The organism is Acidobacteriota bacterium, assembly GCA_016196035.1.
Lineage (GTDB): Bacteria > Acidobacteriota > Blastocatellia > RBC074 > RBC074 > JACPYM01.
Window position 1 is genome coordinate 1 of the sequence record JACPYM010000086.1, and the last position, 115,343, is coordinate 115,343.

The 115,343-nt window shown below is 58.2% G+C and carries 71 protein-coding genes and 1 pseudogene (1 of these 72 running past the window's edge); 37 read left to right on the forward strand and 35 right to left on the reverse strand.

The genetic code is table 11. The annotated features are described in order from the left end of the window. Nucleotides 1–217: 217 nt before the first annotated feature. From HY011_24715 to HY011_24725, 3 genes are all read right to left on the reverse strand, one after another. Nucleotides 218–481, reverse strand: coding sequence for a hypothetical protein (locus tag HY011_24715; protein MBI3426145.1), 264 nt, complete (start codon nt 479–481; stop codon nt 218–220). Nucleotides 482–717: 236 nt separating this feature from the next. After that, the gene (locus HY011_24720) at nt 718–2,913 is read right to left on the reverse strand and encodes a VCBS repeat-containing protein (protein ID MBI3426146.1); all 2,196 of its coding nucleotides are present in this window, start codon (nt 2,911–2,913) and stop codon (nt 718–720) included. 46 nt (nt 2,914–2,959) lie between these two features. Then, entirely contained in the window at nt 2,960–4,123 is a 1,164-nt protein-coding gene (locus HY011_24725; protein MBI3426147.1) for a hypothetical protein, read from the reverse strand. A gap of 341 nt (nt 4,124–4,464) precedes the next feature. On the opposite strand from HY011_24725, the gene HY011_24730 reads away from it, so the two are divergent. Beyond that, entirely contained in the window at nt 4,465–5,568 is a 1,104-nt protein-coding gene (locus HY011_24730; protein ID MBI3426148.1) for a hypothetical protein, read from the forward strand. Nucleotides 5,569–5,675: 107 nt separating this feature from the next. After that, nucleotides 5,676–6,389, forward strand: coding sequence for an HAD-IA family hydrolase (locus tag HY011_24735; protein MBI3426149.1), 714 nt, complete (start codon nt 5,676–5,678; stop codon nt 6,387–6,389). Nucleotides 6,390–6,407: 18 nt separating this feature from the next. Here HY011_24735 and HY011_24740 read toward each other — a convergent pair whose 3' ends face one another. After that, on the reverse strand, nt 6,408–7,964 hold the full coding sequence (locus HY011_24740) for a DUF2156 domain-containing protein (GenBank protein ID MBI3426150.1): 1,557 nt from the start codon (nt 7,962–7,964) through the stop codon (nt 6,408–6,410). 358 nt (nt 7,965–8,322) lie between these two features. Here HY011_24740 and HY011_24745 point away from each other — a divergent pair, with 358 nt between their 5' ends. Continuing rightward, nucleotides 8,323–8,802 (forward strand): MgtC/SapB family protein, encoded by a 480-nt coding sequence (locus tag HY011_24745; GenBank protein MBI3426151.1) that lies wholly within the window; start codon nt 8,323–8,325, stop codon nt 8,800–8,802. A gap of 216 nt (nt 8,803–9,018) precedes the next feature. Then, nucleotides 9,019–11,448, forward strand: a complete 2,430-nt coding sequence (locus HY011_24750; protein ID MBI3426152.1) for a zinc-dependent metalloprotease — start codon at nt 9,019–9,021, stop codon at nt 11,446–11,448. Nucleotides 11,449–11,618: 170 nt separating this feature from the next. On the opposite strand, the gene HY011_24755 is transcribed toward HY011_24750, so the two are convergent. Further along, nucleotides 11,619–13,631 carry a protein kinase gene (locus HY011_24755; protein MBI3426153.1) on the reverse strand — a complete coding sequence of 671 codons (2,013 nt, stop codon included), beginning with the start codon at nt 13,629–13,631 and terminating at the stop codon, nt 11,619–11,621. Nucleotides 13,632–13,774: 143 nt separating this feature from the next. After that, nucleotides 13,775–14,227 (reverse strand): DoxX family protein, encoded by a 453-nt coding sequence (locus HY011_24760; protein MBI3426154.1) that lies wholly within the window; start codon nt 14,225–14,227, stop codon nt 13,775–13,777. 954 nt (nt 14,228–15,181) lie between these two features. On the opposite strand from HY011_24760, the gene HY011_24765 reads away from it, so the two are divergent. Continuing rightward, on the forward strand, nt 15,182–19,525 hold the full coding sequence (locus HY011_24765; protein MBI3426155.1) for an HYR domain-containing protein: 4,344 nt from the start codon (nt 15,182–15,184) through the stop codon (nt 19,523–19,525). A gap of 624 nt (nt 19,526–20,149) precedes the next feature. Here the strand turns inward: HY011_24765 and HY011_24770 are convergent. Then, the gene (locus HY011_24770; protein MBI3426156.1) at nt 20,150–20,287 is read right to left on the reverse strand and encodes a hypothetical protein; all 138 of its coding nucleotides are present in this window, start codon (nt 20,285–20,287) and stop codon (nt 20,150–20,152) included. Between the two features lie 123 nt (nt 20,288–20,410). On the opposite strand from HY011_24770, the gene HY011_24775 reads away from it, so the two are divergent. Next, nucleotides 20,411–21,838 carry a hypothetical protein gene (locus HY011_24775; protein ID MBI3426157.1) on the forward strand — a complete coding sequence of 476 codons (1,428 nt, stop codon included), beginning with the start codon at nt 20,411–20,413 and terminating at the stop codon, nt 21,836–21,838. A gap of 235 nt (nt 21,839–22,073) precedes the next feature. Here HY011_24775 and HY011_24780 read toward each other — a convergent pair whose 3' ends face one another. Further along, nucleotides 22,074–22,484 (reverse strand): DUF393 domain-containing protein, encoded by a 411-nt coding sequence (locus tag HY011_24780; GenBank protein ID MBI3426158.1) that lies wholly within the window; start codon nt 22,482–22,484, stop codon nt 22,074–22,076. Beyond that, nucleotides 22,481–23,218 carry a DUF2071 domain-containing protein gene (locus tag HY011_24785; GenBank protein ID MBI3426159.1) on the reverse strand — a complete coding sequence of 246 codons (738 nt, stop codon included), beginning with the start codon at nt 23,216–23,218 and terminating at the stop codon, nt 22,481–22,483. Before HY011_24785 ends, HY011_24780 begins: the two co-directional genes overlap by 4 nt. An 81-nt stretch (nt 23,219–23,299) precedes the next feature. On the opposite strand from HY011_24785, the gene HY011_24790 reads away from it, so the two are divergent. Together HY011_24790 and HY011_24795 are read left to right on the forward strand one after the other, a co-directional pair. After that, on the forward strand, nt 23,300–23,506 hold the full coding sequence (locus HY011_24790) for a hypothetical protein (protein MBI3426160.1): 207 nt from the start codon (nt 23,300–23,302) through the stop codon (nt 23,504–23,506). Between the two features lie 519 nt (nt 23,507–24,025). Beyond that, a complete protein-coding gene (locus HY011_24795; protein MBI3426161.1) occupies nt 24,026–30,133 on the forward strand; it encodes a carboxypeptidase regulatory-like domain-containing protein in 6,108 nt (2,035 codons plus the stop codon). 623 nt (nt 30,134–30,756) lie between these two features. On the opposite strand, the gene HY011_24800 is transcribed toward HY011_24795, so the two are convergent. Beyond that, a complete protein-coding gene (locus HY011_24800) occupies nt 30,757–32,100 on the reverse strand; it encodes a hypothetical protein (protein MBI3426162.1) in 1,344 nt (447 codons plus the stop codon). A 1,324-nt stretch (nt 32,101–33,424) separates the two neighbouring features. Here HY011_24800 and HY011_24805 point away from each other — a divergent pair. After that, nucleotides 33,425–38,683 carry an SBBP repeat-containing protein gene (locus HY011_24805; protein MBI3426163.1) on the forward strand — a complete coding sequence of 1,753 codons (5,259 nt, stop codon included), beginning with the start codon at nt 33,425–33,427 and terminating at the stop codon, nt 38,681–38,683. Between the two features lie 155 nt (nt 38,684–38,838). Here the strand turns inward: HY011_24805 and HY011_24810 are convergent, their stop codons facing one another. The 11 genes from HY011_24810 to HY011_24860 all read right to left on the reverse strand — a co-directional run bounded on the left by HY011_24810 (nt 38,839) and on the right by HY011_24860 (nt 55,552). Continuing rightward, entirely contained in the window at nt 38,839–42,813 is a 3,975-nt protein-coding gene (locus HY011_24810; GenBank protein MBI3426164.1) for a hypothetical protein, read from the reverse strand. Nucleotides 42,814–42,908: 95 nt separating this feature from the next. Next, nucleotides 42,909–43,175 carry a type II toxin-antitoxin system MqsA family antitoxin gene (locus tag HY011_24815; GenBank protein MBI3426165.1) on the reverse strand — a complete coding sequence of 89 codons (267 nt, stop codon included), beginning with the start codon at nt 43,173–43,175 and terminating at the stop codon, nt 42,909–42,911. Further along, nucleotides 43,172–43,471, reverse strand: a complete 300-nt coding sequence (locus tag HY011_24820) for a DUF4258 domain-containing protein (protein MBI3426166.1) — start codon at nt 43,469–43,471, stop codon at nt 43,172–43,174. Before HY011_24820 ends, HY011_24815 begins: the two co-directional genes overlap by 4 nt. Next, a complete protein-coding gene (locus HY011_24825; protein MBI3426167.1) occupies nt 43,464–45,500 on the reverse strand; it encodes a VWA domain-containing protein in 2,037 nt (678 codons plus the stop codon). Before HY011_24825 ends, HY011_24820 begins: the two co-directional genes overlap by 8 nt. A gap of 8 nt (nt 45,501–45,508) precedes the next feature. Then, entirely contained in the window at nt 45,509–46,477 is a 969-nt protein-coding gene (locus HY011_24830) for a DUF58 domain-containing protein (protein ID MBI3426168.1), read from the reverse strand. Nucleotides 46,478–46,486: 9 nt separating this feature from the next. Further along, entirely contained in the window at nt 46,487–47,506 is a 1,020-nt protein-coding gene (locus HY011_24835) for an AAA family ATPase (protein MBI3426169.1), read from the reverse strand. Nucleotides 47,507–47,634: 128 nt separating this feature from the next. Next, on the reverse strand, nt 47,635–48,498 hold the full coding sequence (locus HY011_24840; GenBank protein MBI3426170.1) for a DUF4159 domain-containing protein: 864 nt from the start codon (nt 48,496–48,498) through the stop codon (nt 47,635–47,637). A 22-nt stretch (nt 48,499–48,520) separates the two neighbouring features. Further along, on the reverse strand, nt 48,521–51,208 hold the full coding sequence (locus HY011_24845; GenBank protein MBI3426171.1) for a tetratricopeptide repeat protein: 2,688 nt from the start codon (nt 51,206–51,208) through the stop codon (nt 48,521–48,523). Nucleotides 51,209–51,459: 251 nt separating this feature from the next. After that, nucleotides 51,460–52,566: a hypothetical protein gene (locus HY011_24850; protein MBI3426172.1), complete on the reverse strand. Its 1,107-nt coding sequence runs from the start codon at nt 52,564–52,566 to the stop codon at nt 51,460–51,462. A gap of 7 nt (nt 52,567–52,573) precedes the next feature. Further along, complete coding sequence (locus HY011_24855) at nt 52,574–53,248, reverse strand: Uma2 family endonuclease (GenBank protein ID MBI3426173.1); 675 nt, start codon at nt 53,246–53,248, stop codon at nt 52,574–52,576. Nucleotides 53,249–53,266: 18 nt separating this feature from the next. After that, a complete protein-coding gene (locus tag HY011_24860; protein MBI3426174.1) occupies nt 53,267–55,552 on the reverse strand; it encodes a VWA domain-containing protein in 2,286 nt (761 codons plus the stop codon). A 183-nt stretch (nt 55,553–55,735) separates the two neighbouring features. Between HY011_24860 and HY011_24865 the strand changes: the two genes are divergently transcribed. The 3 genes and pseudogenes from HY011_24865 to HY011_24875 all read left to right on the forward strand — a co-directional run bounded on the left by HY011_24865 (nt 55,736) and on the right by HY011_24875 (nt 57,278). Then, complete coding sequence (locus HY011_24865; protein MBI3426175.1) at nt 55,736–56,323, forward strand: hypothetical protein; 588 nt, start codon at nt 55,736–55,738, stop codon at nt 56,321–56,323. A gap of 236 nt (nt 56,324–56,559) precedes the next feature. After that, nucleotides 56,560–56,856, forward strand: a complete 297-nt coding sequence (locus HY011_24870) for a hypothetical protein (protein ID MBI3426176.1) — start codon at nt 56,560–56,562, stop codon at nt 56,854–56,856. After that, a pseudogene (locus tag HY011_24875) lies at nt 56,853–57,278 on the forward strand (HNH endonuclease). Before HY011_24870 ends, HY011_24875 begins: the two are co-directional and overlap by 4 nt. Nucleotides 57,279–57,610: 332 nt before the next feature. On the opposite strand, the gene HY011_24880 reads toward HY011_24875, so the two are convergent. The 9 genes from HY011_24880 to HY011_24920 all read right to left on the reverse strand — a co-directional run bounded on the left by HY011_24880 (nt 57,611) and on the right by HY011_24920 (nt 66,885). Next, nucleotides 57,611–60,562, reverse strand: a complete 2,952-nt coding sequence (locus HY011_24880) for a serine/threonine protein kinase (protein ID MBI3426177.1) — start codon at nt 60,560–60,562, stop codon at nt 57,611–57,613. Between the two features lie 45 nt (nt 60,563–60,607). Beyond that, nucleotides 60,608–61,177: a sigma-70 family RNA polymerase sigma factor gene (locus HY011_24885; protein MBI3426178.1), complete on the reverse strand. Its 570-nt coding sequence runs from the start codon at nt 61,175–61,177 to the stop codon at nt 60,608–60,610. A gap of 283 nt (nt 61,178–61,460) precedes the next feature. Continuing rightward, nucleotides 61,461–62,699, reverse strand: a complete 1,239-nt coding sequence (gene fabF / locus HY011_24890) for a beta-ketoacyl-ACP synthase II (protein MBI3426179.1) — start codon at nt 62,697–62,699, stop codon at nt 61,461–61,463. Between the two features lie 151 nt (nt 62,700–62,850). Further along, on the reverse strand, nt 62,851–63,090 hold the full coding sequence (locus HY011_24895) for an acyl carrier protein (GenBank protein ID MBI3426180.1): 240 nt from the start codon (nt 63,088–63,090) through the stop codon (nt 62,851–62,853). Between the two features lie 114 nt (nt 63,091–63,204). After that, a complete protein-coding gene (fabG, locus tag HY011_24900; protein MBI3426181.1) occupies nt 63,205–63,948 on the reverse strand; it encodes a 3-oxoacyl-[acyl-carrier-protein] reductase in 744 nt (247 codons plus the stop codon). 71 nt (nt 63,949–64,019) lie between these two features. After that, nucleotides 64,020–64,979, reverse strand: coding sequence for an ACP S-malonyltransferase (gene fabD / locus HY011_24905; protein ID MBI3426182.1), 960 nt, complete (start codon nt 64,977–64,979; stop codon nt 64,020–64,022). 29 nt (nt 64,980–65,008) lie between these two features. Continuing rightward, nucleotides 65,009–66,037: a phosphate acyltransferase PlsX gene (plsX, locus tag HY011_24910; GenBank protein MBI3426183.1), complete on the reverse strand. Its 1,029-nt coding sequence runs from the start codon at nt 66,035–66,037 to the stop codon at nt 65,009–65,011. Nucleotides 66,038–66,123: 86 nt separating this feature from the next. Next, nucleotides 66,124–66,306 (reverse strand): 50S ribosomal protein L32, encoded by a 183-nt coding sequence (gene rpmF, locus HY011_24915; protein ID MBI3426184.1) that lies wholly within the window; start codon nt 66,304–66,306, stop codon nt 66,124–66,126. A gap of 45 nt (nt 66,307–66,351) precedes the next feature. Continuing rightward, nucleotides 66,352–66,885, reverse strand: coding sequence for a DUF177 domain-containing protein (locus HY011_24920; protein MBI3426185.1), 534 nt, complete (start codon nt 66,883–66,885; stop codon nt 66,352–66,354). A gap of 150 nt (nt 66,886–67,035) precedes the next feature. Here HY011_24920 and argC point away from each other — a divergent pair, with 150 nt between their 5' ends. The 12 genes from argC (at nt 67,036) to HY011_24980 (ending at nt 82,382) form a co-directional block, all read left to right on the forward strand. Beyond that, nucleotides 67,036–68,082, forward strand: coding sequence for an N-acetyl-gamma-glutamyl-phosphate reductase (argC, locus tag HY011_24925; GenBank protein MBI3426186.1), 1,047 nt, complete (start codon nt 67,036–67,038; stop codon nt 68,080–68,082). After that, nucleotides 68,070–68,879, forward strand: a complete 810-nt coding sequence (gene argB / locus HY011_24930) for an acetylglutamate kinase (GenBank protein ID MBI3426187.1) — start codon at nt 68,070–68,072, stop codon at nt 68,877–68,879. The genes argC and argB overlap by 13 nt, the downstream gene beginning before the upstream one ends. Before the next feature lies 1 nt (nt 68,880). Next, nucleotides 68,881–69,303, forward strand: a complete 423-nt coding sequence (locus HY011_24935) for a gamma-glutamylcyclotransferase (GenBank protein ID MBI3426188.1) — start codon at nt 68,881–68,883, stop codon at nt 69,301–69,303. 34 nt (nt 69,304–69,337) lie between these two features. Next, on the forward strand, nt 69,338–70,645 hold the full coding sequence (locus HY011_24940; protein MBI3426189.1) for an aspartate aminotransferase family protein: 1,308 nt from the start codon (nt 69,338–69,340) through the stop codon (nt 70,643–70,645). A gap of 15 nt (nt 70,646–70,660) precedes the next feature. Further along, nucleotides 70,661–71,254 carry an N-acetyltransferase gene (locus HY011_24945; GenBank protein ID MBI3426190.1) on the forward strand — a complete coding sequence of 198 codons (594 nt, stop codon included), beginning with the start codon at nt 70,661–70,663 and terminating at the stop codon, nt 71,252–71,254. Between the two features lie 305 nt (nt 71,255–71,559). Beyond that, complete coding sequence (gene argJ, locus HY011_24950; protein ID MBI3426191.1) at nt 71,560–72,774, forward strand: bifunctional glutamate N-acetyltransferase/amino-acid acetyltransferase ArgJ; 1,215 nt, start codon at nt 71,560–71,562, stop codon at nt 72,772–72,774. 210 nt (nt 72,775–72,984) lie between these two features. Next, nucleotides 72,985–74,697 (forward strand): TolC family protein, encoded by a 1,713-nt coding sequence (locus tag HY011_24955; GenBank protein MBI3426192.1) that lies wholly within the window; start codon nt 72,985–72,987, stop codon nt 74,695–74,697. Between the two features lie 326 nt (nt 74,698–75,023). After that, a complete protein-coding gene (locus HY011_24960; GenBank protein ID MBI3426193.1) occupies nt 75,024–76,169 on the forward strand; it encodes a Re/Si-specific NAD(P)(+) transhydrogenase subunit alpha in 1,146 nt (381 codons plus the stop codon). Between the two features lie 112 nt (nt 76,170–76,281). Beyond that, complete coding sequence (locus tag HY011_24965; protein MBI3426194.1) at nt 76,282–76,656, forward strand: NAD(P) transhydrogenase subunit alpha; 375 nt, start codon at nt 76,282–76,284, stop codon at nt 76,654–76,656. Beyond that, nucleotides 76,656–78,050, forward strand: coding sequence for an NAD(P)(+) transhydrogenase (Re/Si-specific) subunit beta (locus tag HY011_24970; GenBank protein MBI3426195.1), 1,395 nt, complete (start codon nt 76,656–76,658; stop codon nt 78,048–78,050). The genes HY011_24965 and HY011_24970 overlap by 1 nt, the downstream gene beginning before the upstream one ends. Nucleotides 78,051–78,918: 868 nt before the next feature. Further along, complete coding sequence (locus tag HY011_24975; protein ID MBI3426196.1) at nt 78,919–80,826, forward strand: ankyrin repeat domain-containing protein; 1,908 nt, start codon at nt 78,919–78,921, stop codon at nt 80,824–80,826. Between the two features lie 281 nt (nt 80,827–81,107). Next, nucleotides 81,108–82,382 carry a hypothetical protein gene (locus HY011_24980; protein ID MBI3426197.1) on the forward strand — a complete coding sequence of 425 codons (1,275 nt, stop codon included), beginning with the start codon at nt 81,108–81,110 and terminating at the stop codon, nt 82,380–82,382. A gap of 85 nt (nt 82,383–82,467) precedes the next feature. Here the strand turns inward: HY011_24980 and HY011_24985 are convergent, their stop codons facing one another. The 3 genes from HY011_24985 to HY011_24995 all read right to left on the reverse strand — a co-directional run bounded on the left by HY011_24985 (nt 82,468) and on the right by HY011_24995 (nt 94,332). Continuing rightward, complete coding sequence (locus HY011_24985) at nt 82,468–84,411, reverse strand: alpha-amylase (GenBank protein MBI3426198.1); 1,944 nt, start codon at nt 84,409–84,411, stop codon at nt 82,468–82,470. A gap of 352 nt (nt 84,412–84,763) precedes the next feature. Then, nucleotides 84,764–88,918 carry a hypothetical protein gene (locus HY011_24990; GenBank protein MBI3426199.1) on the reverse strand — a complete coding sequence of 1,385 codons (4,155 nt, stop codon included), beginning with the start codon at nt 88,916–88,918 and terminating at the stop codon, nt 84,764–84,766. Between the two features lie 23 nt (nt 88,919–88,941). Beyond that, entirely contained in the window at nt 88,942–94,332 is a 5,391-nt protein-coding gene (locus tag HY011_24995; protein ID MBI3426200.1) for a hypothetical protein, read from the reverse strand. An 881-nt stretch (nt 94,333–95,213) separates the two neighbouring features. Between HY011_24995 and HY011_25000 the strand changes: the two genes are divergently transcribed. The 13 genes from HY011_25000 to HY011_25060 all read left to right on the forward strand — a co-directional run bounded on the left by HY011_25000 (nt 95,214) and on the right by HY011_25060 (nt 111,552). Then, nucleotides 95,214–97,802 (forward strand): glycosyltransferase, encoded by a 2,589-nt coding sequence (locus tag HY011_25000; GenBank protein ID MBI3426201.1) that lies wholly within the window; start codon nt 95,214–95,216, stop codon nt 97,800–97,802. A gap of 27 nt (nt 97,803–97,829) precedes the next feature. Next, nucleotides 97,830–99,701: an ABC transporter ATP-binding protein gene (locus tag HY011_25005; protein MBI3426202.1), complete on the forward strand. Its 1,872-nt coding sequence runs from the start codon at nt 97,830–97,832 to the stop codon at nt 99,699–99,701. Nucleotides 99,702–99,870: 169 nt separating this feature from the next. Further along, on the forward strand, nt 99,871–101,112 hold the full coding sequence (locus HY011_25010; GenBank protein MBI3426203.1) for a methyltransferase domain-containing protein: 1,242 nt from the start codon (nt 99,871–99,873) through the stop codon (nt 101,110–101,112). After that, complete coding sequence (locus tag HY011_25015) at nt 101,109–101,684, forward strand: acyltransferase (GenBank protein ID MBI3426204.1); 576 nt, start codon at nt 101,109–101,111, stop codon at nt 101,682–101,684. Before HY011_25010 ends, HY011_25015 begins: the two co-directional genes overlap by 4 nt. 12 nt (nt 101,685–101,696) lie before the next feature. Then, entirely contained in the window at nt 101,697–102,284 is a 588-nt protein-coding gene (locus HY011_25020) for an acyltransferase (protein MBI3426205.1), read from the forward strand. Between the two features lie 201 nt (nt 102,285–102,485). Beyond that, nucleotides 102,486–103,655: a hypothetical protein gene (locus HY011_25025; protein ID MBI3426206.1), complete on the forward strand. Its 1,170-nt coding sequence runs from the start codon at nt 102,486–102,488 to the stop codon at nt 103,653–103,655. A 365-nt stretch (nt 103,656–104,020) separates the two neighbouring features. Continuing rightward, entirely contained in the window at nt 104,021–105,196 is a 1,176-nt protein-coding gene (locus HY011_25030; protein MBI3426207.1) for a hypothetical protein, read from the forward strand. A 128-nt stretch (nt 105,197–105,324) separates the two neighbouring features. Then, nucleotides 105,325–106,335: a glycosyltransferase family 4 protein gene (locus tag HY011_25035; GenBank protein ID MBI3426208.1), complete on the forward strand. Its 1,011-nt coding sequence runs from the start codon at nt 105,325–105,327 to the stop codon at nt 106,333–106,335. Nucleotides 106,336–106,339: 4 nt separating this feature from the next. Next, a complete protein-coding gene (locus tag HY011_25040; protein ID MBI3426209.1) occupies nt 106,340–107,464 on the forward strand; it encodes a glycosyltransferase family 2 protein in 1,125 nt (374 codons plus the stop codon). Continuing rightward, nucleotides 107,461–108,465, forward strand: coding sequence for a methyltransferase domain-containing protein (locus tag HY011_25045; protein ID MBI3426210.1), 1,005 nt, complete (start codon nt 107,461–107,463; stop codon nt 108,463–108,465). Before HY011_25040 ends, HY011_25045 begins: the two co-directional genes overlap by 4 nt. A 3-nt stretch (nt 108,466–108,468) precedes the next feature. Continuing rightward, entirely contained in the window at nt 108,469–109,566 is a 1,098-nt protein-coding gene (locus HY011_25050; protein MBI3426211.1) for a class I SAM-dependent methyltransferase, read from the forward strand. Nucleotides 109,567–109,676: 110 nt separating this feature from the next. Then, complete coding sequence (locus tag HY011_25055; protein MBI3426212.1) at nt 109,677–110,783, forward strand: glycosyltransferase family 4 protein; 1,107 nt, start codon at nt 109,677–109,679, stop codon at nt 110,781–110,783. Beyond that, complete coding sequence (locus tag HY011_25060) at nt 110,740–111,552, forward strand: PIG-L family deacetylase (GenBank protein ID MBI3426213.1); 813 nt, start codon at nt 110,740–110,742, stop codon at nt 111,550–111,552. Before HY011_25055 ends, HY011_25060 begins: the two co-directional genes overlap by 44 nt. A gap of 462 nt (nt 111,553–112,014) precedes the next feature. Here HY011_25060 and HY011_25065 read toward each other — a convergent pair whose 3' ends face one another. Both HY011_25065 and HY011_25070 read right to left on the reverse strand, forming a co-directional pair. Next, the gene (locus HY011_25065) at nt 112,015–114,060 is read right to left on the reverse strand and encodes a hypothetical protein (protein ID MBI3426214.1); all 2,046 of its coding nucleotides are present in this window, start codon (nt 114,058–114,060) and stop codon (nt 112,015–112,017) included. A gap of 328 nt (nt 114,061–114,388) precedes the next feature. Beyond that, on the reverse strand, nt 114,389–115,343 hold the 3' end of the coding sequence (locus HY011_25070; GenBank protein ID MBI3426215.1) for a TonB-dependent receptor. It continues 1,556 nt past the right edge of the window; 955 of the gene's 2,511 nt are visible here — the last part of the coding sequence; its start codon lies off the right edge, out of view — the gene reads right to left on this strand; its stop codon occupies nt 114,389–114,391.

Here is a 115,343-nt window from a genome sequence, read left to right on the forward strand (position 1 = left end):
AAGCTGAAAATGAGGGATGTAGGGCGGGATTTAATCCCGCCCTACATCCCGGATGCGCTCTCAGCATCCATCACTTACAGCTTGATGGAGTACTAGCGCGGCCAGCGCAGTTACGAGAGCGTGTAAAAACGGCAGTTGCTCCGCTGCTCCGCTGGGTCGTGCACCGCGCGGATGAACAGGGCGGCTTCATGCGCATGAGCGGGGCGGTTGCAGAAAGTCACTGCTTCGTTTTTCGCTTTGATGCTGCGACTGCCACCGCGCCAAAACCTACTAACAAGGAAATGACATACAGTCTGAGTGTCAGATCCTCTGTTCCCAAAACGAGACAGAGGCTTGAAAAAACAAATAACACAGCAGTGATGTTTTTAATTTGTTTTAGCTCATTGCTTGTTGCTGCTTTCAGGGTTATGGCGCTTACTACATAAAAGCTAGATGTAAGCGAAAAGTACTGGAGAAGCCAGCCCCAATTTTTCATGTTCATAGTGACCTTTTTTTTTTGCTACAGCAATTTCAGCGGGATAACAAACGAACGCAACTCTCACGAACCTTGGGCAAGCGTATAAGCCACCTTCATATTCAACAGTATGCCAAAGTAATCGAGGTAGCTCTACGAACTTCAGCTTACTTTGGCGTAGAACCTCAGTAAGCTGAAGTCTGAACAATCCAGATTGCCTATCGCGTAGAGAGCAATTATTTGCATCCAGTAGAAGGCGGTAACTAATTTGCATTAGGTCTCTTACCCCTACTACATTCGTCAGAGGCATTAGCACATGCGGCAGCCGCAGCTATTGCAGCCAATGGGTGGGTAGCAATTGCAACAAAGCACCCAGGAACAAAACCCGAGGCACACGCCCCAACTATTGCCACGTTGTTTAGAAGGAAGTAGCCTGCGGCAGCAATGCACGCGAGAGTTGCGGTCACGCAACTTAACCCAGTTGGATCGAAATTGTTTGCTGGGTCATTCATTGCATAGGCGTAACGGTTGAAGCTTTGCGGACGATCTATCTGTGCTGCCCCCATTACATCAGGCTTCTGCCCGTTACAGGCTCTGCCTTTTGGATCAGCCTGCGCAAACCGGCCCCAGCCGCTCCCATACGTTCGCGCTTGCGCATAATCCAACCCAGTCGCCACGTCGCGTTCGTAGGTCGCAAACTTGCGCGTGTTCAAGTTCACATCACCCGACGCTGACCATTCACTGATGATCTGTCCGAACGGATCGAACTGTGCAGTGTAAGCCACATTGCCCGCCGTATTGGTCAGCAGCCGGGCACTGCTCAAATGGTCAGTCGTTGACCAGTAAAACTGCCCATCTGTGCTTTGCAACGCCAGCAATTCACCTTTGTGGTAAATGCTCGCCCGCTTCACCCCCGCCGTGCTGTCCAATTCCAGCAGTGGCTGAGCAAGCACCGACGACCAGACGTAATAACTCAGGTTGCCGTTGTTACTCGCCTTATAACGCCGGTTCGCGCCGTCGTAGCCAGACACATTGGCGCTGCTGCCTGCCTGCACCAGCCGGTTCGCGCCGTCATAGCTATAGGTCGTCGCGCCGTTGGCGGTCATGTTCCCGGCGGCATCGTAGCCAAAGCTCGCCCCGCCCGCCGTGCTCAACCGGTTGGTGGGCGCGCCAGTGGGGCCGGTCTGATAGGTGAGCGATTGCTGGTTGTTCAGGTTGGTGATGTTGCCCCAGCGGTCATAACCGTACTGGTTCACGTAACTGCCGTTGACGGTAACGCCGGTCAAGCGGTTGAAGCCGTCGTAAGTGAACTTGCGATGGTTCGCAAAGCTTGCGTTATCGGCCAGCTTGCGCACCTTGCCGTTGTTGATGCCGTTCTCGTAATAGTCGTAATACTGTTGCAACAACACGCTGCCGCTGCCGACCTGTTGCACTTGGTAATTCGCCAATTGCTGCCGCATCGGATTGTAATCGGCGGTCAGCCGTGTGCCGTTGCCATAATCCACCGTGCGCGGCATGCCCCAGGCGCGATAGCCAAAGGCCGTGGCTACGTTGGTGGTGTTATTCGGATCGTTGCCGAGCAGGTCGGTGCCGATGCCCGCCAACGCGCCAGCGTAGTTGTAGGCGTAGTTGACCGTCCGCGTAAAGGTTGACGGCGGCGGTTGCAAGACCGGCGCGGCAATGAAATTGGCATTCGTGACATTGGCCGTTACGGTTGGGTAACTGCGATTTACCGGTGAGAAGTAATAACCGCTTTGCGATCCTGTCACCGTGAAACTGCCGCCGCTGGCCAGCCCGGTGAAGCTATATTGCCCGCTGCTGTTCGTCACTGTTTGCAAGCCCAGCGACCCGCTCAGCGTCAACGTGAGGCCACCCAATCCGACACCCAGTGCAGTTGTCACTTGCCCGCCGATGCTCAGGCTGCCCGCCGGAGGCGTGTTCGGCACGCCGCTCGACGGCACTGGAATATCGCTCTGCTGTCCCCACGCTTGCACCAACGACGAACCGTTGGAACTGCGCAGCGCATACCAAGTGCCGTCGCTGGGCCGCCACACGGCAATATCGGTTTTGCCATCGCCATCATAATCACCTGGCACGGGCAGGTCTGTGCCCACACCCCAGGCTTGCGTCTGCGTTGCGCCGTTCGAGCTTTTCAGAATGTACCAAGTGCCGGTGGCGCGCCGGAAGACGGCCAGATCGGTTTTGCCATCGCCGTCATAATCGCTCGGTATGGGTTGATCGCCCTGTGCGCCCCAGGCGGTGATTTGCGACTGGTTATCCGAAGAGCGTTTGATATACCAATTCCCCTCAGCGCCGCGCCAGACCGACAGATCGGTCTTACCATCGCCGTCGAAATCAGCCGGTTTAGCCAGTTGCAGCAACGCCGCCGCAGTGCGTGCGCTGGTATTGAAGAGCAGTGCGGTGGGCGCTGTTTGCAGCGCGTTGGCCTTGTGTCGCACGCGCCCGCTTTGGCACTAAGAGTCGCATCGCGCGCTAGCTCTTGAGTTAACTAATCAATCGTTCGAGTTCATCCTCGAGATCGTCATCCACAATTAACACATTGATCAGACCGAGTTTTACGGCCTCCAGTGCGAAAGGGGCTTTGTTCTTACCTGCGGCGAAGCACACCACGCCAGGCAGATTGTTTTGCTCGGCTCGTTGGGCGCAAGCCACCAGATGTTTTTGTTGGATGCCAGTCCAGCGGGCGTTGACTTGGCGTACCTTCTCTTTTGCCTTTTGATTGAGTTCCAAACGCGGGATTAGGACGCCGGCAATATCCCCAAGCACCAATTTTTCGAGCATGCGCAAGTTGAACTTTTTTTTGAGCCACTCGGCGCTGCGATAACCCAATAAGCGTTGGGCGGGGCCCACGCTGGTCAAAATCATGTCGAGTTTCTCGACATATGGCTGGTGTTTTACCGGTTCGCCTGAAGGATGACCAAAGATCAGTTCATAGTCATTGACACTTTCCAGCAGGCGCCAGACCACACTCATTTCTTGGGCATTGAAGTCCGTCGGAATAAAGGCGGGAACCATGCCCAGCGAAAGCGTCGCGCGATCATCGCCGGTATAGAATTTTTCCAGCAAGGCCGCGAGATTGGACGAGGAGAAATGATTCGGCTCTTGTCCGAGCGGTTCGCCACAAAGTGGAATGGCATTCGGAGCGGCATTGGAACGAGGTGGGGCGAGCGGAGGGCCCGCCAACATGGCAATCAGCACTCCCAAGGTTTCGCCCCAGGAAACCCCGCATAATTTGGCGCGCATGAGCAATTGCCTGACGAAAGGCGCGGCACGCTGGCTGAACTCTTGCAAACGCTTGGCCCAGGCTTCGTCCGTGGTTTCTTGACTGCCGCTGGGAAATTCGCGTAACACCAATCCCTTTCTAGCACTGTGTTGACGCATCAATTCATTCAAACGTACTTCCAGTTTTTTACGCGAAGCGGCCACGCGAATTTCTTGCAGCGTGGCCGGGGCGACTTTTTCGTGAACAAAGCGCACTTCTGCTTTCAGGTAACCCGTGGCGCGCGCCTTTGCCAGTAAGCGCGAAACCGTCGCCTGACTGAGCCCCAGATCACTGGCAATTTCGTTTTGCAACTTACCTTCGCCAGCCATGAAAGCAATGGTCAGCATGGTTAGCGTATCGGCGGTCTTTCCGGTTTGTCGCGTCATACCTTTCCTTAAGCTCACCGGCAAAAATAAGCAGGGCTAGACAGGATTAACAAGATTGCTTACAGGATTAACAGGATCGTATTGAAAGACCCGAGCAATACGGCTCCGCTTTGAATTCTGTCAATCCGCCCAACAATCCTGCAAATCCTGTCTAACTGCCTGCTTGTTTTTGCCCACCTACTTGCCAGCCTAGGCGTAACGTCCGGGCCGGTTGAATTCAGAATCAAGCAAGAATGAAATTCTATTCACTCTTGCAAGTATATTTATTAGATGCTAGAAAGCCAGCGCAGTCACGCCCGATTGCATCCATCAACTAACCCGTAAAATGAAAGGAAAAGACAATGATTGCCAATTACGAAACCGTGAAAGCCGCGCTTGCCTCCCTCGTGCCCGCCCCTGTGCCGGACGCTAGTCTGCCATCCCTGCTCACGCTTGTGAAGTTTGCTGACCGGCTTAAGGTACAAATCGTGCAAGAAGAGTTAGGGGCAAAGCCGCTGACCATGGCCTTACTGGAACTCCATCAATTGCAGAAACTCATGGGGTTTGTTGGGGACGAATTCAAAAACGTCCGGCTTTCCAAAGCAGCTTCAGGAGATGGCACGGCGCACTTTAATGTGGGCATTTTCCCGGAACGCGGTTTACGCATGGCGGGTAAGGGCAAACCGCTGTCCTTTGGAGCCGCCCTGCCGGATACCTGCGGAAGCTTCCTATGCGCTGAAAATGTGCTCTGGCAGCAAGGCGGCAACCAGGTTTACTTTACCCGGCAGGTGAACGGCGAGGACTATAATTTTCTGGTCAATCCATTCCCGTTTGGGCTGCACCATAGCGTGGCGGCTTCGTCACAATGCCAGCCCCAATCGCCCAGAGGCACGTTGGAGATGATCGCAGCAGGTCTGGGCCGCCGCATCGCGGATGCTTTGGACTTGGCCGCCCAGGCCCGCGAATTCGTGGTGCTGTGGAATGGTGAAGGCGCCGCCGCGTCGCAGCGGCATCTGCATTTTCAACAACTCTGGAAGTGCAATGAGCCATACCCATTGCAAGCGGCGGCGCAACGCGCCAGTTTGGACAAGAGCGACCCGGCGGTGCTGTTGATTGACGAACCCTATTATCCCCTCACGTCCTTTAGATTACGCGGTGAAGGGTCCGCAGTAATTGCGGCGGGAGTGGAATTGGCGCTGCATTGGCGCACCTGCGTGGGCGAAAAAGCCACCGAGAACCTGATCGTCATTTGGGAGGCTGATGCGCCCTCGCTTTATTATGTGCCGCGACACGCGGACGCGGCTTATGCTTCCGGGTTTCCCGGACAGGTTGGCGCCTTTGAATGCCTGGGAAATTTTATTTTCGCCAATGGCGAATTGTTTGATCGAGGCGGTGTTGATTATGCCTTTTTGCGCCGGTTGTTGCGTGACGTAAGTATCGGACGTAGTTTCACCGCTCATTCCTGATGTTGGTTGTTTGTGGCAGCCCTGTCGGCGCTATTGGTGTCGGCAGGGCGCTTTTCTTGCGCCTTTTGCGGCGCAGACAGCCAAGACAAGCCAGCCTTGTGAGTTTGATGGCAACTCCGAAATTGATTTTCTTTGACGCGGGCGGGACGCTGTTTGAGCCACGCGAAGCTGTCGGCGAAACCTATGCCCGCTTGGCACTGCGCTATGAACATCGCGCCGATGCTGCATCCCTGCAAGCGGGTTTTATCCGCTGCTTTCGCGCGCAACCGCCGCTGGCCTTTTCAGGCTTCGGGTCATCCATTGAGTTAGAGCGATTGGAATATGAATGGTGGCGGCGGCTGGTGTTTGAGGTCATGGCGGCGGACGATTTTCCGCGCTTTGAGGAATTCTTTGCCGCTGCCTTTGCGCATTATCGCGCCCCCGAAGCCTGGCGGTTGTTCGACGATGTTCGGCCAACCTTGCAAGCACTGAATGAACTCGGCGTGCGCTGCGCGGTGCTCTCCAACTTCGATTCACGGTTGCATGATTTGCTGCGGGGCTTCGCGTTGGCAGACCAGTTTGCCGGTGTGCATTTTTCAGCGCAGTTAGGCGTGGCAAAACCGGATGTGCGCATTTTCGAAGCTGCTTTGCATTTTCATGGATTGCGTCCGGCAGAAGCTTGGCACGTGGGCGATTCGGTGCGGGAAGATTTTGAAGGGGCGCTGAACGCAGGCTTAGGGGCTTGGTTGATTGCGCGGCAGGCAACCGGCGCTGGAATCCGGCCAGCCCAATTAACGCGCTTAGACCAATTGATTGGACTGGTGCAACAAAGCCGCGCCTAAAAGGTGCCTGCCTTTATTTCACGAAAGGCGCTCACTTTTCAGGGCCGAAACTGGCTCACTATCAGGTTGTGCTTTGTGCAGCCGCTGCCACACCTTGTGCAGCTTTGAGGCGATTACGCCGCTAAAACCCGCCGGATCAAACACGCCCATGGCCGAACTGATCATGCGCAACTGCACACGGGGCGGGTAAAGGGCGACATAATCCGGCTCGACATACGAGGGGGCAAACTTGGCTTTGAAACGATGCAGCGCTTTGAAGTGATAGAAGGCGTCAAAGTGCTCGTAAATCAGTTTGAGCAGTCGCGCCAGTTGTTTGAATTGGCCGGTGAGTTCGTTCGGCTTGATGCCCGCTAGTGGCGAGGTTGCCAGCGTCGCCAGTTGCGCGCCTTCGGCAGCCAGATGTCGCAGGGCTTCGACCACCAACAATTCACTGATGCCGCGCGTAGCCGCCGGATGGCGGATCAGGTCTTCGAGATACCAGCCCCGCCGCGCAAAAATGGGCGAACAGGCCAGCAGCCCCGTCAGGCGCCCGTCGGCCTCGCGTGCCAGGAAGTACCGTTTGTGTTCGCTCAGTTTGAACGGATCCAATTCGAGCAACCAGCCCAGCGCGTCCACTTCGCGCGTGTTGATCCAGGCCTGGCAGAGTTCTTCAATTTCCGTGCGCGTGCTTTCGTCGCTTTGCGCGGGCACATATTGCTCGATGCGCACGCCGGCTTTGCGGGCCTGGTTGACGCCCGCGCGGACTTTTTTGGCGCGGTCGCCAGCGGGTTTCCACTCCGGCAATTTGAAATAGCCGGATTCACCCACGCACAACAGCGCCATCCCGCAAGCGCGCGCCACCGCCGCATATTCCGCGCCGAGCGGCAGCATCAGACAATCCAGCTTGTTTTGCTCACACCAGGCTAGAAAACGCGCGGTCACGCTGTGCCAATCTGCGTGCGGAGCCAAGGGCGCCGCCACGACGATGGCGACGTGCCCAACCTGGCGATACACCACCGCCGCTTCGGGATCGCTTGTCCACCAGACCTGCATACCGTCGTAAAGCGAAAGAAACGACTGATGCTCCCAGCCGTAACGTTGCACCAAATCCAACAGGCGTTGGTTGGCTGGCTTGGTTGCGGCTGGATTTTGTGTCGCGGCAAGCAGACGCGCGGCGCGTTGTTGGGTGCGCCAATCGCCTTGCAAGATCAGCGCGCAGCGCCCCGCCGCCAGCGCGTCTTCGACTTCTTTGAGGGCCAGGCGTTTTAAGCCGAGGCGTTTCAACCATGCGACCGTACCGCCCGCCGCCATGCCGCTGGCTGCCGCTTTGGCCGTTAGGGCCAGCTTATGGATGGCCGCCGCCCGCACCAAATGTCCCGCTAGCAACAGATGCCCCCCGCCCGGCAATAAAAACAGGGCGCCCGCACCGGCAGCAGCGCCCAACAGCAGCGGTTTCTTCCAAGCCATTTTGGCGGCGCTGGGCGTCGCCGCGCTGATCACGCTGAGGCGTTGCGCCTCGATACCGCCGGCGCGTAAATGCGCCAGCGCGGCTTCGGCTTGCGCCAGATTGTCATAAGTGCCAAGCAGTTTTGCCATACAGGTCTTAATCGGTATTTTTGATAGTTTTGATCGTTGCCCCGCACCGTGCGCAAGGCAGCGCCAGATAACCTAAACGGCTATTCGTGGCGACCGAAATGTCCTCCAGATAAAACGCCGCAAGACCGGGCAGACAGTGCGCGGTTGCGGTTCACTTTTTGGTGGCCAGCTTGTCTACAACAAATAGTCGGTGTGGGGCCAGAACGCAAGGGCAGTTTGGCGTAGCCGGGAGGCAAGCGTTGCGGCATTTGAACATTGCGTTCATGATTGGCTTGTCGAAGGCGTTCGATAAGCAGCGTGTTGAGGCTGAGCGCTTCTTCTGCAACCTTCATCCGCGAAATTCAGCACAGGCAAAGTGATGATACAGATTTCAAATCAAGAGATACTGTTGCGCTTGTTGTTGGCGTTCTTCTGTGGCGCCTTGATCGGTATTGAGCGGCAATCTCAGCACAAAATGGCCGGGCTGAAAACCAATTGCCTGGTGGCGTTGGGGGCCACCAATGTCACGCTCGTGGCCCTGCTGGGCTTCAGTAATCCGGCCCAGGTGGCGACGGGCGTGATCACCGGTATTGGGTTTCTCGGCGCAGGCGTCATCATTCATCAAGGGGCAAGTGTGCAAGGCATCAACTCCGCCGCAACCTTGTGGGTCACGGCAGGCATTGGCATGGCGCTGGGCATTGGCCGCTATACCCTGGCGCTGGCCGTGCTGGTCATTACCTTGATTGAGCAAGTGTTTTTGCGCGCCTTGGCGAATTGGTTGGATCGGCGTATGGCCAAGGCCAAAAGCGACTCGGGCAAGCAGGCAGATCCCCCAACGAGCCAGTCGCCGCTTGTGTGATAGGTCAGCAAGGTTAGTTTGATGCCGTAGGCAAACTCGGTTTGCAACTTTGCTTGACTGGCCCGATGATCGTGCCCACACTCGCACATTCCATAACCATTTTGGGAGAGAAGAAAGATGATGAGACACACCTTGCTCGTGTTGCTGCTCTGTACAGCCCCGTTGTGGGCGCAAAGCAAACCGGAGGACAAAACGCTGGCTGGCAAGACCGCCGGGATGCAGAAGATAGACGGTTACTTGCCGCTCTATTGGGACGCCGCGAACGGCAAGCTGTGGCTGGAGATTGCGCAGTTCAACACGGAATTTCTCTATCAAGTCTCGCTGCCGGCGGGCATTGGTTCCAATCCCATCGGGCTGGATCGCGGGCAACTCGGCGGGACGTATGTCGTCGCGTTCGAGCGCGTCGGGCCGAAAGTGCTGATGATGCAACCGAATTATCGCTATCGCGCGCTCAGCAATGACGCCGCCGAACGGCGTGCCGTGGCCGATTCGTTTGCGCGTTCGGTGCTCTGGGGCTTCAAGGTCGAGGCCAGTGAGGGCAATCGCGTGTTGGTAGACGCGACGGCTTTCTTCCTGCGCGATGCCCACGGCGTGATCGAACGCTTGCGCGGCGCGCGCCAGGGGAGTTTCCGCTTTGATGAAACGCGCAGCACGTTTTATCTGCCGCGCACCAAAGGCTTCCCAAAAAATTCTGAGATCGAAACGATCATCACCTTGGCGGCGGATGACCCCGGCGGATTGGTGCGTGGCGTTGCGCCGACCGCGCAAGCCGTGACCGTGCGCCAGCATCATTCGTTTGTCGAATTGCCGGATGCCAATTACCAGCCGCGCAATTATGACCCGCGTGTCAGCGCCATGCCGATGATGTTTTATGACTACGCCTCGCCCTTTGACACGCCGATTGAGCAGCGCTGGATTCGGCGGCATCGCTTGCAGAAAAAAGACCCGAACGCGGCGATGTCGGAGCCGGTGAAACCGATTGTGTATTACGTGGACAACGGCGTGCCCGAGCCGATTCGCAGCGCGCTGGTGGAAGGTGCGTCGTGGTGGAATCAGGCGTTTGAGGCAGCCGGATTCAGGAATGCTTTCCAAGTCAAAGTGCTGCCAGAAGACGCCGACCCGATGGATGTGCGTTACAACATGATCAATTGGGTGCACCGTTCGACGCGCGGCTGGTCGTATGGCGCATCCGTTTCCGATCCGCGCACGGGCGAGATCATCAAGGGCAACGTCTCGCTCGGTTCGCTGCGCATTCGGCAAGACGTGATGCTGGGTACGGGGATGATTCCGCCGCTGATGGCTTCGACAGACGGAGGCGGGCTGGAAAATTATTGCGAAGCCGCCTATTCACCGGATGTGGATTATCTGGCGACCGCCACGACGGGCGATCCGGTGACCGATTCGACCGCAATGGCCTTGGCCCGCATCCGTCAACTGTCGGCGCACGAGGTCGGCCACACGTTGGGCTTCGCGCACAACTTCGCGGCCAGTTCTTACAATCGCGGTTCGGTGATGGATTACCCCGCGCCCTGGGTCGAGATCAAAAACGGCAAGCTGGATTTGTCGAATGCCTACGCCGTGGGCATCGGCGCGTTCGACAAGTATGCAGTCAATTTTGCCTACGCCCAATTTGCGGTGGGCGCGGATGAAAAGGGTGAGTTGGAAAAGATCATTCAGAAGGGAATTGCCAACGGGTTGCTTTTCATTGACGACGGCGACGCGCGCGGCGTGGGCACGGCGCATCCGCTGGCGAGCGTCTGGGACAATGGCGCGGATGCGATTGCGACCTTGCGGCACGAACTGGATGTGCGGCGCATCGGGCTGCGCGATTTTGGCTTAAACAGCATCGCCAACGGGCAGCCGCTCTCAGCGCTCGAAGCCAAATTGCTGCCGCTCTATCTGCATCATCGTTATCAATTGATCGCGGCGGCGAAATCGCTGGGCGGCTTGTATTTCAGCTACGTCGTGAAAACAGCGCAGGGGCCGAGTCCGGCCAAATTCCGCGAGGTCGTGTCCGCCGCGCGCCAGCGCGAAGCATTGAAGGCTTTGCTTGAGACGCTGAACGTTGAAGAGTTGACGATCCCGCAACGCATCCTTGCTTTGATTCCGCCCGTGGCGACGGGCTTTGAAGGCGGCACGGCAGAGTATTTCGGGCGGCGCACCGACCCGGCCTTTGATCCGCTGGGGGCCGCCGCGATTGCCGCCGACCTCACCCTGGGCGCGTTGCTCGAACCCAGCCGCGCGGCACGCTTGCAGGCCTTTCACGCCGAGCACAGCGCCAATCCGGATTTCAAAGAAGTGGCCGATGCCATTGTCAGCGCGACCTGGAAAGCTCCGCGTCCGGCCCAGGCGCAGCAGGTGGCAATCGCAGAAACGGTGCAGTCGCAAGTGGTCACGCGGTTGATGGAATTGGCGGCGAATGGCGAGGCCTCTGCGCAAGTGCGCGCGGCGGCCAATCAGGTGTTGCGTGAATTGTCGGCCTGGCTCGGCACACCCGCCGCAATCAAACTCAATCCGGCGCACCGCAATACGGCGCTAGAAGACATCAAGCGGTTCTTGAATCGGCCCGACGCGACCTTCAAGGCGACGACACCGTTGCCGACTCCGCCGGGCGATCCGATTGGGGCGGCAGGACGTCAGCCGTAGAAGGCATAGGTTCAAGGGTGAGAGAGTGCCTACAATTTGGGAAGCCAGCGCAATCTGGGTACGCACCGCTTCCAGCGTGCGGTCTTGGCGACAGGCATATTCCTTCCGGTAGGGAGTTGTTTGCTGCCAAGTCTGCACGCTGGAAGCGGTGCGTACCCAGGGTTTCCTTCTCAGCGTCCGCGCGGCCACCAGCGCAGAATGATCGAACATTCGCCACGCCCGAAGATGCGCAGCACCGCCAAGCGCCAGCGATTTTCCAAATTGGGTGATTCGACGATGCCAATGCGGTGGCGATAGCTGCGCGGGATTTCGATGCGCCCGGGGACGCCGGGCATTTCCAACCGTATGACGCGCTCGCCACTGACCGCGCCGCTCCAGGCGATCACTTTCGGCGAGAATTCGCGGCCAGCATGCGCCTCTTCCTCGACCGGGGCTGCACTCCCATTCACGCCTTCTTCCACATTGCCGGGCACGGAGTTTTCGGGCGCTGGCTCAAACGCGGCTGGCTCGCGCTGGCGGCGCGGACGCATCGCGTAGTCAGAGGCAGTGTTGGGCTTTTCCGGTGCCGAGATGCTTTCGGTGACATCCGGCGCGGCTGGCGCATGGATTGGTTCGGGCAGGTTGAACGCTGGCGTGACGGCGAATGTGGGCGACGGAATCTTCGTTACGGCAGTTGGTTGCGCCACCTTTGGCCCCAGGGGGTTGGCGGATGGAGGCTTGGCGAGAGTCTTGACGCGGTTCCACAACTGGGGGAATGAAAAGGCCGCGTGGGCCTGCGCCATCTCCGCTTCCGGTGCGGACAGGGTTGGTTCGGTGACCACTGTGGGCGGCGTGGGCGTGGCGAATTCCCGGTCTATCAAGAGCGGCGTGGCGGTCGGCGTTGCCAGCGGGTAATTCAGCGCCAACTCTTCCAGCTTGGCAGGCAAGGTTTTGCCCCAGCGATCTTTGGCTAAAAACGCGGCAGTGGTGAGCAACACCAGCAACGCCGCCGCATACGCCAGTTTGCGGCGCGGCGTTTTTGTTGTGGCTGGATACGCTGAAAAGATGGGAGCCTCAATCTCATCTGTTTGGGTCTGCGCCAAAACCGGCGCGTGCATTTCATCAAGAGGCGACATCGCAACCATTGCCGGAGCTGGGCTAAGCAGCAAGGGCAAGTTGGCTGCGGTAGACTTCTCCGGGAAGGGCACGACGAGGCGTTGGGCGATGGCGCGTAATTCAGCGGCGAATTCTCCGATGTGTTCCTGCCGCTCGGCGGGATTTTTCGCCAGTGCGCGCAGGATGGCGGTTTCCAGACTGAGCGGCAAGTCCGGCGTTAATTCGCGCGGCGCTTGCGGCTGGGCTTGAATCTGTTTGAGCGCAATCTCAGTGGGCGTGCGGCCCGTGAAGGGACGCTCCCCGGTGACCATTTCGTAAAGCACAACACCCAGCGAATAGAGATCGGTGCGTTGATCGAGCGGTTGATTTTGACATTGTTCGGGTGAAGCGTAAGACACGGTTCCACTCAAAATCGAATGTTGCGTGAACGGCGGCGCGCCCGGCGGCTGGGGGAATTTGGCGATGCCGAAATCAATCAACTTGATCGTGGCTGGGCCGGCTGGCAGTTCCGGTTCGTCGCACAACATGACATTGCGCGGGTTGAGGTCGCGATGCACGATGCCGCGCGAATGAATCTCGCGCAGCGCGTCGGCCAAGGCGATGGCGATTTGCAAGGCTTCGTTCAGCGGGAGTTTTTGGCGCGCAGCCAATTCGGCGCGCAAGGTGCGGCCTCGCAAATACTCCATCACGACATAGCGCAAATCGGCATTGAGCGTGCCCGTGTCGTAGAGGCGCACGATATGGCGATGCTGAATCTGGGTGAGCGCCTCGGCCTCACGCCGCATGCGTTCGAGCATTTCGGCCCAATAACGGCGCGCCTCTGCGGCGGCCAGCGCATAAGTCAATTCGCGTTTGGCCAATTGACTCGGATCACTGATTTTGACGACGACGATTTGGTCGGTCGGTAAATCAATGGCGGTGAAGACGGCGGAAAGGCCTCCTTGATCCAGGCGGCGGTAGATTTGATAGCGTTCGCCGATGACGCGATTGAGCAGTTGATCAAACACCGGGGCGTGTGGCTGCCCGCAACCCTGACAGAAGACGGCGAGTTCATGCACCTCGCCAAAACAACGCGCGCAACGTGGCATAGCCCGCTCCTTTGATAAGCCCAAGGTTTGGACCCAAGGTCGTGGATAGTGTTGAAAAGGGGGATTTCCAGAAAAGGGTGCGCGCAGTATAGGTGAAAGACCGCAGGCCGACAATCAGGAGCACGGAGATTCGCAATAATCCTTTACGCTTTTGGCCATAAGCTGCCGTCTACCGAAGCGCGGCCCCCGCCTTCCCAGAGTAAAGCCATACAACAGCAAAAGAGCGCCATCACATATTCGATGCCATCGGTTCCGTTATCGTGTAGAAAGAAGCCATAGCGCCAGTGCACAAAGTAAAGCGCCACAAACATCACGATGCTCAAGAGAACTGCGCCGATACGGGTCATAAACCCGAACAACACCATCGCACCGCCAATCAATTCGGCAAAGGCTGCGCAAGAGAGCCAAAAACGCAAAGTGGGTGTGCCTGCCGGTAAGTTGATCTGCACGGGTGTGTTGATCCAGGCATCGAACCCGCGCCCGCCAAAGGCGCCAAAAACTTTTTGTGAACCGTGCCCCAGGAAAATCAAACCCAACGCGAGGCGTATCGGCAACATTGCCAATGTTGAAGACGTGGTGAACAGGAAGCGCAGCATACCGGTGATCCTTTGTGGGTGGAGGGTATTGAGCCAAGACCGACGGGTCATCGGAAAAGAAACTTTCCGCCTGCTTTTAGCGACCTGTCTTGTCATTGGAATGCGCGGAGTCTATGCAAGGGGTCAGCCAGCGTCAAGGTATCGAAAGGCCAAGCCCCGATAAATCGGCTTGTGATAACGATGCAGCCATTAACAGATGCAGGTTTTTGTAAGAAGCGCCTGCCAACTTCTTTCCATTATCTGGGCGAAGCGCGTCACGTTTACCAGACTGGAGCGAACCTCTTCTATCGCTGGCTAGGCTTCATGAAGGTGTCAAGAGTGCTTTGAGTGCTTGCAAAATCGGTCATGTCAGCCTATTTTGTGCGGGCTTGTCACTGGGCAGCTAGCATTCAAATGTTATTTCGCACTAGGCTTCTCAATCTGAATCAAGTGCGGAAACTGCCGGGTGCAGCCTTGTGGACGGGAGTGGGCGGTCTGTTTTACGAAATAGAAATATAAGTTTTACTGACAGGATGCGCGTCCGGGCGCTCTCCGCTTTCATGCGGGTTGCTTCGACGAGCCTCTTCTCCCGCTCTGTTTGTGCCCCGGAATGCGTTCCGGGTTTGGCTTGAGCCTAACCCCTCACACCCCACTTAATTCAAAACACGGCAATGAATTTGGCACATCCGCGCGGGCGGTTGCCCAATGGCTGGTTGTGTGTCGCCAACTTGCTTGAGTTGTACACCGCACCAGATTTTCAATTGCTATCAGCATCGCTGGCTGGCTTGAAGTTCAGGGCAGCCTGTAGGAGGAACGAAATCAATGAGGCCCGAAAAGATGCCCGAAAATGAAAGGACACATTTCAACTTGGGGAAATGTGTTACGGCATTGACCAAGTCTATGACCCCGCAAGCACGGCTTTGCGCCGTTTTGGTTTTGCTTGTGGCGGGAATCTCGTTAATCAGCATACGGGGGATGCGGGTGTTTGGTCAGGAAGGCCGGGGGCAGGAAAGAGCGGTGGCAGTGGCGGGGGTGATTAGCGGGACGGTTTTTCAGGATTACAACTACAACGGCAAGCGGGACACTGGTGCTACGCTTACCAACAATGGCCAGGGCACCGTCGGCACAGCGGTGGATACCGGTGTGGCCGGGGTGACGGTGACGGCTTTTGATCCGAGCAACATTGCGGTCGGCACGGCCACCAGCGGAGCAGACGGCTCCTATTCGCTGAATGCCCTGGGAAACGGGCCGTATCGCATCGAATTCACCAACCTACCGACGGGTTATTTCCCCGCGCCGGTGGGCGACAACACACAATCGAATGTGCGGTTTGTGTCCGGCGTCAGCGCTGGCAACATAGATTTTGGCGTGGTCGTGCCGTCCACGTATTGCCAGGACAATCCAACCCTGGTGACCAGTTGTTATGTCGGCGGCCCGCAAACCAGTGGCAACCCGGTGGTGGTCTCTTTTCCTTACTCGGCTGGTTCGACGCGCATGAGTGGCGGGCCGCCCTTCAGCGATTTTGATGCGCCCGCGCACGCCAATCTGACGACGGATCGGCAAGTCGGCACGCTCTGGGGCGTGGCGTATGCACGCGGAGCCAAGACGCTTTATTTCAGCTCCTTCATGAAAAAACACGCTGGCTTTGGCCCGTCTGGGCCGGGAGCGATCTATACGATTAACCCCGCCAACGGCAGTCCGAGCTTGTTCTTCAACGCAGGCGCTGCGGTGGGCGCCAATCCGCACGACTTGAACGATTTTGATCGCGACAACGGCAATGTGGCCTGGGATGCCGTCGGCAAAGTTGCCTTCGGCGGGGTGGCACTCAATGGCCCTGAAACGCGGCTCTATGCCATGAATCTGGCCGAGCGCGCGCTCTATGAATTCCCGACCGATGTGCCGCCCACAGCCGTCAACATTCGCAAGCAGGCCGTGCCCGCGACTCTGCCCGGTTGTCCGAGCGCCGATGACGTGCGCCCGTTTGCCGTGCATTGGAACGAAGGCCGTTTGTATGTCGGGTTGACCTGTACAGCGGAAAGCACCGTGACCGGCGCCGCGCCTGATGGCGATGCCAGCAAATTGGCGGCGTATGTTTACACCGTTGATCCGGCGACGCTGGCCTTCAGCGCGCAGCCCGTCTTCCAGGCGGCGTTGAATTATCCGCGTGGTTGTGCCGACAGCGCGCAATTGGGGCAGGGCGCTTGTGTCCCGGCGGCCTGGCGGGCGTGGTCAAAAGTTTTTCGCACCATCGGCACCGACCAGCGCGGGATTTATCCGCAACCCTGGCTGACCGACATTGCCTTTGATCGGGGCAACCTGATTCTGGGTTTGCGCGATCGTTCCGGCGATCAGTTCGGCAACTTCACGCTGGATGATCCCCGCAGCAGCACGCGCATTTACGGTGTCTCGGCGGGCGATACCTTGCGGGCGAGCGGCAATCTGGCGAATGGCTGGACGCTCGAAAGCAATGGCCGCAGCGGCGGCAATGGCACTGGCCCGCAGAACAATGGGCAAGGGCCGGGCGGCGCTGAGTTCTACTTCCAGGATTTCTATGTGCCTTTCAACGATGAGAATGGCATCGGCGGCTTGCTGCAAGTGCCGGGCTTCCCGGATGTCGTGGTCAATTCGGCAGACCCGATTCCCATCTTTGACAACGAGACGCTCTTTGACGGCGGCACGCTCTGGCACAACAACACGAGCGGCGCGCGCAGCAAAACTTATCGCGTCTTTGACGGCACGACGGCGCTCGACATTTTCGGCAAGGCCAACGGCCTGGGCGATCTGGTGGCGCTGTGCGATCCCGCGCCGCTCGAAATCGGCAACCGTATCTGGCGCGACACCAATGGCAATGGCATACAGGATGCCGACGAAGCGGGCCTTGCGGGTGTCAAGGTTGAGTTGTACAAAAACGGCATCAAGGTTGGCGAGACGACGACCAGCGCCTCGGGCACGTATTACTTCAACAATGCGAACGTGCCGGGCGGCGTGCTGCCGCAGATGAATTACGAAATCCGGATTGATAAAACGCAGGCTGCCCTGGTGGGTCTGTCGTTGACCAAGCCGGATGCCGACAGCGGCGATATTCGTGATTCTGATGCGACGATGGTTGGCAATAACGCCGTGATCAGCGTGACGACCGGAACCGCCGGTCAGAACAATCATGATTACGACGCTGGGTTCCTGGCGCAGCCGACCATTGTTTGCCCGCCTAATCAAACGGTCTGTGCCACGGCGGGCGGCAACACGGCGACGGTGAACTATCCGGGGCCGACGGCGACCAACGCCAACAGTGTGAGTTGCAATCCGGCTGCTGGTTCGAGCTTCCCAGTTGGCACGACGACGGTGACTTGTACCGCGACCAATACGGCGGGCAGTGTGAGTTGCAGCTTTACCGTGACCGTCAATCCGCAACCCACGATCACTTGTGGCGCTGACATTACGGCAGTGGCCGCTAGTGCAGGCGGCACGGCGGTGACGTACCCTGCGCCGACCGCGAACAATGCGACGAGCGTAATGTGCAGTCCCGCTTCGGGGTCGAACTTCCCGGTGGGGATGACCACGGTCACGTGCAACGCGGCCAATGATTGCGGCACGGCGACGTGCAGCTTCAAGGTGACGGTTACCGCGCCACCGACGATTGTCTGTCCGCCGAATCAAACGGTTTGTGCGACCACCAGCGCAGGTTGCCAGACCTTTGCCGTGCCCGCGTTGACGCACGGCTTCACAACGAACGCGCAGTTGCCGCAGGGCGATCACTTCCTGCTGCCGCAACCGTTCAGCTTCACCGTGCCGCAAAGCACGCCAGGGTTGAATATCTTCCAGGTCAATCCGGCCAACTTCGGCGGCTCCATTTCGGGTGTCGGCGGATTTGATGGCACGGCGCCGCAAGGCGTTAGCTATGCGACGCCGAATGGCCGCTTCACGGCCTTGTCGTGCACTGACAGCATTTGGGATTTCAGCTTCGTGGTGGCGAGTACAGGTGCGACAGTGGGCGACACGGTGACCTTCTTTACGCAAGGCGCGAGTGGTTCGCCTTCGTTTAACATCGTGACGCTGACCGTTGAAGCGGGTGGCGTGCGTGTCACTGCGCTCAACGCGCTGGTCACGCTCAATCTGAATAGCCGGTTGGCGACGAGCGGCAAGCTTGCAGTGGGTGATCTGATTCCGTCCGCGGCGGCGGCGGGCAGCGCCGGTTCACGCACAGGCTTGTTGACGCTGTCCTATCTGATGCAAGCCGGTTCGCCGCTCGACGCCTGTTTGCAACTGGGCATGTCCATCAATCGCGGCGCGGGCGCGGGCGCGGTGGCGTTGCTCGTCACCGACGTAATCGTCCGGCGCAATGAAGTGGCGGGCGACCGGGCGCGCACGCAAACCGGTTTGCTCGGCGGGTTGACGGGCGGCTATCCAACGGGCCTGGTTTGCCCGCTGGTCTGTCCGCCATGCCAGGTGCAGGGCAGTGGGGCGGTGGTCAATTATCCCGCGCCCACGACGACCAATGCGACGGGAGTAGTTTGTAATCCGCCGTCGGGTTCCAGCTTCCCGTTGGGCGTCACGACTGTGACTTGTACAGCGAGCAATGCGGCAGGCAATGCCTCATGTAGCTTCACCGTCACGGTCAAATCGCCGCCGACCATCACTTGCCCGGCGGACATCACGGCGACGGCGCCGGGTGCGACGGGGATGACGATCACCTATCCCGCGCCGACCGCGACCAATGCGACCACGGTGACCTGCACACCGGCTTCCGGCACGAACTTCCCGGTCGGCATGACCACGGTGACCTGTACCGCGACCAACGATTGCGGCACGGTGACGTGCAGCTTCAAGGTGACGGTCAACCAACCGGTCAAGTGCGATACGCTCTGTTATCGCGCGCCGCAATGGTGGTTGCTGAATCTGGATCGTATGCCGGGCGGCAACGTGCTGATCGCAGGTGTGAATGGCAATCAGTCCGTCAACACCAGCCAACGCCGCACGATTGAGTTGGCCTTGCGTGGCAATCCCTTCGGATTTGCTTTGACGCCACGCCAGGCCCTCAACCAGGAGTACGTGGCGGCCCAGTTGAACGTCATGAGCGCGGGCGGCAATGGCTCAGCGGTGGTGGCGAACTCGATGTGGACCAACCTGAGTTGTTACGGGATTGACATCCCGACCACGACACTCAGCAATGGAGCGGTGATTACATCGGGTTCGATGGTCAAGGAACTGTATATGCAGATCACCTTGGCGATTCAGGAACGCCGCGAAGTTGATTTTCTGCCGTTGGCACGGTTGCTGGACTTGCTCAACGGCAACGACCCACGCGGTTTTTGTAACTGATCCCGCTTGCGGCTGAATCAATAGCCATCTTGCTGGCGCTTGCAAAGCCAGCAAGATGGCTATTTTCGTTTTCGGATTTGATCCCATCAAGGCTTACGCAAAGATTGGCCACAGAGGCACGGAGACACGGAGACAGACAGAGAATTCCACCCCAAACTCTAAAAAACCTTGTGCCTGTGTGCCTGTGGCAACCTCGCTCGGTCCTGTCCATTCCTGGATTCGCCATTTGTGCGCGACTACGTTCAATACTGCACGGAGCAACAACCGAACTTGATCTATCCCTCAACTGTACGGTAGTGGCATAGGCATAGAACCTTCGTAGCCGGGACTTTGATGTGGAAACGGTAATTAGGTGATTTGCGGCCAGGGAAATGGCAGCTTGGTGTGTATTTCTAAGGCGTAAAGTCCCCTTTTAATAGGTCGCTATGCAAAATTGGCTACCGTGTCTGATTGAAGTAGTGGCGATAAGTAAATAAACTCAATCCTACGTAATTCCCTCCCAAATAGCAGATGTTTTAATGGCTCACAGGGCATCAGGATGCTTCTCTCACTTGGAGTCTCGTTGCTCATTCGGCAACAGCCGTACCTGCCGCTTGAACCAACTACTCTTGGTCTATTTGTCTGTCAAAGAGGAACAGATGAGGCATCGTTGATGGTGTAGATGGTTGGCGTCACCGACTTTTCGTAACCGACTTTTATGGTGATTGGCACGAGCAGTTCCAGATTTGCGCGTTCGTCCACCCACGCGTGTGTGCGAGACATTCAGGCCAATTCGCACACATCCAAACGACGCGAGCTTTTTCAGGCACGCGCACATTTGTCAAAACGGTTGTTGTTGACTCGTCATCCACGGCAACAATGCGTCTTGATTTGAAGGAGAGTCCTATGTTGCCCGATCCCCGAAAAGATTCCGCGTTGCGCACATTGGCGCGCAGCGGATTTTTCCGCGCTACCATTTATTGTGCTGTGCTTGCTGCGGCCTTTGCCTTTCTCAGTTGGCCGCAACGCACCGCGCCGGTCGTCTCCGGCCAAGCCACTACGACTTGCCCCACGTTTACCGTGCCGGCGTTGACGCACGGTTTCACGACGACCGCCCAATTGCCACAGGGCGACCACTTCCTGCTGGCGCAACCCTTTGCTTTCACGGTGCCGCTCAGTGCCCCCGGACTCAATATTTTCCAGGTCAATCCGGCCAACTTCGGTGGCTCGGTCACGGGCGTGGGCGGATTTGACGGCACGGCCCCACAAGGGATTACTTATGCGACGCCGAATAGCCGTTTCACCGCGTTGTCTTGCACCGACAGCATCTGGGATTTCAGTTTCCTAGTGGCTAGTAGCGGCGCGACGGTGGGCGACACGGTGACCTTCTTTACGCAAGGCGCCAGTGGTTCGCCGTCGTTTAACATCGTGACGCTGACGGTGGAAGCCAACGGCGTGCGCGTGACGGGGCTGAATTCCGTCGTGGCGCTTTATTTGAATAACCGGCTGGCTCAAGGCGGGCAGTTGTCGGTGGGCGATTTCATTCCCTTCGTCGCGTCGGCGGGCAGCACCGGTTCGCGCACAGGGTTGCTGACGCTATCGTATCTGATGCAAGCCGGTTCGCCGCTCGACGCCTGTTTGCAACTGGGCGTTTCAATTAATCGCGGCGCAGGCACAGGCGCAGTTTCTGTGCTCGTCACCGACGTAATCGTCCGGCGCAATGAAGTGGCGGGCGACCGGGCGCGTACTCAAACCGGCCTGATCGCTGGCTTGAGCGGTGGTTATCCCACCGGGCTGGTTTGTCCGGTGGTCTGTCCGCAATGCCCGGTTCCGCCGGTCAAATGCGACACCTTCTGCTTCCGTTCGGCGGATTATTGGCTGCTGCATTTGAAGCTGGTGCAGTTGCGCCTGCCCAACGGCAAGGTTTGGATTAACGGCGTCAATTTCAATCAGGCCGTCAGCTTGAACAACCTTGATGCTATCAAAATCGCCTTGCAGTATTGCGGCGCCGACCTGTATGGCCAACTCAGCCCGCAGGAGCGTTTCAATCGCGAATGGCTTGCGGCTCAGTTGAATGAACTGTGGGCTGCCTGCGGCGGATCGCCCAGCTACTATAACGCGCAATGGTCGAGTCTGAGCTGTTACGGGTTCAGCTTCCAGCCCATACAGTTGAGCAATGGCGTGGTGATTTCGACCAATTCGATGGTCAAGGATTTGTTTATGCAAGCCTTCCTGGCTTCACAATCAAATCGTTTTGCGGACTTTGCTGCGTTAGCGGATCTGTTTGCGCTGTTTAACGGCAACGATCCGCTCGGCGTATGCAACACGCCCTGAGCATAAAGTCGCCTAGCTTTCGCTTACCCGCAGAGGCGGCGCGCAGCAAATGGTTCTTGCACTTTCTTTTCACCAAGGCAAAGGCCGGATAGAGTGCCCCGATCCGCTTGAATGGTCTTGCAGAAGGGGAGTGAGAGGTACCTGGCTGCGGCGGCCTCTGCGGGTTTTTTCTCGTGAGGGTGTCGTGGGAGACTGCGTGGCAAGGATGGTTCCAACAATTGTCATAGCGCGGGGTTCAACGTTTGAGTAAACAGGCTTTTAAGCCAAACCAGCGCGAGAGGCGCTGCCGATTGCGCGCGACCAGCGCATACCCAATGACTTCACAGACCAATAACACCGGCACGGCGTAAATCAATAAGATCAACAAGCGCCAGGGCCAGCGTTGCCAGAGCAGGTAATTCACCGCGAAAGCCCCAGCATAGACCCGGCCTCGCCGCGTAATGACTTGGACTTTACGATCACAAGCGTTATTGCTGATGCCGTAGCGTTGTAACTCTGCTTCGGCGATTGCCTGATATGGCTCAATCACGAATTGCCGGCGCTGATCTATCTGTTGCGCGACCTCGGCTGAATACGAACAGATGCCGCAATCGCCATCAAACAGTATATAGTCCTGGCCAGGTTCAAGCCTACGCGGTTCTTTCATAACCGAACTCCTCGCCGCACGACGATGGGTGAACCGGCGGCAACAAACGCGGAAAAGGGCTTGCCGCTGAGGGTGTCGACAAATTGCGGGCCATACACGCGCGCCACGTCGCATTCAAACAATGACGATTGCGCCTGCCAAACCAGCCACGGCGGATGTTCGACTTGGTATTCAACGCAACTACCGTCGCGTTGTGCGGCATAGCCCCAATAATGTTCCGTGATGAATTCCGCCTCGGAACCGCTGCTTGGCGGTTGCGGAGCGTCCGTAATGTTGACGCGCAACCGCTGCCAGGCGTGGCCTTCGCGCCAGCCATATTCGACGGCACTGTTCGGCACTAATAATGCGGCATCCTCTGGGCCGCGTTGCACCTTGTGCCGCATTGGGCGGGCGACATAGTTTTCGTTATAAACCAGGCGGGCCAGTGTGGCGATGGCGCGCCGAGGCACAATTTCTTTGATGAAAACCACGCCGCGTCGCCAACCATCGGGTGCTTTGCGCCGCACATAGAAGCGCAAATTGATTTCCTCGAAATTGCGATGAAAGGGTATCGGCAGACCCAGCAGCCGCGTATTTAAGAAAAGGAAGCCAACCATACTGATGTAACAGCGCTCTTGCCAGTAGTCCAACTCGGTGCCGCGTGGTAGGAAAGGGAATAGAAGGCGCGCGTCCACTTCATAGTTGAGCATCGCCAGGAAGCGCCATTCAGCCGTCAGAAAAGGTTTGGCTTGCATAGGCGGCTATTATACGGTCGAAGTCCGGGAGCGGCCATCACGCGGTCACGAGAACAGCAAACCAAGCTGGATTGGACCCTAATGAAAGAGCAAAGAATGATGTTTATAAAGCAAATTGTCAGCATCAACTCCTATGCCGAGCGGATTAAAAAAACTGGCCTGCGGGGATTTTTGCTTGATCTTTCGGGTTGCCCCCCGCAATATAGGGCCTCGCTTCCGTGCCCTAAAGATTTTGACCTCATAAAAATGGTGTTCGGATTGACGGAGTCGCAGTGGTCGAAAGCATGAACCCTTGCGCCACCGTCAGGAGAAGACTGCGAAATAGGCATTGCCTCACAGTGCTTGGGCCGCGCGAAGAAGATGCCTGAATTCATCTCTTCAGTTCCGTCACCGGCCAGAGCATCCCTTTCAGTGAAGTATCTTGCCCGTTGCTTTGCGAACAGACTGTCCCGGCAAAAGTTAAGACCCGGTTGCTGCTCATTGAAACTTCTCACACGTTGTTTGTCGGACAGCGATTGAAAAGGAAGTAGTGAAATTATGAAGCTGACACTCACACAACTACACACACACACGGCGAGCTTGGCTCGTCAGAACAAACGGACGCCTCGAATTTTCTTTTTTGCTTCTCTCGTGCTCTGCCTTTATATCGGCGCAGCATGGATGGGGATGCCTTTTGGACGTCCGGCCTTGGCTTCGCTTGCAGGGCACGCGGCCACCCTGGCAGGCGCGAACAATCAAGTCGGAAAAATCTTTGCCCGTACTGCGCAGCGTTTTGCTGCTGCGCCTGGGAAAGGTGTGTCTGCCTCCGTGCCTTTGGCTGGCGTGATCAGCGGCACGGTCTTCCGGGATTGGAATGGCAACGGGAAGCAGGATCCCGCGACGGCAGTGCGCATTCCCGAAGTGGGGATTGGCGGCATCACGGTGACAGCCTATAACACCAGCGGGAATGCGGTCGGCACGGCGACAGCGGCGGCGGATGGCAGTTATTCGCTGACCACGAATGACGCGAGTAATGGGCCGTATCGGGTGGAGTTCACCAATATCCCGGCAGGCTTGTCGTTTGGCCCAGCGGGCATGACCTCGGGCACGGCGGTGCAATTCGTTGCCACCGCACCCAGCGGCAGCGTCAGCCTGGGCCTCAATGATCCCAAAGACTATTGCCAGGACAATCCGTTCTTAGGCGTTCCCTGTTATGTGTCAGGTGATCCCACCAAAGCCGGAAATAATGCTGCTGGTCCTGCGGACGTGTTGGTTACATTCCCCTATGCTGCCGGTACGAGCGCTCCATATAACGGGGTGGATGTGCCACCGTTTGGCAATCAACCCTCCCCTTCGCATTTAGCCTCAGCCCAGCAAACGGGTGCGGATTGGGGCGTGGCCTATCAACGTTCGACGCGCAAATTGTTTACGGCGGCGGTCGTTCGCCGCCATTCGGGCTTTGGGCCCTTGGGCATCGGCGGCATTTATACTGTCACCAATCCAGGCAGCGCGTCGCCCACTGTGGCGAACTTTGTGGATGTGAAGACCATCGGCATTGACGTGGGAACCCTTACCAATGCCACCCGCAACTTGCCGGCTGACCGGCTTGCAACCAGTGCCGACTCCGCTGCTTTTTCAGCGGTGGGCAAACAAGGCATTGGCGATCTGGAAATTTCTGAAGACGACAAGACGCTTTGGCTCATCAACCTTAACGACCGGAAGCTCTATTCGATTTTCATCAATGATACGGCAGTCGTGCCGACAGCGGCGAACGTCAGTTCCTTTACCGTGCCTTCGCCGAATTGCAATGGCGGCACCTTCCGCCCCTGGGCAGTGAAACCGTATAAAGGCAAAGTCTATGTGGGCGGCACGTGCACGGCGGAAACTTCGCAAACCCCCGCCGATCTGAAAGCGGCGATTTATGAATTCACGCCCGGTGCCAATACCTTTGTCAGCAAGCTGGAATTTGGCTTGGGCTACACCAAAGGCATTACCTGGGTCTGGCCGGGCGTCGAAGATCGCAAGTTCTGGCGACCCTGGACGGATACGTTCGATACCTTGGTTGCGCCCGCGCAGGGTGTTGGTCACCAGTTTCTGGTTTATCCGCAGCCGGTGCTGTCAGGCATTGAGTTTGATATTGATGGTTCAATGATCCTCGGCTTTATGGATCGCACCGGGATGCAGACCGGCTTCTTACAAGCCAATTTGAGTGGTACCGGCTCATACGAAGGCATTTCAGGCGGTGACACGCTGCGGGCTTACAATAACAACGGCGCATTCGTGCTGGAAAACAACGGTGTCGTCGGCCCCAATACGGGCGGCACGAATAACGGACAAGGGCCAGGCGGCGGCGAATTTTACTATCAGGAAGACTTTATTCAGAACGGCCAACTGGTGCACCAGGAGACCTCGCTGGGCGCGCTGGGTCTATTACCCGGAGCGTTGCAAGTCGTGATTCCGGTCTTCGATCCGTTTACGGTTCAGTCGGGCGGTGTGCTGTTTATGAACAACTTCAACGGCAAGGCTGACCGCCGTTATGAAGTGTTCCCCCAGCCCAGCCCGCCAAATCAAATCAATGGCCTGTTCGGCAAAGCTGCCGGTCTGGGCGATTTGGAAGTGTTATGCGACGCCGCGCCGATTGAATTGGGCAACCGCATCTGGAACGACCTCAACCGTAACGGCATTCAAGATGCGAACGAAGCGGGCCGCGCGGGCGTGACCGTGCAACTATTCAAAGGCGGCCAACTGGTCGGCACCACGACGACCAGCGCCACCGGCCAATACTTTTTCAATGCCGACAACGTCAGCGGCGGCGTCGTGCCGAACATGGCCTATGAAATCCGTGTCAACAAAGCGCAGCAGGCGCTCACCAGCACGGGGCTTTCGCCGGCCAACGCCGACAACACCGCGAATGGCGACCAGCGCGATTCCGACGCCGTGATGAACGGCACGACGGCGGTGATTGCCGTGACCACGGGCGGCGCGGGCGCGAACGATCATAGCAATGACCTCGGCTTCTTTGACGAACGGGTTGACCTGTCCTTGACCAAGGCCGTCAGCGCTGGCCCGTATGCGCCCGGACAGAATCTCACTTACACCCTGTTGGTCAGCAATGCCACCGACTGCACCAAGGCGGGCGTTTTCGCGGGGCCGTGCTCGACGGCGACCAACGTGACCATTGCCGACGCCTTCCCGGCGCAACTGACCTTTGTCAGCGCAAACCCGGCAGCGGCCTACAATGCGGCAACGAATGTCTGGACGGTCGGCACCCTCGCCCCCGGCGCTTCGGCGACGATCCAGATCACCGCGACTGTCAAAGCCGGCACCATCGGCAACATTCGCAACTTCGCCCAAGTGCAAACCCAGGATGGCCCGCTTGATATTGATTCGACGCCGGGCAATCGCAATCCCAGCAATCCGCCCGCCGAAGACGATGAAGCCGAAGTCACGATCAATATCGGCCCGGCTTCTTTAGGTGATCGTGTCTGGGTGGATAAGAACGGCAATGGTTGTCAGGATCAGGGAGAGGTCGGTTTGGCAGGCGTCACGGTAATGTTGCTGGATGGCAACGGCGCGACGCTCGACACCAAGACCACCGATGCCAACGGCAATTATCTGTTCAGCAATTTGGCAGCTGCCACATACAGCGTCAAATTCACCGCACCCAGCGGCTACGCCTTTACCAAACGTGCCGTGGCGGCTTGTGGCACTGACAAAGACAGCGATGCTGATGTGGCGACCGGGCGCACGCAAAACATCGCGCTCGGCGCGGGACAAAGCTTCCTCGACCTGGACGCGGGCGTTTACCAGCCAGCCTCGTTGGGAGATTGTGTCTGGAACGACATGAACCGCGACGGTCTTTATGACGCAAGCATGGAAGTCGGTGTCTCAGGCGTCAGCGTAAGGTTGTTTGATGAGAGCAACACGCAATTGGCGACAACGACGACCAATGCCAGCGGCAAGTACAGCTTTGCCAATCTGCCGCCGGGCAATTACTACGTGATCTTTGGCAATCTGCCGCAAGGCTTCGTGTTCAGCCCCAAAGACCAGGGCAATAACGAAGCGCTTGATAGCGATGCTGATCCGGCGACGGGCAGAACCGCTGCCGTGATGTTGATGTCCGGGCAGAACTACCTTGATCTTGATGCAGGCATCTACCCGCGCATTGACCTTTCATTGACCAAGACGGTCAGCAGTGGCCCGTATATTTCCGGCCAGAACGTGACGTACACCTTAACGCTGGCGAACGCCGCCAATCTGGCGACAGCGACCAATGTGACGGTGCGCGATGTCTTACCGGCGGGTTTGATTTTTGTGAGCGCCAACGCTTCACAGGGAACATACGCCAGTGGAACCTGGACGGTTGGCTCTGTGCCTAGCCCCGGCAGCGTGACGTTGACAATTCAGGCTCAGATCAGCGCGGCCAGCGGCAGCATCAACAACTGCGCGCAAGTCCAAACCGCGAAAGAACTCGATCTCGATTCGACCCCAGGCAATTTCAACGCGGCGTTGGGCGCGCGTGAAGATGACGAAGCTTGCGTGAGTTTCGATATTCAAGCGGCCTCGCTGGGCGATTTCGTCTGGCTCGACCTGAACGCCAACGGCTGTCAGGACGCGGGCGAACCGGGTGTGCCGAATGTGACTGTCACGCTCTTCCGGGGTGACAACACGCAAGTCGGGCAGACGACGACGAATGCACAGGGCGGCTACTCCTTCAACAATCTGGCGCCCGGCGATTACTACGTGATTTTCGCGTTACCGGCTGGCTATACCTTCACCTCCAATAAAGTTGCAGCGTGTGGCGACACCAAAGACAGCGACGCCAATACAAGCACAGGACGGACGCAGACCATCACCTTGGCGGGGAGCCAGAATTTCCCCGACCTGGACGCGGGCGTTTTCCAAGGCGCGAGCGTGGGCAACTATGTTTTCAAGGATGCCAATTTGAATGGTGTGCAAGATGACGGCGCTGCCAACGGTGTGAACGGCGTAATCGTGCGTCTTTTCCAACCCGGCCCAGACAATCAGGCCGGCACGGCGGATGACGTGGCGGTCGCTACTAGCACCACAACCAACAACGGCGGCAATCCGGGGTTCTATCTGTTTACGGGGCTGACGCCGGGGCGCTACTTCGTGCAGTTCGACATTTCCGCCGTGCCCGATTGCGGCTTTATCAAACAAGGCCCCACCGGCACCAAAGACGCCACCGACAGCGATCCCGATCCCGCCAATGGCCGTACTGAAATCTTCACGCTGGCCAATGGCGAAAACGATCTGAGTTGGGATGCGGGCCTGTACCAACGGGCTTGCGTGTCCGGCTTCGTTTATGAGGACACCAATGACAATGGCCTCAAAGAAGCTGGCGAGGCTGGTATCAAGGACGTAACGGTAACGCTGACCGGGACGGATCTATTTGGCAATATCGTCTCGCGCTCGACGTTGACGAGCGCCACCGGTGCCTATCAGTTCTGCAATTTGGTGCCCGGCACCTACAAACTCACCGAGACGCAACCGCCGATCTATGTAGACGGCAAGGACACGGCTGGTTCGTTGGGCGGTACGGTCACGAACGACATGATCGCCGACATTCCCGTTGGTTCCGGCGCGAACGGCATCAACTACAATTTCGGCGAACTGCTGTCCTTTGACTTAAGCTTGCGCAAAGAGCATACCGGCAACTTCCTGCCCAATACGCAGGATACCTACATGCTGACCGTCACCAACAAAGGACCCGGTGCTTCGCAAGGCACGATTACGGTGACCGACAATCTGCCGGGCGGCATGACCTACCAGTCTGTGACAGGGGCCGGGTGGAGTTGCAGCGGCGGCGTCGGCAGCAATCTTGTGACTTGTACGTATAGCAATACGTTGGCGGCGAATGCTTCGACCAGTTTCACCTTGCGCGTGCGCATCTCGCAAAACGTGCAGTGCGCGGTGGTCAACGTCGCCACGTTGTCGGCTGTCGGCGATACCAATTCAGCCAACAATATCGCCCGCGATACCACGCTCATTGATAATTGCACGATGACGATGCAAATGGATCCGGGCAATCCGGCGTTGGATCCGGGTTCGATCCTGATCTTCCCGGTCTACACTTCCGATGCGTCAAACCCGAATCGTGAAAACACGCAGATTTGCCTGACGAACACGAATCAAAAGAAACCCATCTCAGTGCATCTTTTCTTTGTGGATGGTACGTCTTGCGCCGTGTCGGATAGCTTTGTTTGTCTGACGCAAAATCAGACCGCGTGCTTCTTGACCTCGGATATTGATCCGGGGACGATGGGGTACATTGTTGCGGTAGCGACCGACGATCAGGGCTGCCCGACCAACTTCAATTGGTTGATCGGCGACGAATACGTCAAATTCGCTTCTGGACATTATGGCAACTTGAGGGCCGAGTCGTTCCCGGCGTTGAGCAACCCAGTTTGCGATCCGAACTCAGGGATTGCTACTTTGCCCTTAGACGGGATTACTTATCGGGCCCCAGGCCGCACGCTGGCAGCCTCTTCGATTCTAAGCCGTGTGGATGACAACTCCACGTTGGTCGTCATTGATCGAGTCGGCGGCAATCTGGCGACCACGGCGGCGACGCTGAGCAGCATCTTCGGGGTGCTATATGACGATGCTGAATCGCCCTTTAGCTTCAGTATCAATTCGCCGAATTGTCAGCTCAAGCAGGTCTTAACTGACAGCTTCCCGCGTACCACACCGCGCTTCACCCAAGTGATTCCGGCGGGCCGCACGGGTTGGATCAAGTTTGCCGCACGGCCCGACCTCGCCAATGATGCCAACATCGGTATCATCGGCGCAGTCTTCAACTTCAATCCGAACGCCACGGCCGTCAGCGGGGCGTTTACCGGTGGACGTGCGTTACATAAATTAACGCTCGGCAGGGATGTGTTCACCATTCCGGTGTTTCCGCCCAGTTGTTAAGCGGGCAAGTGCACGAAGCATTCGTGCGATTCACTGACTAACGAACAAAATAGTCGGCCCGCCAGCAACCTATAGGTTGCTGGCGGGCTTTTCCTTTTTGTTGGTGTCTCGGCTGGTGAACCGGTGGGTTGATCGCCGTGCCCACGCCAAACTGGCGGCTTGTCGAAGAGTAGGGCAATCTGCCTGTCGCGAGCGTGAATCGGCCCTTAGAGCGGTTTGCAATTGCGTTTCGGGAGTCAGTTGACGCTGGGACAGTACCGCGCGCGTGAGCAAGCGGCAGGTTGGCAGTTCAACCAGTGGTGCAAGCTTGACGCGCCGCTTGCTCACGCGCGCGGTACTGTCCCGCTACGCGGTTTTTCAGTACCTCGAAATAAAAACCGATCTAGTCGCACTCGCGTGCGAGCTGCAATAAGCGTAGGAGGTTTAGTGATGGATTGGTTGTGAGGATGGTGGATATAGGCTGTCTCGGCTGTCGTCTGCCACAAAAGCAAAGTCTTCCAAGGTACTGCGCTTGACGCCAGGGCTGAAGGGGCGCAAAAAACAATAGGCTGGCGTCGTGTGTACAACGCCAGCCGGTCAATAATGAGGAGGCTATGGGCTAGTGATCTGCTTTCACTCGATAATCAGTTGCACGCGCCGGTATTGTTGTTGCCGTTCAGCAAGTCAAACAGGCGCGCCAGGGCTTGCATGTCTTCGGGGCGGTTCAGCGGGATCAGTTGGCGCGTTTGCGCAAAAACATCTCCCAACCGCGTCGCGGTGTTGACGATGAAGCCATTGCTGAGTTGGAACGGCTCGAATTCCACGCCATAACAAGAGAGCGGAGATTTCAATGCTTCCTGCACGTTATGCGAAGCCTCGCCGCCGGCATTCAAGAGATTCAACTGGGCGGCCACAAATTCGCGGTTCAGATATTGAATGGGCACCTGCGGTTTCAATACGCGCAACGCTGTGGCGGGCGGCATACTGCGCGCCGCGACTGGACGATTGAAATTGACGCCGCCAATCAGCACCGTCCCGTATGGAATGTCTGAGGGATGTGCGCAATAGACCAGGTAATAATACTCAGCAGACCGGAAGCAAATGGTTTTGCAGCCCTCGTCGGCAGGGCATTCCACCGCGCAAGGCAGCCCGCTGGGATAGCCGCCCGTCAATTGACCCAGCAAACCTGTGCCCGGGTTATTCTCGTCCCCAGCAACGCGATTGCGATTGACGACGATGTCGGTCACGACCACCGAGGTCGTACCTGCGCCCAAGGCCCGCGTGATCTCGATTCCCAGTTGAAAGCAGCCGTGCAAAGGTGAATCGAAATCCATCGGGAAAGAGAAGGTCAGCAAGCCGGTGCGTTTGCCGCGTGGGCCAGCCTCGTCTACGAAAGGAATCAGCGTCCCCTGCTTGGTATCCGGCCCCATTGCGAAACGGTTGTCCACAAAAAGCTTCAATTGCGGATGAATGCTGCTTAGCCGGAAGCCGTCAGCCTCGCGGGTGAAGCGCAGCAATTCCTGGACGCCTGTGCCGTCACCGTTTTGCACGTATACACGCACGACGTCGCCCGCCGTACCATCGCTGGCGGAAAGAATCAGATTGCCGTCCCAAATGGATTCAGCGCAGGTCAACGCGCGCACCGTTGCGCCCGGTTGCGTCGCCGAAAAGCCGCGCGCAGGCACATTCGCCAGTGCCCCCATCGTCTGCGCCTCAGCGCCAAAGCTGGCGGCATTGACGGCAAAGGCCGTGGTGCCGTCGGCGGGGCGATTGAGACTCAAGCTAAGCGGTTTGGGCAATAGGAATAGATCGCCGTCGGGCAAACCCGGAGCTTTGGCAAAACCGTGAACGACCGCTGAAAGATCGAGTTGCAGACTCGCTTCGGCAGCCTGCGCTGTTCTGAGGCCGTGTTGACCGCTTAGGCATAACACGCACAGCATCAGGCAACAGAACGAAACGGCAAGTCGGAAATTTTTTAGATACTGCATGACAACTTCCTCAAACGCTTGTCTGGGGATTTACTCCAGCAAGCAAAAGCGCCCACACCAAACACCGTGCTGACAAGTCCGGCGAGCAGCCGTGGGAATTGGCACCAAAAAGAGAATCGAGTTGGAAAGAACCTAGCAGGAGTGTGTAGCAGCCGCTTCAGCTTGAGCGGACAATTCCAGGTGTGTGTCAGTTTGTGTCCCAGTTTTCAATTGCCGGAGCCATTTCGAGCTTGCCCCTTGGCCAGCACTGATCGGGTTTGTCAGGTATCCATCAAGCAGTTATGGCAAACCCAATGCCAACGGGGAATCCGGGTCAGAGACCCGGATGCAAAAACAGGAACGTTGCTGAAAAGAACGGATAGTCTGTCTGGTCGCACCAGATAGCGTCTCAGCGCACGCGGCAGGCACGTTGCGGGTCTTGACGCTGTTTCAGTTCGCGCTGCACACGCTGTCTACGATTGAAGATAGCGGTAGGAGATAAATGTCGTCGAAAGGGGACAAGGTATGAAAAGCAGGACTTACGCAAAGATTTGCCACAGAGGCACAGAGACACTGAGGCAGACAAAGAACTATGCCAACACAGTAAAAATGCTCTGTGTCTCTGTGCCTCTGTGGCTAACCAGTTTGTGTCTTGCGTAAGTCCTGAAAAGAAGATGAAACACCGCCGTGCCGCGAGGGGCGAAGCTAAATCCGGTTGTTCCGCCTGAATAATCAAGGAGTAATTCATTGCCAAATCCCTTTCGCAAGGGAATGAGTCCAGAGCAGAGCGCGGTTAGATTCGGCTTGGGGTGCAGGCCTGCCGAAGCGGCCAGACAAGCGGTTAGATTGGATAGCGAACGAAAATCTTGCGGGGGTCACAACGAGACTTTATTACCAGCTCAATTGGCGCATAGCTGGATCAACATCAGGGGATGTCGCTCTAAAGTGCACAGGCGAGCGAAACATTACACCCGTGTGCCAGAACCAGCGAAAAATCCAGCTTGAGTTTGCCCGCCCAAGCCTCGTAAAATGCCCGCGTTCGTTCCGAACGCTGATGAATTCCCCAAAATTCAGCCCTGACAGCGGTCTTTACTTTCAAGTACTTTGGACAACTGGCAAAACTCCCCCGCCATTGCCGGCCCCCGACTCGTTACGTGCCTCATTCGATCTTCTCTATTCCCCTTTGATAACAGGTTGTGTCGTTCGCCTAGCCAAGCGCGTGTAGCGCTCGCTTTCGCTTGTCCGTGCACGCAGTGCTCACAATCGAGCGCATGCTTGAACTCCGTGTTCTTGTGGCAATGGCATTCGCACGCAAGTCCGGCAAGGACGTTGGGTCATACCTACAATGATGAAAGCAATAATGTCGTGGCAGCACGTTGGATGTTGGTTCTGTATTGGGTTGGTTGCGGCGGTGTTTTTCAACCCGCTGGTATTGCGCCCGACGCAAGCGGCGCTCAATCAATCAACCGTTAGGCAAGTCGAACGCGCCAAACAGGCATACGGTCAATTGCCGATGACCTTTGAACGTAACGAAGGCCAGAGTGACAAGACGGTGAAATACCTCGCGCGCGGGCACGGCTATCAGGTTTTCCTGACAGAAGACAAGGCGACGCTCCGGCTGGCACAGGCGAACGGTGACGCCGCCGCCTTGCGGTTCAGCTTTGGCAGCGGCACGGGCACCCCCGTTGGACTCAACGAATTGCCCACCAAGAGCAATTACATCCTTGGCAATGACCCGCAGGCATGGCGCGCCAACATTTCCAACTTCGCGCGGGTCGAATATCGCGCCCTACAGCCGGGCGTGGACTTGGCGTTTTATGGCACCCAACGCGCGCTCGAATATGATTTCATCGTTGCGCCCGGCGCTGACCCCGCCGAACTCACCATCACCATCGAAGGCGCCGACAAACTGGAACTCGCCACCAACGGCGACTTGCTCTTGCGCGTTGGCGATGCCGTCGTCACGCAACGCGCGCCCGTCTCGCGCCAACGCCAGCGCCAAGTCCACAGCCGCTACTTGCTCAAAGGCGGCAATCAAATTGGCTTTGCCGTCGAAGGCTATGACCGCGCGCAATCGCTGGTGATTGATCCGGTGATTGATTATTCGACCTTTCTCGGTGGCATCGGCTCCGACGAAGGCTTTGCCATCGCTGTGGACAATGCCGGTAACGCCTACCTCACCGGCACAACCTATTCGAATAACTTCAACACCTTCGCGCCGCTGCAAACGCTGAATCGCGGCGGCAAGTACGACGCCTTTGTCACCAAGCTCAACGCGGCGGGCAATGCCATCGTCTATTCAACCTACCTCGGCGGTTCCGCCGAAGACAGCGGGCAGGGCATCGCGGTGGATTCGCTCGGCAACGCCTACATCGCTGGCATCACCAATTCGCCCGATTTCACCACGCGCAATGCCTTTCAACCCGCGCTCAACGGCCAGGCCAACGATGCCTTCATCACCAAACTCAACAGTGATGGGACAGCGATCATCTATTCGTCGTATCTGGGCGGCAGCAACATTGATCAGGCCTTCGCCATCGCGCTGGACGCGGGCAACAATGCCTATCTCGCAGGCTCGACAGCCTCCACCGATTTCAACACGCGCAGCCCGCTGCAACCCGCCAATCGTGGCGGCGCGGATGCCTTCATCGCCAAGGTCAACGCCAGCGGTAGCGCGTTGGTCTATTCGACTTATCTGGGTGGCAGTGGGCTGGATGAAGCGCGCGGCGTCGCAGTGGATGCCGCCGGCAATGCCTATCTCACCGGCTCGACAGCCTCCAACGATTTCAACGTGCTGAATGCGATTCAAGCCAACAATCGCGGCCAGCAGGACGCCTTTGTCGCCAAGCTCAACGTCAACGGCTCTGCGCTGATCTATTCCACCTATTTGGGCGGGGCCGAACTGGATGCCGCTTATGACGTAGCGGTGGATGTCAACGGCAATGCTTATGTCACCGGCAACACTTTCTCGACGGACTTCCGCACGGTTGATCCGTTCCAAGCCAACAATCGCGGCAGCAGCGATGCCTTCATCAGCAAGTTCAATGACAACGGTTCGGTGCTGCTGTTCTCGACTTATCTGGGCGGCACCCAAGGCGATTTCGGACGCGCCATCGGGTTGGGCGTGAACAACGAAATCCTGGTCGCGGGCCGCACCTCTTCGACCGATTTCAACAACGTCAATGCCGTGCAAGACAGCAATCGCGGCAACCTCGACGCCTTTGTCAGCAAGTTCAACGCGCAAGGCTCGGCGCTGCTCTATTCGACCTATCTCGGCGGCGCACAGGATGATTTTGCGTTTGGCCTGGCCGTGGATAACGCGGGCAACGCATACATCACGGGCGATACGCGCTCGACCGATTTCAACACGCGCAACCCGGTGCAAGCAGCCAATCGCGGCGGCCTCGATGCCTTTGTCTCAAAGCTCAATGCCAGCGGCACCGACTTGGCGTATTCCACTTATCTCGGTGGTTCGGGCGAAGACCTGGGCTTGAGCGTAGCCATTGATACGGCGGGGAACGCCTATGTCACGGGCTATACCAGCTCAAACGATTACATCACGCGCAATCCCTTGCAGGCGACCAGTCGCGGCGGTCTCGAAGTTTTCGTCACCAAGATTCTGGCCGACAGCAACGACATCGCGTTCAATACCTACTTTGGCGGCAACGGTTCCGACACCGGCAACGCCATCGCGGTGGATGGCGGCGGCAATGCCTATATCACGGGCGCGACGACCTCGACGAATCTGCCGACACGCAATCCGTGGCAACCCGCATTTGGTGGAGGCGGCCTTGACGCTTTCGTCGCCAAGTTCAACGCCTCCGGCTCCAATCTGATTTATTCAACCTATCTGGGCGGCAGCTTTGGCGATCAGGCGCGCGGCATCGCGGTGGATGCGGCGGGCAATGCCTACATCACGGGCAGCACGTTCTCTGACAACTTCCCCACGCAAGGCCCGCTGCAAGCCACACATCGTGGGTTGGGCGATGCCTTCATCACCAAGCTCAACGCCGCCGGTTCGGCCTTGCTGTATTCGACCTATCTCGGCGGCGCCGCCACCGACGAAGCCAATGCCATCGCCATTGACGCCACGGGCGCGGCCTACATCGCAGGCGATACTTTCTCCAGCGACTTCAACACGCGCAATGCGCTGCAAGCCAGCACGCGCGGCCAGCAGGATGCTTTCATCGCCAAACTCACACCCGACGGCGCGCAACTGGCGTATTCGACCTATCTGGGCGGACGCCGCAACGACCTCGCCAACGGCATTGCGGTGGATGCGGGCGGCAATGCTTACATCACTGGCTCGACCACCTCGCCCGATTTCAATACCGCCAATCCGCTCCAGAACGCCTATGGCGGCGGCGATTTTGATGCTTTCGTTGCCAAGCTGAACGCGCAAGGTTCGGCGCTCGCCTATTCGACGTATCTGGGCGGCGCGCTCAGCGACAACGGCAATGCCATCGCCGTGGATGCGAGCGGCAATGCCTACATCACGGGGGTGACGAGTTCCACCAACTTCCCGCGCGCGAATTCGCTGCAAGCCGACAATCGCGGCGGCAACGATGCCTTTATCACCAAGCTCAACGCCGCAGGTACCGCGCTGCTCTATTCGACCTATCTCGGCGGCCTCAACGATGATCGCGGCGCGGGGATTACCGTAGACAGCGTCGGCACGGCATACATCACCGGCGCGACGGCCTCGCCCAACTTCAACATTCAAGTACCGCTGTTCGCCTACGGCGGCGGTACCGATGTTTTCGTCGCGAAAATTCTTTCCGAACCGACCATCTCCTTTGCGCCGCCATCGTTGGAATTGCAGCCCGGCGGAATGGGCACGTTGACGATCAATCTCAGCGCGCCGCAAAACAGCCCGACGTTTCTGACGCTCAGTTCGTCGAATGTCACCGTCGCCACCGCGACCGCGACCGTCACGATTGCGGCCAACTCACTGGCGGTCGCCGTTCCCGTCACGGCGGTTGCGACAGGCACAACCATCCTCACCGCCGCCTTGCCGCAACAACTCGGCGGCGCGACGGCCACGGCCAGCATCACCGTCGCCACCGCGCCTGCGCCCGGTTTTGAAGGCGATGTCGCCCCGCGCCCCAACGGCAACAACGGTCAACTCACCGTCGCCGATTGGGTGCAAACGGGCCGCTTCGCCGCAGGCTTCGACACGCCCGCGCTCGGCAGCGAATTCCAACGCGCCGATTGCGCGCCCCGCGATACGCGCGGCAATGGCGCAATGACCATTTCGGATTGGGTGCAGGCGGGACGCTACGCTGCCGGCCTTGATCCGGTTGTGGCGGCTGGCGGGCCAACTGCGCCAAACGCACAATTGCTCCGGTACGGAACGGGGAGCGTGAGCGACCTGAGCATTGGCCTTCGAGACGCTGAAGGGAAGCCAAGCCGCCTGAGCAGCGAGGCTCAGATCGCTCACGCTCCCCGTTCCGTACCCCTCCAGCAAGCTCGCGCCATTCGCGTCGCCAGCGCCAATCTCATTCGCGGCCAGAACGGCACGGTGACCATCGAACTGGACGCCCAAGGCAATGAGAATGGCCTTGGCTTCAGCCTCAACTTCGATCCGGCGCAACTCATGTATGTTTCGGCCACCAATGGCCCGGATGCAGTTGGTGCCAGCATCAATATCAATTCCGCCCAGGCGGCTACCGGCCGTATAGGCTTTGCACTCGCACTGCCTGCGGGCCAAGCGTTGACCGCAGGCACGCGCCGCCTCTTCACGATTACCTTCACAGCGTCGAATAGCGCGGCTAGTAATAGCGCCCAAATCGGTTTTGCCGATCAGCCGGTTACCCGTGAAGTGGTCAACCCCAACGCCGAAACCCTGACGGCCACCTTCACGCCCGGCACGGTCAATTTGGCGCGCGCACTCGCCAATGTTTCCGCCGCCAGCTTCATCGCTACCGAGTTGGCTGCCGAAAGCATCGTCGCTTCCTTCGGCACCAACTTGGCGACAGGGATTGAAGCCGCCACCACCTTGCCATTGCCGACGACCTTGCGCGGCACGACTGTGCGCGTGCGCGACAGCGCGGGCGTCGAGCGCCTCGCCCCGCTCTTTTTCGTCGCGCCCGACCAGATCAACTACCTGTTGCCCGCCGGCTTGGCTTCCGGCGCGGCAACGGTGACCGTCACCAGTGGCGACAACAATCTTTCGCTCGCCACCATCAATATCGCCGCCGTCGCACCGGGTCTGTTCACGGCCAATGCCAACGGTCAGGGCGTCCCCGCCGGCTTTGCCATTCGCCAGCGCGCCGATGGTTCGCAAAGCCTGGTCAATATCGCCGTGTCCAACAACGCGGGGCAACAAGTGCCGCTGCCGCTTGATCTCGGCCCCGATTCGGATCAGTTGTTTCTGGTGCTCTTTGGCACCGGCATGCGCGGACGCACGGCGACATCCGCCGTCACCGCAACCATTGGTGGCGTCTCTGCCGAAGTTCTATTCGCAGGTGCCCAAGGCGATCTGGCCGGGCTGGATCAAATCAATCTGCGGATTCCGCGCGCATTGGCCGGACGTGGAGAAATAGACGTGCAGTTACGCGTGGACGGCAAACTGGCGAATGCCGTGCGCATTGCGATCAAGTGAGCCACTTGGGAGCACTACCTGGGAGCGCGGGCATCCCTGCCCGCAATTAAAAGAAGCCGCGCAGCCTCCTTCTCTCCTCATCGCATTTCGCGAAGATGGAATAAGGAAGCTGCGCGGCTTTTCTTATAGCAGGCAGGGATGCCCGCGCTCCCAGGTTATTTCTGCCCGCTCGACAGGCGTTTGTAATACTCGCCTACCAGCTTGCGATACCGCTCTGGCGCTTCGCCTTCGTCGGCGAGACGCAGGTTGTTGCGGCCCAGCTTGGCTTGCAGGCGTTTGCTCAGTTCGGATTCGATGTTGCGCAGCGGATCAACGACCTGAGTCTTGAGCAACCCGGCGGTCATCTCGTCGTCGCGCAGCAGCGCTTCGTTTGCCTGTTTCAAACCATCAATCGCCTGATCGAGGCCGCGCGCCAGATCGCGGTCTTTGCCGACGCTGTTGCGCAGCGCTTCGGCATCGCGCATGTATTCGCGCAGTTCCGAAGCCAGTTGGCGCGTATCTTCACCGCGTTGACCGCTACGCGGTGGGCCGCCACCGCCAGGGTTCATGGGGTTTTGCTGATTCGGATTGCCAGCTTGCCGATTGCCGCTATTGGGGCCGCCTTGCGAGCCTTGTTGCCCCTGCTGCCCCTGTTGCCCGCGCTGGCTCCCCTGTCCTTGTTGCCCTTGTCCTTGTTGTCCTTGCTGTCCTTGCTGTCCCCCTTGGCCTTGTTGGCCTTGCTGACCTTGTTGGCCTTGCTGACCTTGCCCTTGCTGACCTTGCTGACCTTGCTGTCCTTGTTGACCCTGCTGACCTTGTTGGCCCTGCTGACCTTGCTGGCGTCCGGTTTGGCCTTGTTGATTGCGAGCGATTTGCTGACCTTGCTGGCCTTGACCTTGTTGTTGACCAGGGCGTTGGCCTTGCTGGCCGCGCTGTTGGGCGTTTTGCTGGCCTTGTTGCTGGCCTTGCTTATTGCCTTGTTGCCCTTGCTGGCGACCTTGCTGGTTGCCTTGTTGGCCCTGTTGCTGCCCTTGTTGTTGGCCCGACTGGTTACCTGGCTGCCCTTGTTGCTGCCCTTGTTGCTGCCCTTGTTGTTGTCCTTGCTGGTTGCCCTGTTGCCCTTGTTGTTGGCCTTGTTGATTGCCTTGCTGGCCTTGTTGTTGGCCCTGCTGATTGCGGGCCTGCTGGTTGCGGTTGCCCGCGCGGTCGGCCAGTTTGCGGCTCAGTGAGCCGACGTTATCGGCCAGTTTGCGGGTATTTTCAAGAGCGTCTTCGGTCTTATCGCCGCCGCCGCGCTTGCCCGCGTTCTTTTCGGCGTCGGTCAGGTTCTGGGCGAGTTCGTCCAGATTCTGCTGGATGATCTTGTCGCCATTGCTGGCGGCGTCAATGAAGTTGTTGTCGAGCAGTTGCTTGGTTGCGCGAATGCGATCCTGCACGCGGTTGTCGCGCAAGCCTCTGGATGCCTGGCGCAATTTGTCGGCTGCGGCTTGTTGTTCCTGGCCCAGTCCGCGTGCGGATTGGTCAATGTCTTTTTCGAGGTTGTTGATCTCGTTAGCGAGCGCTTCTTTGCGTTCGCCAACGCGCTGTTTGGATTCGCCGGAAGCCGGTTGGCCGCTGCGATTGCGTTGGGCCATCTCGGCGGTGTCTTGGGCGATTTCCTGCTGGCGCGCGGCGGCATTAGCGGCGCGTTGCTGCAAATCTTTGAGCGACTTGCCGCCTTGCGAGCCTTTCAGTTTGTCGAGTTGACGTTTGGCCTCTTCGATCTTTTCGAGCGCGCGCATGCCCTGGGCGACCGATTCCATCGGGTTGCCGGTGTTGGCTTGCGCTTTCTGCATCTCGTCAGCAGCCTGATTGAGCTTTTGGCTCAACTGCTGCAACTCGGGCTGACGGCGTTCGCGCGAGAGCTTTTCGAGTTCGCGCGCCAGTTTGCGCGCTTCGTCAATCATCTCTTGTTGCTGACGACCACCGCCGCCACCGCCGCCTTGCTGTTGATTGCGCGCGCCTTGTTGGGCGCGTTGGCGTTGCTGTTCGAGTTCCTTTTGCTGACGGCGCGCCAGTTCTTCGAGTTTGCGTTTGGTTTCGTCGTCCGCTTGTTGGGCCTGCTGTTGCTGTTCGCGCTTGACCGTCTCGTACTGGTTCTTCATCTTGTCCATCTCAAGCTCGAACAAGTCGGCCAGTTCTTCGGCGCTGCGCTGTTGGCCCTGCCCCTGGCTCTGCTGGCCCTGCGAGATTTGCATCTCGCGGAAGAGCGCGTCCGCGCGCAGCAGTTGTTGCAGCGCTTTTTCTTCGTTGGGCTTGGCCTCTTTGGCCTTGCGATTCTTCAGCTCGGGAATCGCAACTTCCATCTCTTTACCGGCTTGCGCCAGATATTCGACCAGCTTTGAGAACTGCTCGTTCTGGGCCAACTGCGGCCCCATGCGGCGTTTGATACGGTCAATCAGTTGATTGGTGTCGTCGCGCAACTTTTCCTGACCGAGCGAAATGGTGCTGTAGTTATCCGCCTTTTCTTTTTCATCGTAATTCACCTCTTCGCGCATTACGCGGAAGGTCGCGGCCAGCAGTTCTTTTTGGCGTTTGCTCAGCGCGTTTTGATCTTCGCCTTGGCCCTGACCTTGGCCGCCCGCCTGTTGCGACTGTTTGAAGTCTTTCTCGAACGGTTTGATCTCAATGAAATAAATGTCGCTGGTCGTCTCGTTTTTGGCGTCGCGCGCTTTGGCGTAATACGAAATGAAATCGCCCGGTTGCAGGCCGTATTCTTCGAGGAAGAAGGTGTAGGCGCCGGACAGAGACTTGGCGGCGTCACGTTGCAATTTCTGCAAATCCACTTTCTTTTCTGCGCCGCCGTTGACGCTGATGAACATTTCGAGCGAAGTCACGCCGTAATCGTCTTCGGCTTTGGCGAGCGCGATGATCTCTTCGACACTGGTCGCGCGGGCATCGCGGCCCGGTTTCTCAAAGCTGACCGTCGGCGGCTGATCTTCCAGCACGACGATATCGTATTCGTTGGAGCCGTTGTAAACGTCGCCATAGCTGCTGACCAATTCGATGTGATAGCTACTTTCTTTGCTGACCATCACGTTTCCCGCGAACACCGGCGCGCCATCCAGCATGTTTTCCTGCGTCATCTCGATCTTCGCGCCGTCTTTCAAGACGATGCGCGCGGCCTTGGCGTTCAGCGTCAAACGCGCCATAACGCGCACGTTCGTTCCGGCCAGTGCCGCGATGTCACCGGTGTCTTCGATAGTCTTCGACGGCAGGCCCGTGTAGGCAGGGAAGTCGTAGCGCAGGTCAATGCGTTTGACGAAAGGCAGATCGGCGACGGTGAACTTGTATATCTGCGAACGGCAGCCCTGCGCTTCGACGAAGTATTCGGTGTCTGCCTGAATGTTGAAGATGAAATGCTGGAAGTCGGTTTTCTCTTTGGCTGGCTCCATCTGCTGGCCGATCCACTGGTCATCAGCCGCACCCGCTTTGCGCAAGAAAATCGTCGCCTGCTCAGGCGCGAAATTGATCGTGGTCGCGATGATCTTTTGATCGGAACCTTTGGGCACGCGCACCGTGCCGGGCTTGACGGTGATGTTCAACGCATTGGCTGCCGCGGCTTCACTGGTTGGGGTGACCAGTTGCGCGAATCCCTGCTTGATCTCTTTCGGCCCGAACAGCAAGGCGGCGATAAACAACGCCACACTCGCCGCCGCCGCGCCGCTGTATTGCCAGAAACGTTTGCGCGGCACGATGGCGTCAAGATCAACGTCGCTGGCCTTGCGCTCGGCATCGTCCACCAATCGGTCGTAGATCGCGGGCGTGGTCAGCGCTTGTTGTTCAACCGTGCCAAATTCGACCGCACTCACCAATCGGTCATCCATGCCGGGTTGTTTCTCTTCAATCAACCGGGCGAGTTGCGTATCGCTCACTTTGCGCCGCAAGGGCCGCACCAGTGACAGGTAAATGGTTGTCAACACGCCTACCAAGGCTGCGAGCCGCAGCGAAATCAACATGCCGGTGTTGTAGCGGTATTTGTAACCCGCCCAACCCGTCAACAACAGCAACCCTGCCGCGACGGCCAGCGTGATTGCCAGGCCGCGCAACCAAAACAACGTTGTCCGGCGACGGCGCACGGCGTTGATGATCTCTTGCAGTTGATTGCTCATGCTGCCCTTGCTATTGGATAAGTTCATGTTGACCTCTCAGAACTGGTGGACCAGCTTAATTGAACTAGCGTATTGCTACGCGACCATGTTTCTATTCAAGCAACCTTTGCAGTGAAATGAAAAACGGGAACTTGGATCGTACGTGTTTGCGTTGCTTGCTTGGCATTGGTCGTCAGCGTTGCGATTTGGCGTCCGACCTCTGCATTGACAACTTTCTCGCCACATTGCTGGCAAACCCCGGTGGGGACATCTTCAATGACGATCAATTCACCTTTAATCCAAAAGTCATGATTGATTTGTCGCTCTCGCATTTGCTCGCCGCAAACGTGACAATGACCGTAATCATAAACACTCTTATTCATATACTTCCCAAGTCGTAATCAATAGCAGTTTCCCCTGTCGCTTTTATCCGGCAGATAACGGCAAGCTCCCGACCGTCAATTGCTTGGCCGCTAATCTCATAGCGTTCTCCTCGCGGGTCATCGGTGAATACGGCATTGATACGGCCACTCAAAACTGCCATTTCAACGTCGGCAAAATCAAACCCATCGTTCGCCATTTCTTCAAAAAAATGCGGTATGGCAAATTCGTATTCTTGAGCCCGCATTTTCTCGCGAATTAGCCAAAGAAGTTGGGCGTGCTTTGCCATTTCATCCAATCACTCGCGCCGTTTTCGTGCGCCGTGACAACACGGCTTCGGCGACAAACAACAACAGCGCACCGATCAGCAACAGCCACCACACACGCTGCTTTCCTTCAATCTCTTCCTTGCTCAGCTTCTCATTGGCCGCATTGGCCGCTACGTCTTTCACATCCGCGCCCGTAACGGCAGCCACGAATTCATCCAGATTGAGCCGCGTCAAATCGGATTCCTTACTGTCCAAATTGACCGCCGTGAAATCATTGGTTTCGGGATAACGCAGCCGGTAAAAGCCGTTCTCGCTCGCCTGCACCAGCAATTCGCCGCCGGTGGTCAGATTGCGTTCGGTCAACCGCGCGCCGCCGGGCGTGTCTACAGCAGGCGGTGCGCCGTTTTTGGCGGCGTGCGCGGTGAAGGTTTGGCCCAGTGGATACCAGCCGCGCTCTTCGCGTTCGCCCAGATAACGCGCCATCTGGCGCACCAGCGGTAAATAGAGCGGCGAGAGCGGCAAGTCATTCCAGCCGGAGTCAAAGGTCGTGGTCAGCAGCAAGACTTTGCCCGTGCCGTAGCTGCGTTCGATCAGCGCCGGGCTGCCGTCTTCAAACCGCGCCAGCACGGTCGCGGCTTCTTTGGGCGTGGCGCGCCAGTAATTGAACACGCGCGCCGAAGCCAGGCGCCCGCTTTGGCGGAAGACTTCAAAGACCGGATGATCGGTTTTGACATCGCTGAGCGAGACGTATTCGCCGCGCAGATTGATCTGTTGATCGAGCTGCGCGGGCAGCAATGGTTGCAGCGCTGAATTCAACGAGCCCGCTTCGGTATGCGGCCCGGCGGAGATGACGAGACCGCCGCCCGCTTCAACAAATTTGAGCAATGACTGGGCCAGCGCCGCATTGATCGCCGCATCGTTGAGCAGGATCACTTTTGATTCGTTGAGTTCGCCCGGATTGGTCGAGCCAGCGCTTTTGACCGTGAGCGCGAAAGGCAGGTTCTCGCCCGTCGTCAGCGCGTTGCGCAGAAAGAAACTTTCGCTGCGTCCGCGCGAGGCGGTTTCGATGACCAAGGCTTTCAGTTGCTCGGCGCGGCGCAAGGTGAAGAAGAAGCGATTGTCCACCGGGAACGTATCGCCTTCGATTTGGATGACGCCGCGATTGATGCCTTCGTTGAGATTGAAACCGGTGAATTCGACCGTCGCGCTGTCGTGGGCGGCGATCTTTAATTCGCGCTTTTCGACGACGTGCTCATTCAGATTGAGTTCGACACGCACGCTCTCTTTGGCTTCATCGCTGTAATTGGCGACGCGCGCGCTCAGCTTGTCGCTGTACTTGGCCTGATAAATCAGCGGCTGTGCGGCGACATCAGTGACGGCCAGATTTGGCGCATTCTGTTCGCCCACATCAATCGGGACGAGCTTGATGTCTTTGCCGACGCGGAATGCGGCATCGGCTTTGTTGTGTCCATTCGCCTGGAAATCGGAAATCAGCAACACCCGTTTGTTGGCGGTGTTGGCTTCTTTGAACAGCGTCTCGGCCCCGCGCAAGGCTTGGGTGTAATCGGTGCCGCCGAGTCCCGCTTGCGTGGCATCCACCAGCGCATCGAGTTTGGCGGTGTCGTTGGTGAAGCGGCTCAGCACTTCGTAACTGTTGCCGAAGCCGACGAGCGCAAAACGCTCATTGCCGCGCGCTTCATCAATCAACGCTTTGGCGCGCGTCTTGGCCTGCTCGAAATGTTTGCCGTAACGCATGCTAAATGACGTATCGAGCAGGATGACATTGGTGCGCTGCCCGCGTTCGCCTTCCGCCGAGCCAGTGCCGAAGTAGGGACGCATGAAGGCCAGCGCCAGCAGCAAAAACGCCAACGTGCGCAGCAACAGCAACAGCAGGTTATGCAGTGTGCGCCGCCGGATGGTGCGTTGCGGCACTTGGCGCACGAACATCAATGAAGGGAACTCGACTTTTTGCGAGCGAGTGCGGCGCACCAGATGCACGATGATCGGCGCGGCGACGGCGGCGAGTCCGAATAGGAATAATGGGTTAAGCAGAGCCATCTTGTTATTTACATTCGCGCCCGCTTCGCCAAAAACGAAAACAACGCAAAATCGAGCGGCTTATCCGTCGTCAACAATTCATAATCAATCTTGTTCGCCGCGCAGCCTTCTTTTAGCCGCGTGACGTGGGCGTTGATCGTTTGGCGATAACCTTCGGCCAGCACATCGGGCAGCACGTGCAATTGCTCTTCGGTTTCGGCGTCTTCCAGCAAGACCGGGTCGGTGAAATCAAAATCCAGTTCGTTCTTGTCGAGGATTTGGAAAACGATTACGTCGTTACCCTTGAACCGCAGATGCTGCAAGGCGCTGATGACGGCTTCGGCGTCGTCGTATAGGTCAGACAGCACAACGATGATGCCGCGCCGGGTGATGCGTTCGGCGACTTCGTGCAACACGCCCGCCAGCTTGGTTTCGTTGCCCGGTTCGAGTTGCTCCATCCGCCCGAAGATCGTCCGCATGTGACCGGTGCGGGCGTGCGCGGGCACGTGTGTGCGCACGGTTTCATCAAAGGCAATCAGCCCGACCGCGTCTTGCTGCCGGTTGATCAGATAAGCCAGCGACGAACCCAGGAATTGCGCGTATTGCAGCTTGCTGACCGGCCCGGTTGCATACCGCATCGAAGCCGACGCATCCATGATGATGTGGCATTGCGAATTCGTGTCAGCGCGGTACTTTTTGATGTAGTAACGGTCGGTACGCCCCAATAGCTTCCAATCCAGATAGCGCAAATCATCGCCGGGCAAGTATTGGCGATACTCGGCGAATTCGGTCGAAAAGCCGGTGAAGGGCGAACGATGCAGGCCGGAGATAAAGCCCTCGACGACGGTGCGCGCCAGCAATTCCAGCGAATTGATGCTGGCCAAGACCTCCGGTGTTAGAAATCTGGGGCCGGAGGTCGCGAAAGAAGCCGGTTGCTGCGCGACAGCCTGGGGCGTCTTGCCACTTAGTACGCTCTCCTTATTTCGTTTCCACCACATAGCGTTAGCCTACAGACCAGATTTCGGTTCTGGCACATGTTCGATTAGCTTTTTGATGACGGCGTCGGAATCAATCTTCTCCGACTCCGCCTGAAAGTTCGTCAGCAAGCGATGCCGCAACACCGGCCCCGCAATCGCCCGCACGTCTTCGCATGACACGTTGTAACGCCCGTTCAGGATCGCGCGCGCCTTGCTCGCCAGGATCAGGAACTGCGACGCGCGCGGCCCGCCACCCCAGGTCAGCCAGCGATTGATGAAATCGGGCGCTTTGGGCGTGTTGGGGCGGCTGTGCGTGACCAGGTTGACGGCGTAGCGCGTGACGTGGTCAGCCGCCGGGATTTTGCGTACCAGCCGTTGAAAGGCCAGGATTTCGTCCGCACTCATCAGCCGCTCAAAGCGCACGTCCTGCGGCGACGTGGTCAGCTTGACGACCGCGACTTCGTCTTCTTCGGTCAGATAGCCGATGCGCACATTGAACATAAAACGGTCGAGTTGCGCTTCGGGCAACGGGTACGTGCCTTCCATCTCGATAGGGTTTTGCGTGGCGAGCACAAAAAACGGCTTGGGCAGTTCGTAGGTCGTACCTTGCACTGTAACGCTGCCTTCTTGCATGGCTTCCAAGAGCGCGGCCTGCGTCTTGGGCGGCGTGCGGTTGATTTCGTCGGCCAGGATGATGTTTGCGAAGACCGGGCCGCGAATAAATTGCATGGTGCGATGGCCGGTCGCGCGGTTCTCTTCGATGATCTCGGTGCCGGTGATGTCGGCGGGCATCAGGTCGGGTGTGAATTGGATGCGCTTAAACGAAAGATCAAGCACATTCGCCAGCGTGCGGATCAGCAGTGTTTTTGCCAAACCCGGCACGCCGGTGATGATCGTGTGTCCGCCGACGAAGAGCGACATCAGCACCTGTTCGATAACTTCATCCTGTCCGATGATCGCCTTGCGGACTTCATTCATGATGCGGTCGCGGGCGTGGGACAGTTTGTTCAATAACTCCTCGTCGCGGATCGCCTGTGTGTCAACAGCCATTCAGTTGTGGGTTCCTTTCGTCTCGAATGTATTGATGCAGTACCGGGAGCGGTAGCGACTGGGTACTGCCAGTGTCGAACATTGCGCAGAACCCGGTCGCTACCGCTCCCGGTACTGCACCGTGCATCTCAATGCGTCAGCGCATACACGATGTAATTCACGCCGAATTTATAGGCTTCGTTGGTTTCTTCGATGGGGCGGAAGGGGTTGTCCGAAAACTGCCAGAAGTCGCTCACATCGTAGTTGTAATCAATGACCATCATCAACCGCCCGGTCTCGTCTTCCAAGCCCCAAAATTCGGGGTTCAAGGTTTCGCGCGAGCCGTAACCACCGCCATAAATCGGCGCGACTTCCAGCGTCTTAATTGAGAAGAAGCAATTAAAGACCGGATGCGACAGGTCGAGCTTTTTCAACTCATATTCGGGAAACGCGCGTTTGACCTGCGCTTGTAAATTGGCGAACTGGCCCGGGCTGCGAAAGTCGTCCACCATGACAAAACCGCCGCGCAGCAGATATTCGCGTAACCCGGCAATTTCTTTGTCGCCTAAATTCATGAATCCGACTTCGCAAAGATAGACAAACGGATACTTGAACAACTGCGGATCGTCGAAGGAAAAGATCGGCTCGTTGGTATCCAGTGTGCAATCGGTCTTGGAGGTCTCAGCGATGATTTTCATCAGGTGCCGCCCCGCCGCTGGGTAATCATGCGACCAGGGCGGGCCGCCATCACCAAGTTGCAGGTTATAACCATACATAGATGCGTACTGGCTGGTGTCGAAACGGACGCGCGCAAAGGTGAAACGCCCGGACAAATCCTTTTGCAGCTTCGGCAGGTTGTTCTCAAATTCGGGCGGAGCGTCTACCCCTTGTTTGTTGTGACGCCCGCCGCCGCCGCCGCGTTGCGGGCGTTGGGCGAGCGCCAATCCCGCCACCAGACATAGGCTGAAAACGAGCCAGAGCACTTTGCGATGATTCAATGACAGCTTCGTCATACGACTTCCTCTTTCGCCAGCCTTAAGGATTACCGACCAGCTTCAACAACAAATCCTGCGCCTTATCAAATCCGGGGGCGAGTTCCAACGACTTTAGCACCGTCCGGCGCGCCTCTTTAACTTTACCCGCCGCCAAAAAGCCACGCGCCAGATTGAATTGCGCCTCGGCGATATTGGGCGGATTGGCCGCCAGCGCGACCTGGAATTCGCGAATGGCCGCGTCGTTTTGATTTGCTTCGAGTTGTAGATTGCCCGCCGCCGTATGTTCGGCGTGATCGAAGGGGTTGACGAAAAAGGCCAGTTTCAACAACTCCAACGCGCGCGCTTTGTCGCCTTGCTCCAGTTTCAGCTTGGACAGCTTCTGCAAGGCATCGTAGTTGTTTTCATCCACTTTGACCAACGCCTCGAGCATTTCGACAGTCGCGGCTTTGTCGCCGCGCGTTTCATAAATTCCCGCCAGCAATTCATAGGCATTGCCAGCGCCCGACTGGTAAGGGAATAGCTCAATGCAACGCTTCAAATGTGGAATGGCTTTGTCCGGCGCTTTGTCCTGCACGTAAAGCATCCCGGCGCGCAGGTTCAAGGTGAAATCATCCGGCTGGGCGGCAGCTTGCGTGTAAATGTCTTCCTTCTTCATCTCCGCCAGCGCCTTGTTTTTCCAACCTGATTCGAGCGCTTTGACGTATTTGCCCGCCTTGCTTTCGATATACGCCGCAAAAGCTTTGTCGAAATCCTCTTCGCTTAGTTTCAACGTCTCGCGCAGAATTTCAGGCGTGCGGTGTTTTTCTTTGTAGCCGCGCAGCATCGCCAGGATTGTATCGAAGCCATATTTGTCGTTGATGAACTGGCAAATCTGAGAGGCTTCAAAATACGCCAGCGTAATATCGTCTGGGCGTTTGGGCCGCATGAATCCGCCATCCAAATCGGCAATCTTGAACCAGCGTCCGTCAGCAAGGGCTTTCAGGTGCGAGGGATTCCAATCGTCGCCCCAGCCGGGCCGCGCGTTGTGTTCTTCAAAGACCGACAAGCCTTCCGAAAACCAGCGCGGGATCAAGTGATCGGTAATCTGCAACGTGACCACGTGCGTGTATTCGTGCCAGAGGGTGCTGCCCCAATTGAACTGGCCGCCGGGCCGTGACGACGGGGAATCCTGCACGATCAATTGACCGAAACAAACACCCAGCGCGCCACCCAAGCCTGGCAGGCCCAGCGTGCGCACGGCGAAGTCGTCATGATTCGGAAAGATTTCGGCGACGATGGGACTCTTGGGCGTGAATTTGTATTTCGCGGCCAGCTTTGCATGCACTTCATTCAGCAATTCGGCGGCGTAGACCTGAATGACCTCGCTCTCTTTGGCGTTGGTGCGAACGACGAATTCGCCCGCGTTGTAATCACGGAAATCGGCCATCGAATCCAGCAGATCGAGCGTGTTCTTGGCCCAGATGTTGAACGGGTCGTTTTTGAAAGCCAACTCGACTTCCTCACGACCCTCTTTCAACTGATTGCTGCGCAACAGGGCTTGGCCGAGCGCGAGATGCGACGACCACAGATTGGGCGTCAGTTCGATGGCTTTGCGCAGAAAGACGATGGATTCGTCATAACGGCGTTGAGAGGTGGCGTAATGCGCCAGCGTTTCATAAAGCTCGCCGCTGCGCGGATTGATCGCCAGCACGAATTTGACCGCCGCTTCGTAATCAGGCAAACGGTGGTTGACCCATTGCGACGCGGCGCGCAGCGCGTAGGCCTCCAACGAATTCGGATTGAGCTTCAGCACTTCGTCAATCTTCTTGGCGGCGTCAGCGTGGCGCTCGGCATCCAGATCAGAGCTGGCCTGGATGAGTTTGGCTTCGTAAAGATTGGGATTGATCGAGAGCGCCTTGGCCAGCGCCTGTTGCAGCGGCTCGCCCCCGTCGAGTTGCCGGTTGCGGGCGATGGCCAGATGCAGGCGCGCGCTGTTGGCGTTGATTTCGAGCGCGTCTTTGAAAAAGTCCGCCGCCTCGGCGTAGTTGTATTTCGCCGTGAACAATTCGCCGCCGCCGATGTGCGCGTCAATATATTTCCCGTCCGCCGCGATGGCGTCGAGATACATATCTTTCGCTTCCTGGTACTTTTCCAGATAGGCCAGCGCTGCCGCGATGCTGGTCAGCGCCGGTGCCTCGTCAACGTCGTTGTCTTCATAAAATTTGATGATGGACTGAAAGGCGAATTGCGATTCTTCCTCTTTGCCGGTCATGCGCAGCAATTCGCCGCGCCGCAAATCGGCGCGCAACTTACGCTCGAATTGCGGTTTGAGCGCGTCGAGCGCTGCCTCTTTGTCGCCCGCTTTCTTGATGGCCTCGTCAATCTGCTGGCTGACGCGCTCGAAATCCTTCAAGGCTTCAGCGTAACGGCCCGTCAGCGCCTCGACTTCGGCCAACGCCAACCGGGCGACGGCATTATTGGCTTTGCCGGTCAGATACTTTTTCGCGGTGGTTTCGACTTCGGTGTACTTGCCGGTTTCCAGGTAGGTGCGCAATAAGCCTTGCTGGGCGCGTTCGTCATCAGCTTTGGCGGTCAGTAATTGATTGAATTGCGTGACGGCGGTTTCATATTTGCCTTGCTGGAGCGCTTCTTCCGCTGTCTCGATGGTGATTTCCTGGGCGGCGACACAGGCGCAGGCTGTGATGAAACAAGCTAGGAGCAGCGCGACGAATAGTGAGGTAAAGCGCAACTCGTGTATTTGCCCGAGCACCCTGAAAGAGCGAGATTTAATAGCCGGGGGCCACGCTCCCGTAACCATCGCGCGATTTGCTTGGCCCTGAAAGGGCTGCACTGGGGTTTCAGATGTGGCCCCTTCAGGGCCAAAAACATTCTTGAACTGCGCACTGGGGGCGTTGCCCCCGGCTCTTGAATCTCGCCCTTTCAGGGCTGCAAACGTGCGCACTATTTGTCTTGCTAGCTTGAATGTCATCTTGCTCCAGCTCAGTTCGTTTTCTGCTTGGCGCGAATGCCTTGTCCGATGCGGGCCAGTTCGACCAACGATTTTTCCAGCTCGTTGTAATAATCGTCTTCGTTTAATTGCGCCTTGCGCGCCTTAATGCGTTCGATGTCGCCTTCCAGCCGCATTCTATCTTCGAATAATTTTGCCAGCACGGGGTCGCCGCCGGATTGTTGCTGGGGCAGGGAATCAAAATACGTCACGCGCGCCAGTCCGCCATCGCCCGCTTCGGCCTGTTGATGGCCAGCGCCATCGCCGTTGTCGTCAAGCAAAGCATGTTCCGTCGCCAGATTGCCTTTGCCCTCAAACTGCTTGGCGACCAGCTTAGTGGCGTAATCGAAGGCCTCCATGACAGAGACGCGCCCGCTTTTGTCGGCGTCGGCTTCAGGGTTCCCCAGAGCGTTGATGAAAAACTCCGGAAAGCGCGTCGCATTCTGTTCCATCCCGCTGCGCGTGGCCGTGATGACGATGCGATGGCCGCCCGTCAGGCTGCCGGAAAGCGGTTTGATAAACTCGCCGCTGGCGCTGGCCATGTTCACGACGACGACATTGCGCGCGGGCAGCGCATTGATCAGTTGCGCATATTCGTTGGTGCCTAAATCAGGGCCAACCAGATTGAACTTGGCGATTTTGCTGTTCGGGTCATAGGTGCCGTGTCCGATGAAAAAGACGAAGAGTTGCTGTTCGGGTTTCAATGTATTGCGCAACATCACAAAGGTCTGACGCACGACTTCGGCGCTGGCGCGCAACTCTTTGGCCGCTTCCACTGGCTTTTCGGTCAGAATGAAGGTGTGCTCTTCGGCAAAGCCCAACTTGTCCAGCAAGGCCGCGCGCAGCTTGGTTGTCCATTCGGCAAATTTTTTGCTGTACTGCTCTTCGCCACTGATGCCGCTGATGACGACCGCGTACTTGTTTTGATCGGGGGGCAACCGTGGCGCGGGTTTGGTTTCGGCGGGCATTTGCGCGGGGTTTTGCACTGGCACGCGCGCGCCGGGGTCTTGGGCGCAAGCCAGCGTGGCGAATGAACAGAGCCAGAAGGTTGTGGAAAGTAAGCAGCGCATTGAGCGGATAGAGCGTGTTAATGGTTTCATTCGTCAACTAATTGCTACGGGTTTTGAGCCACGTTTCAAAGGCTTCCAGTGCGTAGTCTTGTCCGGCGGTCTTACTCTGTTCCAGGAACGCCGCGAGTTCGGTTGCTTGCACCCGTGGAAAAGTCGGGCTACTGACGCGTTGCTGATATTGCCCCGCAACCAGTTCGTAGATTTCCAAAGCCGGGTCGTCGTAACGCCAAAACTCCGGCACGCCGAAGCGCGCGTAAGTCGTAATTTTGCTGTGCGAGTGACTGGTTAGATCAACCTCAATCACCAAATCCGGCGGCGGATCAACGCCCAGCTCGATTCGTTCTTTGCCGATTACCCTGGTCACGTCGCGCAAGTAGTAGCAGGAATCCGGCTCGGCGCTCAGACCCAGGTCCGGGCGTTTGAAAGTTGTCGAGCCAGCCGCGAGCGCCCGCAGTCCGTGGGCTTTGGCGAGGATACGCACCATTGCGGTCAGTGTCTCTTTATCGGTTTCGTGGCGATGGAGCGGCGCCATAACTTCCAAATCCCCTTCCGTGTAGGCTGTGCGTAACCCACGGTTATTGCCGAGTTCATCCAGCAAGGCTTCGTAAGCTTCCCAACTGACGTGCTGAAACATCTGACGCTGCCCAGGCTCAAGCTGGTGAATCCGGGTGAGCATTTCCATGACAGGGGCCGTCGCTGCTGCTGTCTTCATCGTTCCTCCTTCGTTTCTTTACGCCAGTCCTTTACGCTTGCGCAGAAACCATTCGCCACTCGCCAACCCAATCAACAGCAAAAAGTTGATCGGCATATCCCACAAATCTTTGCTCAAGCGTTCCGAATTCTTGCCCTCCAGTTGGGTGATCTCTTCGAGCAGTTCGTTGGCGCGGGCGAGCGGGTAATACTTGCCGCCGGTTTCCGCCGCGATGCGTTTGAGCAGTTCGACGTTTTGCGCCGCGTCGTTGAATTCGCGCGTGCGGTCGGTGACCAGAAAACTGGATTCCGCCACGCCCAAAGTTGCGCCACCGCGTTTGGCCGTGAGTTCCAGTTTGTAAACGCCTTTCTCATCGGGCGTGAACTCGCTGCGGTATTCGCTGGCTTGCTCGGTAAAGTTGATTTTCAAGGGCACGTCAACGCTCGCGCCGGAGGGTTTGGTGATGTGCGCGTTGACGACGGCGTCTTTCACCGTTTCCCATTTCTTGTCGTTGATCTCGCCGCGCAAATTGACGACATCGCCCTGCGCATAGACATCGCGTTCGGCGGCCACCTCGAATTGATTCGGTGTGGTGCTAACGACATAACGCAGCAGTTGCCGCCAGAAAGTTTCGTGCGCGTTGCTTTGCGAAGGCATTTCCATGCGCCAGCGCCAGGTGTCGTTGGCCGTGAAGGCCAGTGTGCGCCCGCGCCCATAGCGCTCTTCGGCCAGCAACGGAATTGCGCGGGTTTTATCCTGCGTGCTGCGCGCTTCCAGAATCAGCGTGGCGCCGGGTTTGAGGGTGGTCAGCATTTCGAGGACGGTAATCGCGGGCAGTTCATCCCAGGCCTTCGCGCTCAAATTGCGATCTTCGGCCAGCCGCGTGACGGCGTGCGTGCGGCCACGCGGCGTGAGCGCGGCTTTGAAATTGGAAACGGCCTCGACTTCCGGCTCTTCGGGGCGGTCGTTCAATACCAACGGCAGCAAATCAGCAATCGGTGTGTTGGCGTATTTGCCCGCATCAAACGAATGCCGTCCACCCAGGGCGAGGAAGCCGCCGCCACGCCGCGCCACAAATTGCTCGATCCATTTCAATTGGTCGTAGGTGAAAAAATTGGCCTCGAGAGTGCCGAGCACCAGACCCTGATAGCTGAACAACTCTTCATCGCTCAGCGGAAAACCCTTTTCCAATTCCGTCCCGCTCTCGACGCCCTGGCGATAAAACTTGCCATCGGCGGAGCGCAGGGAAGAGACGAGCACCAGATTCTTCTCGTTTTTCGCAAACGCCTTGCGCATGAAGCCATATTCCCAACGCGGCTCGCCTTCGATGTGCAAAATCTTGGGGTGATCGTTGGTGACTTGGATCAGGGCTTCTTGCGTGTTGTTTTCGAGCGTTGTTTCGGCGTCGAGCGGTTTGACTTCAAACATATAGCGATGCGTGCCGGGCGAGGTCGGCGTGTATTCGACCGTGACCGTTTGCGCTTCATTGGCCTTGATGTCGAAGTTTTCGGTCTTGACGGCCTTGCCATCTTCGCTGACGGCCAGCGCGACTTTCGTCGGGCCGTAACCGCTCAAGCGGATCAGGGCTTCGGCAATCACCGCCGAACCGGCCAACACGCGGCGTGGTGCGGTGACGCGCACCAATTCAGCATCTTTGAAGCGTTCTGTGCTGCCGACGCCCACGGTGAACACGGGCAGGTTGCGGGCTTTCAAATCGCGCAGTTGCGCCGCCAAATCGCGCGGCGTATTCGCCCCGCCATCCGTCAACAGCACCAAGGCCGACAGCGGTGTACCGGTCGCATCCTTGACGACTTCCTGCATCGCGTTGGCGAGGTCGGTCGCCGTGCCTTCGGCTTTGAGTTCGTCGAGACTCTTGAGTTTGGTGGCCGTCGTGGCAAAGCTGTATTGGCTGACTTTGAATTTATCGTCGAGACCTTTCGAGAATTTGCTGTCAGGTTTGAGCAGGTCTTTGGCTGCGTCTAAACGAGTGCGGCCATTTTCATCCTTCAAAGTCATGCTGCGCGAATCATCCGCTAGCACGGCCACGGCGGTGCTTTTTGGAATCACGGATGGTATGACGACCACGGGCCGCATCAGGATGATCGCCAGCAAGGCCACCAACGCTGTGCGCAAGGCGATCAACGCGGTGCGGTTCAGCGCGCTGATGCGGTAACTGGGGCGCACATAGACGAAGTAAATCAACGCACCCAAGGCCAAAGCCAAGAGCAGCAACACCCACCAGGCGGGACGATTGGCAAACCCGAGTTGGCCTTTGGCAAACGTAGACCAACGGTATTTGAAGAAGAGTTGTAAGAGCGTATCCATAACTTAAAGCTGCTCCAGATCATTTTGCGGGCCATCCTGTGTTTCTTCTAGCGGGTGAGTCAGTGGCATTATAAACAACCGGGACAGGATGTAAAAAAGCATTGCGCGCAACTGAAGACGTGTTGCAAGCTGCGCCAGTTTCGCAACTTACACATTCAACAGATTTTGAGAGAGAACCAAGCAATGAGGACTGCTGCCAGCACTAAAGATGCCTTGCCGTTTCCGCGCTGGTTTCGGTTAACCGGCCTTGTGCCCTTGGTTTTTTTCCTGGTGCGCTTGGTGGATTACGTCAAATGGGATACGCCTTCGCACCTCTGGTGGAGTTGTCACGTGGCAAATCTGACACTGGCGATTGGTATGCTGGCGGGGAATTCGTTGCTGATGCGGCTGGCGTCCTTGTGGTTGATCTTGGGCTTGCCGCCCTGGGTCTTGGATATGTGGGCGACGCGCCTTGTCTGGCCCGTCTCGTTGCTCACGCATTTGGGCGGCGCGCTGTTTGCGCTGTGGGTGATTGCCAAGGTGCGGATGGCGCGGGGCGTGTGGTGGTGGGCGTTGCTTTGGTTTCTGGCCTTGCAAGGAGTGTCGCGCTTTGTCACGCCGCCAGCAACAAACGTGAATGCTGCCTTTCACGGCTACGGCGCGTCGCAATATTGGTTCAACGGCTACTGGCAATACTGGCTGGCGAATACGGCGGGGGCGGCGCTGTTGTTGTGGTTGTTGGAATGGGGGCTGGCGCGGCTGTTCCCAGTGGTGAATGCGGCCAACGAGTAACCAGATTTACCTCTCGGAAGCCGCAAGGATTTCAATACGCTGGTTGCCAGCGCAATGCTTCGGCCAATTCGCGCTGGTTGTGTTGTGCGGTGTCAGATGCCGTGCGGCATTAAGTCATTGCACGGGCAGGCATACAATCGCTTCCATTATGAACACACAGGTCGTACTCAATTTACCGGAAGACACATACCGGCGCGGCACAATTCGCGGCTTACGCCCGGCGTGATCTGACTGAGGTGATTGCCGCAACTCTTACTACAGCGTTGCCTTCGTTGGAGGCCATCAATCAACTCAACGGCATTGCCAAATTACCGGATCGGGAAGTGCTGGCGTTGACGAAACTGCGTATGGAACCGCAGGCGGATCGCCGTTTGAGCGCCTTGCTCGACCGGCAACAAGCCGGGGAACTGAATGACTGCGAGAGCGCAGAATTGGCGGCGCTGATGCGCATTTACGAAATCAGCCTGCTGAGCCAGTCGCAAGCCTTGGCCGAAGCCGTTGAACGCAAGTTGATCCCACCTTTGGAGCCATGAGCAGCAAAATCCCGCAGGACGTCAAAGCGCGCGTTTGTGCTTCAGCCCAACATCGTTGCGGTTACTGCCTGGCCCAGCAACGTTACACACTGCTCGTCCTGGAAATCGAACATATCATTGCCAAAGCCAAAGGCGGCACGGAGGCTGAAGGGAATCTCTGGCTGGCCTGTCGTTTGTGCAATAACGCCAAAGGCATCTAAACGCACGCCCACGATCCGCTCACCAATAGGCGCGTCAAACTGTTTAACCCACGCACACAGCGTTGGAGCCGTCATTTCAACTGGAGCGAAGATGGAGTTGAGATCATTGGCCGGACGGCAAGCGGACGCGCCACCGTCGTAGCGTTGACCCTCAATAACGAAATCGCCTTGGTGGTGCGGCGGAACTGGGTGCGAGCCGGCTGGCATCCACCCGCAATGTAATTTCCGCCTCACTCTTCCAGCAGCTTCCCCGCGAACAGCGGCTGTCTCTGGGTACGCATCGCTTCCAGCGTGCGGTCTCGGCAGCAGACAGATGGATGCTGAAAGCGAACCCTCCGGCATCCATCTGTCTGCTGCTGAGACCGCACGCTGGAAGCGATGCGTGGCTTTGCACAAACCGTCCTGAAAAAGGCGGGCGATTTGTGCAAATGAAATTTCTGCACAAACCGCTGACTCGTATCACAATGCAAAACAAAAGGGCAAAGCCAACCGATTTGTGCAATTCCAATTCGATTTATGCCGGTTTGTGCAAAGCCGCGATGCGTACCCAGGGTTCACTCTTCCAGCAGCTTCCCCGCGAACAGCTTCTGCCCGCCCAGCGACGTGTGGAACGCATAAATCGTCAGCGCCAGAATTGCGCCAACAACTACCATCGCTGAGCTTGTGTACCACGCGGAGAAATGCAGTGTGATGGGGAAAGACAGTAGGCCGCTGATAACCAGATAACAAGCAAAAGCAACATAACCAAAGCGCAGCATAATGCTGACCATCAGGAGGTAGCTTAATCCAGCCAAAAGTGCGGACCTCAACGGGCTGTCTGAATTCGAAGATCCCAACCAGCAACCAAACGCGACAAAAATTGCCGCAGCCAACCATTCTCGGCGTGTGATGATGCGCAACAAAAACAGGAATAACAGAATGAACAATGCCAACAGCAGCATTGAACTCAGGTTGTTCATAAAACTTGAGGCAAGCAGGAAGCGTAAACCTGACCAGGAAGAACGCTCGGAATTTTCAGGTATGACTGCCTGCCGAAGATTGGCGAGCCGTTCAAGCAGCCAGAGTGTCTGCGTCACAATGCCGAAAAGAATGCCAATGAGCAGATCGCGGCTCACCAATGGATCACGCAGGCTACCGCTCAATAACCGGCTCCACGAAACCAGCACCACCGGCCAATGCCGCCGCACGTAAGGTTCCAGCGCGATATAAAGCAACCAACTCAGGCTCGCCCAGAGGAGCGAACGGCTAACCCCCTGAAAGAAGAACCCATACAATTCACCTAAATGGGGCGCATGACTTGCAGCAAAAAGCCAGGTAAGCAACTGGACGGAGAAAATAAAAGCCGCCAGCCGGAACGCCCCGCGACGATCCCCGCGCCCCTGACGAACATTGTAGCGAACGAGCAGCAAGGCTCCGAATAGGACGAGTAGCAAGATGACGGGAACAACGATATTGCTGATGTGTGTTTGAGGCGTCTGAATCCCTTGGGGTTTAGTCCAGGGCCAGATCAGATGAAAATAAACCGGTTTGCCACGATAAGCAGCAGCTTCTATGCGTAGCGGAATTTCCGGTTGAGCCGGATGAACTCCTGCCCAGGCGGCTCGCACATCACAAGCCGCCAGAGGCGTCCATTCCGGCTCGGTTGACGCAAAAGTTGTTGCATCAAGCCCAGCGGCAGCGAACAACGGCTTCCAATCAGGCGGCGGCGCTATGGCATGAGTTTGATCCAGTTGTGGCGGCACAGCTTCGAATCGGCTCAAGCGTCCTTGCAGATCCAGCCAAACGCTCACCATGCCCGGAAAGTCCCGCGGCGGATCGTAAGCAGTAATCCACCCGTCATCCCACGATTGAAGGTACTGCGGACTTTGACGATACCAATAGACGATTACTGACCGCCCTTTTGTGACTTGATCTAATTGCTTTTCCGCCGGGATATTCCGATTAACGTATGACAAATAATCGAAGTCCTGACCGAACCCAAAAGCGCTATCAGCCGGGCGCTCTGTATATCCAACCTGTCGCGTCAAATCACGTGCTTTGTGCGTTAGGTCATCAGGTGAATTTTGGCGCGAAAGCGAGAGCGTGGGAGACGCTTTATCACGCAAAAAAGCATTGACGACTAAGCCAACGATGATCGCCAGCATACACGCCACCGCATACATTGGCTTCATCCCCATCTTTGATCCCGCCGCCGCGACCATCTCCGGCGATGGCGTTTCGCCCAACGCCAGCGCCGCCGCCAGCGGATCACCACCCGGCAACGCATCAGCAACTTGGTTGGCCGACGCCAACCGTTTCGACGGGTCTTTCTCCAAACACCGCAAGATCACGCGCTCGACCAGCGGATCAATGTCCTTCACCCAGGACGACGGATTGGTCGGCGCACTGCTCTCGTGCATCTTCTGCAATTCAGCCAGCGAACCCGCTTCAAACACGCGCTTGCCCGTGAAGATTTCGTAGAGCACCAGGCCCAGCGCGTAGATGTCGCTCTTCGTCGTCACCTCTTTGCCCGCGAACTGTTCGGGCGACATATAGGCAGGCGTGCCCGCCATCACTTCGCTGCCTTTGATCTGTTCGGCGAATCCGGCCAGGCCGAAGTCGGTGATGCGGACGCGGCCTTTGCCATCCAGCATCACGTTCGCCGGTTTTAAATCGCGGTGCAGCACGCCCGCTTCGTGCGCGGCGGCAAGTCCGGCGCAGAGTTGATTCGCAATCTCGACGGCTTTGTCCGAGGGCAAGCGACCGATGCGGCGCAGCAACGACGACAGGTCTTCGCCATCCACATATTCCATTGAGAGAAAATGTAGATTGCCCGAAGAAGTCGTCACGTCGCCGATGTCGTGGACGCGGCAGACGTTCGGATGCGTGACGCGGTGCGCCATCGAGACTTCGCTGTGAAAGCGCGCGAGCATCGTTTTGTCGTTTGAAAGCTTTTCGGTCAGGAACTTGAGCGCGACCGGGTGGCCGAGTTTCAGATCGTCGGCGCGATAGACTTCGCCCATCCCGCCGCGTCCGAGCAAGCCGATGATGCGGTAGCGTTTGTTGAGCGTCGTGCCGGGTGTGAAGCGGGTCTTCTCGCTCGGCTCATTCGCCAGCAATCCGGCAGCCTGTTGAATCGCGCCGCCGATCAAATCGCCCGCCGCTGCCTGGTAAACCAGCAGCGATTCGACTTCGTGGCGCAGCCCGGCGTCGGCGCCGCAGGCTTTAGCCAGAAAGGCGGCACGTGCGGCTGGTTCAAGTTCCAACGCCGATTGAAAGACTTGCTCAACCTGCTGCCAGCGGTCAGGCGACAATGGCATTTGCGAATTCAGCACGAGGTCAACTGCTGGAGCATGCGCCAAGCGCCGCGTGGCGTCTTCGTGAAACGAAAGCAGTGCTTCCGCGCCCAGACGCAATGGCAAATCATCGGCGCAGGATTGCTGCAACACAGCCGAGCGTGTAGCGGCATCGGCGGCGATGGCGGAGTTGACGAGGTCTTTGATCTGCTGCCAACGTTCTGGAGTCATAGTGGTTCCTCCTGGATTAAAGTAAAACTGCCTACCGCCCACTGCCTACCGCCTCTGTATCTGCCGCCCCAGCCACGCCTCCGCCATCCGCATATCGCGCCGCAGCGTGGCGACGGAAAGGCCGGTGACTTCGGCAATCTCGTCCATGCTCAAGCCGCCAAAGTAGCGCAATTCGATGATGCGGCTTTTGCGTTCGTCGAGTTTTGCTAAGTCACGCAAGGCGTCGTCAAGCGCGATAACGTTGGGTGCGGGCACGGCGATGGCTTCAGCCAAAGGCAAAGCCGCCGCGCCCGCGCCGCGTTTGGCTGCCGCGTGGGCGCGCGCGTGGTCTACCAGAATCTGGCGCATGAGGCGCGCGGCGATGCCTATGAAATGCGCGCGGCTCTGCCAGTCCACTTGTGCCACTTGCTGTTGATTGATCAGTTGCAAGTAGGCTTCGTTGACCAGCGCGGTGGCTTGCAAGGTGTGATCGGCGCGCTCGCGGCCCACATAGCGCGCAGCCAGACGGCGCAATTCGTCATAAACCAGCGGCGTGAGCTGTTCCAAAGCTCCGGCCGCGCCATTGCGCCAGGCCAGCAGCAGTTGTGTTACGTCGTGCGTCGAGGCAGGTGTCATCCTCTCTCCTAGCGGGTCTTCCGGCAGGCTTTCAGTTGACGAATGAAGCGCCGGAGAGTTTTGCCATTTCGCGCGCACCGCGTCAATCAATTGACTGACACACGTTTGGGTTTGTTGTAAGCGGCCTGTCAGCAGCGGCATAACACGTTCTCATTCAACCAATGCGGATTTCAGAGCGGCAATCGCTCACGCCGGAAAGAAAAAAAAGCGCGGGCGGTTGAATCAGCTTCAACCCCCGCGCCTGGTGTATTCGTTGGCAGTAATGACTGGTTTGGTGAAAGTCTCAGCCGCCGTAGCGTTTGAACAACAGCGCCGCATTCGTGCCGCCAAAGCCGAAGCTGTTGGACAGCGCGTATTCCAGCTTGGTCTGCCGCGCCACATTGGGCACGCAATCCAAATCGCAATCGGGATCGGGCGTTTCGTAATTGATCGTCGGTGGAATGATTTGATGGTAAACCGACAACGCCGTGATGCCCGCTTCCAAGCCGCCCGCGCCGCCCAGCAGGTGGCCGGTCATGGACTTGGTCGAACTGATCGCCAGCTTGTAAGCGTGCTCGCCAAAGGCGGCCTTGATGGCGTCAGTTTCGTTCTTGTCGCCGAGTGGCGTCGAGGTGCCGTGGACGTTGATGTAATCCACCTGATTCATTTCGATGCTGCCGTCCTTGATGGTGCGCAGCATGACGCGGCGCGGGCCATCTACGTTGGGCGCGGTCATGTGGTAGGCGTCGCCGGTCATGCCGTAACCGACGATCTCGGCATAAATCTTCGCGCCACGCGCCTGGGCGTGTTCCAGTTCTTCGAGCATGAGAATGCCCGCGCCTTCGCCGATGACGAAACCATCGCGGTCTTTGTCAAACGGACGCGAGGCGCGCGCGGGGTCGTCATTGCGTGTCGAGAGCGCCTGCAAACGGGCAAAGCCGCCCACCGACATAGGCGTGATGGCGCCTTCGCTGCCGCCGCAGATCATCGCCAGGGCGTCGCCGCGTTGAATGATTTTGAAACTGTCGCCAATGGCGTGTGCGCCCGTGCTGCACGCCGTCGCCGTCGCCGAATTCGGCCCCTTCGCACCCGTCATAATCGAGACATGGCCGGAAGCCAGGTTCACAATCGAAGCCGGAATGAAGAAGGGCGAAATGCGGCTCGGCCCACCTTCCATCATCTTGGTGTGTTCGCGCTCGAAGACGCCAAAGCCGCCGATGCCGCTGCCGATGTAAACGCCGACTTCCTCGGCCAGGTCGCCCGCGATTTGCAAGCCCGAATCACGCAACGCTTCCATGGCCCCGGCCACCGCGTAGTAGATGAAGTTATCCATCTTCTTCAGTTCTTTTTTCTCGATGAACTTGGCGGGGTCGAAGCCTTTGGCTTCGGCGGCGAATTTGACCGTGTGCTGGCTGGTGTCGAACTTCGTGATGTAATCCACGCCGCTGCGCCCGGCCAGCAGGCCCGCCCAAGTTTCTTCAGTTGTGTTACCGAGCGGGCTGACCATACCGATGCCGGTGACGACCACGCGCCGCTTGGGAATGAAGTTGCTCACAAGCACTCCTTGAAATCAAAAGGCAAAAACCAAAAATCAAAAAGGCTGGGCCCGCATTATGGGCGGCCCGCTGGAACTGGCGAATATTTGCCCGTTGATTTTTGCCTTTTGCCTTTTGCCTTGCTCACGCGGTGCGCGCCTATTTCTTGTGCGCTTCGATGTAATCAAAGGCATCGCGCACGCTTTGAATCTTTTCGGCTTCCTCGTCGGGAATCTCGATGCCGAATTCTTCTTCAAACCGCATTACGAGTTCAACCGTATCGAGCGAATCGGCGCCGAGATCGTCTATGAAGCGGGCGTTGTCGGTGACCTCTTCCCGGTCTACACCGAGTTCTTCGGCAATAATGTCTTTAACCTTATCCGCAATTGAATCTGCCATGAGTTCCTCCACTGAGAAGTCTAGTTATTGATTTAGTTTGCTTAGTGCGCCACGCCCTTTGCTTTGGTCTTGCTGAAACGGGAACCGCTGCCAAACGCGCGTGCCGCCCTGTATTCACATATACATTCCGCCATTGACGTTGATCACCTGACCGGTGATATAGCCTGCCTCATCGGAGGCCAGGAACGCAACCGCATGTGCGACGTCCAGGTCAGTCCCCGGACGTTTGAGTGGAATCTGTTCGAGCAGCGCCGTGCGTGCCGCTTCATTGAGCACCGCTGTCATCGGCGTTTCGATAAAGCCAGGCGCGACCGCATTGACCGTGATGTTGCGCGAGGCATATTCGCGCGCCACGGCTTTGGTGAAACCGATCAAGCCGGCTTTGGCCGAAATGTAATTGACCTGGCCGGCGTTACCGGCTTGGGCGACCACCGAGGTCAGATTGATGATGCGGCCCTTGCGCGCCTTGGTCATCATCGGCAGCACTTGTTGCGTGGCCAGAAAAACGCCCGTCAGATTGGTTTGAATGACCGTCTCCCAATCTTCGCGTTTCATACGCAGCAGCAAGCCGTCGCGCGTAATCGCCGCGTTGTTGACCAGAATGTTAATCGGGCCTAGCTCTTTCGCCACCCGCTCAATCGCGGCTTTGATTTCTTCAGCATTGCCAAGATCGCCGCGTACAGCCAGCGCCCGGCGACCTTTCGCGCGAATCTCCTCGGCGACGGCTTCGCATTTATCGAGCGAGCGCGCCAGCACCGCGACATCCGCGCCGCAGTCGGCCAGCACGAGTGCCGTAGCGCGGCCAATGCCTTGCGAGCCGCCGGTGACGAGAGCAATTTGTCCGTTGAGATTGAGCATCGTGAATTTGAGTTGCGAGATTCTTGGTTATGCACGCCCCTACTGTCAACGCAGTCAAGCCGCGTTCGTCGTCAAGCGCTACTCCTTTGACTCAAGGCCTCTGTGGTTGCTTGCAGGCTTCCCGCATTTTCCATATTGAGCAGCGTGACTTCTTTGCCCAACTCTTTGGCGATGGCCTTGACCAAACCGGACAGCACCTTGCCGGGGCCAACTTCAACAAACGTGCTGACGCCCTGTTCCAGCAGCAAGTTGATGCTGTCCGTCCAGCGCACGGCTGCTGAAATCTGGCGCACCAACGCCGCGCGTGCTTGCGCTCCGTCAGTGGTGAGCGCTGCGTCTACATTATTGACGAGAGGGAATTGCAACGGGTTGAACGTCGTGGCCGCCAGGAGCGGTTGCATTTGCTTCTGCGCCGGCAGCATCAATGCGCAATGAAACGGCGCACTGACTTTCAGCAGCATTGCGCGGCGCGCGCCACGGGCTTTGCACTCTTCGATGGCGCGCTCGACAGCGGCGGTTTCGCCCGCGATGACGATCTGCGTGGGCGTGTTGAAATTGGCGGGCGCGCAGATTTGCCCTTGGGCCGCCGCCGCACAAGCTTCCGTGACGTTGACAGCGTCAATGCCCAGGATGGCGGCCATTGCCCCGACGCCCACAGGAACAGCGGCCTGCATAAATTCGCCACGCTGCCGCACCAGTTTGACGGCTGCGCTGAGCGGCAATGCCCCAGCCGCCACCAAAGCCGAATACTCGCCCAAGCTCTGTCCAGCCACGAAATCAGGCTTGAATCCTTTTTCAGCTAATGCCCGAAAGGCAGCTATTGAAGCGGTCAGAATGGCGGGTTGCGTATTGGCCGTGAGTTGCAGGTCGGCGTCAGGCCCCTCGAAACAGAGGTTGCTGAGCGCCCAGCCCAACGCCTCATCGGCCTCCTCAAAAACTGCTTTGGCAACCGGGAAAGTGTTGGCCAATTCGCGCCCCATGCCTGCGTGCTGTGAGCCTTGGCCGGGAAAGATGAAAGCTAGTTTGCTCATGCGTAAATGGGTTGCGGTCGGTACGTTGGTCAAGGATTGACGACCGCAGCCTTGCTTAGTTCTGCTTCGATACTCTCGTTGAGTTTGCCTTTGTAAAACTCTTTGGCAATGCGGATGGCGTTGCGAATCGCTTTGGGTGACGAACTGCCGTGACAGATGACGGTCAATTGTTTGGCGCCCAACAACGGCGCGCCACCCAGCTCGGAATAATCCAGGCGCTTCTTGACGTTTTGAAAGGCAGTGCGCGCCAGCAGTGCGCCGGCCTGCGTCAGATAGGTTTGGCCCAATTCGCCGCGTAACAAATTCATGATCGCCGCGACCAGGCCCTCGCTGGTTTTCAGGATGACGTTGCCGGTGAAACCGTCACAGACAATCACGTCCACCTCGCCCGTGAAAATATCGCGCCCCTCGACGTTGCCGACGAAATTGATCGGCGCGGCGCGCAATAAGCGCAGCGTTTCTTTGGTCAGGTCGTTGCCCTTGATTTCTTCTTCGCCGATGCTCATCAACCCGACTTTCGGATTGTGGGCGCCCAGAATGTTGCGTGAGTAAACCGCGCCCATCACAGCGAACTGTTTCAAATGTTCGGGCTTGCATTCGGCGTTGGCCCCTACGTCCAGCAGCACTGTGCCGCGCCCTTTCATCGTCGGGAAAATTCCCGCCAGGGCCGGGCGATCTACAGAGGGTAAGGTGCCCAGCACCAGCTTCGCCGTCATCATCACCGCGCCGGTGTTGCCTGCGCTGACCAGGCCGTGCGCTTTGCCTTCGCGCACCAATCGGGCGGCCACGCGGATCGAAGAATCGCGTTTGCGGCGCACCGCGTGGGCTACCGAATCTTCCATCGTGATGACTTCGCTCGCGTGAACGATTTCGATGTGCAGGCGGTGCTGGCGCGGGTTCTCGTAGCCTTGCCGCGCCAGTTCGGCGCGCAGCACGTCCTCTTGTCCGACCAGCAAAATGCGGACGCGCAAATCGTGCGCCGCCTGAATTGCGCCTTCGATTTCGATGGCGGGTGCGTTGTCTCCGCCCATTGCATCAACGGCGATGGTAGTCAGCATGCGAGAGAAGTCGTGACTGTCCGGCAGACAAGGAAAAAGGATGAAACCTGCGTCTCATCCTTTTTGGTAGGGTGCTGCAGCGTAAGCTAGACCGCCTCTTTGGCGATGACTTGGCGTCCATCGTAATAACCGCATTTGGCGCAAACGCGATGCGGTAACTTGGGCGCTTGACAGTTCGAACAGGCGGACGAGCCTACCGCCGTCAGGGCGTCATGCGTGCGGCGCTTGCGGCCGCGTGATTTCGAGTGGCGTCGTTTCGGATTTGGCATGGTCGTATCTCCAAAAAATAGTCGTTATTAGTTCAGTCTTGCTGTTTATTCTGGCGGTTCGAGTTGCGCTTTCAACTCAGCCAGTTCTTGCCAGCGTGGATCAACCAACGGCTGGCAATTGCAAGCATCAGTATTCAAATCGGCCCCACACTGGGCACAAATCCCGCGGCAGTCTGCCTGGCAGAGCACGCGCACCGGCAGCGCCAATTCAAGCTGTTCGCGGATCACCTGATCCACATCCAGTTCGTCGTTCTCGTAAAAAGAGAACTCCAGATCACGTTCGTGTAATTCGGTCTCGCCCTTCGCCACGCGCTCTGCTTCCAGCGGGATAAAGACGAGGTTGACAGCCTGGTCAATCGTGACGGCAACATCGGTCAAACAACGGTCGCAGGGAACACTCAGCGCCGCTTTTAACGCGCCCTCAAGTTTGACATCCATTCCCGAACGCTTGAGGCGTCCAGCGATCCAGGGCGATTCAGTCAACGCAAACTCGTGCGCGCTCACATCGAGTTCACCGGTTTGATATTGCTGTTCGAAGCGCGTTCCTTCGACAGGCAAGTGCGCCAGCGAGATTTTCATAGCGATACCTGCGGTGACAAAAGGCTGTCATTATAGGTTTGGTCAAAGCTTTGTCAACCGAGGCCAAAAGCTGACCGATGCCTTTGTGTGGCAGAACAATTGATGTACACTGCGCGCTTCTTTTTTCAGAGAGGAAGTCAAATTACTGACATGGGCAAAACCATTCGCGCCATTGTCGCTGGCGCTACCGGCTATTCAGGCCGCGAACTGATTCGATTGTTGTTGAATCACCCCCAGATTGAACTGGTGGGGTCTTATGCCTCACGCACGGCTGAAACACAGCCCCTCGCCGCCATTCACCCGCAATTGCTCGGCCTGACGTCCGGCGACTGCGAGCCATTTGATGAAGCGGCTGTTACACGGTTAAGACCCGATTTGATTTTTCTGGCGACACCCAACGAATTTTCCCACGAAGTTGTGCCCACCCTGCTTGAAACCGGCGCCACCATTGTGGACATCAGCGGTGCTTTTCGTCTGAAAGACGCGGCGCTTTACGCAAAATACTATGGGTTTGAGCATACGCGCCCGGATTTGCTCAAGCAGGCGGTTTACGGGCTGACCGAATTTGTGCGCGCCGAATTGAAAGGCGCGAAACTGATCGCCAATCCGGGTTGTTATGTGACTTCGGTTTTGGTGCCGCTGACTCCGCTGCTGCAAGCGGGTTTGGTTGAAACAAGCCAGCCGTTGATTTGCGATGCGAAATCCGGCGTTACAGGCGCAGGCAAGACGCCGAACGCCGGGACGCACTTTGTTGAAGTGAGCGAAAGCCTCAAGAGCTATAACTTATTCAAGCATCGCCACACGCCGGAGATCGCCCAGGGATTGGGACTTGCGAATAGCCCCGCTGCGTTGATTTTTACGCCGCATTTACTGCCGATCAATCGCGGCATCCTCTCGACGATTTACGCCAAATTGAAAGCCGGTGTGACGCGCGCCGACATTTTGCAAGCTTGGCAGCAGGCCTTTGTTGGCGCGCCATTCGTGCGCATCTTTGCTGGCGCGCAATTACCGGAAATTAAATTCGCCGCCAACACGCCCTTTTGCGACATCGGTTGCTCTGTGGATGAAGCCACCGGCCAGGCGATCATCGTTTCCGCCGAAGACAATCTGCTCAAAGGCGCGTCCAGCCAGGCTTTGCAGAACGCCAACCTCGCGCTGGGCTTGGATGAAAAGGCGGGCCTCTTATGCCTCTTATGAAGGAAGCGCTGAGCCGCGCGGTCATCAAATTGGGCGGCAGCGTGCTCGTGGACGGTAAGTTGCGCGCGCAACTGCTGGCGCAGATCGCGGAACTCAAACGCGCCGGGCAGGCGCTCGTCATCGTGCACGGCGGCGGCAAACAGATTGCCGCGCTGCTCAAACAGCTTCAGATCGAATCGCATTTCCACGACGGCCTGCGTGTGACCGATGCCGCCGCGCGTGATGCCGTGCAGATGATGCTGGCGGGTAAGATTGGCAAAGACCTGGTCGCTGAACTCGCGCAATACGGTCTGACCGCAGTCAGCCTCACCGGCGGCGATGGACTGAGTTTCTTAGCCGAAAAGACGCTAGCTGAGGACGGCAGTGATCTCGGCTTCGTCGGCAGCATCACGCGCACAAGCAACCGTCTGATAACGGCCTTGATGAATGCGGAGATGTTGCCAGTGGTGGCGTGTGTGGCGTTGGGGGCTGATGACTTTGCGTATTACAATATCAATGGCGATCAGATGGCGGCGGCGGTAGCAGGTGGTTGTCAGGCTGAAACCTTAGTTTTCGTGACTGATGTCGGAAGTGTCTCGGATAGCGCGGGGCAGCCGCTAGCTGGATTGCAGCGCGCACAGATTGTTGAATTGCTGGAAACAGGCGTGGCCAGCGGCGGCATGCGGCCCAAGCTGCGTGCCTGTTTGGAAGCGTTGGACGCGGGCGTGAACCGCATCCTGATTGTCGGCGCGGCCACTGAAAATGTCTTGCCGCGCGCCTTTGCTGGCGAGGCCGGGCTGGGCACACGCATTTCCTGAGATGAGCAAATATCTTTTTGTTTATGGCTCGCTGCGGTCTGGCTTTACGCCAACGGAAGTGCAGCCGTCATTGAATGGGATAACGCTGATTAGTCCGGCGACCGTGCGTGGCTGGCTTTACGATCTGGGCGAATATTCAGGCGTGCAGCTTGCTGAGGATGGCGGATTGGTCGTCGGTGAACTGCTCGAAATGAGCGACGCGCCAACGCAATTGCGCGTGCTTGACAGTTATGAAGGAATTGATGAGCACGACTTATCGCAATGCCTGTTCGTAAGAACAAAATGCCGCACTGCTTTGCCGGATGGGCAATCAGTTGAAGCCTGGATTTACGTTTACAACCAATCGCTGACAAATGCCCGCTTGATCGAAAGCGGCGATTACGCAGAGGTCGCAAGGCGGCCCCTGGAAACTGAAGCAATCTGAAATTTCAACTAGAGCGGAGAAATTGAGAAGCGAAATGGAAGCTGTTGCCACCGAGACTGAACCCTTAACCGAAGACCTGGTCGAAGCGCCTGCTGTAGCACCCGCCATCACGCTGGATTACATTCGTGAACTGGAAAGCCAGTATGTGATGCAGACTTACGCGCGCAACCCCGTGATGTTCGTGCGCGGCAAAAACTCGACGGTATTTGACGACAAGGGCAAACCGTATCTGGATTTCATCGCGGGCATCGGCGTCAACGTCTTGGGTTACGATCACCCGGTGGTGCGCCGCACACTCCGCGAACAGGCCAGCCTGCTGCACACCTCCAATCTTTATTACCATCCGTATCAAGGCCAACTGGCCGAACGCTTGGTCAAAGCCTCCGGCTTGGCGCGCGTCTTCTTTGCCAACACCGGCACCGAAACGACTGAAGGCGCTTTGAAACTTGCCCGCGCCTGGCAAAAGCGGCGCGGGCGTGCCGACCAATTCGAATTCGTTGCGCTGACCAATTCCTTTCACGGGCGCACCTTTGGCGCGCTTTCAATCACGGCGCAGCAGAAATACCGCGAACCGTTTGAACCGCTGGTGCCGGGCGTGCACTTCATAGACCCCAGCAACTGCGCCGACGATTTTGCCGAAGCCCGTGCCGCGATTACCGAACGCACTGCTGCCATCGTGATTGAAACCATCCAGGGCGAAAGCGGCATTTATCCGATCAGCGATGACTTCTTAAAAGTCGTGCGCGAACGTTGCGACGAAACCGGCGCGTTGCTGATTTTGGACGAAGTGCAATGCGGGTTGGGCCGCACGGGCACGACCTTCGCGTTTGAGCACACCTCGGTGACGCCGGATATTCTGACCGTCGCCAAACCGCTTGGTTTGGGCGTGCCGCTCGGTGCGTTCATCGCTTCGGAAAAAGTTGCGGATGGTTTGCAGCCGGGTGATCACGGCACGACCTTTGGCGGCGGGCCGTTGGCTTGCCGTTTGAGTTTGGAATTCCTGAAGCTGCTCGACGAAGGCAAGCTGATGCAGCGTGTGATCGAAGTCGGCAATTACTTCCGCAAGAAGCTGCGCCGTCTTCAACGCGAACTGCCTGAATACATCAAAGAGGTGCGCGGCCTGGGGCTGATGGTCGGGATGGAACTGACCTTCCCCGGCAAAAACATCGTCAGCCAAATGCTCGAACGCGGCTTTTTGATGAATTGCACGCACGATGTGACGTTGCGCTTTCTGCCGCCGTACATCATCACCAAAGCCGAGATCAAAGCCCTGGTCGAAAACCTGGCAGAGGTGATTGCTGCTGAAGGGGCCAAGGCGTTGGCCGCGAAAGGGGAGGGCTGAGCATTGAGTAACGAACTGGTCATCCGCAAAGCCCGCACGCGCGACGCAGTGCAAATTCACCATTTGATTAACGAATTTGCCCGGGAGGAAGTCATGTTGCCGCGTTCGCTCTTGAGCGTTTACGAAAATATCCGCGACTTTTATGTGGCAGCCGAGGGCGACCGCGTGCTGGGTTGTTCGGGACTGCATTTCACCTGGGGCGATATGGCGGAGGTTCGTTCCTTAGCCGTGCATCCGGATGCTGGCGGCAAAGGCATTGGGCGCGCGTTGGTCGAGTCGAACATTGCCGAGGCGCGCGAACACGATTTGATTCAGGTCTACGCCTTCACCTACGTGACGGGCTTTTTTGACAAGCTCGGCTTCCGCGTCGTGCCGCACGAAGAGATGCCGCGCAAAACCTGGATGGATTGCGTCAACTGCCCGAAGTTCAACTGCTGCGATGAAATTGCGATGGTGCTGGACTTGGTTGCCGACCGTCGGCCTGAAGCCTTTGATGTTTCGCAGGTGGGCGTGCCTATCGTGAAGATCGAGCGCCCCGCTGAATGGTTCAGGACTTACGCAGAACCATTGCCACAGAGGCACGGAGTCACAGAGGAAAGGCCTGCCTGACCGGTAAACTCTCGCTCTTGCTCTGTGTCTCGGTGCCTCTGTGGCAAATTCCCGGCTTTTGCGTAAGTCCTACGGTTATAAGACCTGACGCGCGAAAGTTGCATTCCCAAATCCGAACAGGAACTGTTTGTTAGCGAACAGGGGAAAGTCCGGCAGCATGTGTTCGCCTGATCCTAAAGCCTGTTCTCAAAGCGTTTGCCTGTGGCCAACGCGACTTTTGCACTGGCACAGAAATTGGAAAGGACAGAACGCAGACTGTTTCCGGCTGACTGTTAAGCTTGGCTGTTGCAAGGCGTTCTATGACAATGAGTAAGAAGGTAGCAGCGATTGATTTTTCGGTGACCGCGCCGCAAGGCTTTCTGGCCGGGACGACGCGCGCCGGTTTGAAAAAGGCGGGCGAAGATTTCGCCGTGATTGTGTCTGAACGCCCGGCTGTCGCCGCCGCAGTCTTCACGACAAATTTAGTACAAGCCGCGCCGGTTTTAGTTTCGCAAGAACATCTTCGTTACCGTTCGCACCGCGCCATCGTCGTCAATTCCGGCGGCGCAAATGCCTGCACAGGCGAAGCCGGGTTAAATGACGCCCGGCGCACGGCGGCCCTGGTGGCCGCGCAAATTGGCTGCCAACCCGCAGAAGTTTTGGTCTGTTCCACCGGCGTGATCGGGCAACGGCTCAATATGCAAAAGATCGCAGCCGGTGTGCAAGCAGCAGCCGGGCAACTTTCGCGCGCCGCTGGCAGCCAGGTTGCCGAAGCGATCATGACCACCGACACGCGGCCCAAACGCGCCAGCAAGAAATTCAAGCTGGACGGACGCACGGTCACAATTGCCGGAGTTGCAAAAGGCGCGGGGATGATTCATCCCAATATGGCGACGATGCTGTCTTTTGTGACGAGCGATGTGGCGATCAGCAAGCCGGCTTTGAAAACGGCGTTGCGGCAGGCGGTGAGAAAGACCTTCAATCGGCTCTCGGTGGATGGCGATACTTCCACCAATGATACGCTGGCGATTCTGGCGAATGGCGCAGCCGGGAATGCGCCTATCACGAAAGCTAGTGGCGCTGACTTTGAGGCATTCACCGCCGCGCTCACGGCGGTTTGCCGCGACCTGACGATTCAAATTGCGCGGGATGGCGAAGGCGCGCGGAAGTTAATCACGATTCACATCAAACACGCGCCGACCGAACGTGCGGGCGAAAAGATCGCCGCGACGATTGCGACCAGCCCGCTGGTCAAAACCGCGCTGGCCGGCGCGGACGCCAATTGGGGCCGCATTCTGGCGGCGGCTGGACGCAGCGGCGTTCGTTTTGATGTTTCAAAGGTTGAGATCAAGCTGGGCTCGTTGGTCGTCGCCCGCAATGGCGGCGGTCTCAAATTCGATGAAGCCCGTGCGCTGGAAATTCTCAAGCGTGCTGAGGTCGCGCTCACCGTGGACTTACATCAAGGCGAGGCCGAGGTCACGGCTTGGACGTGCGATCTGACCGAAGATTACATTCACATCAATGCCGACTATCGTTCGTAACCGTCGCCGTGCAGGTTCGCTTTGACAGTTTTTTGCAACTGATTCCAAAATGCTTTCGTAAAGGGCTTGCGAATTGCAAACCCGCAGGCGCTTTGCGCACAATGAATAACAACCAGAGAGAAAGATAACGAAGTGAAGCTTATGAAGCCTATGCTGCTGCCCATGCCGTCCCAAATAAACGACGCTCAAAGTACCAGGAGAGGAATAATTATGTTTAATCGGATACGCCGTGGCGCGTTGCCCATGCTGGCAGGCGCGTTGGCGGGGTTGTTGACGGTCGCGAGTGCCGCGACCGCTTTCGCGCAAGATGCGCCGCCAGCGGCGAACCCCGCGCTGCCAGCGGCCCAGGCCCAAACCCAGGGCAACGCGCAGATGCCGCCGGTGTCGCGCCCCATTCCGCAACGCACGGTTGGCCTCGAACCTGGTAAGGTTGAACGCTGGACGTTGCGCGATGCGGTGCTCAAGGCCCTCGAAAACAACGTGGATATAGAACTCGAACGCGAGAATGTCCGCCTGGCCCAATACGATATTGTGTCCGCACAAGGCGTGTATGACCTGTCAACGGTCTCGACGATTCTTTACAACGCGGCGCAAAGCCCGAACACGTTCCGGTTTAGCGGTGTCAGTGTGGACACCCAATCGAGTAACCGCTTGACCTACAATTTCGGGACACGCAAGAGTTTCGAAAAGTATGGCACTTTTCTGCAAGCGGACTTCAACAACGCGCGCGCCACTTCGAACTCCAGCAACTTTTCACCGCAGTACACTCCGAATTTGGCGTTCAACCTGACCCAGCCGCTGATGAAGAATTTCCGGACGGACCTCAATCGGCGCACGATCAAGATTGCCCGGCGGTCGCTTGATCTTTCTGATGCGGTCTTTCGGCAGCGCGCCATCGAAATCATCGCAAACGTGCAACTGGCCTATTGGAATCTGGCCTTTGCGATACGTAGTGAGGGAGTTCAGCGCGATTCGGTCAAGCTGGCCGAGACCCAACTGAACAACAACCAGCGGCAAGTCGAAGTCGGCACGAAAGCCCCGATTGATGTCGTCGAATCGGCCACGGTGTTGGAATCGCGCCGGCAGCAGGTTTATCAGGCGATGGATCAAGTCGCACAAGCCGAGAACGCGCTCAAAGCCCTGACCGTCAGCAGCCCCAACGATGATTTGTGGAAGGCGCGCATCGAGCCGGTTGAATCTTTTGATGTCAAACCGATTCTGGTCCCGCTCGATGACGCCATTCGCCTGGCGCAGGAGAATCGCCCCGAAATCAAGCAATTCTTCCTGCAAAAAGAAATCAATAAAACCAACATTGATTTCTTCACCAATCAGATCAAGCCGCAAGTGGATTTGGTGGCAAGTTACAGCGTCGTCGGTATCGGCGGTACGCCGAACACGGGCATTCCGGCGACTTCGATTTTTCCGCAATTTATTGGCAGTTACGGCACTTCGTTGAAAAGCCTGTTCAAACAGAGCTATCCGACTTATAGCTTCGGCATTCAATTCAGTTTCCCACTGCGCAATCGCACGGCACAGGCCAATTTAGGCAAGGCCAAAGAACAACAGCGGCAACTTGATTTGCAGACGCGCCGGCTGATTCAGACCATCGAATTGGATGTGCGGAATGCGGTACAGTCGGTCGAAACCGCCAAGTTGCGCATCGAAGCGTCGCACGCCGCTGCCGAATACGCGCGCCAACAACTCGAAGGTGAAGAGAAGAAGTTCCAGGCGGGGCTTTCCACGACCTTCTTCGTCCTGCAACGCCAGACCGATCTTTCCTCCGCGCGTGGCACTGAGTTGCAGGCGCTTGCCGATTACAACAAAGCCGTCGCCTTACTCCAGAAAGTGATGTCTACGACGCTTTCGAGCAATAGCATCGAAGTCAAATCAGAACTTGAGGCGCCGCCGCCGGCCAAGAAATAAGTGATGCGTGTGGACAGACCTGTGGTTTGACATACGCAGGCTTGTTGGTTGAGGTGAGCGAAATTGAGTTTCGCTCACCTCTTTGTTTTTGTGATAACCCCGCTTGCCTGCCTGCCGCCAACGAAAACTTCCCTGTACAAACAGAATGGCCTTGACCTTTTTCCACTTCCGACAATACTTGTTTTGCACCGCTCAACCATGCAGTCCAAGTAAAGCAGCACAAGCCCTCGCCTAATTTTTGGTGTAGGCTTGCCACGCTGCCGGATTCGTTTCTGAGGTGGAAGGGCAAAGCAATTCTCACCACATCGCAACACACAGAGAAAATTATGCAGATTACTGTACTGAAGGAGACCCAGCCGGGCGAAACCCGCGTAGCGCTGGTGCCGGAGTCGGTCAAAAAGTTGATTGCCTTAAAAGCCCAGGTCGCCGTCGAAAGCGGCGCGGGCATCGAGGCGGGCGCGAGCGACGCGGATTACGAAGCCGCTGGGGCCACGATTTCAAAAGAGCGCGGTGCATTGCTGGCCGCCACAGATGTGCTGACGGCAATCAACCGCCCGCCCGATGCTGATGCCGCGCAACTCAAACACGGCGCGGTCCTGATTGGCTTCTTACGTCCGTTGGATGAACCGCTGGCGCTCAGGCCGCTGCTGGCAAGTGGCGTCTCGGCGTTCGCGGTCGAATTGATCCCGCGCACGACGCGCGCCCAGGCAATGGACGCACTTTCATCAATGGCGACTATCGTCGGCTATAAAGCCGTGCTGATGGCCGCCGATCACTTGCCGCGCATGTATCCGATGCTGACGACCGCCGCTGGCACGGTGCCGCCCGCCAGGGTTCTGGTGCTGGGCGCGGGCGTCGCCGGCTTGCAGGCCATCGCCACGGCGCGGCGTTTGGGCGCGGTGGTCGAAGGCTTCGACGTGCGGGCTGCCGCCGGTGAAGCCGTGCGCTCGCTCGGCGCGAAGTTTCTCGAAGTGGACATGGGCGGCGAGCAAGCCGAAGCTGCCGGCGGTTATGCCAAAGAAGTCACCGAAGAAGTGATGGAACGCAGCCGCGAATTGATCGCCAAGACGGCGCGTACAACCGATTGCATCATTACTTCGGCGGCCATCCCCGGACGGCGCGCGCCGCTCTTGATTACCGAAGCCGCAGTCAGCGCGATGAAACACGGCTCCGTGATTGTGGATTTGTCGGCCTCGACCGGCGGCAACTGCGCGCTGACCAAACCGGGTGAAACCGTTGAGATCAACGGCGTCACGATTATGGCCCCGCTCAACTTGGCCTCGACCATCCCTGTGCACGCCAGCCAGCTTTACTCGCGCAACCTGACGACCTTCCTGAGCGAGATGATCAAAGACGGCGCGCTCAACGTGGACATGAGCAATGACGTAGTCGGCCCGGCTTGCGCAGTGCACGCGGGCGAGGCCAAACATCCTCGTATCCAAGAGGGTATTCAAGCGGCCTTGCAAGAGTAGGGCAAGCTGGCGAGTCGCTTCTTTGCCTTCATTATTCGCTATCCATCACCCGGGCAAACCGACAGTTTGCCTTACATCACCTGGAGGTTTTTCCGTGAATGTAGTGAGCTTCATGGCTTCGTTCTACTTCTTAGCGGCAAGCGGCGCCACGGCTGAGGAATCCAGCACGCTCAGCCCCACCGTGTTGATCGCCTCGCTCTATGTCTTCGCGCTGGCGGCTTTCCTGGGCTATCAAGTCATTTCGCGCGTGCCGCCGTTGCTGCATACGCCGCTGATGTCGGCGACCAATGCGATTTCGGCGATCTCCGTCGTCGGCTCCATCGTCACCGCTGGGGCGAAATACAACACCGTCAGCACCACGCTCGGCTTTATCGCGGTGGTTTCGGCCACGACCAACGTCGTCGGCGGTTTCATGATTACCGACCGCATGCTCAAGCTGTTCAAAGACAAGATTGGCGGCGACAGCGGCAAGGAGGCGAAGCACTGATGCAAGAGCGTTATTTCTACTTCATCGAATTCAGCTACCTGATTGCCTCGTTGCTATTTATCTACGGCTTGAAGGCCCTGAGCCATCCCAAAACGGCGCGGCGCGGGATGAACTCTGCCGCCGCCGGGATGCTGCTGGCGATCATCGGCACGCTGCTGAATTACAAGATCATTGATTACACCTGGATTTGGATCGGCCTCTTGATCGGCGGCCTGATCGGCGCGGCGATGTCCATCTGGATGCCGATGACGGCCATGCCCCAACGGACGGCGCTCTCACACGCCTTTGGCGCTTTGGCCGCGTCGCTGGTCGGCATCTCGGAGTATTACCATCACACCGTCGTGCTGCACGAGCACCTGCCGATGTACAAGATGGCGGCGCTCGGCTTTGAAGTGCTCTTTGGCAGCCTGACCGTGACGGGCAGCTTGCTGGCCTTTGCCAAATTGCAGGAGTTGATGCGGGGCACGCCGATTACCTACAAGGGGCAGAACGTCGTCAACGTTAGCTTGTTTATCATCGCGGCGCTGATCTTCGTCTATCTGATCTTCAATCCGCTGGCGAGCACGCTCTTTTATGTGATGGTCGGGCTATCGTTCCTGTTCGGGGTGCTGCTGGTCATCCCGATTGGCTCGGCGGATATGCCGGTCGTAATGTCGCTGATGAACTCATACGCGGGACTGGCCTCGGCGGCCACGGGTTTTGCGCTGGGCAACAACGTGCTGATTATCGCGGGTACGCTCGACGGCTTCTCCGGTTTCATTCTCTCGATCCTGATGTGCAAAGCGATGAACCGCCCGATCACCAACGTGCTCTTTGGCGCATTTGGCGCTGTTTCACAAGACACCGGCCCGGGCGTCGAAGGTGTCATGCGCGAAGTCAGCGCCGAAGACGTCGCGGTGCAATTGGCCTACGCGCGCCAAGTTGTTTTCGTGCCCGGCTACGGGATGGCTACGGCGCAAGCGCAACACGCCGTGCGCGAATTGGCCGAGGTCTTGCAGCACAAAGGCGTGCAGGTCAAATACGCGATTCACCCCGTGGCGGGCCGCATGCCCGGCCACATGAACGTGCTGTTGGCCGAAGCCAATGTGCCCTATTCGCAGCTTTACGAACTGGAGCAGATCAACCCCGAAATGCAGGCGACCGATGTGTGCGTCGTCATCGGCGCGAACGACGTGGTCAATCCCGACGCGCGCGACAATCCGAAAAGCGCCATCGCCGGGATGCCGATCATTGAGGTTGATAAGTCCCAGAATGTGGTTGTGCTCAAGCGCGGCAAGGGGCGCGGCTTCTCCGGTCTGGAAAACCCGCTGTTTTTCAAGCCGAACACCGGAATGCTTTACGGTGACGCCAAAGCTTCGCTGACGAAGCTGGCGCAGGAAGTAACACAAGCTTAAATCAGAACAACCAACATTGGGACACGCTAGTTGCCAGAGAGGCACAGAGGCAAGCAGGGAAAGAGCGTGTTCTCAGCGCCTCCCTTTGTCTTCGCTCCGTGCCTCTGTGCCTCCGTGGCTGATTCCTGTGTACTAATGTTGTGTGGTTCGATTTAGAGTGGTTTGCCATTGAGTTTACGGTGTCAGTGCCTTGTCCTTACCCAAAACTTTCGCGTTTGGCGATGGCTGTCTTTTGCCCTGAAAGGGCTGTGGAGATTAGCCGGTGGTGGAACCACCGGAACCGCGCGCAAACAGTTCACACCCCGGCAGGGGTGCTGGACGGAACCTGACAGGACGGAATTTTTCATCACTGTGCTTCGGTCTCGCGCCCCTGCCGGGGCGCAAAGGCAAGAACGACGCTATTTCCGGTGGTTTCACCACCGGCTAATGTCCGCTGCGCCTCCGGCGCAAAGAGAAAAGATTTGGGTAATGACAAGCCGTCAGCAAGGGCTCCTTTGGCAGATGGCCCCTTGATTCCGAAGCGAGATAGCTTCAAGCAAGCCCGCGCTGACGGTCGGGCCACCGACACCGGGCTTTTACCGTAACCCAACTGTAAACTGATCTAAGCATTCTTCAGGGTATTTGTTTGCCAAAAGAGCAGGCAGTTGAAGCCATCTCAACCGCTTGCTCTTTTTCTCTTTCGGCCGTGGGCGATTGCCACCGCCGCGCCGTCACCCTCGCAGGCTTTTTGGCGCAATCCGTCAGTTTATGATTCATTTGCGTTTTGTTGACGTACTTTCGTTTGAGGAAAAATATGGGCGAGATTGAAGAGGACTTGCAGGCGGCGCGGCCTTCCAGCGATCCGCGCTTGACGGAAAAAGTGCAGCGCATGATCCAACCCGCAGCGTTGCAGAAACCGGAACGCCTGTTTTGGTCGTCCGGCAGGGGCACGGATGTATGGGAAATGTTCTGCGCTTGCATCAGCGGGGATTTGGCAACGGTCAAAAGGCTGGTGGCCAAAGACCCGGCGCTGGTGCGCTGCCATTACGAATACCGCACACCGCTCTCGTTTGCCGCACGGGAAAATCAGGTCGAGATTGCGGCGTATTTGCTGGAACAGGGCGCGGCTCCCTTCGGCGTCGGCGGCGATCTGATTCAGGTGGCGCAGGAACGCGGCTACGTTGAAATGGAGCAGTTGCTGGCGTGCCAATACGCCGCGCTGTTCGGCGCTTCGGAGCAAGGAGAGGCGGTGGCCGCCGCCATTCGTGAACGCGATCTCGTGCAGATGCGCAAGCTGCTCGACGACGCGCCCGCTTTGCTGCACGCCGGAGACAAATTTTCCAATCAACCGATTCATTGGGCGGCGATGACGCGGCAACTTGATCTGATTGACGAATTGCTGGCGCGCGGCGCGGACATCAACGCGCGGCGTGGCGATGGCGCACGTCCGTTGCAACTCACCAACGGCGATTATCACTATCGCGGCTGGCGCGATGTGCCAGCGGATTGGCCAGCCACACCGGACGATGTTTATCAGCATCTGGTGGCGCGTGGCGCGGCGGTGGACATCGGGATGGCTGCGGCGAAGGGTGATTTGGCCCGCGTGCGGGAATTGCTGGCACAAGACCCGGCGTTGGCGAATCGCGTGGCCGACTATAACTCTTACTACATCGGCAGCGGCGCGCCCCTCAAAAACGCCGCTGCCGGCGGCCATCTCGAAGTCGTCAAGTTGCTGCTTGAATACGGCGCAGACCCGAACCTGCCCGAAGAAGGCATCGCGCCGCAGGGTCACGCTTTGCACTCAGCGGTCTGCCACGGCCATTACGAAATCGTCAAACTGCTGTTGGAGCACGGCGCTTATCCCAATGTCGAAGTCGAGAGTTCCGCCGACACGCTGAGCGCGGCGCTCGGCCAGGCGGGCTATTGGATGGCGCGCAATCAACCGCTGGTGGATTTGCTCTGTTCGTATGGGGCGGCGCGTCCGGTGCATCTGCTGGCGCATTGCAATGACCTGCAAACGGCGGCAGCGGTTTTCGCGGCCAATCCGGCGCTGGCTGACGATACGGACGCGCTGGGCAGCGCGGCGGGGCACGAAGATTTTATTCGTTTGCTGCTGCGTTACCAGCCCGCTCTGCCGCAACGCCGTGCCGTCGGCGGCGGGACGCGCGAGATCACCGAGTTGCTGTTTCAACACGGCATGAATCCGAACCAGCCGAGTTGGTTGCGCATCACGCCGCTGCATTACTTCGCCGAAGCGGGCGACTTGCAAAACGCGGCGATATTTATCGAGCGCGGCGCGGATGTGAATGCGCGCGAAGAAGAATTCTGCTCGACGCCGCTGGGTTGGGCGGCGCGCTGCGGCAAGCTGCACATGGTCGAATTGCTCTTGCGGCACGGGGCCAAGCTGAGCCTGCCCGATGATCCAGGTTGGGCCACACCGCTGGCCTGGGCGACACAGCGCGGACACGAGGAGATCGTGCGGTTGCTGGCGGAATACGCCCAGACCGGCAAGCTGCCGGCGCACAAGCTGGCAGAGTACGAAGCCGTCGCGCGCGATTTTGTCGCGGCTTACCAGGCGGGCGATACCGAGGCGTTACAGCGCATCAGCGTGCGCTTTCAGCTTCACCGTCCGCCCGCGCTCGAAGACTTTCGGAAAGGCGTGCGGGAACGATTAGGGGCACGTAGGAAAGCCGAGCAATCTGATGCGGAGCTTTCTTTGGCGGACGCTCAATTCCTCGTCGCGCGAATGCATGGCTGCGAGAACTGGGAACAGTTGGCGCACCGTGGTGATAGCTAACCCTTGTTGAAACGCGTCAGTACCTTTGCCTCTCCATTTGCAAGCTTGCCTGGCCACACGCCAACTCTTACGACGCCACAGCAACACTGCGCGAACACTTCAACCAGATTGATGAGTGGGTGACAAAAGCCACCGTCAACAGAAGAAATCCACGACAGACATAGGGCGCTCCAAAAGATGTGATGAACTGCTGCGCGCGCGAATGCGTTCTAAAGGCTTGGCGCTTATTCCCGCAATAAACACGCATTCAGTACAACTCGGGAACTTCATGGATGAAACCTATGAGCCTGCTGAACAAGCAAACTCGGAAGGATACTGTTGAAATGATGACACGCAGAGAAACAATTGGTCTGTTGGCTTCCGTTGTGGCCGGAGCATGGTTGGTGATGGCGCAGGGCGGCCTAAATTTTGTTGCACCAAAAGCTGCCGCAGCGGTACGCAATGTTTACGTTGAATCTGCGGCCCTTGCTCAGCCGCCGCAGTCGCTAGCTATTCCCGCAGACTCCACACGTTGGGGACTGCAAGGACAAGCCAAGGCGGTTGAGTATCAAGGCCGCAAGTGCCTCTTCCTCGATGGTGGAGCCGCAATTTTGAACGACCTGGAAATGCGCGACGGGGTGATTGACGTGGATGTCGCCACGCCTGCCAGTCGTGGTTTTTTCGGGATTCAGTTTCGCATCGCCAACGACGGCGCAAACTCCGAATGGGTCTATCTACGCCAGCACAAGTCCGGCTATCCCGACGCCCTGCAATACACGCCGGTTCTCAACACAGGTCTCAACTGGCAAATCTACAATGGGCCAGGTTTCACCGGAGCGGTTGATATTCCCAAAGATGTCTGGTTTCACCTGCGTTTGGAAGTGGTGGGTGCGCAGGCGAAGTTTTATGTCAAGGATATGAACAAGCCCGCGCTCGTGATGAACGATCTGAAAAGCGGCGTTCAGAAAGGCCAGGTGGCTCTGTATGTGCTGACCGGCGCGACCTATTTCTCGAATTTCGAACTACGGAAAACGCCTGATGCGGCCTGGGAGCGGCACCTGCCAGTGATGCCGCCGGGCACGCTGACCAAGTGGAGCCTGTCGCCTTCCTACGATGCGCTCGCCCGCAATCTGGAACAACCGCTTTCGCCTGCCGAGAGCGCTGCCAGCCGTTGGCAGGAAGTGGAAGCGGAACCGCCGGGCTTTGTGGTCGTGTATCGTTATTTCGAGGCTCCGCATCCGAGGATCTCGTTTGCGAACGACTTTGCGAAACGCCTGGAGCCTCAGCCGGGCATGAAGGTCGTGTATGCGCGTACCCGCATTGAGTCCGACCGTGACCAGGTGAAAAAGCTCTACCTCGGTTATAGCGACGATGTCAGCTTGTTCCTGAATGGCAAAATTCTCTTTCGTGGCCGCAGCGCGCAGAATTTTCGCGACCCCGGTTTCCTGGGGATCATGGATCCGGAAAACGACGCCGTTTACCTGCCTTTGAAGAAGGGCAGCAATGAACTGCTGCTGGCGGTCAGCGAACTCGGTGGCGGCTGGGGATTCATTTGCCGCTTGGCGGCAAATGAATAAGACGAAGTGCTTTTAGCGAGACGCAAAGCTTCGTCGTGACAAGCGGTCTTCGAAGAAAGACAGTCGCCACCCAGGTTGAGAATTGTCAGGGCCTGTTCGTAATCGCGAGCACCTCTGAGGGCGCGATCCCACGGATTTCGACATAGGCGGCTCCGTCACGGGTTTTCACCGGCAGCCGTTCGCCGACAGGATGTGAGCCGGTGTAGCCAGCCCCAGCCGCTGTTTGCGCTGAGTTGTGAATGACCTCCATAAAGGCGAGGCTGCCGGCATTGAGTTGCGCATCAACAATGACATCCGCCCCTTGGAAGTTACTGCCGTTTCCGTTGACGACGCAAAGTACTTCTTCATCGTCCAGAATGCGCGACCAGGCAATCAATTCACCGGCGCGCGCTGTACGAAACACTTGATTGAAGTTGGCGATGTCGCGCAAATACTGCCGCCCATATCGCAGCACAGGACGCGCTTGCCGTAGCGCGATGAGTGCGCTGATGCGCGCAAAGGTGGGGAAGTCGGGATCAAAGCAGTGGTGACCGACGCTGCCAAACGCGCCAAAGGCAGGCAAAGTGGGATCAAGGCCCGTCGCGCCCGGCTGTAGCCCGGCGCGCCCACTCAGGCGCGGGTGTTCCACCCCAAACATAATTTCACGCAGGTATTTATCCGGCGGCGGATTCCCCGCGTTGTAATCAGGTAGGTACTGCTCGCGTTCGCTCTTTTCCGGCCCGGCAAACGCTTGCTCAGTGCCATAGTAAATGCACGGAATGCCGAGGGAGAAAAGTTGAATGGCAACGCCGGCTACGACCTGATGAGCAGAGGCGGCATCGCTTGAGAACCGTACTTTGTCGCCGGAGACATGATCGTGATCGTCCAGCACCGTGACGTGGCGCGGGCCGGAACGCTGATGCGAACCGAGCACCGGATCCCACAGCCCGACGATGTCAAAGTACGCCTGTGGCGCGGCCAATCCTTTGGCGACTTGATGCAGCGTGGTGCGCAGGGAGCCAATATCCAGTGTGGCGTTTAGATTGAGTTCGAGCACATCGAGGTATCTGCCAGCGTTTTCGTCCGGCCCGCCGACTTCTCCAACCAAAAAGAAATTGGCTTTCCCCAGATTGGCGGCAAACTCCTTGATCGTGCCGCAGAAATTGCGCGCCACTGCTTGCGGCACGTGCTTCAGCGTATCCAGGCGAAAGCCGTCGCAATCCGTCAGCGCAATCCAGTATTTGAAACAGCGCGCCAGATCGGTCAGCGCCGCGCTGCCATCGAAGTTGAAGTCGCGAAAGGCTCCATCAAAATCCGTGCGCTTCATCTCGGCCCGGTCGTTGTCTATGTCCTCACCGGCCAAGCTGCCTTTGCCGGCCCGCGTGTAGCAGTCATCCGCTCTTAGTTCAGCGGGCCACACACCGGCATCATCCCCCGCAATGGCCGCTGTCCGTTGTCCATCGGCAGCGAGCCAGAGGCCCTTCTGATAATGATCAGGCCAGGGCTTGTAAGGCGGATCAACCTGATTCTGTTCATAGTCCCAGTTGTGCCCGGAGTGATTGAAGATGACGTCAAGGATGATGCGCATACCGCGTTGATGTGCCGCTGCGACCAATTCGACCAAGTCTTGGCGGGTGCCAAAATGCGGATCAACTTCCAGGAAATCCTGGATGCCATAGCCGTGGTAGGTGTCGAGATGCCCACGCTGCTTAAACACCGGCCCGACCCAGAGCGCGGTGACGCCCAATTTTTGCAGATAGCCCAGCTTTGAAGTGATCCCGGCAATCGTGCCGCCCTGCCAGCGTTCGCCGCCCGATTGCGCCCAGTGATCCCAGCGGAAGTTGGCCGGTCTGGCTGCTTGAATGTTGTTTCTATCGAGCAAAGGGCGGCCTGCCTCTTGTCCGTCACTGAAACGATCCGGCAACAGGAAGTAGAGCACTTCATTCCGCCAGTCGGTCGGAGAGGGATGGAATTGTTGCCGCCTGGGCAACTCGACCTCCCGGATGCTAGCGGGTCTTTTTATTTGTAGTTGATCAGCGCTAAAGGACATCGTTTTCATTTCAACTTTCTTAGATCGGTTTTCATTTGCGTGTACGGTAGGCGCGCCGCGCCGGGACAGTACCGCGGCGCGGCTTTTTGCCATACACCGAAGTGAAAACCGATCTAGTGTGTGTAACTCAGATAGCCCGTAGGCCAATCAGGAAAACATTCTTCATTCTCGATTCTCCATTCTCCATTCTGAGGCAGAGGCAACACTGGTGCAGTACCGCTTGGCCTAAGAATGGAGAATGGAGAATCGAGAATGGCAGCGGCTCAATGCTTACAAGACTGCCGAATTACGCACATTCTTCGATTATTTCCGCCGCAGTTCGCGCGAGAACTTGCCCGGCGCGAACGGTGTTTTAGCAGTCAGTACAGCAGACAAACGGCACTTCGGTTAATGGCGACGTGCGCAAGATGCGTTGGTGACCCAAGGCCTCACTCACAGGGCTGGGGCTTGCTTGAAATGCCCGATCGTTACTCGCGCGGGCTGCTTGCTCTTTGAGGAAGCCTTGTTCAGGTAAATCCAGTTTGAGGTTGTTCCGCAATTGGTTTGCCACCGCCTGCTTCTCCAACCCGGAAAAGTGTTCGGAAATTTTGGTGATGGTGGGTAGCGTTTCCACGACCAGCACGCTCAGCGCGGCGTGATCGGGCAAGCCGTAGAGCGCGAGTAACTGCGCGACTTCCTGATTGCTCCAAACCACCGTGCCATATTTCGTCGCGTCGCGATTGGCGGCTTGCGTCTCAGCCAGCTTGAAGACGTGTTGGAACCGGCCATAACTGAGTTCGTCTTTCCAGTTGTTGATGGTGATATGTTTGAGCGTCTTGATTTGCTGGGCGTCGTATCGGGTGAACCAGTTGACCTGTTTTTCCTGTTCGATCTGCACGCGCCAGTCGAGCGGCTTGTCATCCAGCAGAATGTTGCGGTTATCCAAATTGTCGGCCTGGCGCACCTGCGCATAAAGCAGGCACCACAACTGTGTGCGCGGCGGGGCGGCGGTGACATCCTTGCCGTTGAAGACGGCGGCGGCGAAGGGGGCGGTGACATACAGCTTCTCTTCGTCGCGGTTGACCGAACACGTCAGCGTCGGAGCCGGATGCTGGATGCCCGTCGCGCGCAAGGGGCGGCCAAAACGTCCTTGCGCCGTGCTCCAAACCATTTCCCGTCCGACGGGATCGAAATGATGGCCCACCCTGATTTCGTATGTGAAGAAACCGAATAACTCAGCCGCGTCGGCGTGCAAGCCCGGCGGCAGCGGCAACAGATAATGCCGGTCGCTGTCGGTCGCCTTTTGCATCAATTGCATGGCGTTCAGCCCCGCCAAATCGTTTGAGGCGCCGGGCGCAATCACGCGTATGAATTCGGGATCAATCGGCAGCGCGGGTTCTTCGGGCGCTTCAAAAAGTTCCGGGTGATTGTTGCTGATGAGTTGATCGGGCGCATACGCCAAGACGCGCGCAAAGTAGGCGTCCTGCCGATCTTTGACCGGTTCGGCAAACTCGATCCACAGATAGCGCTGGCGCGGCTCGGTGGCCGAATACTTTTCGTTGCGCTGATACGGCGAAAGCGCAATGCCGGCGGCAGCAATCTGTGGCACTTGAGCCGGTGGCGTGGTAATGGGCAAGGTGATGTCCAAGTCCAACGCCGGATCGGCTTGTGCACCGTGGCCGGTTTTGAAACGCGGCTCAATGCTGTAACTCACTTCAATCGTGTCGGGAAAGCGCAACTCAGTTTGGTTGGGCGCGGGGCGCGTGCGGTGATTCTTGGGTTCTACCGCGTCAATAAAGATCAGCCGCGTGTGGTCGCGTTGGGCATTGGCGAGCGCTTCAAAGGGCGCGGTGTGCCGCAATTCGATTGCGCCGATCTCGCCAACCTCGGCCTCGGCGGTTTTGTCATCGGTAAATCGCACGGTGCGTTTGATGACAAAGCTGCGGGTTTCGAGTGCATCCCACATCCAGTCGCGCTTGAGTTGCAACGTCAGGCAGCAGAGCCAGTGGCCCGTCAGGTCGCCTTTCGATGAAATCGTCAGCGAAGAATTGTCGGGTGCCAGCGTGTGCCGAATGCGGCCAGAGCAACCAAACTGCAAGCGTTCGCCTTTGACACCGGTGAGCGTCAAACCCGTGTTCTCGACATTCAGTTGTTTCGCCAGCCGTTGAATCAGTTCCGGCGGTTTACCGCTTTCTTTGCCCAGCAAAAAAGTCGTCAGCTTGCCATCAAAAGAACGCGGTGGTTCAGGTTGCAGAAAGATGCCTTGCAACATTTGCGCGGGCGTGTCTTCGACAAACAACTCGGTCTCGTCGGCGGAGGGCTGGTAAGACATCAGCTCGATGCTTTGACCGAAGCGCACATCCATGTCGTGATTCTTATCATTGAGCAAGCCATAGTAATCCTTGTTCTCGGCCTTCTCTTCGCCCAGCGCGCGCACCGTGAGCCGGATCGTGCGCGCCCTGGGCAACACGATTTCCGGCAAATCATCAATGTCGGCGGGAAGCTGCAAATCATCCACCAGATTGGTATCCGCTCCCGTGCGCAACACTTTGCAATCGCGGTACACCAGCGGGATTGCCAGCGGCGTCTCGTAATCGTCCTCGTTGTTCACCGTGGAGAAGGCCCGCGTCGTGGTGTAAAGATGCACGTAGTTGTCTTTGCCCGACACGCTGAGCAGGTTATCCAATTTGAGCGTTTGCACCTCGACCGTAATTTCAACGCGATCCACATCCGGGTCGGCAATGCCGAAGGCCTCTTTGCCTTGCATCGCCTTTGACGCCGCCGTCAGTCGGCCCACGGCATCCGCGTATTTATCGGTGTAAACCACCGCCGGATATCCCAACAAAGGCCGTTGCAAGCGGAGTTGCTTGAGCGTCGTGATCTCATCCGTATTGACCGGCAAATCCGCCACGCGGGGCCGATTGGGCGCAACATAGCGTTTGAACCGGCAGCGGCCACGATTGGAGGGCGTCTCGTTGATTGGTTTGACTTCCGGCAGCAACGGCGCGCCGCCGCCGCTCAGGTCGCGCAACCGCACGCGGAATTCGTACTGCCTGCCATAACGCAGCGTCGTATTGAGCGCGCCTGCTTCGTAAAGTTTATTGAGTTGATTTTGCGCGGGACCGGTTACGCCTGTGCCAGTGTCGTTGATCTTGTCTTCCGGGTCGGGCCGCAGGTCGGGATGCGTAGTCTGATAAATCTGCGCGGCTTCGCTGTCGGGCAGCACCAGGCTGTGGCCGTTCCAATTGGCGAAATACATCGGCAGCCAATAATTGTTGTTCTGGTTGCCGTCGAGTTGCACGGGATAAACCTGATAGGGCAATTCGCCATCGAAATCACCGATGGGAATGACTTGGTCGGGCTGGTTCTTGTCCGCCGGGATCGAAAGTGCGTTCCGGCTTGCGACCTGATTGAGTGATTCCCAGGGGTTTTCAGGGCTGGCAATCTCGCGCACATCCACGGCGTAGCCAAACACGCCCAGCGGCGCGTCCAGCCGTTTGTCAGGCGCGGCGCTGACCGTCGAATCAATCATCAATTGCCGCATGTACCAGATCAGAATCTGTTCGTCGTCCCAGCCCAAGCGCACGCCTGCGTCTTTGACGGGATGCGCGCCGTCGCTCTCTTCGGCCAGCAAGTTGCGGCTGTGTGGTTGGCGCGCGTGCACGATGCGGGCAAAACCGTCGTCGTAAGAAGCGGCCTCAATAAAAAGCTGGTCGTAATTGCCATCCGGCGCGGGGTCAGGATCAGCCGCAGCGGCCTTATGCAGCACCGGGAAAAGCAGCGGCGCAAACACCGCGCGCGGCTGGTTGGGTTTGAGCGGCGGAATGCGCGCGGCGTAACGTTTGACGTAATCCGGCTCAGCCTGTTGTTGCGGCTTGTAAGCACTGTCATCAGCCAGATCAACAAAGAGCCAGCCCCCGTGCGGGAAATCAGCGACTTCGATTTCCAGTTGTGTCTCGTAAATCATCCCCAACTGTTTGGCGAGCAGCGGCTGGCGCAACGCAAAGGCAAAGACCTTGCCCCAACTGATGGCGTCCGGGCTGCGTTGAAAGCCCGGCACTTTCTGCGCACCACGCACGGCGCAATGATAGCTGTCGTCGGTCACGGCATTGCGCGTGCGCGGCGTCGTGAAATTGAACGCCTGGCGATAGCTCAACGGCAGATACTTTTTCACCGAACGCTCTTCGGGCACCGCCACCTCGGCTTTGTCGGCCACATTGCTGATGTCGAAGTTTTTTCCCAGCGCCATAAACAGGTCTTGCGCGTTGGCAGGCGCGACGGTTAGCAATGGGCGGCTTTGATTGAAAAGCAGGCTGTGCGGAAAGCTCTGCAAACCGCTCACAAGTTTGGCAGTGAATGTAAGCTGGGCTTCCGCAAACGGTGGCGCGGGGGCAATGGGCGGTGTGGTTTGCGTGGGCTCCACCAACGGATTCTGGTTGCGCGGCAACACCACGATATGCAGCGTCAAGGTCGCGCCATCAAAAAATTGCGGGAAGGGAAGTAGCGTGAATCTGCGATTGAGTTCCATAAACAAATCCTGATTCGGAGTAGTTAGGCGATCTGTCTCTGCTCCTGCCACGACGTGCTGAAGCTGATGTCAATCACGAGGAAGATGCTGATGTCGAGTCCGAAGGTAACCTGCGCCGCCAAGTCCGTGCGGTCATTGGCGCGCGAGACCGTGCCTTTGGCCTCGATGGTGATCGTCACGCTGACGAGACCGGCCAGCAATTCGGCGTGTCCCTGGAAGAGCAGAAACGCCGAGACGTTTAGCTTGGTCGAGTCCGCATAAATTTCGACGCCGACCATATAGAGCACACTGACGTTGCCCACGACCGGCAAGCCCACCACGAGTTGCGCGCCGAAGCCGAACTTCATCCGCAAGAATGGCCCGGTCTTGGTGTCAGCGCCGATGTCCAGATTGGCCTGTCCGACGGCGTAAACGGTCGCAATCGAGAGTGAGACACACATCACCGACAGGCGGCCATAAAAGCCCAGATAGCCGCCTGCCGTGGGCAGCAGTTGGTTGGCATCCGTCGGGACTTTGAGCGCGGCGTTGAAATAAGCGCCGAGTTTCAAACCGGCTTCGAGTTTGAGCGGCGCATTCGGATCGTTGTAGAGAAAATCCGGCATGGGGAAGCGTATGACGGGAATCTCTTTGGCGGCTTCGAACTTGTATTCCCAGGTGCCCGCCTTGTTGCTCATCGCCAGCTTGAGGCCGCGCTGGAACGCCCCTTTGTAATTTTCGCCTTGCAGGTCTTGGAGGATTTGCAGGATTTCGATGACGGGTTGCAGTTCGGGCGCGAATTCGATTTGCGGCGAGGGGAAATCGGGATCGGTGTCGCTGCCGCCGTATTGTGCCTCGGCGCCATTTTTCGCGTCCCAGTTGCCCTTGATCGTCATCAACCGTTTGATGGGGCCTAGATCAACGACCAAGCCGACGTTGCCCATGCGACTCTTCCAGCGCTCGGCCACATCGTTCGCAAACGAATCCACATCGAAGTTCAAACCGCCCACGGCGTTCTTCGTCCCGCCCCCTGGCGTTTGAATTTTGTCGGCTTTGTATTCGATATAAATCTTGAACGCGCCGCCCAATTCGATCAGCTTCCACTCGGTGCTTGGCAAATCGAATTCAGCCACTTGCTTGAGCAGCTTGTAGCCTTCTTCTTGCACCCCGGCGGCGATTTGATCAATCCGCATCAACTCAAAGACCTGCTTGCCGCCATCGAGCGCCGCGTTCTTGACGAACTCGGTGCCTTTGTTGACCAGCGAAATGGCGTCGCCGAAATTGCCGACGGCATCGCCGATGTTGGGAAAGATGCCTTTGGAATTCACGATGCGAAAAGCGTCGGCAAAGAGCGGCGGCGTTTTGCTGAGCACCTTGCTTACGCCTTGCCTGAACGACGGCGTTAGCAGCAGCGCCTTTTGCGTATCGGTGCTTTGCAGAAAACCGTAATTGAGCGTGTCGGATTGGGCCGCGCGCAAAATCTCGGTCGGGTTGGCGATGCGCAGCAACTCATTGGCGGGGTTCTGGCTCGGCACGACCTGATCGCCCAGCTTGATCAGTTTGCCGATGCGGATCAGCGGCACGCTCAGATTTTCAGGCACTGGCGTGACTTCGCCTGTGCCTTGCTGATGCTTGACCAGCGCCCACGAACCGTCTTTCGGCAAAAGCACGCTGCCGCGTCCGGCGGCGACAAAGACCGGGTCAACATTGTTGGCCGCCGTGGCATTGCTCACATCGAAACGGTTCAGCCGCATGCGCTGGCCGCTTTCACCGACGTTGACGATGCAATCGAAGGGGCCGCCAATCGTGCCGAGTTGGTAATTGATGAGTTGTTGCAGCGCTGCGGCGGGAATGGGTTCGCCGCTCGGCGCGATCTGTACAAACCCGAGAATGCCTTTGGCGGGCACTCTGCCGAATTTATACGCCTGGCCGCTGACGATCTCTTCGCTCTGTCCGCGCGCGCCCTGCACGGCGTTTTCGACCAGCACGTCGGCGTTGAAATAAACCGGCTGCAGCATCACGTTGGGCGCGGCAGGGTTGGTGACGTTCTGTTTTTCTTTCGCGTCGGTGATGTCGCTGACGTTGATTTCGTAGCCGTTGACGTCAACGTAAGTGTCCGCATCCGTCTTTTTCCAATAGGTCGCGAAGGGCTGAATCGTGTCGGTCTCTTTGATCTCTTGCACGTTGAGCAGCCGCTTGATGACGCCGGGATGGATTTCAAATTTCGAGGGACGATCTTCGACCGTCACGACCTTCGTGGTTTTGTTTTTGACATAGACCTTGTAGGCGAAATCGAAATTGCCATCGCTCTCGGCCCGCCAGCCGCTGTCAATGCGATAAACATAACCGGTCGTCGCGCGAAAGAGCGTGATCGTGCGCACGACGCGAATGCCCCAGGGATAGAGCAGGCTGCGCACCTGAATGACTTCGTGCGCGGTGCGTCCGCGCCAGACATCAAATTTGGCTTGGCTGGTTTTGGCGACCACGGCGTTCGGGTTGAGCCAGTGACTGAAGATGCTGGCACCGTAACCGGCCAGATCAATGCGCGTCAGCGGCACGCCCCGGAACTTGTTTTGCTTTTGCGGATCAAGCAGGAATTCGTTGTTGAAAATTTCGGTGACGCTCTGGCCCAGCGTGCTGAACCCGACCATTGTGCCGTCTTGCGTCAGCACCGTTTTCTGTCCATTGAGGTCCAGCACGTTACAGGTTTGCACCGTGTACCCCAGCGTGAAGCGGTTGCTTTCGCCCGGCTCATCCACCTGACCCGCGCCCATCGTGATTTGCGCGCCGCCCGTCAGCCCGCCCGCAAATTTCGGCGCGTTGAGTTGCAGTTTGGGGCTTTTCGCCGCCGGTGTTTGTTTGGCCAGCAACGACCAAGCGCGCAAACCGAAGGGCAGCGTAAAGAGCGACCAAGCGGGAATGTTTTGTTTGTTGTATTGATCGAGGATGAACTTGGTCAGCGGCAGCGGCGCGAGCGGCACGAATTGCACGCTGAGACTGGCCAGCCGCGTCGGCCCGCCATCGTTTTCGTAATAGTTCGCGCCAGCGGGCGGGTCTAAATCCAGCCGCTTCTCGGACAGATTCACGACCGGTTCCCACGAGATTTGCGGCGTCGTGAAGGCACGGACGTTGAGGCCTCGGCTGATGACATCCATGCCTTGCACTTGTAAGGGGAATTCCGTTCCGCCCGGATTGTTGGCCGGTGCGACCGCAAAGGTTTGCAGCAAGGCCAGCCGCCGATCCCCAAACAACCCGAAGCTGACGCCGAGCAAATCCGCGTTAGTGCTCACATCCAACAACGCGAAAGTGTCTTGCTGAAAGCGCTGTGTATCGCCTTCCCAAATGGCGTCATAATCAAGCGGGCGCTGCACCACGCTGCTCGCTTTGAAGAACGGGTTGTTGCTATTAGCAGGCCCGTCTGTCGCCACTGGCCCGGCGGAAGCGCCTGCCGAGAAAGCAAAAAACGAATGCAAGACATCAGGAGTCGCCTGCGCCAAGGCGGCCTCGGTGGCGCTGGCATCCACCGGCGGCGCGGGCGGCTGAAACTGATTTTGCAGCGGAGCAAAATGGAACGAGACGGCGACCTGATCTATTTCTTCGCTCGCAGGTTCCCACTTGATTTGACTGACCAGCCATTGCCAGATGCTCTGTCCAGGCGCCAAAGCAGCATCACGCAAGACACTGCCCTGGCCGCGAAACTGCGCCCGCAACGCGCCCAGATTCGCCGCATAAGGATCGGGCAATGACGGCAAATAGGCATACATGCCAAAGGTCAGAAACAGAAACCCGCGCCGCACTTTGACAAAGTCATCCGCCAACTCGCCAAAGAGCACACAGCCATTGACGGGCGTGACTTTGAACAGGGCATTGCGCAAGGCGAGTGCAATCGGTTTGGGTGCGCTCAGCACCGCCAGGTTAAGCGCCAGGTTGTCGAAGAGGATGTTGTCGTCGTAAAGCGAAACCCATTGCCCAACCTTATTCGCCGCCAACAGCAACAGCGAATTCCTGGCGCGAATCGCCAGCGCTTCGCCCGCCGCCGTGACCGGACGATCAATTTGCACATCGGCGTGACCCAGCACCGCCAACACTTCGTTGCCATTGGCAAACGTGTTGTAGAAGAACGGCGTGGCCGCCGGGTAAAGCATCTGTATGCTCGTCCCATACGGGTTCTGCGCATCTTTCCAAAGATTGAATTGTTGTGTGCAAAACCGATTGGCCGCCAGCAGATCGGTGATCGCAATGCGCCCCGGTTCGGCCATCAGATAAGGCTGCTGCAACGCCAGCTCGCCGCCTTGCAAGCCCGTCCAAGCAGCGGTCAAACCCGGCTTGCAATGAACGACCAGCGCGCCAATGCCGGCGGCAGCAGTCGGGTTGAGAATGTCCAACGCAGCGGTGGACAAGGCCCAGGCGCTCCGGTCAATCCGGGCGCTGCCGCTGAGTGTATAAAAGGGCGATTGGCAAGCGTTGACGCTGAATTCCGGTGTCGAGCAGGCGTAAGGAATCAAGATGCGATGCAACACATTGTCATAAACGACGGACTGTTGCTGCTCCCACCGAAAGTCTGCCTCGTGCCCATAGACTTGCCAGGAGGCCCGGCCCGCCGTGGTGAGCGCGCTGTTCGTGCCAGAGAATTGCAGCGCCAGTTGGTTGGGCAAATGCACGGTGGCAGAGCGCGCATCAAGGCCATAGGGGCTTGCCGCATCGGCATCCGTAACAGGCGGCTGGCGCAATTCCAAATTGACCTTGGCGGTCACATTGGGCGCGATGGTCAATTTGCCATTGAGCAGTTGCGGCGCGGCGCTCAGCGTCACCGTGCCGCCTTGAATCGTCAGCCCCGTGAATTGGCCCGCCGGTGCCCCAACGGTAAAAAGCTGCGCGTTGATCCAAACGCTGCCAGAGGTGAGGCGGTATGTCGTGGCCGGATCAATGGTCAGCGGCAGATGGGCGTCAATGAACCGCAGCCCGGTGCTGACCTTGAAGAGCAGTGCCGGCTCAGGCCGCCCTTGCAGATAGAGCGCCACCAATTTTTCGATGCGGAAGAAATCGAACCAGAATTGGCGTCCGTCCGCACGCAGAAACGGGCCGAGCGTGCGTTCAACCGCCGCCCCCGCCGCCCACAACGGAACCGAATCCGGCAACTGTGTGCTGCGCGCCGCCGTCTCGCGCGCGAAGACTTTATATTCAGCCGCAGCCGTGCGCTGGGCTGGCGCCAGGGTTTGTAACGCCGCGCGATCTTCAGCGGCCAACTGCGCTTCGGCAAACAAGTCCGCGCCTTCAAAGGAAAACTGGCTGCTCTTGAATTGCGCGGGTTCAGTCGGCAGCAAGGCGCGCCCGAGCAATTGTTGCAGGCTCTCGTAGTCCCGCTTCCTTTGCGCGGTGTCCGTCACGAAATGGCTCAACAGCCCCGCCAGGGTTGCGTTCAACGGTTGTGTGCTCATAAACAAGCTCCTAACTGGAAATGCTCAGTTGGAATTCAAGGAAGGGCACGAAGCCCGAAAGAATCCTGTCGGCAAAACAAGAACAATGGTTCGGCTAACTGTTCAGATGGGGGGAGGGAAGCCTCAACGCATACAGGGCAATTTAGCTCGCGAATGCCAGAGCTTCCGAATCACAAACCGGATAATCAGCAGTCCGTATCCATAGATGCAGTGGTGATTCAATCAACGGACGAGCTTAGGAAATGATCAATGTGAGAGTAAGGTGAGGAACGCAAAAAGTCAGGCAGCTTTTGGTTTCTAACGTTTTGTCAGCCTTCAACGGTTGAATTCAGATCAACCTGATCAAAACTGTTTTCTGCTAGTTTCTGGCAACGACAGTGCGGAAGATAGGTTGGTGTGCGTGCTTTGTCAATTTGAATGGCTTGTTCTGCGCGCCTAGCCTGCCCGGCGGTATGGCAAGCCGCATCGTCCAATCTAGCGGTGAAACCGCCATTTCCGCCACAGCTTTAGCAGCATTTCCGCCACACCGCTTTGCCAAGCGCCAGCCCTAGCCCAAACATTCCACACCGCCCCCCCGGCCGGCGACATAAGTGCAGCAAAATCAATGAAAAATGCGCCACTTGTTCTTTGTCTTTCCGGCTGCCATTCGTGGAACGCCAATTGATATTGTAAAGGGCGCAATCTGATGACGGTGAGTAAGACCAACACATACCCTCGTGTTTAGGCAGTTACACCGCGCAAAATTTTCTACTACATCAACTAAAACAAGAATTTTTGAGATGAGTCAGGCGGTCTGGTAGAACGGCAATCTGGCGGCGGAAACGCTGCCGAATTATAGAGTGCCGCATCAAGGGAGGATGGCCTTGGAAAGGTCAGCACGTTTGGAAATCAGAGCAGCAGCAAAATTCTTTTTTGAAGGCGCCGAAAAATTTTGGCTCAAGGGCGCGACCTACGGGACGTTTGCGCCTGGCGCAGAGAGCGACTATCCCGCGCCCGAACGTGTCGCCCAAGATTTCGCCCTGATGCGCGCGGCGGGCATCAATACGGTGCGCATTTACACCGCCCCACCGCTGTATTTGCTTGATGAAGCGGCGCGGCAGGGCTTACGCGTGATCGTTGGGCTGGCCTGGATGCAGCACGTTTGCTTTTTGGATGATCCCAAACTGGTGGCGCAAATCCGTGCGCAGATGCGCAGCGAAGTACAACGCTATGCGGCGCACCCGGCGGTGCTGGCTTTTGCCATCGGCAACGAAATTCCGCCGCAAATTGTGCGCTGGCACGGCGCGCGCAAAATCGAAGCCTTTCTCAAACAGCTTTACAACGATGTCAAAGCTGTCGCGCCGACGAAGCTGGTCACTTACGTCAACTTCCCGCCGACCGATTATCTCGATCTCGAATTTCTCGACTTCGTTTGCTTCAACGTGTTCTTGCACGAGTCGGCAGCCTTCAATGCTTATCTGGCGAAGTTGCAAAATCTGGCGGGCAACCGCCCGCTAGTACTGACCGAACTGGGCATGGACAGTTTGCGCCACAGCCACACCGAGCAATCCGAATTTCTCGACTGGCAATTGCGCGACGCCTATCAAGGCGGCGCGGCGGGCGCGTGCGTCTTTGCCTGGACGGATGATTGGTGGCGCGGCGGCAATCAAATCACCGATTGGGCCTTCGGATTGGTAGATGCCGAGCGCCAGTTGAAACCGGCGTATCACGTTGTCAAAGCGCGCTTGCAACAGATTCCGTTTGCGCCTGAAGCGCAACCGGCGTGGCCGAAAGTTTCGGTGGTCATTTGCGCCTACAACGCGGCCAGCACCATCGAAGACAATCTGGATTCGCTGACCCGGCTCAACTATCCCAACTACGAAGTCGTCGTCGTCAACGACGGTTCCAAGGACGCAACGCGGGCGATTGCCGAACGCTATCCGTTCAAACTCATCAACGTTCCGAACGGCGGCCTGAGCGCGGCCCGCAATCTAGGCTGGCGCGCGGCGACGGGCGAAATCATCGCCTACACCGACGCCGACACGCGCGTTGATCCCGATTGGCTTTCCTATCTGGTGCAGCCCTTCCTGACGACCGATGCCGTCGGCGTGGGCGGCCCGAACGTCGTGCCCGAAGATGACGGCTGGATTGCGCAATGCGTGGCGCGCAGCCCCGGCGGCCCGACGCACGTGTTGTTCAACGACACCGTGGCCGAACATATTCCGGGTTGCAACATGGCCTTTCGGCGCGCCGCCCTCGAAGCGATTGATGGCTTCGATCCGACCTACACCAAAGCCGGCGATGACGTAGATATTTGCTGGCGCTTGCAAGCGCAAGGCTGGCATCTCGCGTTCAGCCCGTCCGCGCTGGTCTGGCATCATCACCGCGATTCGGTGAAAGCGTACTGGAAACAGCAAGTCGGTTATGGCGAAGGCGAAAGCTTCCTCGAACAGCGCCATCAAGAGAAATTCAACGAACGCGGACAGACGCGCTGGCAGGGGCGGATTTACAGCCACTTGCCCGCCTATCGTTCGCTGTTCAAGTCGGTGATCTATCACGGACAGTGGGGCGCCGAAGCCTTCCCCTCGATTTATCAGGGCGGCGTGAACGGCTGGTCTTGCCTGCCGCAGATGGTCGAATGGCAAGCGGGCACGTTGCTGGCGTTGTTCGGCGCGTTGTTTACGCCGTGGTGTTTATTGCTTGCCGGGTTGATGTTCGGCGCGACGCTCTGGCGCTGCTTTGTCCACGCTTGGGAAACCAAGCTGGATAATGTGCGCACGGCACAAACGGGCGCGGCGCGCTGGCGGCATCGGCTGATGATTGCTCAGCACCGGCTGTTAATAGCAATGCTGCATTACGTGCAACTCTGGGCGCGCGTGCGCGGACGCATCAAAGGCTATCTCGGTGAAAGCGGTTTGACGCCCGCCGGTCGGCGCTTGCTCGAAGACGCCAACTTGTTAGGGCCGCTGGCGACGCTGCGGCTGTTCTTCGGCCAACTCGAAACACGTTACTGGGACACGCATTACACGATGCTGGATGCGTTTTTGCATTCCACACGCCGTCTCGGCGAAGAAGCGCTGGCGCCCGTGCGCACCTGTGACGGCTGGCAACAAGAGTATGACTTGCACCTGCGCGCCTGCCGCAACTATTCGCTCAAGCTGAAAGTCACCGCCGAAGATCACGGCGGCATGAAACGCCTGTTCCGCGCGCAAATCAGTTTGCCGCGCCGCTGGCGCTTTGTGGCGCTGACGCTGAGCGCCGCTTTGTTGGGTGCCTTGTGTGCGCTCTCTTTAGACGAACCGGTTTGGTTGCTGAGCGGTTTGGCAGGTGTGTTGGCATTTGCCGCCGTGTTGATCCAGGTCAGCAAGTACGGCGGCCAGTTGGTGACGCTGCTCGAAACCGTGGCCGATGAGCACAAGCTCTTTGCACTGGCTAAACAAAAGACCAGCCCTGTGCGTGAAGAAGCCGCGCCGGTGTTAGAGGAGAACTAGCCGCTGTTTGCCAAACAGCCTGTCACCATGAAACGCGAACATCCAAAAGGCGTGTACCGCTGGGCGCTCGGTTATTTGCGACCATATCGCACGCGCCTGGCCCTCTTCATTTTCATCACGGTCATCGAGATCGCTTCGGGTCTGTTGTTGCCGTGGCCGATGAAATTCATCATTGACCACGCGCTGGGCAAGGAATCCATGCCAGGCTGGCTAGCAGCGCTGACCAGTTGGGCGGGCACCAATCGCGTTACCTTGCTGATGCTGGGTTGCGGCGCATATCTACTCTTTCATTATGCCAGCGAATTTATTTCGGTTGCGCACACGCAGATGCAGCAGAGCATCGGGCAGCGGCTGATTTTCGATTTGCGGCAACAACTGTTCGGCCACCTGCAAAGCCTGTCACTGCGTTATCACCTCAAACGCGGGCCGGGCGAAACCATCTATCACATCGAGAATGATTCCTATTGCGTCGAGAGCTTGACCCTGGGCGGTGTGCTGCCGCTCGTAAGTTCGTCGGTCACGCTGGCGGCCATGTTCGTCGTGCTCTTGCGCATCAACTGGCAAGTCGCGCTGCTCTCGCTGGTCGTCGTGCCGTTCCTGCTCTGGGTCAATAACTACTTTTCCAGTCGCATCGTAGACCGCTCCGAACAAGTCAAAATGATGGAAGCGGGCGTGCTCAACCTCTTCCACGAAGTTTTCACGTCCATTCGCGTCGTCAAAGCCTTTGGCCGCGAACCGCACGAACAACAGCGCTTCAAAGATCAAGGTACGCAAACGCTCGACGCACGCATCAAGCTGACGCTGCAAGAATCGCTGTATGGCGCAATGATCAACGTCGTGACGACGGGCGGCACGGCGCTAATTCTGTTTGTCGGCAGCTATAACGTCTATCGCCAGCGTATGACCATCGGCGATTTGCTGGTGGCGCTCACTTATTTGAGTTCCGTCTTCGGCCCGCTCGTGACGCTGAGCCACACCTTCGGCAATGTGCAGGCTTCAGTGGCGAGCGCCAACCGCGTGCTGCGCACCTTGCAAACCGAACCCGAATTGCACGACCGGCCTGACGCGGTTCCTGCCGGGCACCTGCGCGGCGCGCTCGAATTGCGCGACGTGCATTTTCAATACGACCACGGCGCATCCGTGCTCAACGGCGTTTCGTTCACTACAGAACCGGGCCAGATGATCGCGCTGATCGGCTTGACCGGCGCAGGCAAGACAAGTCTGGTGAGTTTGATTCCGCGTTTTTATGACGTGACGAGCGGCCAAGTGCTGGTGGATGGCCGCGACGTGCGCGATTACCAACTGCGTTCGTTGCGTGAACAGGTGAGCCTGGTCTTGCAGGAGCCGGTGCTTTTCACCGGCACGATTGCGGACAACATTCGCTATGGCCGCCTCGACGCCACCGACGAAGAGGTCATCGCCGCCGCCCGCGCCGCTTACGCTTACGATTTCATCATGTGCAAGGACAACGGCTTTGAGACGCAGCTTGGTGGCGACGAAGGCATTTATCTTTCAGGCGGCGAACGCCAACGCATCTCGATTGCGCGGGCCTTTTTGAAAAACGCGCCGCTGCTGATTCTGGATGAACCGACCTCTTCGCTCGACGCGCGCGCCGAAGCGAGCGTCTTCGATTCGTTGCGCGAACTGATGGCCGAACGCACGACGCTGGTGATTGCGCACCGGCTTTCGACCGTGCGCGATGCTGACAAGATTCTGGTGCTGGATGGCGGCACCATCATCGGCGAAGGCCGCCACGAAGAGTTATTACAAACCGTCCCGTTGTATCAGGAACTTTGTGCGCGGCTGGCGATGGGCAATGCGCTGCCTGAGACGGAAACGGAAGAGGCGTGGGAATTGGGCGATGATGTACAGCAGGCTGCCAGCCTGCTGCCGCATTGAATGAAGAAGCAGTCGTTTTCATTGCTGCCGCATTGAATGCGCATACAACCATTCCAACGCTATCATTGGCATAGTACACAGCAGGCCGGCAGCCTGGTGTGTCTTTGATGCGTCATTGGCGCAGCGTACAGCAGGCTGGCAGCCTGCTGTACATCTGATGAAACCCTGAATGCACCAACAAGCTCTCGAAATTTTGCAATGCCCCTACTGCGGCAGCGCCTTCACGCTCGACGCCGGGCCGACCTTGCGCCAAACGGGCGATGAAATCAGCACTGGTCTGTTGCGTTGTCAGTGCACGACGTATCCCATCGTGGACGGCATCCCGGTGCTGCTGGCGGGCTATGGCGGCGACGGCAGCTTTCCGCAATTGCTGGCCGATGCGCCGGAGCAGGTGTTGTATTCGATGCTCGGTTTGGATGACGAGCGCCAGGCGGGCTTTGAACGCTGGTTGACCAAGCCCGACGGTACATACAGCGAACTGCTCGAATTGTTTTGCCCCGGCGTCGAGGGGCCGTACTTCGTCCACCGCTTTGCCAATCCCACGTTTCTCGTCGGGCAATCGTTGCTGCGCGCGGTGGCGAGCGACCGGCGTTGTTTTGCGCGGCGCGTGATTGATTTGGGCGGCGGTTCCGGGCATCTGGTGCGCGTGCTCGGCGAACTCGCGGCAGGCCAGGAAGTCTGGCTGGCCGAGACGAATTATTGGAAGCTTTGGCTCGCGCGCCGCATCGTCGCGCCGCAATGCGTTCCAGTTTGCGTAGACGCCGAAGCGCCGTTGCCGTTTCAGCGCGGCAGTTTTTCGCTGGCGCTCTGTTCCGACGCCTTTCACTACATTTGGTCGAAGCGCATGTTCGCCAGCGAAATGATGCGCCTGGTTGGCGCGGACGGCGTGATCGTCGTCAATCACGTGCACAACGCCTTGCAGGAAAATCATTCGATGGGCCTGCCGCTTGCGCCGCGCTGGTGGCGCAATCTGTTTGCCGAAATGGGCGCGCGGGCGTTTAAGGAAAGCGCCGCACTTGAGGCGCTGATTACACGCGCGCCGCTTGATTTGACGCCGCAATTCAGCGACGACGAACTGGCGGGCGAACAGGCGCTTTTCATGGTCGCGACGCTGCTCGATGGTTTCTGGCGCAGTTATCCGTATCCTGGCGCGCAATGCACGAGCGGCGTCTGGCGCTTAAATCCGCTGTATGAAGTCGAAGCGCAAGGCGAACAAGCCAAGCTAAGTCTGACGCGCTTCCCGTCGCCGAGTTACGAGGACGAATACAAAGATTGCAAACGCTATTTGCCCGCTGAACTCGCAGTGCCCGCGAACGTGCTGGCGCGCGCAGCGGCGGGCGCGTGGGATGATGATTTGCAGGCATTGGCTGAGTGTTACGTGTTGCTCAACGTGCCGGAGCATTACCTATGAACGAGCCAGCGCAGATCGAAACACCGGGCCATTGGTTGCACGGGCCGTTGCCCGCCAACGTGGTCGCTGGCGTGAACAGCGTCATCACGAATGACAACGCCTTCAAGCGCTTTTTCAGTGCGCAGGCGGCGGCGCTGGTCGTAGGTCGTGAATGCACACTGGATGGCGTGCAATTCGCGCTGGGCAAGGAAGCCCGTGTGGTCATTGGCGACTTTTGTTATTTCACCAACGCGGTGTTGTTGAGCGAACTGGAATTGCGCTTCGGCAATTATGTCGTGATCGGTTGGAACACGACGATTGCCGATACGGACTTTCATCCGCTCGCCCCGGCTGAACGCATCGCCGACGCGCTGGCCTGTTCGCCCTTGGGCAAAGGCCGTCCGCGCCCGGAAATTGCCCGCGCCGCTGTCGTCATCGAGGATGATGTGTGGATCGGGCCGAACGCGACGATCTTGAAAGGTGTGCACATCGGCGCGGGCGCGTTTATCGAAGCGGGCGCGTTGGTCACGCGCGATGTGCCGCCCCGCGCGCGCGTGCTGGGCAATCCGGCGCAAATTGTCGGTACGGTTTAAGAGGGAAGCACGATGATGGATGCGGAACGGCGCTTGCCGTGGGATTGGTATGCGGGAACGATTCCAACGAACGTAACGGTGGACGAGTCGGCGTATATCGAAACCAGCTTCAGCTTCTTTCTCTATCGCAGCCAGTTGGCCGAGGGCGTGCGTGTCGGGCGCGGCGCTTCGACCTATCTGGGAACGATGTTCGATGTGGGGCCGCGGGGCCGCGTGACGCTGGGCGATTACGCGCTGGTGCACGGCGCGCGCATCATCTGTGACAGCGAAATTGAAATTGGCGATTACGCGCTGCTCTCGTGGAATGTGGTGTTGATGGATTCGTACCGCGTGCCGCTCGATCCTGTCGAACGCCGCCGCGAACTGGAGCAAGTGCCACGCCGCCAGCCGCGTTGTTTTGCCGCCGACAGCGCAACGCGCCCCATTAAGATTGGGCGCAACGTCTGGATCGGCTTTGACGCCTGCATCATGCCGGGCGTAACGATTGGCGAAGGCGCGGTCGTCGGCGCGCGTTCGGTTGTGTTTGAAGACGTCGCGCCATTCACCGTCGTGGCGGGCAATCCGGCGCGCGTCGTGCGCCAGTTGGCAAAAGAAGAATGAAGGTTAGCCACAGAGGCACAGAGGCACAGAGGCACAGAGGGGAAGAGGAGAGGTGAGAGGTATCAGTAGCCTGCGCGTCAGTAAGGGCTTGAGTGGCGTAAGCAAGGCCCTCGTTCACGGTCGCGCTACTCACAATCATCTCTGCCTTGCTCTGTGCCTCTGTGGCAAATCCTTCTGATGTAAATCAATCAGGAGTGACAAGTGAGCGATAAGCCGTCAAAGGGCAAAATTATTGTTTTCGGGATTTTGTTTTGGTATCCGCTGGCCGGCGTGACCTATCAGTTTTTGCATTATCTGATCGGGCTGCGGCGGCTGGGCTACGACCCGTATTACATCGAAGATTCCGGGCGCTGGATTTATGACCCGCGCATCAACGATCTGTCGGGCGATGCGTCAGGCAACATCGCGGCGGTGGCGCCGATTCTCGAAGCGCACGGCTTTCGTGACCGCTGGGCCTTTCGCGGGGCCTATCCCGACGGCGAATGTTACGGGATGAGCGAGAGTCAGATTTTGCAGCTTTACCGCGAGGCCGACGCCTTTCTCAACGTTACCGGCGCGCAGGAAATCCGTGACGAACACCTGGCTTGCCCGCGCCGCATTTACGTCGAATCCGATCCGTTCTCCGCGCAGGTCAAAGTCGCGCAGGGCGATGCGGCAACGATTGCCACGCTGCGCGCGCACGACACATTGTTCAGCTTTGGCGAAAACCTCGGCGCGCCCGATTGCACCGTACCGCTTGAGCAATTCACCTGGCTGCCCACGCGCCAGCCAGTCGTGCTCAATTTATGGGAACACGCGCGGCCTGCCGGTGAGGCTTACACGACGATCACGACCTGGCACAACAAGGGCAAGAACATCGTATACAACGGCGATACCTATTACTGGACGAAAGACCGCGAGTTCGAAAAGTTCCTCGATATGCCCGAACGCCGCGACGTGCCGTTTGAATTGGCTGCCGGTGTTGACGCCGACGTAGATCAATTGTTGCGCAGCCATCGTTGGCGGCGGCGCGACTCGGTCGAGATTTCGCGCAACATCGAAAGCTACCGCGACTACATTCAAAATTCGCGTGGCGAATTCACCGTAGCGCGCGATCAATACGTGCGGCCCAACACGGGCTGGTTCAGCGACCGCACGGCGTGTTATCTAGCGGCGGGGCGTCCGGTGATTACGCAGGAAACGGGCTTCAGCAAGTATCTGCCGTCGGGGCGCGGCCTGTTCGGTTTCAGCACGCTGGATGACATTCTGGCGGCGGTGGATGCGATTGAAAGCGATTACGCCGCGCATAGCCGCGTCGCGCGAGAGGTGGCGGCGGAATTCTTTGACGCCGAAAAAGTCGTCGGTAGTTTGATGAAGCGGGCGGGCTTGTAACAGGACAAGACATGTTTTCCCACGAAGGCACACGAAGAGGACACGAAGACTGCTGAGGTCGAGTCTAGAGGCTTCTTTGTAAAGCCCTGAAGGGGCGGAATGTAATAGCCCGGCGCAACGCGCCGGGTAGGGAAGCAAACGATTGACAAGCCCTGAAAGGGCGAAATCAGAGTCGTTATCGCGCCCTTTCAGGGCTGAAAACCTTGCCGCTCTTCAACCCAGGGCGTTTGGGCTGTCATATCTCGCCCCTTTGGGGCTTTGAGAACATTGATGATGATCGCTCTGAGCGCTTTCTGCTTTCCTTCATGTTTCCTTCGTGTGTCCTCGGGGGCAACGTTTTTAGCTTTGGGATGAATCAAGAAGCGATGAAGAAAACCGCTGTCGTTGCTGGCTATCTCGTGCGCTATCCGCTGGGCGGTCACGTCCTGTCGGTGCTGCATTGGCTGGTTGGGTTGCAGCGGCTGGGATACGACATCACTTTTGTCGAGCATTTCGGCTGGCCGGAATCCTGCTACGACCCGCGCACCAATTCGATGAGCGATGATCCCAGCTATGGCCTTGCCGAATTGCAGCGCAACTTCGCGGCGGTCGGCTTGCCCGGCAACTTCTGTTTTGTAGACGCCGAAGGGCAATATCACGGCACGTCGCAAGCTGAATTGCAGGTGCTGTGCGAGCGCGCCGATTTGTTGCTCAGCGTGTGGGGCGTGACTTGGCTTGATGAATTCGCCGCCTGCCGCAAGCGCGTGTTCATTGATACCGATCCCGGCTTCACGCAATTCCAGATGCCGACGACACCGACGCCATCGCTCGAAGGTTACGGCTCGCCTTACGACTTTCACTATCACTTCACCTACGGCACGCGCATCGGCCAGCCCGATTGCCCGATTCCGCAGCACGGCTTGCACTGGCGTCCGACGCGCCCGCCGGTCGTGCTCGATTTGTTGCCGGTCAGTTACACGCCGCAAGCCGAGTTATTCACCACCGTGATGAGTTGGAGTTCGCGCCAGCCGCTGGTTTACGCGGGCGAAGAGTACGGCCAGAAGGACATCGAATTCTGGCGCATCGCTGACTTGCCGTCGCGCGTCGGGCCGCAGTTTGAAATCGCGCTCGCGGGGGCAAATGCGCCGCGTGAACGCATTGCGGCGGCGGGCTGGCGCATCGCGGATACGCGCACGATCACGGCGACGCCCTGGACGTATCGCGATTACCTTGCGCAATCGCGCGGCGAATTCAGCGTCGCGGTGAATCTCGAAGTCAAAGCGCGCAGCGGCTGGTTCAGCGACCGCACGGCGGCCTATCTCGTTTCAGGCAAACCCGCCGTCGTGCAGGAAACGGGTTTTTCCGAAAGTCTGCCGACGGGCGTGGGTCTGTTCGCCTTTCAAACGATAGACGATGCGGCAGCGATGATTGCCACCGTCAATGCCGATTACGCGCGGCATTGCACGGCGGCGCGCCGCATCGCGGAAGAGTATTTCGCGGCAGAGAAGGTCATCGGCGAGATTCTGACCGCGTGTGATTTACCGGTTGGAGAAGAAGAATAACCACGGGGGACACGGGGAAGAAAAAGTGTGGCGCTGGAGCCGCGCATTTAGCGTTTGTGGTTGTCTTGCCAAAACTTCCCCGTGCCCCCGTGTTCCCCGTGGTTGTTTTGTTGTTCAAGGTTTGAGTTATGCGGATTGCACAGATTGCCACGCTAGGAACGCCGGTCAGCCAGACCAATAGCGGCAGCATCGAATCGCTGGTCTGGGTGCTGACGCGCGAGCTGAGGCGGCTGGGCCACGAAGTCACGGTGTTTGCGGCGGCAGGTTCCGAAGTGGAGGGCGAATTGGTCGCGACGCTGCCGGGGCCTTATGCCACGAATGGCGCGCCGGATGACTGGCAGCTTTGCGAATGGATCAATCTGTGCGCGGCGGTCGAACAGTCGGCGCGCTTCGAGGTGTTGCACAGCCATGCGTATCTGTGGGGTATGCCGATGCAGCGCCTGGCAAGCGCGCCGTTCGTGCACACGCATCATATGTGGCCGCACGACAACGAAGCGCGGTTGTGGGCAATGACGCCGGACGCCTGTGTGACGGGCGTTTCGCGCTATCAATGGAGCGAGTTTCCCGTCTTGCAACCGGCGGCCATCGTGCATCACGGCGTAGACGTGGCGCAGTTCAGCTTTCAACCCGAACCGCAGGATTATGTGTGTTACCTGGGCCGTTTCACGCACGGCAAAGGCCCGCTGCACGCGATCGAGGCGGCGCGCAAGTTGGGCTTGCGGTTGGTGCTGGCGGGGCCGGAGGACAATTACTATCGTGAATATCTCGCGCCGTTGGTGGATGGACGCAAGGTGGAATTCGTCGGCCCGGTCGGCGGCAGCGCGCGCGATGAATTGCTGGGCGGCGCGCGCGCGTTGCTTTATCCGGTGCAAGCGCCCGAACCGTTTGGCCTCGTGATGGTCGAAGCGATGTTGTGCGGGACGCCGGTGGCCGCGCTGCGCCTTGGCGCGGTGCCCGAAATCATCCGCGAAGGCGTGACCGGTTGCAGCGCAGCCACGCTGGCCGACTATCCGCAAGCGATGCTCAACGCGCTGACGCTTGACCGCGCCGAAGTGCGGCGACAAGCCGCCGCGGCCTTTTCCGCCGAACGCATGGCGCGCGAGTACGCCCAGGTGTACGAGCGGCTGGCGCGGAGGTGAAGCCGTGAACGAAGCACTCGCCAGCATCATCATTGACAATTACAACTACGGGCGCTTTTTGCCGCAGGCGATTGAGAGCGCGCTGGCGCAGACCTATCCCCACGTTGAAATCATCGTCGTGGATGACGGCTCGACCGACGATTCGCGCGCGGTCATCGCTGGCTATGGCAACAAGATTATCCCCGTGCTGAAAGCCAATGGCGGTCAGGCCTCGGCCTTCAATGCGGGTTGGGCGCGCTGTCGCGGCGAATTCGTTTGCCTGCTTGATTCCGATGACGCGCTTGCGCCAGCGGCGTTGGCGCAAGCAACAGAGTGTTTTGCTGATGCGCAAGTCGTCAAAGTGCATTGGCCGTTGTGGGTGATAGATGAAACGGGCGCGCGCACCGGCCAACTCAAACCCGGCGCGCCCCTGGGCGCAGGCGATTGGCGCACGCTTTTCACGCCGGAAAGCCCCGCCCACACCGCGCCGCCGCAATCGGGCAACGTCTGGCGGCGCAGCCTGCTCGCCCGCTGTTTCCCGCTGCCCGAAGCGATCTTTCAAACCGGCGGCGCGGATGATTACCTCTCGACGCTCGCGCCGCTGTACGGGCAGGTCAAGCGCCTGGATGAACCGCAGGGGTATTATCGCGTCCACGCGCGCAGTCACTATTCGGGCAAGCCATTTATGGAAAAGTTGCAGATAGGCGCGGCGCGTTATCAATTCATTTTGGACGAAACAGCGCGGCGTGCGGCAGCGCGGGGCTTGGCGCTCAATACCAGCGCGTGGCCGCAGCATTCGTGGTTTGCGCGCGTGCAACAGGCCGTGGCCGAAATCACGGCGTTGGTCGCACCGGGCCAATCCTTCATCCTGTTGGATGACGAAGACTGGGGCGTCGGGCCGGAGTTGGCGGGCCGTCGCCGCTTCGCCTTTTTGGAGCGCGACGGCGAATACTGGGGCGCGCCGCCCGATGATGCGACGGCGCTGGCCGAGTTGGAACGCTTGCGCCAGGCGGGCGCGCGCTGGCTGGTGATCGCCTGGCCCGCGTTCTGGTGGCTGGATGAGTACGCCGAATTCGCCGCGCATTTGCGGCGGCAGTTTCGTTGCGTGTTGGCGAATGACCGGTTGCGCGTGTTTGCCTTGAACGAATGATGGCCCAATACACCGAACAGTTTTATCACGCACATAAAGCAGGCGCGCTCAGTTCAGCGCGCGCCGTCGTGCCCTTTGTGCAGCAGTTGTTGCAGCCCGCTGCGGTCGTGGATGTCGGTTGCGGCAGCGGCGCGTGGCTGGCCGTGTGGCGCGAGTGCGGCGTGACGGATGTGCGCGGCGTGGATGGAGCTTATGTCAAACCGGAGTCGTTGTTGATTCCGGCGGAGCAATTCACCGCGCACGATTTGACGCAACCGCTCAGGCTCGCGCGCCAATTCGATTTGGTGATGTCGCTCGAAGTCGCCGAACACTTGCCCGCCGAACACGCCGCGCGCTTTGTGCAAACGCTGACGGCGCTGGGGCCGGTAGTGTTGTTCTCGGCGGCGATTCCGCAGCAGGGCGGCGTCGGTCACATCAACGAACAGTGGCCGCAATACTGGGCTGAGCTTTTCACGCGGTTTGATTACGTCGCCATTGATTGCCTGCGCCGCCGCTGCTGGCACGATCCGGCGGTCGAATGGTTTTACGCGCAGAATATGGTTTTGTATGCCCAGCGCGCTTTCGTCGCGGGGCACGCGGCGTTGCAGCGCGAGTTGATCAATCAATCCGGCCCGCCGCCCGCGCTGGTGCATCCGCGCAAGTATCTGGCGGAGTTGGTGGCGGTTGAAGAACTGCGCGCGCTGGCGAAAGACCTCGCCGTCATTCCTGCTGGCGAGCAATTCATTTTGCTAGACGAAGCGCAAACCGATGCGTTGTTGTTGGCTGGACGGCGCTGGCTGCCGTTTCCAGAGCGCAATGGGCATTACGCCGGGCCGCCTGTTGACGCGGCGGAGACACTGGCCGAATTGGAACGCTTGCAACGCGGTGGCGCGCGTTGGCTGGTGGTGACTGCGCCCGCGTTTTGGTGGCTGGACTATTACACTGAATTCAATGCGCGCTTGCAGTCGGCGCATCGCTGCGTCGTCACCAACGAGCGCGTCAAGGTCTTCGCACTTTTGTGAGCTATGACAGAGCCGTTCAACAACGAGCGCCGCGCGGCCCTGCTGCACGGCGATTTCAGCGCAACGCTCGAGCGCGTGCAACCATACACGATGGTCAACCGCGAGTCGTTGACCGCGTTGGCGCAGCAGGTGAGCGCGGTGCTGGTGTATGACATTCCGGGCGCGTTCGTCGAATGCGGTGCGTGGCGCGGCGGCGCTTCGTTTTTGATGGCGGATTTGTTGCGGCAGGCGGGCGCGACTGAGCGGCGTGTCTGGCTGTGCGATTCGTTCGAGGGCATCCCGCCGCCACAGGCGCTTGACGGCGCGGCGGCGCAAGCCTGGGCGGCAGATCAAAGCGGCGCATACAGCTTTGACAACTTGCGTGTCGGTTTGGAAGAAGTGCAGCAGAGCGCGGCGGCGTTAGGCTTGCGCCAGTACACCGAATTCGTCAAAGGCTATTTTGAACAGACGCTGCCTGCCGTGCGCGCACGCATCGGGCCGATTGCGTTGCTGCGCATTGATTGCGACTGGTACGCCAGTGTGCGTTGCTGTCTGGAGCAGCTTTTCGAGCAGGTTGTCGAAGGCGGTTTCGTGATCTTCGATGACTATCACACTTACGATGGCTGCGCGCTGGCCGTGCATGAGTTCATGGGCGCGCGCAAGTTGCCGTATCGGCTGGAGCACGTCGCGGGCAAGTTGGGCGTATTCGATTACTACCACGCGGCCTACTTTCGCAAAGGCGGCGCGCCGTGGACGCAGTTGTATCCGTGCTCGCGCGCCCGGCAGGAACTCGCGGCGCTCTTGCCCGAAGGCGCGACGTTCATCCTGCTGGATCAAGCGGAGCTTGGCGCAGAGATCGCGCCGCATTGTCGCGCGCTGCCGTTTCCTGAACAGGATGGCTATTACAACGGGCCACCTGCGGACGATGCGGCAGCACTGGCCGAATTGGCGCGGCAGCGCGCGGCAGGTGCGCGTTGGCTGGTCGTGGCATGGCCTGCATTTTGGTGGCTGGACTATTACGCTGAATTGAATGAATGGCTAAGCACGCAAGCGCGGCGCGTGTGGGAGAGCGAGCGGCTAATCGTGTTCGCGTTAGGGGAAGATACGGTACCGCGCGCGTGAGCAAGCGGAGCCTAGGCCGTTGCGCCAGTCCGCCGTCCTTGACGCGCCGCTTGCACACGCGCGCGGTACCGCTCCTGCGCAGCGTTTTAAGTGTTATGTCGGAGAAGGGAATGAGGGATTACTCCAACCGCAAACTCAAAATTGCGCACGTCGTGCCGGTCGCGACGCCGATTCCCGCGCCGCTAGGCGGTTCGGTGGAACAGGTGTCGTATCTGCTGACCGAAGAACTGGTGCGGCGCGGCCACGAGGTGACGCTGTTCGCCACGGGGAATACACACACGTCGGCACGGCTGGCGGCGCTCTTCCCGCACGGCTATTACGAAGATATGGACATGTGGCCGTGGGAACATTACGAGATGATCAATCTGGCCGCCGCGTGCGAACGCGCTGCCGAATTCGATGTGATTCATTATCAAGCGGCCTACTATCCGATGAGCACCGTGTTTTCGCGGCTCGTCAAAACACCGCTGTCACAGACGATTCATCTGCAACCGCCGCCTGAACAGGTGGCGCTCTGGCGCTATTACGCCGAGGCGAACTTCGTTGCGATCTCTGAACATCAACGGCAGGCACTTGAGGGGTTGAATTGCGCGGCGACGATTTATCACGGCCTTGATTTGGACAACTTTCCCTTCAGCGCGATACCCGAAGATTATCTGGCCTTTCTCGGTCGCTTCACGCCGGGCAAAGGCATCTTGCAAGCGATTGAGGTTGCCAAACGCACGGGCCTGCGGTTGAAAATGGCCGCCGCTGAAACCGAGTACTTTCACGAAGAAGTCAAACAGCACATTGACGGACGGCAGATCGAATACCTTGGCGAACTCGGCCACGCCGACAAAGTGCGTTTGCTGGGCGGCGCGCGGGCCTTGCTCTACCCCGTCCAAGCCGCCGAACCTTTCGGTTTGGTGTTGACCGAAGCGATGGCTTGCGGCACACCGGTCGCGGCGCTCAACCAAGGCGCAGTGCCGGAAATCGTCAGCAATGGTTTGAGCGGTTACGCCGCCGCAACGCTGGATGAATTGATCGAACACTTGCCGGAAGTGATGGCGTTGCCGCGCGCGCCCGTGCGGCGGTACGTCGAAGCGCATTTCAGCGTCGAAGCGATGACGGATGGCTACGAAAAACTTTTTTACCGGTTGGCCTCTGCCGCCGAAGCCAAACAAGGAGACCCGCGTGAGCGAAGCGCCGACGCTGCTGGCGGTTTTTGCGCATCCTGACGATGAATCGCTGGTGCTGGGTGGCACGCTCGCGCGCTATGCCGCCGAAGGCTGGCGCACGGCGTTGTTGTGCGCGACGCGCGGCGATTGGGGGCCGATCAGTGATGAGGCGCTGGCGGATTATTCGAACCTCGGCAGCGTGCGCGAATCAGAGTTGCGCGCGGCTTGTGCTGTCTTGGGGATAGGCTGGCTGCGCTTGCTGGACATCGAAGACGCCTGTGTTGAAGCCGTGCTGGGCACGCCGGATGAAACCGCCGTGCTCGCCAAGATCGTGCTGACGCTGCGCGAATTGCGGCCCGCCCTCGTCGTGACGTTCGGCCCGGATGGGTTGTATGGGCATCCTGATCACATCGCCATCGGTCAATTGACGACGACGGCCTGCCGTCTGGCTGGTGATGACGCGGCGTTCCCTGAACAATTGATGGGCGGCCTCACGAGTTACCCAGTGCCCGAACTTTTTTATGCGACGGCCCCGCAAAGTTATTACGCGAAGCTGGTCGCGGCGTTGGGTGAGCGCGGCTTGCCGGCAGAGTTGTGGGGCTTGCCCGCCGCAAAGTTTGGCGTTGCTGAAAGTGAGATTGATCTGACGCTCGACATCACGCTGTATTTGCCGCAGAAATTGGCGGCGCTGCGTTGCCACCGCACGCAATTGGATGCCACGCACGCGCTGGCCCATCTCAGCGAAGAACTCGCCGCGCAATACTTTCACCACGAGTTTCTCAAGCGCGCCAGTTTGGCGGGGGGCGATAGCATCGAGCTTGTTCCCTGATTCCCGGTTCCTGCTGGCTGAAAAATCGCGACTGCTTTACAACTATAAATTTCAGGAAACGAATCTCTCCTTGAACCCGCGAAGCGGGTGGTCGGAAGGTAGCCCAGGGTGAAGGCGGAGCCGGAACCCTGGGTACCAGCGCCAAAGGTTCGCCAGCCCGCGAAGTGGGCGACAGATGCTGGTCTGTCGCCCACTTCGCGGGCTGGCGAACTCACGCCATCGCCACCCAGGGCTGACGCCCTGGGTTTTACGCTGCCGCCCGCATTCGCGGGCTGGGTGCTGAAAAGCATTTTCTTGAAAGCTATATCAGGCGTCAGGCGTCAGGAAACAGGAATCAGGAATCAGGAATCAGGCTAAGACTCGCCATGCGGTCTTGCGCGCAGGTCTCGCCGAATTGAAGCAGCGGAAAGCCTGGCTGCTTGAATTCGTCTTTGATTCGGTTGTGGCGCTCAACAACGCGGCTCAGTTGATGCGCACTTTGACCACATTTGCCACCATGCCATTCACCGTAATCGTCAGATCAACCACGCCGCGTCCGGCCAGACTCGTGGGGATCGCCACGTTCATTTGATCCAGTCCGACCAGCCCGCCTTGCGCGGCGGCAAAGGCGACGGGCGCGATGGTCCCGCCAAAATTGGCTTGTACGATTTCGCCCACGCCGTTGTCATCATTGGTGACCGGATCGGGTGCGTGCCGCCAGCCGGTGCCAAAGAGAATCAAAAACGCGCCGGTGGTGATCGGATTCAAACTGCCGTCGGGATTGGTGACGGCAAAGCTGCTGACGCCGTCGCGCGTCCAGAGCGCCGCCGGGCCGCCGCTGCCGCTGGCGTTGGCAGTAAAGACGCCTGGGGCTTCGGCAAAGGCTTTGAGGGTTTGTTGCGAGACGATGCCATTGCCCGCGACGGTGACGAGTTGGGTGTTCACGCCCGGCACGACCGACGCAGGTAGCAGATAGTTGGTCTGAGTGGGCGAGACGAAAAAGAGCGGCGCGGGGCTGCCATTCGCAAAGATGCGCGTGCCGCCCAGTGTGGTGGGCAAGGGCACCGAGTTCGCCGTATTCGTTTGCGTCGCCAGTTGCGTCCCAAAGAGCGCCGCGATAGCGTCGGGCGCGAGCGTTGTTTGATACGAGGCCGCGAGCACACTGACCGTAGTGGTTAGGTTGAGTTGCGCCGCGCTGGCGATGACGGCAGTCCGTTCCTGAAAGCTGGCGCCGCCGCTGGCTGTGACGCGGACGGTGAGTAGCGTGGGCGTGGCGAGTGTCGCTTGCGTGAGCGTTAAACTCAGATTGCCCGTCGGCGCGTCCAGCAGGCTGTTGACGGCCTGGCCGTTGAGCGTGACCGAATTGTTTTCCAGCCCCGCGCCCAACACTTTGAGCGTCGCGCTCACACCGCCACTGGGAATCACGTATTGCGAGAGGCCGAAGATTTGCAGTTGCGTGCCCTTCAAGCTGCGGATGCGGTCGCCGTAAGAATCCGCAAAATAGAGCACGCCGTAAGCATCCACGATGACGCCAATCGGTTCGTTGAGCAGCGCCTGGGTCGCGCTGATGCCATCGCCGTTGTAACCGGTGCCGCCTGTGCCGGCAAAGGTCGTGATGCGGCCCGTCAGGTCTACGCGGCGAATGCGGTCGTTGCCGGGATCGCTGATATAAACGATGCCGTCTTTGTCTACGGCAACGCCGCGAATCGGGCTGAGCTTGGTTTGCGTGGCCGGGAGGTTGTCACCACTGTAACCATCCTGGCCGGTGCCCGCAAAGGTGCTGATCTTGCCTGTCGTATCCACTTTGCGCACGACAAAATTCTCGGTGTCGGCGATGTAAAGATTGCCCAGCCGATCCACCGCGGCGCCATCGGGCGAATCGAGCCGCGCCTGCGTCGCCGGGCCGCCATCGCCGCTGTAACCGCCCTGACCGTTGCTGCCTGCCACAGTGCTGATCGTGCCCTGCGGCGTGACCTTGCGGACGCGGTTATTGAAGGTGTCGCAAAGATAGAGATTGCCCCCCGCATCAATCGTCAGGCTTTGCGGAAAGCCCAGTCGCGCTTGTGTGGCCGGGCCGCCATCGCCAGCAAAACCTTCCTGCCCGGTGCCCGCGATGGTGGTGATCTTGCCGGTCGTATCAATCTTGCGCACGACATTGTTCAGCGAATCGGTGAAAAACAGATTGCCCTGCCGGTCAAAAACCAGACTCGTCGGCGTATCAATCAGCGCCTGTGTCGCGGGGCCATTGTCGCCGCTGTAACCGCCCACGCCCGTCCCGGCAATCGTGGTGATCGTGCCTTGCAAACTTACCTTGCGAATGCGGTTGTTGTACGAATCGGCGATGTACAAATTGCCATCGGCATCCACCGCAATGCCCGTGGGCGTCGCCAGCAGCGCATTTGTCGCCGGGCCATTGTCGCCCGCGAACCCATACACGCCGCTGCCTGCGGGCGTGCGAATGAGCGCGGTCGTTTGCGCTTGCGCAGGTAGAAACAGTGCCGTTGCGAACAGCAGGGCAGTTAATGCCAACCTATGCCGCCGACGCGGCGCGTCTTTGGAGTGCGAGCGGCACAGGCCGCCGCTTTGGTATGTCTTTCGATGCGGCGAACAATCGAAGTCACGGACGGACGCGGCGCGGCGGACATTCACTGTGTCTGTTGCCGAGGGCCTACCAATGCGGCGGCCTGTGCCGCTCGCACTCCAAAGGCTTCGCCAGTTGATTGTTATGCTGGCGAGCAAAGCGTTGTAAGCCGCAGTGAAATAAGGCCAGCGCACAGGAACAATAGCAGGGTGGAAGAAAGTCTCAGTCGTATTCAAAACGTCGTTCATCCTTTTGGGAAAGAGAAGCTGTCACGCTTCAATGAAAATTGAAATTGATCTGCACGCGCAATTGGCGCGCGTCATAGGCGGCATTGGCGCGCCCAAAGAAGGGGGAAGTTTGAACGCCGTTGAAATCCGCCAGATTGACGTGATTCAACAGATTGGTGGCGTCCAGGGCGCATTCAATACCGAATGGGCGCCCCTCGGTTTGCTGGGGGCCGAATGTGAATTCCCGGCTCAGGCGCAGGTTGACGTTGTTGAAAGCCGCGCCGCGCCCGGCATTGCGCGCCACGCCGGCGGGCCGGTCATTCACGATCATATCGTTGTTGTCATCCAAACCGGTCGTGATGTTGTAAGGGCGGCCGGTGTTGAAATAGAACATCGGGGTGGCTTCCAACCCCAGCGGCAACGAGAGCAGCGCGCTCAGAAAAACCTGATGCCGAATGTCGTGCGCCGCATAACCGCGTTCGAGTTTGAGTTGATAGTTGTCCATCGGCAATGCGTCGGGGCCATCGGCATCATCGAGGGTGCGCGCCCAGGTGTAATTGGCAATCAGCGTCACGTGCTCATTGAGCGATTGCCAGTAACTGGCGCTCAAGCGGTGCGTTGTCGCGCTGGCCGAAGATTCCAATTGCGTGATGCGGCCCAACGCGGGGCGCGGCCGCAAGTGATCGGCCAGTGGCGCATTGATGTCGCGCGCTCTGAACAGGTGAAGGCCGCGCTCGTAGTTGTAAGTCAGCGTCAGCGTTGCATCTTTCGGCAAACGCTGCTCAATGCCCAACGCCGTGTGCCATTGATAGGGCGTCCGCAAATCGGCGGCGAGCGGCATTAGACTAACGGGAAAGTCGGACAGGCTCAGGTTGCCGAACGGGTTGGGATAGCGTGGCCGCAGAATGATGTATTGGCGCTGCCGCACACCATCAAAGCGCAAGGCTTGCGCGAGTTGCGCTTCGGCCAGTTGCTGATAAAACAGCCCCGCGCCGCCGCGCACG

Bases quoted from the DNA above. Each gene is read 5' to 3' on its own strand.
- HY011_24715 (MBI3426145.1), bottom strand. From the start codon at position 481: ATGAACATGAAAAATTGGGGCTGGCTTCTCCAGTACTTTTCGCTTACA.
- HY011_24725 (MBI3426147.1), bottom strand. From the start codon at position 4,123: ATGACGCGACAAACCGGAAAGACCGCCGATACGCTAACCATGCTGACC.
- HY011_24730 (MBI3426148.1), top strand. From the start codon at position 4,465: ATGATTGCCAATTACGAAACCGTGAAAGCCGCGCTTGCCTCCCTCGTG.
- HY011_24735 (MBI3426149.1), top strand. From the start codon at position 5,676: ATGGCAACTCCGAAATTGATTTTCTTTGACGCGGGCGGGACGCTGTTT.
- HY011_24740 (MBI3426150.1), bottom strand. From the start codon at position 7,964: ATGGCAAAACTGCTTGGCACTTATGACAATCTGGCGCAAGCCGAAGCC.
- HY011_24745 (MBI3426151.1), top strand. From the start codon at position 8,323: ATGATACAGATTTCAAATCAAGAGATACTGTTGCGCTTGTTGTTGGCG.
- HY011_24750 (MBI3426152.1), top strand. From the start codon at position 9,019: ATGCAGAAGATAGACGGTTACTTGCCGCTCTATTGGGACGCCGCGAAC.
- HY011_24755 (MBI3426153.1), bottom strand. From the start codon at position 13,631: ATGCCACGTTGCGCGCGTTGTTTTGGCGAGGTGCATGAACTCGCCGTC.
- HY011_24760 (MBI3426154.1), bottom strand. From the start codon at position 14,227: ATGCTGCGCTTCCTGTTCACCACGTCTTCAACATTGGCAATGTTGCCG.
- HY011_24765 (MBI3426155.1), top strand. From the start codon at position 15,182: ATGCGGGTGTTTGGTCAGGAAGGCCGGGGGCAGGAAAGAGCGGTGGCA.
- HY011_24770 (MBI3426156.1), bottom strand. From the start codon at position 20,287: ATGTCTCGCACACACGCGTGGGTGGACGAACGCGCAAATCTGGAACTG.
- HY011_24775 (MBI3426157.1), top strand. From the start codon at position 20,411: ATGTTGCCCGATCCCCGAAAAGATTCCGCGTTGCGCACATTGGCGCGC.
- HY011_24780 (MBI3426158.1), bottom strand. From the start codon at position 22,484: ATGAAAGAACCGCGTAGGCTTGAACCTGGCCAGGACTATATACTGTTT.
- HY011_24785 (MBI3426159.1), bottom strand. From the start codon at position 23,218: ATGCAAGCCAAACCTTTTCTGACGGCTGAATGGCGCTTCCTGGCGATG.
- HY011_24790 (MBI3426160.1), top strand. From the start codon at position 23,300: ATGAAAGAGCAAAGAATGATGTTTATAAAGCAAATTGTCAGCATCAAC.
- HY011_24800 (MBI3426162.1), bottom strand. From the start codon at position 32,100: ATGCAGTATCTAAAAAATTTCCGACTTGCCGTTTCGTTCTGTTGCCTG.
- HY011_24805 (MBI3426163.1), top strand. From the start codon at position 33,425: ATGATGAAAGCAATAATGTCGTGGCAGCACGTTGGATGTTGGTTCTGT.
- HY011_24810 (MBI3426164.1), bottom strand. From the start codon at position 42,813: ATGAGCAATCAACTGCAAGAGATCATCAACGCCGTGCGCCGTCGCCGG.
- HY011_24815 (MBI3426165.1), bottom strand. From the start codon at position 43,175: ATGAATAAGAGTGTTTATGATTACGGTCATTGTCACGTTTGCGGCGAG.
- HY011_24825 (MBI3426167.1), bottom strand. From the start codon at position 45,500: ATGGCTCTGCTTAACCCATTATTCCTATTCGGACTCGCCGCCGTCGCC.
- HY011_24830 (MBI3426168.1), bottom strand. From the start codon at position 46,477: ATGTGGTGGAAACGAAATAAGGAGAGCGTACTAAGTGGCAAGACGCCC.
- HY011_24835 (MBI3426169.1), bottom strand. From the start codon at position 47,506: ATGGCTGTTGACACACAGGCGATCCGCGACGAGGAGTTATTGAACAAA.
- HY011_24840 (MBI3426170.1), bottom strand. From the start codon at position 48,498: ATGACGAAGCTGTCATTGAATCATCGCAAAGTGCTCTGGCTCGTTTTC.
- HY011_24850 (MBI3426172.1), bottom strand. From the start codon at position 52,566: ATGAAACCATTAACACGCTCTATCCGCTCAATGCGCTGCTTACTTTCC.
- HY011_24855 (MBI3426173.1), bottom strand. From the start codon at position 53,248: ATGAAGACAGCAGCAGCGACGGCCCCTGTCATGGAAATGCTCACCCGG.
- HY011_24860 (MBI3426174.1), bottom strand. From the start codon at position 55,552: ATGGATACGCTCTTACAACTCTTCTTCAAATACCGTTGGTCTACGTTT.
- HY011_24865 (MBI3426175.1), top strand. From the start codon at position 55,736: ATGAGGACTGCTGCCAGCACTAAAGATGCCTTGCCGTTTCCGCGCTGG.
- HY011_24880 (MBI3426177.1), bottom strand. From the start codon at position 60,562: ATGACTCCAGAACGTTGGCAGCAGATCAAAGACCTCGTCAACTCCGCC.
- HY011_24885 (MBI3426178.1), bottom strand. From the start codon at position 61,177: ATGACACCTGCCTCGACGCACGACGTAACACAACTGCTGCTGGCCTGG.
- HY011_24895 (MBI3426180.1), bottom strand. From the start codon at position 63,090: ATGGCAGATTCAATTGCGGATAAGGTTAAAGACATTATTGCCGAAGAA.
- fabG (MBI3426181.1), bottom strand. From the start codon at position 63,948: ATGCTCAATCTCAACGGACAAATTGCTCTCGTCACCGGCGGCTCGCAA.
- fabD (MBI3426182.1), bottom strand. From the start codon at position 64,979: ATGAGCAAACTAGCTTTCATCTTTCCCGGCCAAGGCTCACAGCACGCA.
- plsX (MBI3426183.1), bottom strand. From the start codon at position 66,037: ATGCTGACTACCATCGCCGTTGATGCAATGGGCGGAGACAACGCACCC.
- rpmF (MBI3426184.1), bottom strand. From the start codon at position 66,306: ATGCCAAATCCGAAACGACGCCACTCGAAATCACGCGGCCGCAAGCGC.
- HY011_24920 (MBI3426185.1), bottom strand. From the start codon at position 66,885: ATGAAAATCTCGCTGGCGCACTTGCCTGTCGAAGGAACGCGCTTCGAA.
- argC (MBI3426186.1), top strand. From the start codon at position 67,036: ATGGGCAAAACCATTCGCGCCATTGTCGCTGGCGCTACCGGCTATTCA.
- argB (MBI3426187.1), top strand. From the start codon at position 68,070: ATGCCTCTTATGAAGGAAGCGCTGAGCCGCGCGGTCATCAAATTGGGC.
- HY011_24935 (MBI3426188.1), top strand. From the start codon at position 68,881: ATGAGCAAATATCTTTTTGTTTATGGCTCGCTGCGGTCTGGCTTTACG.
- HY011_24940 (MBI3426189.1), top strand. From the start codon at position 69,338: ATGGAAGCTGTTGCCACCGAGACTGAACCCTTAACCGAAGACCTGGTC.
- argJ (MBI3426191.1), top strand. From the start codon at position 71,560: ATGAGTAAGAAGGTAGCAGCGATTGATTTTTCGGTGACCGCGCCGCAA.
- HY011_24955 (MBI3426192.1), top strand. From the start codon at position 72,985: ATGTTTAATCGGATACGCCGTGGCGCGTTGCCCATGCTGGCAGGCGCG.
- HY011_24960 (MBI3426193.1), top strand. From the start codon at position 75,024: ATGCAGATTACTGTACTGAAGGAGACCCAGCCGGGCGAAACCCGCGTA.
- HY011_24965 (MBI3426194.1), top strand. From the start codon at position 76,282: ATGGCTTCGTTCTACTTCTTAGCGGCAAGCGGCGCCACGGCTGAGGAA.
- HY011_24970 (MBI3426195.1), top strand. From the start codon at position 76,656: ATGCAAGAGCGTTATTTCTACTTCATCGAATTCAGCTACCTGATTGCC.
- HY011_24975 (MBI3426196.1), top strand. From the start codon at position 78,919: ATGATCCAACCCGCAGCGTTGCAGAAACCGGAACGCCTGTTTTGGTCG.
- HY011_24980 (MBI3426197.1), top strand. From the start codon at position 81,108: ATGAGCCTGCTGAACAAGCAAACTCGGAAGGATACTGTTGAAATGATG.
- HY011_24985 (MBI3426198.1), bottom strand. From the start codon at position 84,411: ATGTCCTTTAGCGCTGATCAACTACAAATAAAAAGACCCGCTAGCATC.
- HY011_24990 (MBI3426199.1), bottom strand. From the start codon at position 88,918: ATGGAACTCAATCGCAGATTCACGCTACTTCCCTTCCCGCAATTTTTT.
- HY011_24995 (MBI3426200.1), bottom strand. From the start codon at position 94,332: ATGAGCACACAACCGTTGAACGCAACCCTGGCGGGGCTGTTGAGCCAT.
- HY011_25005 (MBI3426202.1), top strand. From the start codon at position 97,830: ATGAAACGCGAACATCCAAAAGGCGTGTACCGCTGGGCGCTCGGTTAT.
- HY011_25010 (MBI3426203.1), top strand. From the start codon at position 99,871: ATGCACCAACAAGCTCTCGAAATTTTGCAATGCCCCTACTGCGGCAGC.
- HY011_25015 (MBI3426204.1), top strand. From the start codon at position 101,109: ATGAACGAGCCAGCGCAGATCGAAACACCGGGCCATTGGTTGCACGGG.
- HY011_25020 (MBI3426205.1), top strand. From the start codon at position 101,697: ATGATGGATGCGGAACGGCGCTTGCCGTGGGATTGGTATGCGGGAACG.
- HY011_25030 (MBI3426207.1), top strand. From the start codon at position 104,021: ATGAAGAAAACCGCTGTCGTTGCTGGCTATCTCGTGCGCTATCCGCTG.
- HY011_25035 (MBI3426208.1), top strand. From the start codon at position 105,325: ATGCGGATTGCACAGATTGCCACGCTAGGAACGCCGGTCAGCCAGACC.
- HY011_25045 (MBI3426210.1), top strand. From the start codon at position 107,461: ATGATGGCCCAATACACCGAACAGTTTTATCACGCACATAAAGCAGGC.
- HY011_25050 (MBI3426211.1), top strand. From the start codon at position 108,469: ATGACAGAGCCGTTCAACAACGAGCGCCGCGCGGCCCTGCTGCACGGC.
- HY011_25055 (MBI3426212.1), top strand. From the start codon at position 109,677: ATGAGGGATTACTCCAACCGCAAACTCAAAATTGCGCACGTCGTGCCG.